The organism is Vreelandella arctica (genome assembly GCF_037070215.1).
In the GTDB taxonomy this organism is placed as follows: Bacteria; Pseudomonadota; Gammaproteobacteria; order Pseudomonadales; family Halomonadaceae; genus Vreelandella; species Vreelandella arctica.
In genome coordinates, this window is record NZ_JBANSN010000005.1 from 115,344 (window position 1) to 230,686 (window position 115,343).

Sequence of the window (115,343 nt, forward strand, 5' to 3'; positions counted from 1 at the left end):
AGCGGCACGTTCTCGGCTAACTCGGCCACGCCGCCGATATGATCAATATGGTCGTGGCTAATCAGCACTGCGTCGATATCCAGGTTGTTCGCCCAGGAGATGGTGTCATCCGGGTGGAGCGCGCCGCCTGCATCTAGCAGCAGGCGTTTTCCCTGAGCCTCCACGACTATCGCCGCTGGCCCTTTGGCGCCTAAACCACTGAGAATCTCAATATGGACACTCATTGATCGGGCTCCAGACACCAGCCCTGATGAAGGTCGACGGCAACCTGACTACCCAGGTCAGGCGGGCTGTGATGGTAGGCCAGCAGGGTTCCGCCACTGGGCAAGCGCAGTGTGAGCTCATAGCGCTCGCCGCGAAAAATTACGCTTTCTACCTGAGCGGTAAGCTGGCTATGAGTAGGAGTCGCTGAGGAAGAGGGCGTCGTACTGATCTGAATATGCTCAGGGCGCACCAGTACCGTTTGGGTGCGCTCGGACTCGATAGCGTTCAGACCACGCATCAAGGAGGAGCCCTCAAGCAATTTCCCAGGATTGCCAGCGGCAACTTTTAATTGGCTGCCCTGACCGATAAATCCCGCTATCCAGGCGGTGCGCGGTTGCCTGTAAAGGGTTTCAGGGGCACCCCACTGAACCAGTTTGCCCGCTTTCATTACGGCGATTTTGTCTGCCAGCGCCATGGCTTCGGTCTGGTCGTGAGTGACATAGACCAGCGTGGCACCAGTGCGCTGGTGAAAATCGCGGAAGCTGTGCTCCATGGTGGCGCGTAGGTGGCGATCAAGGTTGGCCAGTGGCTCATCCAGCAGTACCACCGACGGGTCGCTAACCAGGCAGCGCGCCAGGGCCACCCGCTGGCGTTGGCCACCGCTAAGGGCCTGGGGCATACGGTTGGCGTAGGCATCAAGCTCTACCAGGGCAAGGGCCTGCTGCACCTTTTGGTGATACGCCGCCCCGCGCAGGCCTCGCAGTTTGACCGGGTAGCCCACGTTGTCCGCCACGCTCATATGCGGCCATAGCGCATAGGACTGGAACACCATGGCCATATTGCGCTGCTCTGGAGGCATATGGGTATCGGCGCTGGCCAGGGTGCGATTGCCTAATTGAATGCTGCCGTCGTTGATCGTCTCAAAACCTGCCAGCATGCGTAGCATGGTAGTTTTGCCACAGCCGCTGGGGCCGAGCAGGGCGACAAACTCGCCTGGGTTGATCGTCAGCGACAGTGCATCGACTGCCGTCTGCTCGCCAAAGCGTTTGGTGACACGATCGATCGTTAGCCCTGCCATGGGATGACTCCTTTGGGTAAACGCGGTGCCAGCAAGCTGAGTGTCAGCATCAGTGAAGCGACCATGATCACCACCAGCACTGATACCGCTGAGGCCAGCACGCTTTCGCCGCCTTCATCGAGATTGAAAATCAGCACGCCGAGAGTTTCATTTCCGGCGCTCCAGAGCAGCGCTGACACGGTCAGTTCGTTGACCGCCAGCAAGAACACCAGCAAGCCGCCTGCGAACAGCGCGGGCGCGACCAGCGGCAAGATGATGCCGCCAAGACGGCGCCAGGGGCCTGCACCCGCGAGTTGAGCCGCCTCTTCAAGGGAAGGATCCAGCTGCGCCAGGCTGGCGGCGACGGGTTTGACGCAAACCACCAAAAACCGCGCCAGATAGGCGATAAAAATCAGTCCCAGGGTGCCGTATAGCGCTACGTTGATAATCGGCAGCGGGCGGACAAATAGCAGGATGCAAGCAATGGCCAATACCACGCCAGGAAGCGCATAGGGTATTTCGATAGCGCTGAGGACCACGCCCCGCCAGCGTTCCGGTAGGCGCTGTAGCCGGTAAGCTAATGGCAGGCTAAGCAACATCAGCACCCCTGCCGCGCTACCTGCAAGCATTAGACTGTTGTTTACCGCTCGCCATGTGGCGCCTTGGCGGCCGACCACTTCGGCGTAAGCGTTCAGGGTGGCGGTCTCGGCGTTTAACGGAACGCCCATGGCGGGCACTAGCGAACTGATGACCAGAGCGAGCAGCGGCGCGACCAGGATGATCAATAAGATCCCGACTAATGTAGCGGTGACCAGAGGACGCCAGCGGCCCAGGGTGAAATCGTGGGAGCGTCCACTATGGCCGCCCAGCCCGAAGCGGCTACGGTTCATAAGCTGTTGCTGCAGCGCCACCCCGGCTAGCGCCAATAACCCAATCAGCAGCGACAGGGCGGCCATTTCTGCCAGCACCCCGGTGCCGAAGTTGGCCATACGCTGGTAGATCAGCGTGGGCAGCACGTAATAGCCTGCAGGAATACCCAGCATGGCGGGAATGCCAAAGTTGCCGAGACTCGAGATAAACGCCATCGCGCCCCCGGCAATCATGCCACTACGGGTCACGGGTAGAATAATGTGACCCCATACCTGGGTCTGTTTGGCGCCGCTAATGCGGGCGGCTTCAATAAGCTCACGGGGCAGCGAAAGCAGGCTGGTGCGCAGGGCCAGAAACACCAGTGGTGCGCTCTGGATACCCAGTAATAAGGCGATGCCTTCAGCGGAGTAGAGTGGTTGCGGGCTACCTAGCGGCGGTGCCATGCCAATACTTTTCAGTAGGGGGCTGGCCGGGCCGAATAGCTGCAACCAGCTCAAAGCGGTGACCTGCGGCGGAATCATCATCGGCAGCATAAAGCAGAACACCAGCCACGCTTTTCCGCGCACATTGGTGAGCGTGATGGCAAAGGCGAATAGACTGCCCAGCACCAGAGCGATCAGCATGCCGAGCCCCGAGGTATACAGGCTATGCCAGAGTGCCCGCCAAGTGCTGGCGCTATTGAGCACCTGCCACAGGGGTGACTGGCGGCCTTGGGTAAGGTCGCTCAATGCTTCAATCAGCAGGCGCAGGCTGGGCGCCAGGCTGAGCAGCACAATGGCGATCAGCAGACTTGAAAGCAGCCAGCGATGCTGGCTGCCGTACTTGTTGTCATAGTTGAGAGCGGGCGTCATGGTTACCCGCCGAAGAGGTCGCTAAAACGCTGTTTGAGTTCTTCTTCCTGCGCCAATGCCTGCTCGGTATCAACCGGCATCAGGGTAATGCTATCGCGCTCGGGGAAGCCTTCCGGTGGAGCAACGTCGTTGTGGGCAGGCAGATAGCCCTGCTGGCTGACCAGCTCCTGGCCTTGCTGGGAAAGCACAAAATCAACAAACTTCTGCGCAGCATCGACATTCTCAGCACCTTCCAAAATGGCGACTGGTTCGGTCACCGCGCTCACGCCTTCTTCCGGGAACACGAATTCGACCGGCGAGCCTTTGGCGGCTTCACGGATTGGTAGGAAGTCCACCACGATGCCGTAGGGCTTGGTACCTGCAGCCACGGCGTTAAAGACGCCACCATTGCCGCCCTGTGCTTCGGTGCGATTGGCTTTCAGAGAGTCGTAGTATTCGGCGCCTAGTTCTGAATTAGCGCTAATCGCCGCCATATGGATAAGCGCAGCGCCGGAGTAGAGCGGGCTGGGCATGGTGACCAACCCTTCGTAGTCAGGCCCCAGCAGATCTTGCCAACTTTGCGGCTGATGCTTGGCGCCGGTGTTATAGACAATCCCTGTGGTGATCAGCTTGGTGCCGTAGTAGTAGCCTTCTGGGTCATACAGGTCAGCGTCATAGGCTTGGCGCTCATCGCTGAGGTAAGGCTGTAAATGACCCTCTTGCTTGAGTGATTCCATGGTCATGCTGTCGGCGATTAGCAGCACGTCGGGGTTGCTCACTCCGGCCGAAAGCTCCGAGCGCAGCCGGGTCATCAAGCGCGTGGTACCGTCGCGTACCCACTCCACTTCAATATCAGGGTGGGCGGCTTCAAAGGCGTCAACGGTCTGTTGAGCATCGCTATTGGGCTGGCTGGTGTAGAGCGTTAGCGTTTCGTTCGCCGCTACCTGGGCCGACAGGGAAAAGCTGGCTACCGCGACGGCAGCCGTCAGGGCAGATGTTGGAATAGATAACAGGGGGCGCTTCAACATGGGTAAACCTCCAGTGAGTGAACCCCACCTAAGCTACTGTCATCTGCTTACAACAAAGTGACACTATGCTTTCGTTCAACATTTTATGGCTTTCGTTTGCCGCACTTTTTGCTTTCGTTGTGCCGAGAGGGGCTATGCGCCAGTTCGAACGTCGACAACAGCTATTACAGCGGATCCACTCACAAGGGCGCCAGTCGGTAGACAGCCTGGCAGATGAGTTTGGGGTTTCTGTGCAAACCCTGCGTGGGGATATTCGTCACCTGGCTGATAAGGGCTTGGTGCTGCGCCGCCAAGGTGAGGTGCTGCCGTTTCCCGAGCAGGAAAACATCGGCTACGACCAGCGTCAGATTGTCAATGTGGCGGGTAAACGGCAGATTGCGGCGCGGGCAGCGAGCTTGGTACAGAATCATCAAGCACTTTTTTTAGGCACGGGCACCACGGTTGAACAGTTGGCCGATGCGCTGAGTGATAAGCAAGGTCTGCATATCATGACCAATAACCTGCATGCCCTGATTAAGCTGTGCCAGTTGAAGTGTGAGCTAGTGGTGGCGGGTGGGCGAGTGCGTCGTCGCGATCAGGATGTGATTGGCGGCGATGCCTGGCGCTTTTTTCAACGCTACCGTGCCGATGTGGGGATTGTTTCGGTGGGGGGAATGGATAGCCATGGCCAGCTTTATGACTACAACGACGACGAAGTGATGGCGCGCGAGGCGCTATTAGCCCATGCCGGTTATCGTGTGCTGGTGCTGGATAAAACCAAGTTTGACCTGCCACTACGCTGCGCCGCGGGGCAACTGAGTGACTATGACGCCGTAGTCACCGATGTGCCGCTACCCGATAAATTAAGAAGCCCACTGGCGGCACAAGGCGTTAAGTTTTTAGGCTAACGGCGATTCTCGTTACTGCTATGCTGATAGATTGCTAGTGCCGAAGCGAGGAGCGCGATGATGGCAGGTGGATGGGCGAAAGATGGCGCCGAACAAGAGCAGATGGAGAGCACGCTGGAAGATGCGGTGCAGCGTGCGCGTAGCCAATTGCCTCGCGGTGAAAGTCTTGAGACTTGTGAGGAGTGTGGCGAACCCATTCCCGAAGCGCGCCGCAAGGCAATTCCAGGCGTTCGGCTCTGCGTGGAATGCCAGAGTGAGCTAGATAAAAAGCAGTCGAGCTTTAGTGGCTATAATCGCCGCGGCAGCAAAGATAGCCAGCTACGTTAAAGTGGTGAGCCTGAATAACTAACTTGGCTGGCTTGCCAGTCGACGATGACGCTGCTGGTGACTTAGATAGATTAAGCCGATAGCACCTATGAGCAGCGCCATCGCAATGTAGCGTGACGCATCTAACGGTCGCACGGCATTGCTTAACCAGCCGAAATGATCAATCAGCAGGCTCATCAACAGTTGGCCAGAAATGACCGCTACCGTGGCCGCTGCGGTGCCTACTCGGGGTACGGCAAACACAATTGCCAACATATAGACCACGCCAAACAGGGCGCCGGTTAGCTGCCATTTGGGTACGCTGAAGAGCGTCGCTTGCTGTGCTGGCTCAAAAAAGAACATCAATAAAAAGGTCAGGACGGCGCCGATCACAAAGGTCAGCCAAGAACTCTCGATGACGCCTGCTTTTGCACCCAAACGGCCATTGATGGAGGACTGAGCTGCCAGTACCGCACCGCCGACGAGCAGTAAGATAAAGATAAGAGGGAGTAGCATGGTTTAGCTCCTGAATACGTTAGCCGTTACATTAACCACAGGGCGGCAAGAATCATCGCCAAGGCGCCAATACGGTAGCCATCGACTTTACGCTGTTCGCTTCCCAGCCAGCCAAAGTGGTCGATAGCGACGCTGGCCGCTACCTGGCCGCACAAAATCCCCACCATCGTCATTCCAACACCTACCAGCGGCGTCGCAAGCGTTAACACAATGACGTAGACCGGGCCTAAGATGCCGCCCGTCAGTAGCCAGCGCGGCTGCTTAAAAAGGGCTCCCAGCTGTCGTTTAGGCGCAAACACCAGTGCTAGTGAGAGCAGTAGCGCGCCCACCATAAAAATCGACAAGGTGGCCGATAAGTGTCCAACCTGCTCGCCAAGCGGGCCTAGCAAGCCGGCTTCGACCGATAGCCCCATCCCGGCAATTAGCACGCCGAGCAGAATAAGTGCGTGACGCATAGGTGGCTCCGCTAAGTAAAAGAAGCGCGTACTGTAGAGAGTTAGCGTTATTGCTACAATGCGTCAAAACAGCAAAGGACTATTGCATTTTGGACAACTCGCTTCGCCTGTTAGCGTTACGCCTTTTTGTGCGAGTGGCCTCAAGTGGCAGCTTTGCTGAAGCCGCGCGCTACTTCGATTTGCCGGCCTCTTCGGTCTCGCGGCACATTGCAGGGTTGGAGCGTTCGCTAGGCCAGCGATTGCTCTACCGTCATACGCGAGCGGTAAGGCTCACCGATGCCGGGGAGCGCTACTATCGGGAAGTAAGAAGCATATTAGAAAGCTTGGATGCTGCTACCGAGCAGGTGATCAGCGGCGCTAAGCAACCGCAGGGATTGTTGCGTCTTAATGCACCTGTGGCGTTTGGGCGTCGGCATATTGCGCCTTTATTGGCTAGTTTTCAGCAGGCAAACCCGGCAGTGGAGGTAGAGCTAACCTTAAGCGATGCCTTTATCGACCCGGTACAAGAGGGCGCCGATGTCGTAATACGGGTGGGATCGCTGGGGGATTCAAGCCTAGTGGCCCGGCAACTCGCGACCCAGCGCTTTGTCGCCTGCGCTTCCCCCGCGTATTTAACGCGGTGCGGCGAGCCCCACCATCCTGAACAATTGAGTGACCATAACTGCTTAGTCTATAAAGGAACACGCGGTATTCAGCCTTGGTATTTCCAGGGGGCTGGCGATTTTCAAGCGCAGCGTTATTCGGTAAAAGGCAATTTGCATAGCAACAATGCCGAGAGTCTTGTGGAAGCCGCTCTGCAAGGTCAAGGTATTGTGCTATTCCCCACATGGTTGCTATTCGATGCGCTGCGCGATGGCGGCCTAACGCCCATTTTGGAAACCTATGAAGCCCTAGGCGAAGCGACGCGAGAAGGAATCCATGCTATCTACCCCGAAAACCGCCTGCGCTCGCAGAAAGTGGCCGCCTTTTTAGAGCATTTGTTTGCGCAGATTGGCGAACGACCCTATTGGGATCATCATTAATAACGATGACGATAGTCCCCTTATTAACTTTTAAACGTTACTCTCTGATAATAAACGTCTTAAAGCCCCCTATTCGGGCCTGAATATATGCAACGTTTTGGTGAGGATTGGCCTGTGGAGATTGATCAACATTACCGCGCGCTCGGCGTCGACACGCTATCCCAACGGCTGGGAGGGGTTGAGGCGGTGGCGAGTCGAGTGGGCGGAGAACCCACTAGCTGGGACATTCGTGAGGTGGGTGACGGCAACCTCAACCTAGTGTTTATCGTCTCCGGTGACGTAGGTAGTGTCGTGGTTAAGCAGGCGCTTCCCTATGTCCGCATGGTGGGCGAAAGCTGGCCGCTACCGATTTATCGCGCCCACTTTGAATATTATGCGCTGGTTCGCCAAGCCAAGCGTGCGCCCGGCATTGCCCCCGAGGTGTACTACTTCGACAAACCCCAGGCGCTGTTTGTGATGGAGTACCTTCACCCGCACAAGATTTTGCGCCGCAAGTTAATCAACGGTGAGCGAGTTGCCCAGCTTGGCGAAACCATCGGCCAATTCTGCGCACGCACCGCGTTTCGTGGCTCGGAGCTTTCGCTGAACAGCCCGGAGAAAAAAGCGGACGTAGGATTGTTCTCAGGAAATGTGGCGATTCCCGCCATCACCGAGTCGCTGGTGTTTACCGACCCCTATTACGGCGCCGAAATGAACTACCACACCCCGGAACTTTCACCGGTGGTGGACGAGCTGCGCCGCAATGCGCGTCTGAAAGCCAAAGTTCAGCGGTTGTTGATGAAGTTCACCTCGAACACCGAAACCATGCTGCACGGTGATCTGCACTCCGGCTCGATTATGGCCACGGATACTGACGTGCGGGTCATTGACCCTGAGTTCTCCCAATACGGTCCAATGGCCTTTGACTTGGGCATGGCGGTGGCCAACTTCCTAATGGCTTATTTCAGCCAGCCCGCTCATCGCCTAGAAGACGAGCTTGAGGCTTATCAGGCGTGGATATTGGAGGTGATCGAAGCCTGCTTTACCCGTTTTGATGCGGAATTTCGCCACCTTTGGCAAACCGAGCGGACTGGTATTCTATTTCCCAAGTCGCTGTTTGAAGAGCAAGGCAATAGCGCAGACGACGCCTGCGATGCGTTGCTTGAAGAGATCCGCATGGATGCGCTGGCCTACTGTGGCATCGAAATGCACCGCCGGGTGTTATCGCTGGCCCACAACGCCGACTTCGAAGAGATTAAAGACACCGCGCTGCGCGCCAAGCTTGAAGCGCGCAACGTGCTGATGGGACAAACGCTGATCATGGAGCCGGAAGCCTACTGTGACCTGAACGCGCTGGTGGATTTAGCTAAGGCGTATAACCAGCAAGAGGTTCTTTAATAAGCGATCACGTAATAGCGGCTTTAACGTGAGAAGCGTGCTCAGGCGCCGCTGTCATTGCGAGGAGCGCAGCGACGCCGCAATATCTGCCGGTGGTGGCAAGTCAACCCGAGATCGCCGCGCTTCGCTCGCGATGACATAAACAGCACCAGGATTGCTTAGCTATGTTCTCAGTGGCAGATACAGCGTACCCATTTTACAGCTGGTCCAAACGATCGAACATCCCGGCGATATCGCTTTCAGTCCAGTGGGGTACCCAGCCTTCCACGTTGTCGAAGAAACGTAGCGCGGTGAATTCCGGTGCCGGGCCCATATCGAACCAGTGGGGCGTGTTGGCAGGCACGCTGATCAGGTCATTGCGAGAACACAGCACCTGATACACCTTGTCATCGATGTGCAGGCAGAACAGCCCCTGGCCTTTAACGAAGAAACGCACTTCATCTTCGTGGTGGCGATGCTCGTTTAAGAACTTCTGCCGCATGGCGTCCTTCTCAGGGTGCGTGGGCACCATATGCAGCACATCCACGGTTTGATAGCCGCCCTTAGCTTTGACCCGGTCAGTATCTTCCTGGTAAAGCGCCAAAATATCTTCCTGGGTGGCATCGTCAGCAATCTCGCCCGGCGCTGCCCAGCGCTCAAACAGCACACCCACCTTGTTGAGCTCAGTGGTCATCTGTTCGCCGTCAGTGGTGTCGATCAGAGCATCGTTCGGGTTTTGATCAGCAAATACTTTTAGTTGCGACATCAACAACTCTCCTTAAAAGTGACGGGCGATGAACGTTACAGAACGATCTCATCGAAGCGGGTGACGCATGCATGATGGGTACCGGCCTGAGTACCTTCGCGTACCAGTTGCAGCGTTTGCATGCCCGCCTGCTTGGCGGCATCCAGCTCTTCAACAACGTCCGACAAGAACAGCACCGCATCCGCAGGCAGGTCAAGCTCGGCAACAATACGCTGATAAGCAGTCGCCTCGCGCTTATGACCAATATGGGTATCGAAGTAGCCGCTAAACAGCGGGGTTAAATCGCCCTCATTGCTGTAGCCAAAGAGCAGTTTTTGGGCCTGTACGGAGCCTGACGAATAAACGTAAAGGGCTTTGCCTGCCTCCTTCCACTGGCGCAGTGCAGGTGCTACATCGCTATATAGGTGACCTTTAAAATCGCCACGCTGGTAGCCGTCGGCCCATACCATGCCCTGTAGTGCTTTCAGCGGGGTGACTTTTTGGTCGGTTTCGATCCAGTGCAGCAACTCAGCAATGACAGCTTCCAGCGTGGCAGCAGGGTCACCCATTTCGCTGCGCACGGCGTCGATCTGCTCGGCGACGGCTGGGATTTCTGCGTTAACGCTTAGAAACTCAGGTAACTTATTGTGGGCGTAGGGAAACAGCACCTTATGCACGAAGTTAATGTCCGTGGTGGTGCCTTCAATATCGGTCACAATGGCGCGAACAGTTGGATTACTCATTTAAGGCTACTCATTAAAGACTGCTCATTTAAGACCAGCGACTCTCTTCAAGAACACAGGCTAGTAAAAACTCAATCGCTTCCAAGTGGCGTCGGCAGCTGGCAATGCTATCACCCACGGCATAAATGCCGTGCCCTGCGACCAAAAAGCCCCAAGGCATTGGCCAGCCGAGGCGCACATGCTCGGCTAGCTCTTCCATATCCTGGGAGTTGGGCACGACGGGCAAATGGATGGAGGCATCGTGAGTAACGTTACCCTGTAGCGCTTTTTGCATCTCGAAACCGCTTAGCTCGACACCCTCTGGAAAGCGCCGCGATAGAACCGTGCTGGCCACGGTGTGAGTGTGGAGCACGCAGTTAATCGAAGCGTCTAAGCGGTAGAGCGCGGCATGCAGATCACTCTCCGCGCTCGGCTTACCATCGCCTGATAGCACCTTGCCATCCAGGTCACACAGCAATAGATCATCGGCCTGAATGCAGGTTTTATCCCGGCCAGAGGCGGTCACAAGATAGCCCGCCTCGGTGCGGGCGGAAAAGTTGCCGCCGGTAGCGGGCGTCCAGCCCTGCTGGGCCGCCCAGGAAATAGCCTCCAGCAGTTCAGTTTGTAGCGTCATCATAGGATCTGCGTCGCCTCTTCTAGTGGCAGCCATTCTATATGATAAGCTTCGCGCCTGATAAGCCGCGCCGTTGTTCTGCTACTCAAGTGCTCAAGGAGTCCATCAAATGCCTCATCTTCAATCACGCAGTTTGCGGATCTATGCCGACCACCTTGAGTATTTGGATCAAACCCAACTGCCCCAGGCGGAGCAGTGGGTGCGCTGTGACTCGCCAGAAGAGTGGCAGGTAGCGGTAAAAAGCTTAGCGATTCGCGGTGCGCCGCTGATTGGTTTGAGCGCCGCCTTTGTGCTGGCCCAATACGCCGCTCGCCATCCACAAAGTGATTGGCAGTTGGTAAGTGATCGCTTACGCGCCACACGCCCCACCGCAGTTAACTTAATGTACTGCCTGGATGCCATGGAAGCCTGCTTTGAGCAAGGCGCAAGCGCCTTGGCCGAGCGCGCTGCTGCGCTGTTTTCAGAAGACCGTGCGCTGTGCCAACAAATGGCCGAACGGGGCGCTGACTTGCTGGAAATGGGTGATCGTGTGCTCACCCACTGCAACACCGGGGCGCTGGCCACCGCAGGAGTGGGCACCGCGATTGGCGCGCTGGCAGTGGCCAAACAGCGCGGCGTAGAACTTCATGTGTATGTGGATGAAACCCGCCCGCTGCTGCAAGGTGGCCGCTTAACCGCCTGGGAAATGGCTGATCTAGGCATTCCCTACCAGTTAATTACCGACAGTATGGCCGCGAGCCTGATGGCGTTAGGCAAGGTGGATAAAGTAATGGTGGGCGCTGACCGTATCTGCGCCAACGGCGATTTCGCCAATAAAGTGGGTACTTATATGCTGGCGGTGATAGCTCACTACCATCAGGTGCCGTTCTATGTGGTGGCCCCTTACACCACAGTAGATCCTGCCTGCGCCACCGGCGCGGACATTCCTATTGAACAGCGTGATCCCGCTGAGGTGCGCGGCGCCGCAGGCGCGTTTGGTGAGGTCGTGTGGGCGCCCAACGATGCCCCGGTATGGAACCCGGCGTTTGATGTCACCCCCGCCAAGCTCGTCACTGCCTGGGTGTTGGATACCGGCGTATTTGATGCCGCTGCGATCGCACGCGGTGAGCACTGTCAGAGACGGAGCGAAAAATAGGGGCGAAAGTTAATTGTTAGCCCAATAGCGTGAGCTCGTAGACATGGCGGATACGCTGACCATCCCAGTCATACCCGAGATGACGCCCTTGCCTTGTCGCAGAGAGCACGGGAGGTCGTAGCACAGCAGCACACTCTCCCTCCGGGTCCCTAACGCTTGGGTAAACGATGCCAGTCGTTTGCTCCTCCCAGGCTTGTCTACCTAAGGTTTGCCCGGCTGCCCAGCTATCCGTCGTGAGAAGCGTTTGGGCAGCATCCTGCCCACGTAAATCAAGTAGTTGGCCTGTTAAATCCGACAGATAAACACGTTGCTGAAGCATCATGGGCGGTTCGTTTGATTCCCCCATAAAGCGTTCTGCGTGGTAAACGGTTTCGGCAATGGCGGTGGCTTCGGTGAGTGCGCAGTAGTAGGCACCAAAAGTGCCATCGCTAAAACGCGAACCGGTAGCGGGGAAGTGGCAGAAGGCAGCCATGATTGGCGTCCAGCCGGGGCCGTAGCGGCGGTCGTCATCGCGGACTAGATGGATGGCTCCCGCTTCCTCACGAAGCCTTGCGGAGGTTTCACCCTCCAACTCATTAAGTAAGCCCCAGTCATCAGCGTTGCTATTGACGCCTTCGAATAAATCAATCGGTGGGAAACGCGAGGGGATAACGCGGTAACTGGGCCGCCACGTGACATTGCTCAGCGGGAATGTCATGCATGGCCTCCACCACGCGCTGCATCTAAATGCTGGCGAACAACGTAGAGGTCTGAGACTTGCCCATTTAACAGACGCTCCATTGGCGAGTGACCGGCGAAAAGAGGGTTGCTGTTGGATCTCTGCAACCAACTGTTGGCCGCTTCTTTGTTGGGCAACAGTATATGCAGTGCTTTGTAGATGCCGAGAATCAACGACATCCGTTCTAGATGATTAGCATCCAGGCGGGCATTCTCTGGTGCCTGCTTCCAACGCCGATAGGTGGAATCAGGTACTCCCAATAGAAGAGCGGCTTCACTCTCTTTTAACCCCCAGCTGTGTGAAATGCTGGGGTAGGTGCGCATCGCTGCGGCCCCCATTTCGCGCCGCTTGTCGGCTGTTTTGTGCTGAATAGCCATCTATTTCCCTCCTCACTTATGGTTATATTACGCCAAGTGAGCGATTTTTGAAAATAGCGACCATTTGAGCTTTTTGAGGGCGCGCCGGTTCAGCTGTTTTGCTCGGTTTCCTGATGCGCCAGAATAACGTCCAGAAAGCCCACGCCGTAATCTGCCAACTTGCGCGCGCCGATGCCTGAAATCGCGCCCAGGGCTTCCATGCTCTGGGGTTTCTGTTCGACCAGTTCGGCCAGGGTGGCGTCGTGGAAGATCACGTAGGCAGGCACGCCCTGCGCCTCGGCAAGTTCCTTGCGGTGCTGGCGAAGGGCTTCCCATAGCGCGCCATGGCCCAGAGTGGCTGAGGCGCCTTTGCTTCCCCGTCGGGCAGGGTTTGCTTTGCTTGGCTTGCGCAGGGTGAGGTTCTGCTCGCCTCGCAGCACCGGCTTGGCATTGGCAGTGAGCTTGATGGCGCCGTGGCCTTCCATATCCACGCTCAAAAAGCCGCTGGCAATCAGTTGGCGAAAGAGCGCTTTCCATTCGCTGGCCGTGAGGTTTTGACCAATGCCGAAGGTGCTGAGCTGGTCATGACCAAAGCGGGTGATACGTTCGTTGCGCTTGCCCAGCAGAACATCCACGAGATAGGTCACGCCGAAACGCTGCTCGGTGCGGTAGACGCACGACAGCGCTTTTTGTGCGGCTACGGTGGCATCCCAGGTCTCGGGTGGGGTAAGGCAGTTGTCGCAGTTGCCGCAAGGGTCGTCCAAGTGATCGCCAAAGTAGTGCAAAAGCGCCTGGCGGCGACAGCTGATGATTTCACACAGCCCCAGCATAGCATCTAGCTTTTGCTGCTCGATGCGCTTTTGCTGGTCGGCGGCGCTGGAGCCCTGCTGCATCTGGCGCAGGGTGATCACATCCTGAAGCCCGTAGGCCATCCAAGCATCGGCGGGCAGGCCGTCACGCCCGGCGCGACCGGTTTCTTGGTAGTAGGCTTCAATGCTTTTGGGCAGGTTAAGGTGAGCGACAAAGCGCACGTCCGGCTTGTCGATGCCCATGCCGAAGGCGATGGTGGCGACGACCACCACCCCATCTTCACGTAGAAAGCGGGTCTGATGCTGCTGGCGTTGCTCGGCTGGGAGCCCGGCGTGGTAGGGCAGTGCGGTCAGCCCCTGACGCTCCAGCCAGGCGGCGGTCTCTTCCACCTTGCGCCGGGAAAGGCAGTAGACGATACCCGCCTCGCCGTCGTGGTGCTCGCGGATAAAGCGCAGCAGCTGCTCCTTGGCGTTACCCTGATTCTCGGCAATATGGTAGCGAATGTTCGGCCGGTCAAAGCCGCTGTTATAAAGCGCCGCTTTCTGGAGCTGCAGATGCTCCATGATATCGTGCCGAGTGGGCACATCGGCGGTGGCGGTGAGGGCGATGCGTGGCACCTGGGGGAAGCGCTGATGCAGATGGGAAAGCTGGCGATACTCCGGGCGGAAATCGTGGCCCCACTGGGAGACGCAGTGGGCTTCATCAATAGCGAACAGCGCGATCTGGTTCTGCTCCAAAAGCATCTGCATACGCGGCGTGGCCAGCCGCTCGGGCGCGACATATAAAAGATCCAGCTCGCCCGCCCGCAGGCGGTTCTCTACCTCGACCGCCTCGTGATAATCGAGGCTGGAGTTGAGGTAAGCCGCCCTGACCCCGTTCTGTTCCAGTGCCGCTACCTGGTCCTGCATCAGCGCAATCAGCGGCGAGACCACAATCGCGGTGCCTTCGCGCAACAGTGCCGGGATTTGATAGCACAGCGACTTGCCCCCGCCGGTTGGCATCAGCACCAGCGCATCGCCTCCGGCGATCACATGCTCAATGATAGCCTGCTGCGGGCCGCGAAAGCTGTCGTAGCCGAATACTTCCTGCAGTACCTTGAGGGCTGCCGGGTGAGGGTCGCCGTGCATCAATGCTCTCCTTATCGCGTGCTTGAGGGAGAATTGTCGCACGAAAACTCACGGGGTTTTGCTTAGCGAATCCCGGCGCGCAGGAACGACTGCACAAACTGGCGTTGGAAGAGTAGGAAAGCCACCAGCAAAGGGGCGATACTCAGCAACGTTGCGGCACTCACCGTTGCCCAGTTGACGCCGGTTTCCGGGGCGGAGAAAACGCCTAGTCCTACCGTTAGCGGGCGGCTTTCCACCGAGTTAGTGACCACCAATGGCCATAGAAAGTTATTCCAGTGGTGGCTGATCGAAACCAGCCCATAAGCAAGATAAGTCGGCTTGGCCAGCGGTACGTAGACCTTCCATAAGATCTCCATCCAGTTGCAGCCTTCGATCCGAGCAGCGTCTTCCAGCTCCCGGGGAATGGTTTTAAACGTCTGGCGCAGCAGAAAAATACCAAAAGCGCTGGCGACGTAGGGCAGGCCTATGCCGCTAATGGTGTTGATCAACCCCAGCTCACTGGCAATACGATAATTCTCGACGATCAGAACTTCGGGAAATACGAACAGCTGAATCAGCACCAGCATAAACAGCACGTTTTTACCGGGAATCGGAAAGCGCGCAAAGGCAAACGCCGCCAGAGTGCAAACCACAAACTGGGCAAATACAACGCCAGTGACGAGGGCAAAGGTATTCAGGTAGTAGCGCCCAAAAGGCGCCTGAGCCCAGGCGTTGGTGAAGTTATCCAGCGTGAGCGGGGCGAAAAGCTCGAAATTCACCATAAATTCGCTGGGGTGGAAGGCGGCCCAAAAGGCGTACAGCAGTGGAAAAACCCAAATAACCGCCAGCAGCCACGCGGCCACGGTTTCCAGTGCAGGAATTGAGAAGAAACGGGAGCGGGGCGCATAGGGTGTGGTCGTATTCATTGGTAGTGCGTCCTGCGATCTAAAATCGTGAACTTAAGCGTGGCAACGACCGCGAGGACCAGCAGAATAACCACCGTGATGGTGGCGGCGGTGGTGCGGTCAAAAAACGAAAACGCGTTCTCATAGACGTAATAGAGCAGCAGGTTCGTCGCGTTGTTGGGCCCGCCCTTGGTCAAAATAAACAGGTGATCGACGACTCTTACTGCATTGATTAAGGCGTTAATCAGCACAAACAGCGTGGTGGGCATCAGCAATGGGAAGGTAACCCGCCAGAAGAAGCTCCAGCGGCTGGTGCCCTCAAGGTCAGAAGCCTCTTTGAGTTCAGGCGCAATGCCCTGCAGTGCGGCGAGGTAGAAAATCATAAAAAAACCGGCTTCTTTCCACACCGACATTACGATCACTGATCCCAGAGCGACGCTTGGGTCGCCGAGCCAGTTCACGCCCGAAAAACCTAACGCGCCAAGCAGCTTATTAAATAGGCCAATCTGCGGCGCGTAGAAAAACATCCAAATATTGGCAGCGGCGATCATGGGCAGGATGGTCGGCGTAAAGTAGGCCATGCGGACAACGCCGCGCCCGCGCAGTTTTCCGTTAACAAATAGCGCCATGCACAATGCCAGCGCGATAGAAGTCGGAATCGTACCGACGGCGTAGATTAAGTTGTTGCGAGCTACTTTCCAAAACGTCGGGTCATCGAAAAGCACCTGATAATTTTCAAGCCCCACGAACTCGGTGGGTGCACCGCGAAAGCCAGGTAAAAACAGACTGTTGATCACCGTCGCGATGGTGGGCAGGTAAGCGAAGGTGGCCAGCAGTATGGCGGCGGGCAGCAGCAGAAGCGCACCGTAGAGCTGCATTTTGCGGTGGTTGGTGAAGGACATGGTTAAGTACCGCAAGTGGGAAAAGCCGGGGCATGCCCCGGCAAATAGAGATAAATATGACGATTAGCGAGCGTAGCGGCGCAGCACGCCATCGGCTTCTTGCTGCGCTTGACTAAGCGCTTCTTCCGGTGACATCTGGCCAGTTAACGCGGCTTGTACGGCGTTATCCAAAGCACGACGCACGCGGCCACCCTGATACGTGGAAAGCTCAGCTGTGCCATGTTCAAGCTGGTCGCGGGCTACGGCTGCGGGAGCGAACTCTTCCACATAGCTTTTCAGTGCATCGGTTTCATAAGCGGCGGGGCTAACGCCCATATAGCCGGTTTCAATTGACCAGGCCGCGGCGCGCTCGGGATCGGTCATCCAGCGGATAAAGGTCATCGCTGCGCGTTGCTCTTCTTCGCTGGCATCTTCAAAAATGTAGAAGTTGCCGCCGCCGGTGGGGCTGCCGCGCTGGGTTTTCATTGGCAGCATAGCAACGCCAAAGTCAAAATCAGCTTCGCTACGTACGGCCGTTAGGTTGCCTGTGGTGTGCCACATCATCGCCGTAGATTGCTCGATAAAGTTTTGGCGCAGCGTGCCCCATTCGATGGTGCCATCGGGCATGGCATCGTGCTCGGTGGCTAGCGACACCCAGTATTCCAGCGCTTCAACGGCGGCGGGGTCGTCAAAGTAGACCTCAGTACCATCTTCGCTCATCAAACGATGGCCATTCTGAAACGCGAAGGCCTGGAACATCCAGTAGGGGTAGCCCGTGGAAGGCACCATCACGCCCCACTGCTCGCCATTGGAGGCTTCCCGAACGGTGGCGGCCATTTCGGCCATCTCTTCCCAGTTCTCAGGGGGCGTTTCGGGGTCTAGGCCTGCCGCTTCAAAGGCGTCTTTGTTCCAGAACAGCACGATGGTGGAGCGCTGGAAGGGAATGCCGTAGGTTTTGCCATCCAGCTGGCCGTTTTCCATCAAGCCAGGGTAAAAGCTATCCAGCCAGTCACGCTCTTCATCGGTTTCGACCAGATCATCGAAGGCCACAATGGCGTTCTGCTCAATCAGCTCATAAAGGTCGATTGAAAAAAGAACTGACAGTTGCGGCGTATCGCCAGCCTCGATGGCGGACATAGCCCGTACGCGAGTGTCGTCGTAGTTGCCGGCGTAAATCGCTTCCAGGTTGATATCCGGGTGTTCGCTTTCGAACTCCTCTACCAGATTATCCACCACGTTGGTGAGCGCACCGCCCACCGACACTGGGTAGTACATGGTGAGATCGACGCTATCAGCGTTGACCTGGGCGGCATTCAACAAGCCCGCTGCCAGGGCCGTCATCGCAAAAGGGATCCGCGAACGCATAAGAGACTCCACAAGTGTCAGGACTGAATCAAGGTTGAAAAGCGATCAGTGTTGGAAAGAGCCCACCGCCGGTGGACGAGGAATGCTGCGGATTGGCGGAGCGAAATCGCTTGGTGGCATATCATCGCGCCGTAGGCCGTTAGCATCGAAAAGGTGTATGTTCTTGGACGCCCAATAGAGGCTGCATGGCTGGCCGCTCAATAGCGGTTTGCCGCTTAATCGAACGCGCAGGGTATGCGAGCCCACCTCAACATAGGCGATGGTATCTGCCCCCAAGTACTCTTCACTGACTACCTTGGCGGGTACGCCTGGCGACGCCGCTGGCCGTAGCTCAATATCTTCTGGGCGCACGCCCAAGTGTCCACCGGCGGCCTCCATTGGCGCCACCGGCGTGCTTGGCTCACCTTCAATGACGGCGCCAGTCTCACCAGCCACCAACGGCAGCAGATTCATCGCTGGACTACCAATAAAGCTGGCGGCAAAGGCGCTGGCGGGGCGGTTATAAAGTTCGTCGGGCGTACCGTCCTGCACGATTTTGCCGTGCTGCATCAGAATGACGCGATCACCCATACTCATGGCCTCAACTTGATCGTGGGTGACGTAAATCACCGTCATATTTAGGCGACTTTGCAACGCTTTGATTTCTCTGCGCATATCGCTTCGCAGCCGCGCATCCAGATTGGAGAGCGGCTCATCCATTAAGCAAATGGGGTGTTCGGAGATAATTGAGCGTGCCAGCGCCACTCGTTGTCGCTGGCCACCAGAGAGCTGGGCAGGTTTGCGGGCCAGGTAATCGGTGAGATCGACCAGCTCGGCAACCTTGGCGAGCCGTTCGCGCTGTTCGGCTTTGGGTACTTTACGACTGCGCAGGCCAAACACGATGTTGTCGGCAACACTTAAATGCGGGAACAGTGCATAGGACTGAAACACCATGCTCAGCCCACGGTCACCGGGTGGCAGGCGTGTCACATCACGCTCTCCAATATAGATATGCCCGCCGCTGGCCTCTTCCAAGCCTGCGATCATACGCAGCGTGGTAGATTTGCCGCAGCCCGAAGGGCCTAGCAGAATGACAAATTGCCCAGGCGTGACGTCGAAGGAGATATCATCGACGGCAGCAGTCGCGTCCCAACGTTTGGTGACGCGTTCCAGGCGGATACGCGATTGGTTTGACATAGCACACACATCACCGGCTGTTGGTTGTTATTGGTTCAGCTTGTGTTGAAGGTGTTGCCGTTGTATGACACTTACATGGATCGTTTATGACAGCCGCTGTGTCAAGCAGAAAATCATTTGGCAACTTTAATGCCATAGCGCTGAAGCCTACGCACCACGCTGGACTGACTGATGCCCAGCCGCTCGGCGATGGCATAGGTACTGAGGTGAGTGGTGCACAGCGCCTCAAGCGTTTCCCGCTCTAAACGGGCCATATACTGCTTAAGTGTTTCATGAGGTTCCAGCGCAGGTATCGACGTTGCTGGTGACGAGCTCGGCAGGCTTGCATGGTGTTGTTCGGTATATGGTTGAGCGGCAGGCACCTCAATCTGATCCGTGGGGCTGGAAAGCCACGCCCGTTCCAGCCAGTTCTCCAGCTCACGCACGTTGCCCAGCCATTCGCTGCCCATCAGGGTCGACCAAACGCGGGTGTCGAGAATTTTCTGCCGCCCATAGCGCTGGTTGAGCCGGTTTAAACACGCTTCGACAAGGTCTGGGATATCTTCCCGGCGGTCGCGAAGGGGCGGCAGGGTGACCGGGATCACATTGAGACGGTAGTAAAGGTCTAACCGAAACTGCCCAGCCTCAACCTGTTTAGCCAAGTCTTGGTTAGTGGCCACGACCAAACGAAAATTGACTTTGCGAGAGCGGGTGTCACCCAGCCGAGTCAGGCTGCCATCCTGAATGACCTTTAACAGTTTGGTTTGCATTAGCAGCGGCAGTTCGCCTATTTCATCCAAAAACAGCGTGCCGCCCTCGGCCTGCTCCAACAGTCCCGCCTTACCTTGCCGCGCCGCACCGCTAAAAGCGCCGGGCTGATAGCCAAACATCTCGGACTCAAACAAATTCTCAGGAATGGCCGCGCAGTTAACGTCAATAAACGGCCCGTCACAGCGCTGGCTCCAGCGGTGTAGCTGTTTAGCAAAGGCGGTTTTACCCACGCCCGATTCACCCAGCATTAGCACATTGGCATCTGATGGTGCGACCCGCTTAAGCAGTAGCGCAATTTCACGCATCACGCTGCTGCGCACCTGCAGGTTATCCAGGGCATCATCCAGCGCCTGCTCTTCCGCATCCGGGGCGGCCTGGCTGCGTTTTAAGTGTTCGCTAAAGCGTTTTTGCAGCAGCGCGTATTCGTCCTGCAATAGCTGCAAGTCGGTTAAATCCCGGGAGCGGCTGATAATGCGCTCTAGCTTGCCATTGACGAACACAGGGTAAGCTTCGGCGATGACCCGGCGGCCTGTTCCAGTGACCTGCATGAGCTGCGCTGGTTGGCGGGTGCGCATCACTTCCATGGTGATAGAGGGCTTGAGCACCCCGGCCGCTTGCAACTGCTGCACACTGCTGGTGAGCAGTTCTTCTCGTGATACCCCGTAAACCGCTTCGGCCCCTGGGCTAATATCGACTATTTGTCCATCGCCACTGACGATAAAGAAGTGATCGTTAGCAGTCTCTACAATGGTTTGCAGCACACGTCTGTCTATTTCACTCACTGCCATCGACTCCCTTCAAATAATTCATTATTGAATCTTTGATTCAATAATGAATTGACTAAGCGTTAAATTGATTCATTTTTGCATCATTTGACCGGTAATCCCACCGCTTTATAGGGATCTACGACTTGGCATGATCTGTGCAACGCCTATAGGAGATAGCTAAGGCTGAAAGTCAGGAAAGTTGCATAGGCTAAATCGTCACAACAAATCCAAGGAGATGTGTATGTCGGAGTTCAACCAGCCGCTGGGCGGCAACACCATGCCGCGCTTTGCAGGCCCCGCCACCATGATGCGCCTGCCTACCCAAGACACCGCTGAAGGTTTAGATGCGGCGTTTATCGGCATTCCCATGGATATCGGTACCTCGAACCGCCCCGGCACGCGCCTCGGGCCGCGCCAGATCCGCGATGAGTCGCGCATGCTGCGCCCCTACAATATGGCAACCCGCGCCGCGCCGTTTGAAAGCCTCCAGGTAGCCGATATTGGCGACGTACCCATCAACACCTTCCACCTGCCGAAAAGCGTCGACATCATCACCGCTTTCTACGACGACGTGTTGAAGCATGACTGCATTCCGATGACCCTGGGCGGCGAACACACGTTGACCCTGCCAATTCTACGCGCCATGGCCAAAAAGCATGGCCCGGTGGGGTTGATTCATATCGACGCCCATGCCGATGTAAACGAGCATATGTTCGGCGAGCCGATTGCTCACGGCACGCCATTTCGTCGTGCTCAGGAAGAGGGCTTGTTGGCCCACGGTAAGGTCGTACAAATCGGCCTGCGTGGTACGGGTTACGCCGCTGAGGATTTCGACTGGTGCCGCGATCAAGGTTTCCGCGTTGTTCCCGCTGAGGAGTGCTGGTACCGCTCGCTAGCGCCGTTGATGCAGGAAGTGCGCGAACAGATGGGCGATATTCCGGTATACATCAGTTTCGATATTGATGGTTTGGATCCCTCTGTTGCCCCCGGTACCGGCACGGTAGAGATGGGTGGCCTAACGTCTACTCAGGGATTGGAAATTGTTCGTGGCGCCTTGGGCCTGAATATTGTCGGCTGTGATCTGGTGGAAGTATCCCCGCCCTACGACCCCAGCGGCAACACCGCACTGATGGGCGCCACGCTGCTGTATGAAATGCTCTGCGTCCTGCCGGGCGTGAAGCGTGGCGACTAAGCCGCTCTTAAGACGGTTTTGATTTAAAAGGCGCCGACCTGATAAGGCGCTAATAAAAAGACATATGGCAGGAAGGTCTACTTCCTGCCAGGACGCCGCCAGCCCACCTCCAATAATCACTTCCAATAGGTGAACCCTATGTCGAATAGCAACGTTAAGACCGAAGAGCCGACCTCGTCGGGGCCGATCCCCCAGGCGCATTTACTGAAGTTTATAGTGCCTTCTTTAATTGGGGTTTTGCTGTTTCTCGTCCCTTTTCAATTTGGCGATACCATCAATATTGGTATGGGCCTCATGGCGGAAGGCTTGCAAACGCTATTAGGCTCAGCGCTGCCTGCTATCGCGGTAGTCGTGCTTTGTCTGTCAGTGATAATCACTGTTTATGCCAAACTGGCTGATCCAGCCTGGGCCAAAAAAGGCATGTTGCATGAGATGTTTCATGTTGGGCCGCTGTGGTTGGCTATGCGCGTATTAGGCGCACTGTTTGCGGTGATGACCTATTTCCAGTTTGGGCCTGAATTCGTCACTGCCTCCTTTACCGGTGGCGTCATGCTCAATGATCTTGCGCCGGTGCTCTTAACCTTCTTCTTCTTTGCCGCGCTGTTGCTACCGTTTCTGGTCGAGTTTGGCTTTATGGAGTTTATCGGCAGCATGGTACGCAAGCCGTTCCGGATAATTTTTAACCTGCCGGGACGCAGTGCCATTGATGCCACTGCCTCATGGATGGGGTCGGGTACCGTGGGTGTCCTCATTACCACGCAGCAGTATGAGCAGGGCTATTACAATGGCCGCGAAGCCTCTGTCATTGCTACCAACTTCTCTGTGGTATCCATTGCCTTTGCGCTGTTAGTGACGAGCTTCGTCGATATTAACCACCTGTTTGTGCAGTTTTACACGACGGTCGTGGTGGCAGGGCTAATCGCTGCGGTCATTGTGCCGCGAATCCCACCGCTATCGCGCAAGTCCAATGATTACTATGAGCCGGTCGGCTGTCAGTTAAACGAAGAACGTACCGAAAAAGTCGGCCTGTTCCGCTATAGCTTGATTCAAGCCACCAATCGCGCCGCTGGTGCTCCCGGTCCTCGCGAACTAGCACGTTTGGCGCTGCTCAACGTGATGGATATTTTCCTAGGTTTACTACCCTTGGTGTTTGCCATTGGCACGGTGGCGCTCATTCTGGCGGAGTTTACTCCGCTGTTTACGTGGCTCTCTTACCCGATGGTACCGGTGCTGGAACTGCTGCGTATCCCAGAGGCAGAAGCGGCAGCACCTGCCACGCTGGTTGGCTTTGCCGATATGTTCCTACCGGCGGTATTAGCGACCAATATTGAAAGCGAGCTCACTCGCTTTGTGATTGCCTGCCTCTCCCTGACCCAGCTAATTTACATGTCTGAAATAGGCGCGCTGCTGCTCAAGTCGAAAATCCCCATCAAACTCTGGGAACTGGTGGCCATCTTTCTGCTGCGTACCGCGATTACGCTGCCCATCATCGCCTTTATGGCCCATACATTTTTCTTCTAAGGGGGCTGTAATGAGCGTTGAAGAAGCACGTAAACAACCCGCCATGACCTGTGCAGAGCTACTCATTCGGCTGCTGCGGGAGACTTACGGGGTGAGCGCCCTGTTCGGCATCCCCGGCGTGCATACAATAGAGCTTTATCGTGGTCTGGAAGGCAGCGATGTGCAGCATATAACCCCGCGCCATGAGCAGGGCGCGGGGTTTATGGCCGACGGCTATGCCCGCGCCAGCGGCCAACCGGGGGTATGCCTGATTATCACCGGGCCGGGCATGACTAACATTGCCACCGCCATGGGCCAGGCCCTGGCGGACTCCATCCCCATGCTGGTGATCTCCAGCGTCAACCGCCGCGATACCTTGGGCTTAGGCCAAGGGCGGCTGCACGAGCTGCCCAGCCAACAGCAGATGATCAGCGGCGTGGCGCGGTTTAGCCACACCCTGTTGGATGCCAATACACTGCTCGAGGTGTTGGCCCGCGCCTTCGCCGTTTTCAACGGCGCGCGCCCAGGCCCGGTGCATATTGAAATCCCTATCGATCTGTTTAATGCCCCGGTGGATGTGCCGGCCAGTTGGCAAGCGCCCACGCTTTATCGCGCGGCGCCTGATCCAGAAGGCTTGGTCGAGGCTGCACGCTTGCTTCAAGCGGCGAAACAGCCCCTGGTGCTATTGGGCGGAGGCTGCGTTTCAGCGCCGGAAGCAGCGCGAGCATTGGTAGAAAAACTCGATGCCCCGACGGTAACGACGATTAATGCCAAAGGGCTGCTAGGCCGCGACCACCCGCTGGATTTGGGCGCCAATGCCGCACTGCCCGCGGTTCGTGAACTAGCCGCCAACGCCGATGTGATTCTGGCGATAGGTACCGAGTTGGGTGAGACCGATTATGACGTCGTTTTTGATGGCGGCTTTCACCTCAACGGCACGCTGATTCGTATCGACCTCGACCCTGAGCAGCTAGTGCGCAATCAGCGCACCACGCTTGGCCTAGTGGGTGATGCAGGACGCAGTTTGGAGCTTTTGCTTGGTCACTTCCCCGAACCACTGAAGCGTCAAGGCACTGAGCGAACCGCCGCAGCGTTGGGCGCGCTTAATTTGGTAAACGATCCTGCTTTTGCCGACTTTGTGCCGCTTTATAAAACCCTGGCTGATTATCTCCCCGAGGCGATTTTGGTAGGTGATTCCACCGCACCGGTATATGCCGGTAACCACTTGGTCAGTCAGCCAGCACCCCGGCGCTATTTCAATGCTTCAACGGGTTACGGCACCTTGGGCTATGGGCTACCGGCGGCGTTGGGTGCCCAACTGGCACGGCCTGATCTGCCCGTGGTGGCTCTCGTTGGTGATGGTGGGGTGATGTTTACCCTCTCGGAAATGGCAACGGCGGTAGAAGAGCGCCTGCCCATAGTGATTGTGCTTTGGCACAACGCTGGCTACGAAGAGATTCGTCGCTATATGGATGCTAATGGCGTGGCCCGCTTGGGCGTGGATATTCAGGCACCCAACTTTCTCACCCTGGCTGAAGGTTTCGGCTGCCCCGGCATGCTAGTGGAAAGTCCTGCCGAACTCGCCAAAGCGCTCGCCAACCGCGTAGCCACCGGGCCTTTACTGATCGAAATTGACGCCGCTGCCTGGCAGCGTGCGTGTGCATTTTCTGACTAGGATATTTCCATGCAGTCACTCAGCCAGCAGTTAATTAACAAACAGTTCATCAACAACCAGTGGGTCGCATCTTCGGGAGCTCGCCTACTCGATGTGATGAACCCCTACCGCGAGGAACGTATTGCTCAAGTCACGGCGGGGGATGCTGCAGATGTAGACGCCGCCGTTAAAGCCGCCCAGCAGGCGCAGCCCGCTTGGCAGGCGTTGGGCGGTACCGCACGTGCAAACTACCTTGATGGATTTGCCGATGCACTGGAAGCCCGTCGGGAGTCGCTGATGACGCTTTCGGCGACCAATAACGGCAAGCCACTGGTGGAAGCGGGTATTGATCTGGACGATGCGATTGCCTGCTACCGCTACTATGCCAAGCAGGCCAAGGCGCTGGATGCCCGTCAGGGGGAGTTGGTCAATGTGGAAATGGAGGGCGTTGAGGCGCGCACTTACCACGACCCCGCTGGCGTTGTGGGATTAATAACGCCGTGGAATTTCCCGCTGGTCACCAGCGCCTGGAAGCTGGCGCCCGCTTTGGCCGCTGGCTGTACGGTGGTGCTAAAACCTTCGGAAGTGACGCCGCTACCCGAGCAAGTGCTTGCAGAAATTGCGTTAGAGGTTGAGCTACCCGCGGGTGTGCTGAACCTGCTCAATGGCGACGGCGAGGGCATCGGTGCACCGCTAACTAATCATCCTGGGGTGGATAAAATCTCCTTTACGGGCAGTAACCGTGTAGGCGAAACGGTGATGCAAGCGGCCAGCGCTCGCACCGCTGGCGTATCGCTGGAACTGGGTGGAAAGTCTCCGATTTTGGTGATGGAAGACGCTGATCCTGCCCAAGCCGCTGACTGGGTAATGGCCGGCATCTACTTCAACGCCGGGCAGATCTGCTCTGCGACCTCGCGTTTATTGGTGCACGAAGACGTAGCAGAAGCACTCTACGCTGCGCTTTCAGAGCGTATGGATGCGATTACGCTGGGCGACCCGCTTGTCGAAGGCACCGACTTAGGGCCGTTGACTAGCGCCAAACAGCGCGACGCGGTGCAGCGCTATCTGGATATTGCTGCACAGGAAGGTCTTACGGTGGTGCGCGACGGCCAACACCGCACGCTACCTGCCCAGGGCTACTTCCTGGCACCCACGCTTTATCGCGATGTACCGCTCGAGAGCCGCCTATGGAAAGAAGAGGTTTTTGGCCCGGTGCTCTGCGCACGCAGCGTCGCAAGTGAAGCCGAAGCCATTCAGCTTGCCAACGACAGCAGCTTTGGCTTGGCGGCAACGGTGATCAGCGGTGACCCTGAGCGGGCAAAACGCATCGGCCGCCAGCTCAAGGCTGGCAGCATCTGGTACAACAGCGAGCAGCTAGTGCTACCCGAAACCGCCTGGGGCGGCTTCAAGCGTAGCGGCATTGGGCGTGAACTTGGCCCTTGGGGGCTAAGTGCTTACCTTGAAGTGAAGCATGTGATTGGGCCTGCCTAACACTCAGGTTTGAGCATTAGGCGGCATCGCATAACGCCGGGTCGACTTTCCTGCTTTGACTACCTGCCCCGGCACGCCATGGCCGATAAGGTCGGGAAGGGTGGCGGCGATCTCCAGCAGTGCATCCAGATCGACGCCAGTATCGACGCCCATGGACTCAAACATATGCACCAGATCCTCGGTGCATACATTGCCCGTCGCACCCGGGGCAAAGGGGCAGCCGCCCAGCCCGCCTAAGGAGGAGTCGAAGCGGCTGATACCCGCCTGCCAAGCCGCCAATGCATTGGCTAAGCCCATCCCGCGCGTGTTGTGGAAGTGCAGCGTGAACGGCGTTTCCGGCCAGCGTTCAAGCACGGCTTCGCACAGGCGTTTGACCTGGACAGGGTTGGCCATGCCGGTGGTATCGCAGAGTGTGACGCCCTGAATGCCAAGGCCAATCAGCTTTTCAACAAGTTCCAGTACCCGCGCCTCGGGCACCTCGCCTTCAAAGGGGCAGCCAAAGGTCGTCGAGAGTGAGGCGTTGATAAACACGCTGCTATTTTTATTGTTATCGAAATGCTTGCTGACCTCCAAAATCGCCGCGAACTGCTCTAGCGACTGTTCCGGCGTCATGCGCAGATTGGCCAGACCGTGGCTATTGCTGGCGGACATCACCAGATTGATCTCATCTACTTGGCAGGCGAGCGCTCGCTCAGTGCCTTTTACGTTGGGCACCAGCACCGTGATATCGACCCCTTCCCGGCGCTGAATGCCGGTCACCACTTCAGCGGCATCGCGCAGGTTGGGGATCGCTTTAGGCGATGTGAACGACGTTGCTTCAATACGCCGTAGGCCAGTGGTAGAGAGCGCATCGATCCAGCGGATTTTCTCTTCCGTCGGCACAAACCGTGCTTCAATCTGCAGGCCGTCCCGGGGGGCAACTTCGTTGATCTCGATTTTGGTGGGGCAAGGTGTTACCAACTTCATAAAAATACTCCCTAGATGATGCCCGCTTGGCGCAGCTTAGCGCGGGTTTCGTGATCAATACCCAGCTCACCCAACACGTCATCGGTATGCTGGCCAAGAGTGGGGCCGCCGTCGCCGATTCGCCCTGGCGTAGCGCTAAGCTTTGGCAATACGCCGGGTACTTTTAGCGGTTCGCCATTAGGCCGTGTAAAGGTTTGAATCATCTCCCGAGCCAAGTAGTGGGGATCAAAGGCGATATCTGCGGCAGTGTAGGGGTAGCCTGCGGGCACGCGGGCGTCATCCAGTGCTTGTAAAATGGCATCCCGTGGGCGCTCTTCGGTCCACGTTTGAATCGCGGCATCAATCATTTCGGCTTGCTGGCTACGCCCATCGTTATGGGCCAGGGCCGGGTCGTTGGCTAAATCTTCACGGCCAATCACGCCCATCAGGCGCTTGAAGATACTGTCGCCATTGCCGGCAATCAGCACGTAATCGCCGCCTTGGCAGCGGTAGGCATTTGAAGGGGTTATGCCGGGCAGGGCGCTGCCGCTCGGTTCGCGAACCTGGCCGCTGGCATCGAACTCAGGCAGCAGGCTCTCCATCATCGCAAACACCGACTCATACAGCGCGACGTCGATCTCTTGACCCAGGCCACTGCGGTTGCGCTCCTGAAGTGCCAGCAGGGTACCAATCACGGCGTAGAGCGCGGAAAGTGAGTCGCCGATGCTCACGCCAACGCGCACCGAAGGCTCGCCCGGCTGGCCGGTGAGGTAACGCAGCCCGCCCATGGCTTCGCCAATTACGCCAAAACCGGGCTTATCGCGGTAGGGCCCCGTTTGCCCATAGCCGGAAATATGCACCATGATCAGCCGAGGGTTGAGTTTGGAGAGTGCTTCCCAGCCCAGCCCCCAGTTGTCTAGCGTGCCGGGGCGGAAGTTCTCCACTACCACGTCCGCCTCGGCGGCGAGTTGGCGCACCAGCTTTTGGCCCTCTTCACTGCGCAAGTCCAGCGCCACCGAGCGCTTGTTACGGGTCTGGACGTGCCACCAAAGCGAGGTGCCATCCTCTATCATTCGCCATTTGCGAAGTGGGTCGCCGGTGCCTGGCGGTTCGATTTTGATCACATCGGCACCAAATTCCCCCAGCAGTTTGGTGGCGAAAGGCCCCGCAATCAGTTGACCAAGCTCAAGCACTTTCAAGCCTTGGAGCGGAAGCTGGCGGGCTTCGGTAGCGTTCATCTAGGCTTTCCTCTATTTGTCGTTATCGTCATTGATGTTCAGCATGCGTGAGCCATTACAGGCCGACAATTAGGCAATCGGTAACAAAGGGTTCGTGGTTAGCGAAGGGGTGCGTTAGCATAATGCGCTTGTCTTACGGGAGTCATATGTCATGCGCCGCTTCGATTTCGTCACTCTTAAGCTGTTTATCTCCGTGGCAGATGAGGGGCGCCTGACCGCCGCCGCTGAGCGTGAGCATTTAGCGCTCGCCGCGGTGAGCAAGCGGATCAGTGATCTGGAGGCGCTGGTAGGTACCACGCTGCTGTATCGTCGCCCGCGCGGTGTTGAGCTGACGCCCGCCGGGCAGGCATTTTTGCACCATGCTAGACGTATTCTGGATAACATCGAGCGCCTGCATGCGGAACTCAGCGAGTACGGCGAAGGCGTGCGCGGCCATGTGCGTATCCACTCCAATACCTCGGCGATCATTGCTTTTCTTCCCCAAGATCTCAGCGCTTTCTCCCGGCTTTATCCCGAAATTAAGATCGATCTTCAGGAGCGAGTCAGTAGCGAAATCATTGCCGCCGTTCGCGACGGGCTGACCGATATCGGTATTTTCGCTGGGCATGTGGCGGCGCCTGATCTCCAGCAGCTCTCCTATCGGCATGACCGACTCGTGTTAATGACGCCCATTGATCACCCCTTGGCTGAGCGTGAAAGCATCGCTTTTAATGAAGCGCTGGCTTTCGATTTTATTGGCTTACAGCAGGACGCCTCGCTGCAATCGCTGTTGAATGAACAAGCTAACCTGGCAGGCAAAGCGCTGCGTATGCGCATTCAGGTACGTAGCTTTGACGCTATTTGCCGGATGATTCACCACGGCATGGGCGTTGGCGTACTCCCTGAGCAGACCATCTATCGTGATCTGGGGGATTTGCAGCTCAAAAGCATCCCGCTTAGCGACCCTTGGGCCCAGCGTGAGCTGGTGATTGGCATGCGCCGCTACGCCTCTTTGCATGTCACTGCGCGACACTTGGTAGACCACCTTACCCAGAAGGCGGGCGAGGACTAATTGCAAAAGTCTGCAAATGGCTTCGTGCTTCGTGAAAGCTGGCAAATATCTTGTGGTGGCAAAATGCCTTGAGCAGCGGCGCTGAAGTATGCCTTCACAGCCTATTGAGAGGGCTTTTGAAAGAGCAGCGAAGGCGGTCAGGTATTCATCTTTGGTCGTATGGCTGCAAGCACCTCGGTCAAAAAGCGCGTCATACCGACGTTTCTAGCCATCGTATTTAACGAAGTCATCCTTCTTGAACGTCGATTTGAGCCCGTCGGCTGCTTGTTTCAAGATCAGGCAAGCGACATAAAGCTCTTGCCTACAGGAGCTATAAAGAACCACACCCAATAACGACAACCGTAGAGAGTCATCCCATGCGGAAACAACTGTTTGCCACGCTGGCTACCCTAGGCATGCTAACGACGGCCCCGTTCGTTTTAGCTAACCCAATCGAAATTCAAGTTAACAACACCATGAGTGAAGGCGGCTCGGAAAGCGCCGCGGTGGAACGCTTTGCGGAATATTTAGAGGAACAGGCCCCCGGGCGCTTTGAAGTTCGCCCCTTTTTAGCGGGTTCTCTGGGCGGTGAGAATGCCGTGTTGGAACTGCTTAACCTGGGCCAAACCCAGCTATCCCTAACCGGTGGTAACTGGCGTCAACAGTATGCGCCTGAATACGACGCTATTACGGTTCCCTTTGTGTTCACTACCTGGGATGAAGTCGACGCCTATATGGAGAGCCCTTCCGGCCAAGCGCTGGTCGAGAAAGCAGAAAGCCAGGGCGGCCTGAAATATTTTGGCCTGCAGCATCGCGGGCCCCGCCACATGACCGCCAATAAAGAGATACATACCCCAGATGATCTGGATGGCTTCCGCCTGCGCCTGCCTTCGCTGCCGGTATGGCTGGAAGTGTGGGAAGAGATTGGAGCTCAGGTAGTCAACGTACCGGCACCAGAGATTTACCTCGCCATGCAGACCGGCCAGGTCGATGGCCACGAGAACTCGCTCTCCTCGCCTTATACCCGTCGTCTATGGGAAGTGCAGGACTACCTGATCATGACCAGCCATGTGCAGTTTCCGTGGAGCTGGGTAGCTAGTTCTCGCTGGTGGGATGGCCTAGAAGAGGAAGATCAAGCGCTGATCGAAGAAGCCATTGAGGTGGCACGCCAGTATGGTTCAGAGCAAGAACGCGAACTCGACGAGTTCTATCTGGAAGCCCTGCAGGATGAAGGCATGACCGTCATTGAGCCGGATGTTGCGCCTTTCCGCGAGGCAGCGTTACCGGCTATCGATCGTGTCATGGCTGACATGGCCGAGGGCGTTCGTGAAGATGCGCTGGGTAACGACAGCGAGTAAAACGCGCTGGACAGAAATTGCGGCGGCCCATCGGGCCGTCGCTTTTCTTCATTACAAATAAGTTTTCATGTAAGACTAAAAAGCAGTCAGGGTAAGGAGTTCTCCTGTGGAAGACGCGGTAGCGCCCAATAAGGGGCCGGATCGAATTGCTTTCTATACGCTGCGCGGTGTTACACGCCTGTGCGATGGGGTGGGCGTGGCGCTGATGGCCGCCATTCTGCTGCTGATCGTGGCGGCCGTGATTGCCCGTGACCTGCTGGGGCTGGGGATGCCTTGGACCGAAGAAGTGGCGTCTATGCTGGCGATTTACGCGATTGGCTTCGGGTCGCTATCCGCCTGGGTACGCAGCGAGCATCTGGTGGTCGATTTGTTCAGCCATAAGCTTTCCGGGTTGGGTAAGAATATTCAGTACCGGCTCACCGCGCTGATCTCCTGCGGCTTTTTTGCACTGGCCGCCTGGGGGGCTTGGATCATGTCAGATATGAGCGCCAACAATAAAACCGTTTCGCTAAGTATCAGTTTCAGCTACCTCTATTACGGCCTCTTTTTCAGCTTTGTGGGAATGGCGCTGATTGCCCTGTGGCAAACGCTGCGCGGCCCGGTGGCGTGGTTGGAAACGTCCCATGAAGAGGAGGCCTCTCAACCATGACCGAACTACTGATTTTCGTCGGTGGCCTGTTAGTTCTGATGGCCATTGGCTTGCCCGTGGTGGTCGCCATTGGCGTGACCTCGTTTATCGCGTTATTCGCCACCGGTGCCGGCGGGCTACCCGTCGAGTTACTCCCGCTGCGCATGGTGCAAACCCTCAATAACTTTACCCTGCTGGCGATTCCGCTGTTCATCCTGGCCGCCAATATTATGAATATTGGCTCCACCACCACGCGCATTTTCGATTTCGCTACCGCGCTGGTGGGCTTTACCAAGGGTGGTTTGGGACACGCCAACGTGGTGGCCAGCTCTATCTTTGCCACGATGTCGGGCACCGCGGTGGCCGATGCCGCCGGGCTGGGTAGTATCGAAATCAAGGCGATGAAAGAGCGTGGCTACGAGTTGGGTTACTCAACCGGCATCACTGCCGCCTCCAGCGTAATCGGGCCAATTCTGCCGCCCAGTATCGCGCTCGTCGTTTATGGCTGGCTGGCCAATGTGAGTATTGGTGGGCTGTTTATGGCGGGGCTACTGCCAGGTATCTTGATGGCACTGCTGCTGATGGGAATGACCGTGCTGCTGTCTGCCAGCGGTAGGGTGGTGATGCCTAAACCCACGCCTTTTGACGCCTGCGAAGTTGTCCGCACCGGTAAACGCGCTATTTTGCCGTTGATGATGCCAGCGATTATCGTCGGCGGTATCTGGGGTGGTTTTTTCACCCCGACGGAAGCTGGCGCCATTGCATCGCTTTACGCAGTGATTCTGGGCGGCCTGGTGTACCGTGACTTGAATTGGCGGGACCTTTTCAGCGCCTTTCGCCGCACCCTCATGTTCAGTGCGGTCATTCTGCTGATTATCGCGGTCTCCAGCTTCTACGGCTGGATATTGGTACGCATGGGGATTCCTCAGGCGTTAGCGGGTCAGGTCGCCAGCATCGATATGCCGATGTTTGCGTTGCTACTCTGTTTTGCGCTGTTCTTTTTGCTGATCGGCTGCTTTATGTCAGTGATCGAAAGCATCCTGATTTTTACCCCCATTGTGGTGCCCGCAGCGCTAAGCGCCGGATTAGACCCTGTTCACTTCGGTATCGTGATGGTGATCACGCTGTCGGTGGGGGTCATTACGCCGCCATTTGGCACGGTGCTGTTTTTAATGGTGGGCATTACACGGCTGCGTTATGGCCAAGTGGTGACCGCGATACTGCCGTTCCTGCTGCCGATCATAGCAACTATTTTGCTGTTGATTGCCGTGCCAGGGTTGGCCACTTGGCTGCCAGATATCATGGGGTACTAATTCAGAAGGAGCCCGTATGAAAATGCCGCACAACGCGTTTAAGCAACAGCTACTGGCGGGCCAACCCCAAACAGGAATTTGGCTCGGCTTGACCAGTGCTTACACCGCTGAGATTGCCGCCACGGCGGGCTTCGACTGGCTACTGATCGATGCGGAACATTCCCCTAATGATCTAGCCAGCCTACTTGCTCAGCTGCAGGCGCTGGCCCCCTATCAAAGCCACCCGGTGGTACGTCCACCCACTGGCGATGCGGTGCTGATCAAGCGTTATCTGGATATTGGCGTGCAGAACCTGCTCATCCCCATGGTCGAGACTGCCGAACAAGCGGCTGAACTGGTGGCGGCCACACGCTATCCGCCCCACGGTATTCGTGGGGTTGGTCATGTGCTGGCACGCGCCTCGCGCTGGGGGCAGGCAGAAGATTACCTCTCCCGCGCTGATGAGGAAATCTGCCTCATGCTGCAGGTGGAGAGCCCCCAGGCGCTTGCTAACCTGGAGGCTATCGCTGCAGTAGACGGTGTCGATGGGGTGTTTATTGGTCCGGCGGATTTGTCGGCGTCTATGGGGCATCTCGGCAATGCCAACCACCCTGAAGTGACAGACGCGATTAGTGACGCCATTAACAAGATACGCGCTGCGGGCAAGGCAGCGGGTATCGTCACGGTGGACGAGCAGGCCGCCCGCGGCTATCTCGCCGCGGGCTGTACCTTCGTTGGTGTCGGGATTGATACGCTGCTTTACGCCAATGCGCTGCGCGGTCTAGCGGGGCGGTTCAAGCACGAATGAACCAAATAGTGGTGAACCATGCTGGGGATTACTCCCCAGCAGGCAAAATCCTGCCTGGGTTCATCAATCCTTTGGGGTCGAACAGCGCTTTAACGCCGCTGACCATCTCCCGCTCAATCGGCGATAGCCGCGCCAAATAAGGCGCTTGCTTGGTGCGGCCAATGCCATGCTCGGCGCTGATGCTGCCGTGAACACCGTCGAGCACCTCAAAAAGCCGCTCCTCTAGATCATGCAGGTGGGCTTTCTTATCGCTATCCGCTATGGCCGTGGGCGGTAGGATATTGAAGTGCAGATTGCCGTCGCCCACATGGCCGTAGGCAATAATGTCGCACTCGGGTGACGCCGCCATCACCACCTCGCTGGCCCGGCTAACGAAGTCGGGAATCGATGAGATGGGTACCGAAATATCGGTGCGCAGATGCTCGCCGCGCCGCCTCTGGCCTTCCAGCATGCTTTCGCGGAACTGCCACAGCTGGGCGGACTGGGTGTCACTGCCAGCCAGCGCGCCGTCCAGCACCAGCTCGCGTTCCATGCCGGTTTCCAGCAGCGCTTCCAGTAAGGCGGTCAGGTCCACGGGGCCCGTGGCGGCGACTTCCATCAGCACGTACCAGGGGTAGGCGCTATCCAGCGGGTCGCGCAGTTCCGGGGTCGCTTCGATCGCCAGCTCAATACAGCGGCGGGGAATCAGCTCGAAAGCCGTTAGCAGATCGCAGCACTCTCGGCGTGCCAAACCATAAAGGTCAATCACCGCCTGAACGGAGGGCAGTCCCAGCAGCGCCGTCCGGTTTTGGGTGGGGCGCGGTGATAGTTTTAACACCGCCCCGGTGACGATGCCCAAGGTGCCTTCGCTGCCGAGGAACAGCTGCTGAAGGTCGTAACCGCGATTGTCTTTGTGCAACGCATTCAGGCTTTCCCAAACGCGTCCATCAGGCAGCACTACTTCAAGGCCCAGCACCAGCTCGCGCATCATGCCGTAGCGCAACACGTTAAGTCCGCCTGCGTTCGTCGCGATATTGCCGCCAATCTGACAACTGCCTTGAGCCCCTAGCGAGAGGGGAAAGTCGCAATCATGATCAAAGGCGGCCAGCTTAACGTTCTCAAGGATGCAGCCCGCGTCTACTGTGATGGTGAAGTTGACGGGATCAATGGCGCGCACATTGTTTAGGCGTTCCAAGCTGATCACCAGCTCCTGGCCATTGGCGGCGGGCAAGGCGCCTGCCACCAGGCCGCTATGGCCGCCCTGGGGTGTCATCGCGACACCTTGTGCATAGCAGCGCTTTACTACCTCGGCGACTTCAGCGGTATTGGCCGGGCGAGCCACGGCCAGCGGCATGCCCAGCGTATCGCCTGCCCAGTCGCTCACGTAGCGCGCCATGGTGTCCGGTTCGCGCAGTAACCCCCGCTCGCCGAGCAGGCTGGTTAACTCATTTAGAAAGGTGGTGGTGTCGGTCATTAACGTTCTTCCTGCCAGGCTGCACCCTCAGGGAAGCGGTGCTGTGCTTGGGATTCTACGTGCATGGCAATGCTGTACCCCGGCGCTTCGGGCACCTGGTAGCGGCCACGGTTGATGACTACCGGGTCGATAAAGTGCTCGTGAAGGTGGTCTACGTACTCCAGTACGCGGCCTTCAAGGCTGCCGGATACCGCAATGTAGTCGAATAGTGAGATATGTTGGGTGTATTCGCATAACCCAACGCCGCCGCCATGGGGGCAAATCGGTACGCCGAATTTAGCGGCCATCAGCACCACCAGGATGACTTCGTTTAGCCCGCCCAGGCGCGCTGCATCCAACTGGCAGTAGTCGATGGCATCCGCCTGGAAGAACTGCTTGAACATCACCTTGTTGTGGCAGTGCTCGCCCGTGGCGACGCCGATGGGTGCCACACGGTGGCGGATCTCGGCGTGGCCGAGAATGTCGTCAGGGCTGGTGGGTTCTTCGATCCACAGCGGATCAAACTCGGCCAGGCGGCGCATTTTGGTGATCGTCTCGTCGACTTCCCACACCTGGTTGGCGTCCATCATCAGCACGTTGTCCCAGCCGATCTCATCGCGCAGCAGCGCTGCACGGCGGGCGTCCTCTTCGATGTCGCCGCCAATTTTCTGTTTGAAGTGCGTCCAGCCTTCGGCCAGTGCTTCACGCGCCAGGCTGCGCACTTTCTCGTCGCTGTAACCCAGCCAGCCTGCTGAGGTCGTGTAGCCGGGGTAGCCTTCACTGCGCATTTCAGCTTCCCGTGCTGCTTTTCCAGAAGCTTGGCGGCGTAGCAGGCAGATCGCTTCTTCTGGCGTTAATGCATCCGTCACAAAACGGAAGTCGAGACAGCGCACCAGCTGTTCGGGCGTCATATCCACCAGCAGTTTCCACACCGGCTTGCCTTCTTTTTTCGCCCACATATCCCACACGGCGTTGACGATGGCGGCGGTCGCCAGGTGAATCGCGCCTTTATCGGGGCCAATCCAGCGTAGCTGGCTGTCACCAGTGATTTCCCGCCAGAAGGTGCCCATGTTATCGGTAATCGAGGCCAGCGTGCGTCCTTCAACCAGAGGTGCCAGCGATTGCAGCGCGGTAACGACAATCTCGTTACCGCGACCAATCGTAAAGGTCAGGCCGTGCCCCTCTGGGCTGCCGTCATCGGTGTGCAGGATGACGTAGGCGGCGGAGTAGTCCGGTGCGGCATTCATGGCATCCGAGCCATCCAGCGAACGCGAGGTGGGGAAGCGAATATCTTGAATGTCGACGCGAGTAATCGTTGTCATTGTGCTCTCCTTGGCGGTGCGATGAGGGGCGTATTTAGGTCAGTATCAGCGGCGCGCTAAGTGGCGCATCAGTTCGCGAATACCGTAAGTCCAGGGCGGCAATTGATCGCTGCGGCCTACCCGGTTGACCAGTGCGCCCAGGGCTGGGGTGGCGATGGTGACGCGATCACCCAGGTGATGGGTAAAGCCCTGGCCCTGGCCGTCGCGGTCCTGAATCGGCGAAAACATGGTGCCCAGGAACAGCATAAAACCATCTGGGTATTGGTGGTGGGCGCCGATGGTTTGGCTAACCAGATCCAATGGATCGCGGCTGATCTCACGCATATCGCTTTCGCCCTGGAGCAGGAAATCGTCGTCTTCGCCCTCGATACGTAGCGATACCTGGCAGTTGCGCACGCTGTCGATATCGAAGTGATCGTCAAACAGCCGAATGAACGGGCCGAGTGAGCAGGAGGCGTTATTGTCTTTCGCCTTGCCGAGTAGCAGGGCGCTGCGCCCCTCGACATCACGCAGGTTGACGTCGTTGCCCAGCGTGGCGCCGCGAACTTTCCCATGGCTATCGACGGCCAGCACGATTTCGGGTTCAGGATTGTTCCATTGAGAGGAGGGGTGCAAACCTACAGGCGTGCCAAAACCCACTGATGAGAGCGGCTGGGATTTGGTGAACACTTCCGCATCAGGGCCGATGCCGACTTCCATGTATTGTGACCACCCCCCGCGTGCCTGTAGCGCCTTTTTCAGCGACATCGCCTCTTCAGAGCCCGGGGCGATCTTGGAAAGGTCGGTGCCGATCAACGACTGTAGATCGTTACGCAGATCAACAGCGCGCGCCGGATCACCGCCTGCTTGCTCTTCGATCACACGCTCCAAAAGGCTGACGGCAAAGGTGACGCCGCACGCTTTAACGGCCTGTACATCGCAAGGCGCAAGCAGGTAGGGCGCCTGGGGTTGGGATAACTGAGAGTTTTCCAGCAGTGCTTCGACACTGCACAGATGGGGCCCTTCCGCCCGTTGCACGACGTCCTGTAGATCGTCGCGTTCCAGCAGGTCAGCCATGGTGGGGCCAAAGGCGGTAATGTCGATGACCTGGCCGTTGTTAACAGTCACCAGCGCGGGGCCGGGGTGGCTGCCCTCGAGCCAAACGCGTCCAACCAGCAGTGCGTTACCCAGGTCTTCAGGCAGTGTGTCCGTCGATGAAAGGGGCTTCATGTGCGTCTCCATTCGTTCTTAAAATTAGCTTTTTATAAGTCGTTATTAAACGTTAGCAGTGAGGTCGGCTGGCGGTTAGTACGCCATGGCCTATCATGTTATAGATGTCGTGTTGTATGACAGGTATGCCAGTTAATGGCTTACTTTAGCGCACCGCTCCATTTCGGGTCGATAGTTAAATCTATCGCGATGACGCCGGTGCGCTAAGTGCAACGCTCACCATAAAACAAAAAGTGGTCAGGAGAATGGCATGTTAGACGAGTGGAAAGGAAAGCGCGTATTGATCACCGGCGCCAGCCGTGGCATTGGCGCGGCGGTGGCGAAACAGTTGGGGGCGTTGGGAGCGCACGTCGCGGTGCACTATCACAGCAGTGAAGCGCCCGCGGAGGCAGTAGCCAAGGCAATTCGCGATGCGGGTGGCGACGCTTTTACCCTGAAAGCAGACGTCAGCCACACTAGCGAGACTCAACAACTGGTCGATGAGGCCGCTGAGCGCCTGGGCGGTTTAGACCTGTTGATCAATAACGCTGGCGACATGCTGGGCCGTGTTGGTTTAGAGGAGATGGGCGATGATCAATATGACCGGGTCATGGATCTCAATGTTCGCTCGGTTGTCATGGCCAGCCGCGCAGTGCTGCCGCATTTTCGCCGCGCAGGCGGCGGAAATATCATTCACACTACCTCGATTGCCGCGCGTAATGGCGGTGGGGGTGGCGCTGGGTTATACGCCTCTGCGAAAGGCTTTGTGAGTACCATCACCCGCAATATGGCTAAGGAGCTGGCGGGAGATAATATCCGCGTTAACGCCGTTGCCCCTGGCACGATTGCCACCGATTTTCATGATCGCCACTCAAGCGAGGCGCATCTCAACGCAGCGCGGGCATCGATCCCGATGGGCCGCTTGGGCACGTCGGAAGAGTGTGTCGGGGCTTATGTTTTCCTCGGAACAGAGACGCTAAGTGGCTATGTCACCGGCCAGATCATCGAGGTCAACGGCGGGCAGCTAATGCCATGAATAGCTCGCCACCTGTTAAACGTCAAAGCTGTTACGACATTGCGATCACCATGGGCGATCCTGCCGGTATTGGCCCGGAGATCATTTGCCGCGCCTTGAGTGCTATGTCCGCTGCTGAACGCGCCACAGCGATGGTCATTGGTGACCCGGCGATTTATCGCCGGGCGGCGGCAAGTATAGGCGCCGCGCTTGAGTTCGTGCCACTAGAGCAGGCAGAGAGCGGTAAGGATCATGTGGCGGTCGGTGTGGTCGAGATGCCGGAAGGCGTTGAGATTCCCGATGGTCAAATCAGTGCCGGGGCGGGTGATATGGCGTTTCGCTGCGTTCAAAAGGCCGTAGAACTCGTGCAAGCGGGGCGGGCGCAGGTGATTGTCACCGCGCCGCTGAACAAGGCCGCGCTGCATGAAGCCGGGCACCATTACGATGGCCATACCGGGATGCTGGCATCGCTGACCGGTGCGCCCTCGTCGTTTATGCTGCTGGCATCGGAAACGCTCTCAACGCTGCATGTGTCTACTCACGTGTCGCTGCGCGAAGCGATCGACCGAGTTACCCCCGAGCGCATTATCGCCACCGTTGAGGCGGGGCATGCGCATTTGCTCGCGTTGGGCATGAAGGTGCCGCGCATTGCCGTGGCAGGCCTCAACCCCCACTGCGGCGAAGGGGGAATCTTTGGCGACGAAGATAGCCGCTGTATCGCCCCAGCGGTGGAGCGCTTGCGCGAGCGCGGTTTTGATGTGAACGGGCCTATCTCTGCGGATACGGTGTTTTACCGCGCCTCCAAAGGTGAATTCGACTTGGTCATCGCCCAGTATCACGACCAGGGCCATATCCCCGTCAAGCTAATCGCCTTTGATACCACGGTGAATGTCAGTCTCGGCTTACCGCTTCAGCGCACCTCGGTGGATCACGGCACCGCCTTTGATATTGCTTGGCAGGGCAAAGCCGATGCCACCAATATGGGATCAGCGATTGCCTACGCCCGGCGGTTAGCCAGTGGCGCCAAGGCATGAACGGCTGCCGATTGGCAATTATTGCCGATGATCTTTCCGGCGCGCTAGACACTGCCGCCCCGTTCGCCGCGCGGGGGGCAGATGCCCGCGTGGTGATCAGCCTGGAGGCTTTAGCAACAACACTGAAGGCATGGCAAGGCCAGTGGCCAGAGGTCATTGCCGTGAATACCGAATCCCGCCATCTGCCATCCGAGGAGGCAGCGCTTCGGGTGAGCGAAGCAGTGCGTTTGCTCACGCGAGTAGCGCCGCATCAGTGGTTCAAAAAGGTCGATTCGACCCTGCGTGGTCAGGTAATTGCAGAGTGCATGGCACTGCGAGAAGCGCTTGGTTTTCCCCTGTTGATGGCACCCGCCGTACCGGCCCAGGGGCGAACAGTGCGTCATGCCGAAGTGTGGGTGGATGGCACTCCACTGGCTGATACCACCTATCAAAAGGATGCCCGATCTACGCCCCTGGTCGGCCCGATTGATCTGGCATTTGCCGCCAGCGGTTTGCCGCTACAGCGCTATCAACCAGGGCGTTACGTTCCGCTCCCTAGCGGGGACTGCATCGCCGATGCCGAAAGCGATGAGGCGCTTTCAGCGCTCTATCAGTGCGTGCTGAGTGCTGGCAATCACTGGGCCATGGCGGGTGCAGCGGGGCTGGCAACGGCACTGGCCAAGAACCTTTGCGGATCGACCGATGCTCCTTTTCGCTCGCTAAATAACGTCGAAAATGTGCTTTATGCCATAGGCTCTAGAAGCCCGCGCGCTGCCGAACAGCTCCAGCAACTGCGCCTGCACTTACCCGCTTTGGCTGTTATTGAGGCCAGTGGTGACACGTATCTCCACTCTGCAATGGGTGTCTGTGCCGTGGTGCCTGGAGAAGATGGAAAAGATGAAGAGCGAACGGCAAGCCAAGTAGCCGAGGCGATGGCTGCCCACGTGGCTGAGATGACGTCTGCTTGGCGAGGCGAGGAATCGAGTTTGCTGTTTTTAACCGGAGGCGATATTGCCATGGCCGTGCTCTCGCAGCAGGGTGTGAGCTACATCAACGTAGAGGCTGAGTGGTCGCCAGGGGTCGCGCTGGGATGTATGGATGGCGACTCGCGGCGGCGGGTGATGACGAAAGCGGGCGGCTTTGGCGATCCACAGCTGCTAGTGCGTTTACATGAACAGCTCACTCCGCCGTCTTAGTAGTCATCAACATCATGAAAACCCTTATCGGGAGGGTTGCGCAATGGTGGGCGACCAACTAGGTTTGAAATAGGGTGGTATGACACGTATATAGCACTATGATCGGTTACGTTGCTACTGCCACTCGCACTATAACCAACAACAAATCCAATGGTTGTGAGGAGTACACGATGAGCCACAAAAGCCAACGCCATATCAAAATGGCCCGCTTGCTGACCGCCTCTCTAATCGCTGCAGGCATCGGTTTTACCGCTGCGGCTCAAGCCGCCGAAAATCTGCGCTTCGCCCACGTTTATGAAACCTCTGAGCCCTTCCACAAATGGGCGCTATGGGCCGCTGATGAGATCGAGGAGCGAACCGATGGCCGCTACACCATGCAGGTGCATCCTGCCTCATCGTTAGGTAAAGAAGAGGATATTAACGAAGGGCTTGAACTGGGCACTGTGGACGTTATTTATACCGGCACACAGTTTGCTGGACGCGCTTACGGCCCTATCGGCATTGCCGGTGCTGCTTATATGTTCCGCGACTTTGATCACTGGCAGGCTTTTGCCGACAGTGACCTATTCAAGGAGATTTCCCAGGGCTATCAGGATCAAACAGGCAACGTTCCCCTGGCGCTCAACTACTATGGCGAGCGTCATGTCACTTCCAATGAGGCAATCAACGAGCCGGCGGACATGGAAGGCCTGAAGATCCGCGTTCCCAACGCGCCGATGTATATGATGATGCCCGAAGCCGTTGGCGCAAACCCCACCCCCATCGCCTTTGACGAGGTCTATCTAGCACTGCAACAAGGCGTGGTAGACGCACAGGAAAACCCGCTACCTACCATTCGTGCCAAGGCTTTCCACGAAGTGCAGGATTACATCAATCTTACCGGCCATATCACCGACTCGTTAATCACTATTGTCGGTGGCCCACGTTGGAACCAGCTCTCCGAAGAGGATCGTGAAATATTCCGCGAGGTTTTCCAGGAAGCTGCCGAGAACAACACTCAGGATATCCTCAAATCAGAGGAAGAGCTGGTGGCATGGTTCGAAGAGCAGGGCAACACGGTGAACGAAGTGGATCGCGACATCTTTCGTGAAGCCGTAGTGCCTGCACACAATGGCGACGCTGCCACGTGGGATCAGGAAACCTACGATCGTCTTCAGGCTATCGGCCAGTAATCCAACCCTTGTTTAGTAGCACTCCGCTTTTAATCGGGCGGAGTGCCTGGAGCTTGGTGCCATGAATGATACGCGAGAAGACGCCGCGCCAATCGGCGATCCCATGATCGATTTTGAATCCGCCTTTGATGATGCTCCGTTTAGGCTAAGTGATTACCGGATTGAAGATTTGGTGACCCTTATCCTCTTTTGGGCGCTGATTTTAGTGGTGTTTGCCCAATTTTTTAGCCGCTACGTAATGGGTGACTCTATTGGATGGACTGAGGAGATAGCCCGCTATTTGCTGATCGGAGTGGGCTTTATGGGTAGCGTGATGGCTGCCCGCAATGGCAGCCATATCATGGTGGAGTTTTTCTACCATTATATGCCTGCGTGGCAAGCCCTTTTGCTGGAGCGGCTCGTTAACCTCGTAAGTCTTAGTTTCTATATAGCGATGGCATGGGTGACTTACCAACTGGCATCCCGCACCAGTAGTTTGATGGTCTCCATCGACCTACCCAAGAGCATTATCTATTTCACCGTGTGCGGGGCGTTTGTACTGATGGCGTTTCGCACCGTGCAGCGGCTTTATTTGAAGTATCGGGATCGTACCAATGATGCGTGAAGGGTGGTTTCCGGTCGTGCCATTTTCATTGAGAGGTTTCCCATGTCCCGAATTTCCTTGATGCGCTGGCAGACGCCACTGGTGTCCCCGCTGCTGGCGGCGTTGGCAGTGTTGGGCTGCGTGATCTTACCGCTGATGGGCTACCATCTTGCTTTTTTGTTTTTCGCGCTATTCACCATGCTGGTGCTGGGCGTGCCGATTGCCATCAGCCTAGCGGGCGCCTGCTTGATGTTTGTGCTGATTACCGGACAAGTCCCCAATATCGTGGTGGCCCATCGCATGATCAACGGCATCGACAGCTTCCCGCTGTTGGCGATTCCGTTCTTTATCTTTGCCGGTAGTTTGATGAACAACGGCGGCATTACCGAGCGGATCTTCAATTTCGCCAAGGCCCTAATGGGCTGGATGCGCGGTGGCCTGGGTCACGTCAACGTTGGTGCCAGCATTGTGTTTTCCGGAATGTCGGGGGCTGCTGTGGCGGATGCCGGCGGCCTAGGCATGATTGAAGTCAAGGCGATGAAAGACGCTGGCTACGATGAGGAGTTCGCGGTAGGTATTACCGCTGCTTCCTCTACCATCGGCCCGATTATTCCACCTAGCCTACCCATGGTGATTTACGGCGTGATGGCCTCGGCCTCGGTGGGCCAGCTGTTCGCAGCGGGGCTGATTCCAGGACTGCTGATGGGCGCCATGCTGATGCTGATGATCTTTATTATCTCGCGTCGGCGTGGCTATCAACGCGACGCGGTGTTCTCGATGCGCGTGCTTGGCCATACCTTCAAACGGGCTTTCTTATCGCTGATGACGCCGATCATTATTGTTGGCGGGATCATCACCGGGGCTTTTACACCCACTGAGGCCGCGGTAGCGGCGGTGTTCTATGCGCTGCTTCTGGGCGTGGTGGTTTACCGCACGTTGACTTGGCGCAAGCTGCTGAAAGTTAGTATGGAAACCATCGAGACCACGGCGGTCATCCTGTTTATTGTCTCCTCAGCATCGATTTTTGCCTGGATCCTCACCAGCAATCAGGTCACCCAGAACGTGATTGCCCTAATGGGCCCCTTTGCTGACAGCAAGTTCGCCGTGCTGATGATGGCCAATATCGTGTTGATTATCGTTGGCTGTTTTATGGAAACCATCGCCGCAATCACTATTCTGGTGCCGGTGCTGCTGCCCATGGCCGTTGCCGTGGGCGTCGACCCGGTTCACTTTGGGGTGATCATGGTGCTCAATTTAATGATAGGGCTGCTAACCCCGCCGGTCGGCATGGTGCTTTATGTGCTTTCCAGGGTCTCTAACGTCAGCTTCGAGCGCTGCATGCGCGGCACCATGCCGTTCCTGATTCCCTTGGTCATCTGCCTGCTATTGGTGACCTTTATTCCGGCGATCTCCATGTGGCTACCCACACTTATTTATCGCTAGGTTGTGCCGGTAACGGATTAATATTAAGACCAGGAGTATCTAACCCATGAGTGATACGTTGCCAGGTACATTGCAAGAGTTTCGCGTGAACCGTGAAGACCTTAGCCGTTTTATGCAAGCCGCGTTGGCGGCTACGGGAGCTGATCAGGCATCAGCGGATGCAGTAACCCGAGCCCTTGTCACTGCTTCGCGGATGGGGACCGATAGCCACGGTTTACGGCTGTTGCCCCACTATTTGCTGGCCCTCAAAGGCGGGCGTATTAACGGCGCCCCCAACATGGTGTTTAACCAGCGCCTAGCAGCCACGGGCTTTTTAGATGGGGATGACGGGTTGGGCCACTTGGCGGGATACACCGCTATGGAGCACGCCACTGCCATGGCCGAAGTGACGGGCATCGGCGCTGTGGCGGTGGGTAACTCATCGCATTTTGGAGCAGCCGGGTGCTACGCGCTGGCGGCGGCGGAGTGTGGCTATGTGGGGATGGCGTTCTGCAATTCGGACCCTTTTGTGCTGCTGCATGAGGGCGCCAAGCCCTTTCACGGCACCAACCCCATCGCCTTTGCGGCGCCGGTAGCGGGCGAGTCGCCTTACCTGCTGGATATGGCCACCAGCTCGGTTCCCTGGAATCGCGTGCAGCAGTTCGGTGCGATTGGCCGCGAACTGCCGGATCAAGTCGCGGCGGATGCTGCCGGGCAGGTAAGCCGCGTTCCTAGTGAAGTGGCCGCACTGTTGCCGCTGGGCGGCAGCGGCTTCGGCTTCAAGGGCGCGGGATTGGGTGGCATGGTGGAGGTTCTGAGCTCGATGCTGTCGGGCATGCAGCATGGCTTCAAGCTGCTGCCCATGGGCGGGCCAGACATGTCGACGCCACGCGGGGTAGGGCATTTCTTCCTGGTCATGAAGCCAGATGCGTTTGTGGAGGCGGGCACCTTTGCGCACGGAATGGCCGAGTACCTAGCCGACCTGCGTGCCCAGCCTGCTGCACCCAATGCCCAGGTAATGGCGCCGGGTGATCGTGAATGGCGCTGCCGGGCCCAGCGCGACGCCGAAGGCATTCCGCTCGATTCTGCCAATCAAATAGCCTATGCCGAGATCGCCGAGCAGTACCAAATAACGCCGCTCTCTCAGCTGGTTTGAAGGATAATAACGAGAAATGCAGTAAAATGGCGGCGAATTCCAGGTTAACCAGGGGTGACTGCCTATGAGCAGATACCGGATCGAGCGTAAAACGCTGTCCGAACAGGTCGCTGAACAGCTCGAGGCGGAGATTCTCGAAGGGCGGCTAAGTGAAAATGATCAATTGCCGTCAGAACGGGAATTGATGGAGCAGTTTGGCGTTGGCAGGCCGGCGGTACGTGAAGCGCTTTTCCACCTGCAGCAGCTTGGACTCATCGCCATCAACAGCGGTACACGGGCCCGGGTGATTCGTCCTACCGCCGAGGCGGTAATGGCGAGACTCTCCGGCGTTACCCGGCAACTGCTTTCCAAGCCCGATGGTCAGCAGTATTTTCAGGAAGCGCGGGCCATGTTCGAGATATCCCTGGCACGCTACGCGGCTCGCCACGCCAGCGAGGAGGACCTTGCTAGGCTACATGCTGCATTAGCGGATAACCGCGATGCCATTGGTGACGAAGCGCGCTTCAAGCGCTCCGATAACGACTTCCATGGCGTGTTGGCGAGTATTGGCCGTAACCCCATCTTCGATGCCATTCACGTGGCGCTTTCCGAATGGCTGGATGATCGCCGTGCGCTCGTGTTGCAGCAAAAAGATGAGGATAAAGCCGCGACCGCTGCCCACACCGAAATCATTGCTGCCATTGAGTCCCGCGACCCGGATGCGGCCGAGGCGGCCATGCGACGCCACCTTGACCGTCACTACGGCACTTATATGCAACTAAAAAAGCGCCTCTCGGACGCTTCTTAATGCTTTATAAGCCATATAAATAGTCCTGCCGCCTTTTTTATTCGGCGGCAGGGATGGCATTACTCGGTCATTGTCGATTCAGCAATCTCTTGGAATTCAGCTACGAGATCTTCGCCAATGCGCGGTGCCCACTCTTCGTAAACAGGCTGCACGGCTTCCTGGAAAGCGGCAATCTGCTCGTCATTAAGACGGGTGATTTGCATGCCACGTTCTTCAAGCTGCTCGCGCGCCCAGTCGTCGTACTCGCTGGAAAGTTGGATTTCGTAATCGGCAGCCTGCAGCGCGGCTTCCTGAACAAGTTCCTGATATTCAGGGTCGAGTTCGTCCCAAGTACGCTGAGAGATCATTTTGATGAAGGGCGTATAGACGTGGCGGGTTTCGGAGCCATAATCCTGCACTTCATGGAAATTGGACGTCAGAATGGTGCTCCAGGGGTTTTCCTGACCATCCACTACGCCCTGCTCCATGGCAGAGAACAGTTCACCAAATGCCATGGGGGTGGGGTTGGCGCCCAGCGCTTCCCAAATAGCTAAGTGCACCGGGTTTTCCATGGTGCGAATCGACAAGCCGCGAACATCTAGACCCGCCACATCTTCTGGGGAAGTGACTTCCCGGGCGCTATTGGAGAGCTGGCGGAAGCCATTTTCAGAGAACGCTAGTGCTTTCAAGCCGGTGCCATCGAAAGCGTCAAGCATCTCCTGGGCAGCATCGCTGCGCATGGCCTTAACGGCCGCTTCACGGGTGGGCAGCAAGAACGGTAAGTCGAAAACCGCCAGTTCTTCAACATAGCCCGTGGCGGGAGAAGAAGAAGGATAGGTCATATCCAGCGTGCCGGTCTGCAGCATTTCCATCATCTGCACGTCATCGCCAAGCTGGCTATTAGGGAAAATATTAACGGTAATGCGCCCTTCACTGCGCTCGTCAAGAATATCCGCAAAATATTGGCTAGAGAGGTATTGTGGCGAGCTTTCGGCCAACCCAAGCCCCATGCGTAACGTGACGCTACCGTGGTCACCTACGGTGTCGCCCTCAATCTCCGGCGGGTCGGATAGATCGGGTGTTTGCGCGTAAACCATGCCTGAGCTGAGCAGCGTAGCGCCGGTCACTAACAGAGTGCGCTTCCAAAGATGATGCATAATCGTCATTCTCCTGGCGTGCTGTAGGTCGCTTTACTAAGGGAGTCTTCTAAGCAAGCTACAGCGTGGTGGCTGTTGTTGTTGTCTGGTAGCGGCGCTGGCTTTAACGCGTCAGCACCGCGACCCTTAGGTGAATGTGTAACGTTTTTCGCATATGTTCAACATATACTTTTGTATGTATCGACGCCGCAATAAAGAAAGCGTACCTTCGTGGCAATCTTTCTTTCGTTCTTATAGCAGTTTTTAAAACTGTTCTTATAAACGTTCTTACAACCTTTACTTTAGGCGTGGAGTGTCCCCATGGCCAATTTTCAACGCATAACGCCTGAGCAGCTGCGTTCACGCTACTGGTTTGATAACCCTGATCACCCCGGTACCACGGCGCTGTGCATTGAGCGCTATCTCAATTACGGCATCACGCTGGATGAGTTGACCAGCGGTAAACCGATTATCGGTATTTGCCAGTCAGGCTCGGATTTAACCCCGTGTAACCGCCACCATATTGATTTGGTCAAGCGGGTGAAAGACGGTATCCGCGCCGCAGGCGGCGTGCCGTTTGAATTTCCCATGCACCCGATTCATGAGAACGTGCGCCGACCCACTGCGGCGTTAGATCGTAATCTTGCCTATTTGGGCATTGTGGAAGTGCTCCACGGCTACCCGCTAGACGGCGTGGTATTAACCACCGGCTGCGATAAAACCACGCCAGCGGCCCTGATGGCCGCAGCAACGGTGAATATTCCCGCGATAGTGCTTTCCGGTGGGCCGATGCTAAACGGCTGGCGCGGCGCCGAGCGGGTGGGTTCGGGCACGATTATCTGGGAGCTACGTAAGCGCCTGGCAGCGGGCGATATCGACTACGCGGAGTTCCTTTCCCGCGCCAGCGATTCGGCACCCTCGATTGGCCACTGCAATACCATGGGCACCGCTTCCACCATGAACTCCATGGCGGAAGTGCTGGGAATGAGCTTGCCCGGTTCTGCAGTGATTCCCGCGCCTTATAAAGAGCGCGCCATGGTCGCCTACGACACCGGCACGCGGATTGTCGATATGGTCTGGGAAGATCTGCGCCCGCTGGATATCCTGACCCGCGAAGCGTTTGAGAACGCGATTGTGGCGTGTTCCGCGCTGGGCGGCTCTTCAAACGCACCGGTGCACATCAATGCAATTGCCCGCCATACGGGTATCGAGCTGGATAATGACGACTGGCAGCGTCTGGGCCATGAAATCCCGCTGCTGGCCAACGTTATGCCTGCTGGCGCTTTCCTATGCGAAGAGTTCTATCGCGCTGGCGGCGTTCCTGCGATTCTCCACGAGTTACAAACGGCGGGTAAGCTGCACAGTGATGCGCTGACGGTGAATGGCCGCTCGATAGGCGATAACCTACAGGGTCGCGAAACCCAGGATATCGACGTGATTTGCCGTTATAACGATCCACTGGTGAATCATGCAGGCTTCCTCAATCTCAAGGGCAATCTGTTCGACTCCGCATTGATGAAAACCAGCGTGATCTCCCGGGATTTCCGCGAGCGCTTCCTGAATGATCCCAACGACCCGGAAGCCTTTGAAGGCAAGGTCGTGGTATTTGACGGCTCGGAGGATTACCACGCCCGCATTGATGACCCGGCGCTGAACATTGATGCTCGTACCATTCTGGTGATGCGCGGCGCAGGCCCGGTTGGCCACCCCGGCGGTGCCGAGGTCGTCAACATGCAGCCGCCAGAGGCGCTGATCAAACAGGGCATCGAATCGCTGCCGTGCCTGGGCGATGGCCGCCAGTCAGGCACCTCTGGCTCGCCGTCGATCCTTAATGCCTCCCCGGAAGCCGCTACCGGCGGCGGCCTGGCGCTGCTGGAAAGCGGTGATCGGCTGCGGGTCGATCTCAAACGTGGTGAGGTACAGCTTTTGATTGAAGCCAGTGAGCTGGAGGCACGTCGCGAGCGCTTAGCTCAGCAGGGTGGCTATCGCTACCCCGGTCATCAGACGCCTTGGCAGGAAATTCAGCGCAGCATGGTCGAACCGCTGGACCGCGGCATGACGCTAGCGCCTGCCACCAAGTATCGCGATGTCGCTCGCCAGCATCCGCCGCGGGATAACCATTAAAGGGGCAAATCAGTTAAGGGATTAATATTCAGATGAGCCGTTTTAGTACCTTGTCGCATCGCCAGCAGGGGCTGCTGTTGACCGGCGGCGGCGCGATAATCATGGCGCCGGATGCCTTGCTGATCAAGGTAGCTGACCTGCCCGACGCGGAAATACTGATGTGGCGCGGTTTCCTCTCCGGGCTGGGTTTTCTGCTGATTGCCTTGGCGCGCTATGGCCGAGGCACGCTGGCCGCCTACCGTCGCTGTGGCTGGACCGGCATCGCCGTGGCGCTGCTATTCAGCCTGACCACCTGTGGCTTCGTGCTGGGCAACCAGTACACCAAGGCAGGCAACGTGCTGATGATACTGGCTAGTTCGCCGATTATCGCCGCTGTTCTCTCCTGGATTATCCTCAAAGAGCGGTTGCCCAGGCGTACTTGGCTGGCAATTTGTCTCTGCATGGTGGGTATAGCGATGATCGCGCTGGATGATGCGGGTGCCGGCTCGTGGGTGGGGAACGCTTTCGCCTTGATGGCAGCAACCACCCTGGCGATTAATTTCACTCTCTGCCGCACGCGGCCGGGGGTGGATATGAGCCCGATGCTAGTGTTTAACGGCCTGATTGTCGGCAGCACGGCGGGACTGTTTTGGCTGGCGGGGAGTGAACCGAGCCTGCCAGCCACCAACCAACTCGCCGTGGTGATCCTGCTGTGTCTGATTATCGTGCCCTGCGGGGTGACGCTACTACAGCGCGGGCCGCTCTATCTACCCTCTGCGGAAGTTGGCCTACTGCTCTTGCTTGAAGTGGTGATGGGGACGCTATTAGCTTGGTGGATTATAGGTGAACAACCCGCGCCGATCGCCATAGTCGGCGGCCTTCTGGTACTGGGCACACTGAGTGCGAAGGGCCTCTATGAAAGGCGCCTTGAGCTACGCATGCGCGCCGGATTTGAACCTGCCTCACCGATAACAGTAGACCGGTCAAGTACGTTATGATGGGCAGGAATCGAAATAGGGTCTTAACGTAGTGACGTCATCTCTCAGCAAGCCAGCCGCTCGCCCCAGTATCGCCGAATACCTCGCCGAGGAGATCTTTGGCGGGCGCTATCATCCCGGCGACCTTGTGCCGCGTGAAATGGATCTATGTGAACGCTTTGCGATCAATCGCTCGGCGGTGCGCAGCGACCTTCGTCAGTTGGTGGAGGCGGGCATTATCGAGCGTATCTCTGGGCACGGCTCCAAAGTACGCGAGTACTCAGAGTGGCATATTCTTGACGCTCAGGTGACCGACTGGCTGACCCGCTACGCCGCCCCCAATCCGGAAATACAGCGCGAAATCCTCGCCTTTCGTTTGGATGTAGAACCCTATGTGGCGATGACCGCCGCCAAGCGCGCTAAAGCGCGTGATCTGGTGGCCATCGAAGAAGCCTTTGAAGGGCTGGGGCAGAACCTGCGCAATGCCACCTGCGAAGAGGAGCGGCGGCTGCATAGCGAGTGTGATGTTGCCTTCCATGAGGCGATCTTCAAAGCGACCCACAATATTGTCTGGGCGCAGTTATCGCATATCCTGCGGCCCTCTATCTTTATGCTGGTGTCCATGTCCAACGAGAATGCCGTTGACCCCGATGAAAGCCTGGAGCGTCATCGTCAGCTGATGGAGAGCATTCGCCTGCGCCGCCCCCGCGAAGCATTTTTAGCGGCTCAAGCGGTATTGGCGGGCACCGCCGCTGCGTTGGGCTTAGAGCATAGCGCCAGCTCACTGGGCCGCAGTGTCGAGTTGCCTCATAACACGCATTGACCCTGACCCCTCTCAGCCACTTTCAGTTAAGCGATTCTTCCATTAAAACGATTTTTCCCTTAAAACAAAGGCAAGCGTATGTCTGACTTCACCCTTGGCCTGGTGGGCGTGGGCAAGATTGTTCGCGACCAACACCTACCGGCAATCGCCGCTACTCCAAACTGCCACCTTGTTGCCACGGCAGACCCCCACGCCTCACTGCCGGATTTACCCGCTTATCAAGGCCTGGAGGCGATGCTTGACGCACATCCTGACATCACCGCCGTCGCCATTTGTACGCCAACGCATTTGCGCTATTCACAGGCGCGAGCAGCGTTGATGCGTGGTAAACACGTGCTGCTGGAAAAACCGCCAGGGGCGACGTTAAGCGAAGTAGAGGACTTAATTGCCTGCGCTAAGCAACAAGGCGTCAGCCTGTTCGCGGCTTGGCACTCGCGCTTTGCGCCCGGCGTAGCGCACGCACAGCAGTGGTTAGCCGACCGTCAGGTGCAGCGGGTTGAGATCGAGTGGAAGGAGGATGTGCGGGTGTGGCATCCGGGTCAGGCATGGATCTGGCAGCCTGGTGGCATGGGCGTGTTTGATCCCGGTATTAACGCGCTGTCGATTGCGACCGAAATCCTACCTCAACCGTTTTTTCTGCAACAAGCGCGGCTGCTAGTGCCGAGCAATGCGCAAACGCCGATTGCGGCGGAGCTCTCCTTTACAGACCCTGAAGGCGCAGCCATTGCGGCAGCCTTTGACTTTCGTCAGAGCGGTCCGCCCACCTGGGATATGCATGTCGAGAGTAGTGATGGCAGTCGCTTGAGTCTTACCCAAGGCGGCTGCTGCTTGATGATTGACGGCGAACTCGTGGTGGAAGCCGAAGAGCGCGAGTATCAAGGCCTCTACGCACGTTTTGCTGAGCTAGTCGCAAACAGGCGCAGCGAGGTGGATGTTGCCCCGCTGCGCCAAGTCGCCGATGCGTTTCTATACGGTCATCGAGAAACCACCGACGCCTTCATTGAGTAACGTCTTGAGTGACGCTGGTTTATTCACGCTTACCATCGACCAAGCGTGATACGCCAGCCGGGTTACCATCACGAATCGCCTCAGGCAGTAGGCCTTCCGGCAGCGCCTGGTAGCACACCGGGCGCAGGAAGCGGAAGATCGCCGCGCTGCCCACCGAGGTGGTGCGTGAATCCGACGTCGCCGGATAAGGGCCGCCGTGTACCATGGCGTGGCATACTTCTACGCCCGTCGGCCAGCCATTGGCCAGAATGCGTCCCGCTTTGCGCTCTAGCGTCGGCAGCAGTTGCTTGGCAGTCGCCAAGTCACCGTCATCCATCTGCAGCGTAATGGTGAGCTGGCCTTCCAACTGAGCCGCCACACGGGCTACTTCCTGAGCATCGGCACAGGCGATGACCAGCGATGTGGAACCGAACACTTCTTCTTGTAACTCGGGGTCACTCAGGAACGCCTCCGCCTGGGTAACGAATAGGCCCGCTTGGCAGGGGTGAGCTGTCTCACCTGCCTGGCCACGCGCCACTTCGGTTACTTTAGCATGGCTTGCGAGGCGACCTACGCCCTGCTGATAGGCGTCATGAATGCCCGGCGTCAGCATGGTTTGGCCTGCACTACCCTTAACAGCTTCACCTGCCGCCGCAACAAAGGCATCCAGCTCAGGGCCTTCCACCGCAATGACCAGCCCAGGGTTGGTGCAGAACTGCCCAGCGCCCATGTTGAGCGAGCCGACAAACCCTTCGGCAATCGCTTTACCGCGCGCCTTGAGCGCTTCCGGCAGCAGAAACACCGGGTTGATCGAGCTCATTTCAGCGTAGACCGGGATCGGCTGCGGCCGCGCTTGGGCCGTGGCCATCAATGCCGTGCCACCGCTGCGTGAACCGGTAAAGCCAACGGCTTGAATGCGCGGGTCAGCAACCAGTGCCTGACCGATCTCTTTGCCAGAACCAAACAGCAGTGAGAAGACGCCCTCAGGCAGTTTGCACGCGGCCACGGCGCGCTGAATGGCGCGGCCTACCAGCTCGGAAGTGCCGGGGTGGGCAGAGTGACCTTTGACCACGACCGGGCAGCCAGCCGCCAGCGCAGAGGCGGTATCGCCACCGGCCACACTGAAGGCGAGCGGGAAGTTGCTGGCGCCAAACACCGCCACCGGGCCTAGCCCAATATGGCGCTGACGCAGGTCGGCGCGCGGTAGAGGCTCACGATCGGGCATGGCCGGATCGATACGCACATCCAACCACTCTCCGGCGCGGACTACCGAGGCGAACAGGCGAAGCTGGCCACAGGTGCGGCCACGTTCGCCTTCTATGCGCGGGCGGGGCAGGCCGGTTTCGGCCATGGCGCGCTCAACCAGCTCATCACCGATTCCTTCAATTTCAGCGGCAATCGTCTCAAGAAACGTTGCCCGCGCCTCTAGGCCGGTTTCGCGATAGCTATCAAATGCTGCTTCGGCTAACGCACAGGCCTGTTCGACTTCGGCTTTGCTGCCGCCAGGGTAGGGGGGGCTAAGCTTTTCACCGGTGGCGGGATTAACGGCTTGAATGTCAGCCTGTTGGCCGCTAATGGCCTGCTGACCAATTAGTAGTTTGCCTTCCAAATTCATATAACCTCCTGCTGGTGCTAAAAAATAGTGTCAAAGCGATTGAACGGTAACCGCCGGTGCGTCTGCCTCCACCTGAAGCGGATTGCGCAGAGCCCGGCCAAATTCGTTGATACAGATCTCAAAGCGGTCGCCTTCGCGCACTTTGATGTTGTCAGCAAAGCTTAGCGTAGCAGTGCCGAAAAAATGTACGTGGATATCGCCAGGGCGCCGGAAACCTGGGTACTTAAAGTGATGGTATTCAAGGTTGGCCAGACTGTGGGCCATATTGGCTTCGCCGGTCAAAAAAGGCTTTTCCCATACGGTCTCGCCGTTACGTTGAATCGAGCTGGAGCCTTCTAAATGGGCTGGCAGCTCGCCAATCAATAGCTCGGGCCCAAAGCTGCAGGCGCGTAGCTTGGAGTGAGCCAGCCATAAATAATTAAAGCGCTCGGTGACATGGTCAGAAAACTCGTTGCCCAGCGCGTACCCGACTCTCCAGGGTAGACCGTCCTTGCCAATAACGTAAAGGCCTGCCAGTTCGGGTTCCTCGCCTGCATCCTGAGCGAACGCTGGCGACGGGATCGCTGCTTCCGGCGCTACCACACACTGGCCATCACCCTTGTAGAACCACTCAGGTTGCGCGCCGATCTCGCCCGCGTTGGGTTTGCCGCCTTCCACCCCCAGCTTAAACATGCGCATGGAGTCGGTTAGATCTTCTTCCGCAGCTTGGGCTTTAGCATGCATCGCCGAGCGGGTGTCGGCACTGCCTAGGTGGGTGAGGCCGGTGCCGGTCACCAGGCAGTGGGCCGGATCGGAATGGGTCAATGGTGGCAGCAGATGCTTATCGTCTACTAACGCTTGGTAATCCAAACGCGTGTCGGTCAGCGCGGCGGTCACAGAGTCACTAAGTGACTGACCAGCGTTAATGGCGCGGTTGGCGAGCGTATAGGTGTCGCAGTCGAGCAGCCTAACTTGCTGTTCACTCTCTACCAGCGCGGCGCGAACTTGGCCTTGGTAGTCACACTGAATCAGTCGCATAGTGATCTCCTTATGAAACCTATTGTAGTCGTTATCAAAGCGGCCAGATGGCGAGTTGCGGCCACATCAATAGCGCCGCGAGTACACACAGCTGAATAGCCATAAAGGGCAGTACGGATAGGTAAATATCCTTCAGGCTGATATCCGGGGGTGCCACGCTTTTAAGGTAGAAAGCGGCGGGCCCGAAGGGCGGTGACAAGAACGACACCTGCATATTGACGGCGAACAGAATGCCGAACCAGATCGGGTCGAAACCGAGCTGAATAACAATGGGCAGAAAGATTGGCAGTGCCAGCATGGCAATCCCAATCCAATCGAGGAATAGCCCCAGCACCAACATAATCGCCATCATTACCAGGATAATCACAATCGGCGCTACATCAAGCCCCAGAATCAAGCTTGAGACAAAGCGGTTGCCCCCCATCAGGTTGTAGACGCCCACCAGAGCGGCGGCGCCGATGCCGATCCAGATGATCATGCCGCAGGTATTCATGGTTTGGCCCAAGCTGTGGTGCAGCATGCCTGGGGTGAATTCGCCGCGAATGATGGTGGCAAGCAGTACGCCAAAGACGCCCATGGCCGCTGCTTCAGTGACCGAGGCGACCCCACCATAGATAGTGCCTAACACCAAAAAGGCAATCAGCCCAGGCAGCAAAATGGCTTTCGCCGCGTCCAGCTTGGTGGCGAAGGGGTTATCTTGAGCATTTTTATCTAACGGCGGCCCTAGGGCTGGATTTTTTAGGCAGCGCACCAGGACATAGGCAATATAAGACCCCATCAGAATCACCGCTGGCGTCACGGCCGCGGCGAACAGGTCGGCAATCGATACGCTGGCGATCAGGCCGTAGATAATTAGTACGATTGAGGGCGGCATCATGGTGCCCAGGGCGCCACCGGCACACACTACCCCGATGGAGAGATGCTTGTCATAGCCGAGACGCAGCATTTGCGGCAACGCCAAAATACCTAGCAGTACGATTTCACCGCCGATAATGCCCGAGAGGGCAGCCAGGAAAAACGCCACGACGATGGTTTGCACAGCAACGCCGCCCGGCAAGCGGCCAGCGAAAACGCGCATGGCATTGAACAGATCTTTGGCGATGCCAGAGCGATCCAGTAGCGATGCCATCAACACGAACATAGGCACCGCCACCAGCGAGTACTCGGTGATAAACCCATAGACGCGGCTGGTAACCAGCGGCAGCGCCGCTTCACCGAACCAGCCGAAGGTGAACGCCATCGCCACCAAACCGGTGATAAACGCCAGCGGCAGGCCAGTGACCAGCAGCGCGAAAATGGCTCCGACCATGAGGATCGTTGCAGTTGAAATATCCATTAGCGAGGCTCCTCACTTGCAGCGCTAGGCTTAGCTCGGATCGATTGCCACAAATGCAGTGAGGCTTGAAGGGTCATTAATGCCAGAGCAAATAGAATCATGCCCTTCACCATGGCTGGAAAGGGCGGATTCCAAGAGGTGCCGGAGCGCTCCAGCGACCATTCGCCAAGCGGGTTATGGGAAGCGCCCCAAAACATATGAAAAGCGGCGTAGCTCATTGACAGGCAGAAAATCAGGGTGAGTAGGTCGTTGAAGCGGTCCATCCAGCATTTTAAGCGTGGCCCGGCGCTGTCGTAGAGCACTTTGACGCGGATATGGCTGTTGCGCGCCATGGCCGCTGGTCCGCCCAGCACAAAGATGACGGCGATGAGAAACACGACGGTTTCGTGCACCCACGAGGTCGGGTTGTTAAAGCCGTAACGCATAAAGACTTCGACGACGCTGATACCCATTGCCACCAGCACCAACCAGGAAACAGCTTGGCCACCACGGGCGATCAATCGGTCAAGCGCATTACGCTCGGGAGAGATCTCCTCTACCGTTTCGAGAATCTCGGGAAGATCATGTGTGGGAGGAGAGCGATATTGATTGTCAGGCGTTTTTTGAGACATGGCGCGACTCTACGCGCATCGCTCGGGATGTTTCCCGAGCGATGCGTTGGTTAGGTTAGTGAGGCAGAAAATTGAGAACAGGGCGTTAGAGCAGATTGCGCGAGCGCAAAAAGGCGGTCGCCGAGTCATAGACTTTCTGGGTCATCTCATTTTCACCCGCCCACTCTTTCCACTCCTGCTCAGCCGCGGTGCGGAATTTCTTACGCTCTTCTTCGGGCAAGTTGAAGGGATGAACGTCTGGGTCATCCTGAAGCCGCTGTAAGGTCTCAATATCCTGCTCTTTGAGGCGCGCAATCAGGTCATACGCCATGCCATCAAAGGCGGTATTTAACGTCGTTTGTAGCTCCTCGGGCAGGCCATCCCAGATATCCTTGTTGATCGAGACAGCGATCATTGGCATGGAGTGAAAGCCAGGGTAAAGCGGGTAAGGGGCGAAGGCGTGCAGGCCCATGGCGTCGTTGTTGGAGAGCACCGTGGAGTCAGCAGCGTCGATCACACCTTTTTCCAGACCGGTATATACCTCAGAGCCCGGCAGATTGACGGGCGTGGCGCCAATGCGCTCGAAGATGTTGTACACCATGCCTTGGGGGGCGCGGATCTTAAGCCCTTCAAAATCGGCGATGGATTCGATAGGTACCGTGGAGGGTACTGACTCCAGCGGAAAGGTCGCTGCGCTGATCAAATGCGCGCCATAAGGTTCGACTAGTTCGTTGTACAGCTCTTCGCCGCCGCCGTACTTCATGTACTCCAAGAAGTCGTAGGGATTCTGCCAGGCGCCAACAAGGTTACCGAGCATGCCGAACGCGGGATCCTGGCCAGAGAAGTAACTGGGGTCGGTCATATGACCCTGCAGGATACCGGCACTGACCGCCGAGAGCGTTTCGGTGGGGCCAACCACGGCGTTAATCGGCATTACCTCAATCTCAACACGGCCATCGGTCATTGCTGTGATCTTATTAGCCCATTCCTGTTTGATCTTAAAGCTGGGCTCGCCCGAGGTTTCTGACGCCTGAAACTTCCACTCGTACTCGGCCGCCTGAGCCGTTGAAAGGCCTAGCAGCAGCGCTGAGCCAGTGAGTAGCAAACTGTATTTCGATGTGAGCATGGCACTATTCCTCAAGATTCTTGTTGTGGAGAAAGTGGTGGTGAACAGGGTCAGCGACCCATATGGAGAGGGTAATGTTGAACATTAAGAGCAATTGTTCAACATATACTTTTGTATGGTCGACTATCTCTTGAAGGTGGTTTAGTGTCGTGCAAATTCAAAACAGCCATCGACATATACCACTAGGCCGTCAGCTGTCACCGAACTAAAACAAGGAGTTAACTTCATGGGCCAACGTCAACGTCCGCTGCGCAGTGCTGAATGGTTTGGCACGGCTGATAAGAACGGATTTATGTACCGCAGTTGGATGAAAAACCAGGGCATTCCCGACCATGAGTTTCAGGGCAAACCGATCATCGGTATCTGCAACACCTGGTCGGAGCTCACTCCTTGCAATGCGCACTTTCGTAAGTTGGCGGAGCACGTGAAGCAGGGCGTGCTGGAGGCGGGGGGCTACCCGGTGGAGTTCCCGGTGTTCTCCAACGGCGAATCCAACCTGCGCCCCACCGCGATGTTTACCCGCAACCTGGCCAGCATGGACGTGGAGGAAGCGATTCGCGGCAACCCCATCGATGCGGTGGTGCTGCTGGTGGGCTGCGACAAAACTACCCCGGCGCTGCTGATGGGCGCGGCGAGCTGCGATATCCCCACCATCGTGGTCACCGGCGGGCCGATGCTTAACGGCAAGCACAAGGGCAAGGACATTGGCTCCGGCACCGTGGTCTGGAAGCTCTCCGAACAGGTCAAGGCAGGCGAAATATCGCTGCACGACTTTATGGCCGCGGAAGCCGGCATGTCCCGTTCGGCGGGCACCTGTAACACCATGGGCACTGCCTCCACCATGGCCTGCATGGCTGAATCGCTGGGCACCTCGCTGCCCCATAATGCGGCGATTCCGGCCGTCGACTCCCGCCGCTATGTGCTGGCGCACCTCTCGGGTAACCGGATTGTCGAGATGGTCAACGAAGACCTGCGGCTCTCCAAAATCCTCACCAAGGAAGCCTTCGACAACGCCATTCGCACCAATGCGGCGATTGGCGGCTCCACCAACGCGGTGATTCACCTCAAGGCGATTGCCGGGCGGATCGGTGTGGATCTAACCCTGGACGACTGGAGTCGAGTGGGTCGCGGCACCCCCACTGTGGTCGATTTGCAACCCTCAGGGCGGTTCTTGATGGAGGAGTTCTACTACGCCGGTGGGTTGCCTGCGGTGCTCAAGCGCCTGGGCGAGGCCGACCGGCTGCCCTTCAAGGACGCGCTCACCGTCAACGGTAAAACCCTGTGGGAAAACGTTCAGGACGCCCCGCTGTATAACGACGAAGTGATCCGCAAGCTGGATAATCCGCTCACCGCGGACGGCGGCATCTGCGTGGTGCGCGGTAATCTCGCCCCCAATGGCGCGGTGCTCAAGCCCTCGGCGGCAACAGCCGAGCTGATGCAGCACCGCGGTCGTGCGGTGGTGTTTGAGGACTTCGACGACTACAAGGCGCGCATCAACGACCCAGACCTGGACGTGGAAGCCAATGACATTCTGGTCATGAAACACTGCGGCCCACGGGGTTATCACGGCATGGCCGAGGTGGGCAACATGGGCCTGCCGCCCAAGATCCTCGCCCAGGGCATTACCGATATGGTGCGTATTTCGGATGCCCGCATGAGCGGCACCGCCTACGGCACCGTGGTCCTGCACGTGGCACCCGAAGCCGCCGCCGGTGGCCCGCTAGCCGCGGTACGTAACGGTGATTGGATCGAGCTCGACTGCGAAAGCGGGCGACTGCATCTAGAGGTCAGTGACGAAGAACTGGCCTCGCGCCTGGCCGAGAGCGACCCCACCGCCGCCTCAACGCTGATCGCCAGCCAGGGTGGCTACCGCCAGCTCTATATCGAGCGGGTGCTCCAGGCCGACGAAGGCTGCGACTTTGACTTCCTGGTGGGCTGCCGAGGGTCTGACGTGCCGCGTCATTCGCACTAACTGACGAAGCTGGCCTGACTCTCCGACAGCGTTTCGCCATCGGTAGCGTGTAGCGCCATGGCGATGCCGCCCATGCAGGTCATGTCGCGATCCCAGGCGCAGCTTTCGATGCGGGTGGTGCCTCTCAGTTCGGCCACCAGGGCTTCATCAATGGCGTGATGCATGGTGGCCTGCATGGCGTCAAAACCGCGCACGCCGGAGCCGGTAATCAGCACCAGATCGGGGTTAAACAGCGCCAGGACATTGGCGATGCCATAGCCCAACGCGCGACCCGCCTCAGCATAGATGCGCTGAGCCAAGAGGTCGCCTTGCAGCGCTAGTTGGGTTAGCGCCTGCATCTGCTGCTCGGAGGGGTGAGCGCTATCGCCAGCGGGGAGGTTTAAATGGTCGGCGGCGCGGTAGAGCGCATAGTCGCTGGCATAAGCTTCAATGCATCCCCGTTTTCCGCAGGCGCACAGGGCGCCATCCGGGTGATATTTGCTATGGCCAAACTCCGCCGCTGAACCATTGGCGCCAAGGTAAGGCACGCCGTTAATCAATACTGACATACCAATGCCGTAGCCCAGCATAATGACCACCAAGTTGGGGCAATTCGTATAGTCAGGCTTTGCCGCCAGCACACTGGCAATGCAGTTGGCATCGTTTTCCAGCAGTACGCTGCAGTGAAAACGATCGGCTAATTGTGCCGATATCGGTGCGTTGCGAAAGCTTAACGCGGGTGACCAGATAATCGACCCGCTTTGCGAAGATACAACCCCCTGCACGGCCAAGCAGATCCCCGCCAAGCGTTGAAACCCGTTTAGCTGTTGCGCGCAAACAGCGCTGATCTTCTCTTTCAGCAGCGTTTCCAGGTCGTCGGCGCTCAGTGTCAGGGTGGGCACCGCGTGGTGCTCGCTATGGCGTACCTGGCCTGAGAAATCGCCCACCACCAACTGAATCTCATTGATCGATAGCTTGATGCACACCACGCAGGCCGCTTGCGGGTTGAGCTCAACCAGCGTCTTGGGACGCCCACGCCCGGAGGGGCGGGGTGCTGCTGGCGGCCGTTCCTTGATCAGGCCCTGCTGAAGCAGCTCGGCGCTGATGGAGGTCACCGTGGCTGAGCTGATGCCATTCAGCGCACCCAGGTCAACACGTGCCACCGGTCCTTGGTCTCGCAGGGTACGGATAACCGCTAGCGTGTTGTCATAGCGGCTGGTATCAGTCGACGTAAGCGCCATAAAAATGCCGTTATTGTTTGAGGTGAAAAATCGCAAAATGCGACCTAAGTTGCATATGCGTTTATTTATTTTAGCACCTAAAGTAAATAAAGCATCGCACGGCATATAAATAATAGTGGTAAGCCTTAAACGCATAATAACAACAGTAACGACAGGTGGCTCCATGCTCTTATCAGCGCGCAAACTCTGCCGCTCGTTTGGCGAAAACCAGGTCTTATTCGACGTTGATCTCGACCTTCAGGCGGGTGAAGTGCATGCCCTGTTGGGTGAGAACGGCGCGGGAAAATCGACGCTGGTCAAAATTCTGGCCGGCTACCTTAGCGCGACATCTGGCGACGTGTTGGTGGACGGCCACCAACGGCATTACCGCTCCAGCGGTGAGGCGGAAGCCGACGGTGTGGTGATGATTCACCAGGAACTGGCACTAGCGGAACAGCTCAGCGTGGAGGAGAACATCTTCCTGGGCCGCGAACTGCGTCGGGGGCTGTTTCTAGACCGACGCGCTATGCGGGAACGTAGCCGGGCGGCGCTGGCGGAGCTTGAAACGCATGTCGATCCACGCGCCCGCGTGAAAGACCTCAGCACCTCAGACCAGCAGATGGTGGAAATCGCCAAGGCGATCACCCGCGATGTGCGCGTGCTGATAATGGACGAACCTACCGCCACCTTGACTGAAAACGAAGTAAAGGTGCTGTTTGCACTGATCGACCGCCTGCGCCAGCGGGGAGTGGCCATTTTGTATATCTCCCACAAGTTGCGTGAAATCGAGCAAATTGCTGACCGTGTAACAGTCCTGCGCGACGGCCACTTGGTGGACAGCGGCCCCATGGCCGGGCGCAGCAAAGAGGAGTTGGCGCGGTTGATGGTGGGGCGTGAGATCACTGAAATGTATCCGCCGCGTACCCACCTTCCTGACGATGCGCCGTTGGTATTGGAAGTGCGCGATATGGTAGTGCCCGGCGCCGTTAAGCACGCCAGCTTTACCCTGCGTCGGGGTGAGGTGTTGGGGTTCGGCGGCATTGTAGGGGCGGGGCGCACCGCGTTGATTGAAGCGGTGCTGGGTTTGCGCCGCAAAAGCGCTGGGCAGGTGCTGCGCAACGGCCAGCCGGTAGTCATGCGCCACCTGCGTGATGCGGTGCATCAGCGCATCGCCTATCTCACCGAGGATCGTAAAGGCAAAGGTCTAGTGCTCAATATGGATCTGCGCTCCAACGTTACTCTGCTCAACCTGCGCGCTCACTGCCACCCGCTGATCGATCGCCGCCGTGAAGAGCAAGCCTTTCAACAGGCGATTGAGCGCTTCGATATCCGGCTGCGCACGGCTGCACGCACCGCCGCTGAACTCTCCGGCGGCAACCAGCAAAAGCTGCTGCTCGCCAAGGTAATGTCCATCGACCCTGAAATCGTGATTATCAATGAACCGACCCGGGGCATCGATGTGGGCACCAAGCACCAGATTTATCACTTTATCCGTGAGCTAACGGATTCAGGCTGCTCGGTGATTTTGATCTCGTCCGAGATGGGCGAGCTTATCGGCCTTTCCCATCGTGTGGCGGTGATGTGTGCCGGCGTGCTCACTGGCGTACTTGAAGGCGAACAAATTAATGAACAAGAAATTATGCAGTACGCATCCGGTATTAAAGGAGTAGGGGTCGATGAGCAGCGTCATGGCTAATAACAAAACGACTAATAAAGCAGCGAATAAAATGATTACTCAAAAAGGCTTCGCGATTGACCTGAAAACCTGGGGGCCGTTTGTGGCGCTGGTGGCTTTAGGACTGCTGGGGGTGCTGATTAATCCGGCGTTTCTGGGGCTGGATAACCTTTCGAACATGCTTACCCGCAGTGCTTTTATCGGCATTATCGCCATCGGCGCCACCTTCGTGATTACCGCCGGTGGGTTGGATCTTTCGGTGGGGGCCATGGCGGCCTTTATTGCCGGGGTGATGATTATTTTAATGAATAGCCTCATTGAGCAGTTCGGTGCTGGGTGGACCACCATACTGCTGGGTATTGGCGCTTCGTTGTTGTTGGGGATTTGCGCCGGCTTTATCAACGGCATTGTGACGACGAAAGGCAAGATCGAAGCGTTTATTGTCACCCTTGGCACCATGGGGATTTACCGTTCGCTGGTGACCTACCTTTCTGATGGCGGAACGCTGACGCTGGACTGGGCAGTACGGGATATCTACCGCCCGGTGTACTACGGCAGCTTTTTGGGCATCACCATACCTGTGTGGGTATTTTTGGCAGTGGCCGTCATCGGCTACATCTTGCTCAACTATACGCGCTTTGGTCGCTACTGCTTTGCCATCGGCTCTAATGAAAAGGTCGCCGAATACAGTGCCATTCATGTGGATCGCGTGAAAACCCTGACCTACATGCTGCAAGGCGTGTGTGTGGCGCTAGCAACGATTATTTATGTGCCGCGTTTGGGTTCTGCCTCGGGTGCCACCGGGGTGCTCTGGGAGTTAGAGGCGATTGCCGCGGTGATTATTGGCGGCACCATGTTGAAGGGTGGGCATGGGCGCATCTGGGGCACGGTGGTGGGCGCCATCATGCTCACCATGATTGGCAATATTCTCAATTTGACCGACGCCATTTCCAACTATCTCAACGGCACGGTGCAGGGGATCATCATCATTGTGGCGGTTTATCTGCAGCGTGCATCGTGGAGGAAAACAGGACCATAAACTCACTCGCTAACAGCGCAACATCAACGACAAGCAGCGAAACATAACAAGTACAAACACGAAAGGAGCATCACCATGCGAACCATCAAGACAACAGTGAAGGCCTGCGTCACTACCGCTGCACTCGCGTCAGCGATAGGGCTCTCCGGCACCGCGGTTGCCCAGGAGTACACTATCGGTGTCTCCATTCCCGCTGCCACCCATGGTTGGACGGGGGGCGTCAATTACCACGCCGAAGAGGCTAAAAAGCGCCTTGAGGCGCTCTATCCCGACATTGAGATCACTATCTCCACGGCGGGCACTGCTGGCGAACAGGCCAATGACCTAGGGAAACGCTGCATAAATACAGCCGTGGCTGCCTAAGTGCCACCGGCAGGGTAAAATATCGTCTTCCACTGTCCGACTGAGTTTCCAATGAAGCAGATCTCGTTTGCTCAGGCTGAGCACCAGAACAAGAAGAAGGTCACCCGCCGGGAACGGTTTCTGGCGCAGATGGAGGCCTTGATGCCATGGCAACGCTTGATTGGGGCGTTGTCGCCGTCCTACTTTCCGACGTCGGCGGGCAAGCGCGGTCGGCCACCCATCGGTCTGGAACGGATGTTGCGGATCTATTTCCTCCAGCAATGGTATGCACTGGCCGATGAGGCGCTTGAAGATGCCATCTATGACAGCCAGGCCATGCGCGACTTCATCGGTATCGACCTGGCCATCGAGAGTGTTCCCGACGCGACCACGTTGCTTCGCTTTCGCCATCTGCTTGAGAAGCATGCCCTGACTCAACGGATCTTCGAAGAGATCAATGCCAGTCTGGCTGACCAGGGCCTGTTCATGCGCGAGGGCACTATCGTTGACGCCACCATTGTGGCGGCGGCGCCTTCCACCAAGAACAAGGCCAAACAACGTGATCCAGAGATGAAGCAGACCCGGAAAGGGAATCAATGGTTCTTCGGGATGAATGCCCATATCGGCGTCGATGCCGTGACGGGGCTGACCCACAGTGTGGCCGCCACCTCGGCTAATGTCGCCGATGTCACCATGACGGGGCATTTGGTTCGTGAGGATGACAAGCGAATATACGGCGATGCGGGTTATCTCGGCATGGAAAACTATCTGGGTGAAAATAAGCATGACCCGGACACTCGGTGCTGCGCCGCTGCCAGACGCGGCGCCATCAAGCGAATGGAAGACAGTCGAAAGAAAGCGCTGCTGCTGGCCTTCGAAAAGACTAAGGCCAGTATCCGCGCCAAGGTCGAGCACCCGTTTCATGTCGTCAAAAATCTCTTCGGCTACCGCAAGGTTCGCTACCAGGGACTGGCCAAGAACCAGGCGCAGCTGCTTAGCTTATTTGCACTGGCTAATCTGGTGCTGGCGGGACGATGTCAGAGACATCTTGGTGGGGGTAGTGTGTCTTGAATTCGGCTGGGCAGCCGGAAAACAAGGCTGCCAGGTAAAAAACGCCACTGACAGTGGCTAAAGATTGATCGCGGAGATAGTACTCGGGCCACATTGGGAACGTCAGTTGCCCACATACAAATTGATCAGCGTTTCCCTAGAGGACTTGGTGTCGCTGCGAAATATTGATGCGCTGGTGGTGCTGCCGTTCGAGTCTGGCCCGCTGACCGATCCGGTGCGCCGGGTTAAAGAATCCGGCGTGTTCGTGACCGTGGTAGATCGAGGCCTGACGGAAGAGGGGATCCAGGATCTCTATGTCGCGGGCAACAACCATGAGTTAGGCCGCGTTTCCGGCGAATACATCCGCGAACGCCTTGATGATGAAGGCGACATTGTGGTGCTGCGCGGTATTCCCACGGTGATTGACGACGAACGTGTGCAAGGTTTCCAAGAGGCGATTGAAGGCTCTGAGATCAATATTCTCGATATGCAGCACGCCAACTGGAATCGCGATGATGGTTTCGAGGTCATGCAGGACTATTTAGCACGTTTCGAGAATATCGATGCCGTTTGGGCGCAGGATGACGACATTGCGCTGGGTGTCATTGAGGCGGTACGCCAAGCGGATCGCGAAGAAGAGCTGTTTATCGTCGGCGGGGCGGGCATGAAGGACATCATCAAGCGGGTCATGGACGGTGATGAGCTGGTGCCGGTGGATGTGCTCTATCCGCCCGCGATGATTGCCACCGCCATGGATCTGACCGTTCAGCACTTTGTCTCCAATGGCCCCGTGCTGGGCGAATACATTCTGGGTTCGCCGCTGATTACCCAGGAGAACGCCGAGCAGTACTACTTCCCTGACTCGCCGTTCTGATCACGGTATGACCAAAAGGCGCGGGTGAAAAACACCAACCCCACCCGCGCCTATCTGCTCACTGAATCCAAACGATATTGAGAGAGTCCTATGAAAACAATCAAAGGGCCTGCGCTCTTTCTCGCCCAGTTCGCTGGTGACGAAGCTCCTTTTAATAGCCTGGATAGCATTGCTGGCTGGGCGGCGGGGCTGGGTTATCAGGGCGTACAGATTCCCAGTTGGGATGCCCGCCTGTTCGATTTAAAACGCGCTGCCGAGAGCCGCACTTACTGTGATGAGGTGATAGGCACTCTGGCCCAGCACGGCTTAGCACTCACCGAACTCTCCACCCACCTTCAGGGCCAGCTAGTGGCGGTGCATCCCGCTTATGATGAGATGTTCGATGGCTTTGCGGTACCCGAAGTGCGCGGTAATCCCAAAGTGCGTCAGGCGTGGGCCGTCGAACAGCTAAAGCTAGCAGCCAAGGCGTCGCAAAACCTTGGTTTAACCGACCACGGCACCTTTTCGGGCTCGCTTGCGTGGCCCTACGTCTACCCCTGGCCCCAGCGACCGGTAGGATTGATCGAAACCGCGTTCGATGAGTTGGCGAAACGTTGGCGGCCGATTCTGGACGCCTTTGACGAGGCGGGCGTGAACCTCTGCTACGAGATCCACCCCGGCGAAGACCTGCACGATGGCATCACCTTTGAGATGTTCCTCGATCGGGTCGGCAACCATCCACGCTGCCACATCCTTTATGATCCTAGCCACCTGATCTTGCAGCAGCTCGACTACCGCGGCTTTCTGGATGTGTATCGCGACCATATTCAGATGTTCCACGTTAAGGACGCCGAGTTTAATCCCAGCCCCAAGCAAGGCGTTTATTCCGGCTACCAGTCGTGGACGGAGCGCGCAGGGCGTTTTCGCTCCCTGGGCGATGGCCAAATCGACTTCAAGTCGATCTTTTCCTGGATGGCGGCTAACGACTATCACGGCTGGGCGGTGCTGGAGTGGGAGTGCTGCTTGAAGCATCCAGAAGTCGGCGCCCGTGAAGGCGCAACCTTTATCCGCGACCACATTATTCATGTCACCGAGAGGGCGTTTGATGACTTCGCTGACGGCGGCTCCGACCAGGCCGCCAATCGCCGTATCCTCGGTCTTTAATAACGCGCCTCAATTAATTCAACCAATTAATTCAATGACAGCGGAGAGCAACACGACATGAGTACTCAACACGACACGCCGCGTCGGCTGCGCCTGGGCATGGTCGGCGGTGGCCAGGGAGCATTTATCGGCGGGGTACACCGCATCGCTGCTCGGTTGGATGACCATTACGAACTGGTGGCCGGGGCCTTTGCCTCTGACCCCGAGCGCAGCCGGGCCGCGGCCGCAGAACTGCACGTGGCCGCAGATCGCGCTTATCCCGACTACCAAACCATGGCCGAAGCAGAGCGGCAGCGATCGGATGGCATTGATGTGGTCGCCATTGTCACGCCCAACCATGTGCACTTCGACGTAGCGCGCATCTTTTTAGAAGCAGGCTTTCACGTTATCTGCGACAAGCCGATGACGATCACCCTGGAAGAGGCGCAAACCCTCGCCGAGCTGGTGGAACGGACGGGATTGTTCTTTGGCTTGACCCATAACTACTCCGGCTACTCATTGGTTCGCCAAGCGCGCGAGATGGTGGCCAACGGTGAGCTGGGTGATCTCCGCGTCGTCCAGGTGGAGTACCCGCAAGATTGGCTCTCCACCCGCTTGGAAGAGAGCGGCGTAAAGCAGGCCGAATGGCGCACCGATCCCAAACGTAGCGGGCCAGCTGGCTGCTTAGGCGATATCGGCACTCACGCGTATCACCTGGCGCGCTATGTCACTGGGTTGCAACTGGAATCACTCGCCGCCGATATGCACACCTTTGTCGAAGGGCGCGCGCTGGATGACAACGTCCATATGCTGCTGCGCTTCAAGGGCGGAGCCCGGGGAATGCTTTGGTCGAGCCAAGTCGCGCCGGGCAACGAAAACGGCCTGCAGCTGCGCGTTTATGGAAGCCTTGGTGGCCTTGCCTGGCGCCAGGAAACGCCCAATCAGTTAGTCCATTCGCCGCTGGGTGAGCCCACACGGCTATTGACTCGCAACGGCCCAGGCCTAGGCGACGCCGCCATGGCGGCTGCGCGAATTCCACCGGGGCATCCGGAAGGCTATCTCGAAGCCTTCGCCCAGCTCTATCGCGATTTCGCCGTGCAAATTCACGCCCACCAACGGGGTGACCACGCTGATGAGCTGGCGATGCAAACACCGGGCGTGGCCGACGGTGTCGATGGTTTAACGTTTATTACCCGCGCACTGGCCTCGTCCGCCGCCGGTGGGCAGTGGGTGGATATGTGAAGACGGCCACCTGAGATAACAACAACATCAAGAGAGAGCCGCTATGAACCAGCCCTTAGCGCGTTATAGGTGCCTTGAGCAGCGTGTGGTCTTTATTACCGGCGGCGGCAGCGGCATTGGTGCTTCGCTGACCCGTGCCTTTCATCATCAGGGCGCACGGGTGGTATTTGTCGATATCAACGACGAAGCCAGCGAGGCGTTGGTCGCCGAGCTTAGTGCCGCAGCCGGGGAGCCACCGCTTTACCACCACTGCGATATTCGCGATGTGGAAAGTCTGCAAAAGGTCATCGCCGATACCGGCCAAAACGTCGGGCCGATCCATACGCTCGTGAACAATGCCGCAAGCGATGATCGTCACCGTTGGCAGGATGTCGATGCTGCCTACTGGGATGAACGCATGTCGCTCAACCTACGACCCATGTTCTTTGCCGCCCAGGCGGCGGCTGAACAGATGATGCAAACGGGCGGAGGGTCGATCATTAATTTTGGCTCAGTCAGTGTACAAATGGCGCTCGGCGGTTTGCCCGCCTACGTCACCGCCAAAGCCGCAGTGCATGGCTTAACCCGCAGCCTGGCCCGCGACCTGGGCGAACACAATATTCGCGTTAATACGCTGGTGCCCGGCGCAGTGATGACCGAACGGCAGATCGAAAAGTGGATTAGTCCCGAGGACGAAATCACCATTCAAGAGCGCCAGTGCCTAAAAATTCGCCTTGAGCCCCAACATATCGCTCCCGCCGTGCTGTTTTTAGCCAGCGCGGAAAGCAAAGCCATTACTGGCCAAGAGCTGGCGGTGGACGCTGGCTGGGCCTAGAGGAAGTCTGTTGGTTATGGTGTAACGCCTCGTTTTGCGTAATGATTTGATCCTTGCCCCTACAAGGACGTTTCGATGCCGCTGAATTGGATGCCTCTGAACTGGACAGAAAAGCCCCAACTGCCCAAAGCAGAAGGTCGTATAGAAGCGATTGATTTGGCGCGAGGTCTAGCCATTGGCTTAATGATCATAAGCCACGCCATTAGCGGTCTCGTCGGCATTCGAAATGTGCCCGATTGGGGAATGGTGCCGATCCATTTTCTGACCAAATTCTCCTCATCGCTGTTTATTATGGTGTTTGGCATCGCGCTGGCCGTGGCGTTTCTTTCGCATACCCAAAGTGACGATTGGCCAAGGCGCCGCTTAAAGCTCTGGCTACGTGCCGTAGAAGTATGGTTTTGGTACAAGGCGCTGACTATCTTTGAAATGCTTCCCTACTACCCACCTAACGAGATCGTCGATGCCTTGCTCTATGGGCGCTTTGCGATTTGGGTCGAAATCTTAGGTTTCTATGCCATTGCGCTGCTTTGGGTGCCGCTGATGTTACCGCTATGGGCGCGGGCACCGCTGTGGAGTCGACTCGCTACGATTGGTGCATTAACCGCGCTGACCGTCTGGCTGCAGAGTCTTACGTTTGGTGGCAACGATATTCTGAAAGCGCTGCTAGTGGATCACGAAGACCATTACACCTGGGGGCAGATCAGCCGCGCACCGATGATTCTAGTCGGGCTGCTTATCGGTGAAGCGTTACTCCGTTGCTATTTTGAACCGGCCTCTCGCCGACGCTTAGTGTTTACGCTACTGGGTCTGGGTGCGCTGATGGTGGCGGGGTTTTATGCACTGGCGTTTGCCAGTGGCGATGTACAAGCGGCGATGCTCGCCGTTGCCAATAATGTTGGTAAACACCCGCCAGGGCTTGAGTTCATGCTGTTTAGCTTGGGCGGGGCACTGGTGCTGTTAGCGCTGGCGTTAGCCGGGGGCGCCAAAGCCGCCAAGGCACTTTTACCGCTGACGATGGTCGGTTCAGATGCCCTGAAAGCGTTTATTTTCCATATTGTGATGATCTTTTTAGTGCTCCGCTTTTTGTGGGAAGGCGAGGGAATGTACACCTACCCACAGGCACTGGGCGTGGGTGGCCTGTTGATACTTGGCGCCGCGGCGTGGATTGGGCTGACCCGCTGGATGGCTAACCACCGCTAAAAGCGATTAATAACGGCTGGAGTAACGATTTGCGATACTGGATTCAATGCGGGTTTTTTATTGCGATTGCACTGCTCATAGTGCTCCCTGCACACGCACATGGGTACGAAACAAATTGGTACTATGAAGTCGATAAGCAGAGCGCTTGGCAGGGCGATTTAGCCTCTCGTTTGAAGGCTATCGAAGGGGTATTTGAGGGCGAACTGGGCGTTTATGTACAAAACCTCGTCAGTGGTGAAGCTTTTTCCTGGCGCGCCGATGCCCCTTGGTATTTAGCCTCGCTGATTAAAATACCGGTGGCGGCGCAAGTGCTGGCCGAACGTCAGGCAGGCACCCTGACGCTGGATGAGCGGCTAACGCTTGCCCAAAGTGACTTTGTCGATGGCGCGGGACCTACCAACTGGCACGACCCCGGTACGCCCATCTCCATCCGCTACTTGATGGAGCAGATGATTACCGTCAGCGATAACACCGCTACCGATATGTTGATTGATCGAGTGGGGCTGGATGCCGTCAACGAGCGCGCTCGTACCATGATCGCGGCAAGCGGCGGCAACCCTGACGAGATCGGCCCCATCTCTAAACTGGTCGGCGTGCGCCAGGGCGTTTATGGCGAGCTTCACCCTGATGCGCGCGCGCTTGGTGGAATGGATTTTATCGCTCTGCGCCAGCATGCGGTAAGCCAGCGTGCCCAGGCGTTGGCCCGCGCGTTAGGCGTTCGCACAGAATCCTTTACCCAGCCCGATTACGACCAGGCGTTTGATGCCTATGAAGCCACCGGCGAAAACGTGGGCACCTTACGCGCCTTTGGCGACTTACTAGCTAGCCTGCACGGCGGCATAGATGACTTAAGCGCCGAGCAGCGACAAACCCTATTAGCGGTGATGCAGCGAACCAGTTCCGGCAAACGGCGTCTTAAAGCGGGCCTGGGGGAAGGCATAAACTTTGCCCATAAAACCGGCACTCAGCAGCGGCGCAGTTGCGATGCCGGTATTGCCGAGCGTGCCAACGTTGAGACCACCACCGAAGGGCCGTGGGTGATCGTTAGCTGTACTCGCGGGCCAGCGGCGGTAAGCGCTCACGAGCGCGCCTTGGCCAGTGTCGGTGAAGCGTTGCGTTATAGCGGAGCCCTGGGTAAGCCGTGGTAAACTACTGCCCCGAATGATTCTCAGAACCTACTTAGTCAGGAGCAACTTATGACACAAGCCAGCGCCCGCCACATTCTAGTCAGCAGCGAAGAGCAGTGCCTAGCACTCAAGAAAGAAATCGAAAACGGCCGTGATTTTGCTGAAGTCGCCAAAGAGCACTCCAGCTGTCCCTCCAGCCGCCAAGGCGGCGACCTCGGCAGTTTTGGCCCCGGCCAAATGGTGCCTGAGTTCGATAAGGTCGTCTTCAATGACGAGGTCGGCCAAGTGCACGGCCCGGTGAAAACCCAGTTTGGTTATCACCTGCTCGAAGTCACCAGCCGCACTTAACTTTTCCTAACCAAACGCTCTTAATTTCGCCTAAAAGGCCGTCAAGCACCGCGGTTGTTAAACCGCGGTGTGAGGAGTACGCCTTGAACGACCCAATTATTACTATTAGCGGCCTGAATAAAACCTATGAAAGTGGCTTTCAGGCGTTAACCCATATTGATTTAACCATTCACCGTGGCGAAATATTTGCGCTGCTTGGCCCCAATGGAGCAGGGAAAACAACGCTGATTAGCGTGGTGTGTGGCTTGGTCAATCCCACCGCTGGCCATGTCATGGTCGATGGGTTTGATAATATTACCCACTACCGCCAAGCCCGCGAGCGCATTGGGCTAGTGCCCCAAGAACTGACCAACGAAGCATTTGAAACCGTCTGGAACACGGTTAGTTTCAGCCGCGGCCTGTTTGGCAAAGCGCCTAATCCGGCCCATATCGAGAAAGTGCTCAAGTCGCTGGCGCTCTGGGATAAGCGCAACAACCGGCTCATGACGCTCTCGGGCGGCATGAAACGCCGTGTGTTGATCGCCAAAGCGCTATCGCATGAGCCGCGCATTCTATTTCTGGATGAGCCCACCGCCGGGGTCGACGTTGAACTGCGCCGTGAGATGTGGGATGTCGTGCGCCAACTGCGCGATAACGGCGTGACGATCATATTGACCACCCACTACATCGAAGAAGCCGAAGAGATGGCCGACCGCATCGGCGTCATTAATCGCGGTGAACTGGTGCTGGTAGAAGAGAAAGCCGCCTTGATGAGCAAGTTGGGCAGCAAGCAGCTAACACTGAACTTACACAGCCCGCTGACAGAGATACCTGCGAACCTACAACGCTTTGAACTAAGCTTAGCCGCTGAAGGGTTTGAATTGATCTATACCTACGATGGCAGCCAGGAAGAGGACGGTCACGCGATTTCAGAGTTTTTAACTGCGCTGGAGCGGGAAGGGGTTACCTTTAAAGATCTCAATACTCGGCAAAGCTCGCTTGAAGATATTTTTGTCGATTTGGTTAAGGAGCGCGCATGAATCTTCACCCCGTTCGCGCCATCTATATGGCCGAAATGGCCCGTACGCGCCGCACGTTACTGCAGAGCATTGTCTCGCCTGTCATCTCCACATCGCTCTATTTTGTGGTGTTCGGTGCCGCGATCGGCTCGCGGATCAGTGAGGTCAATGGGGTTAGCTACGGCGCCTTTATCGTGCCGGGTCTGATTATGCTGATGCTGCTGACGCAAAGCGTTTCCAACGCCTCCTTCGGTATCTTTTTCCCGAAGTTTTCCGGCAGTATTTATGAGCTGCTTTCAGCGCCTATTTCACATTTAGAGATAGTGATTGGCTACGTGGGCGCGGCAGCTTCAAAATCGATCTTGCTGGGGCTGATTATCCTGGCGACCTCAAACTTCTTTGTGCCGCTGGAGATTGCTCATCCCTTTTGGATGCTCTTCTTCCTCGTGCTAACGGCGGTCACCTTTAGCCTGCTCGGCTTTATCATTGGTATATGGGCGGATGGCTTTGACCGGCTACAGCTGGTGCCGCTGCTGGTGATCACGCCGCTGACCTTTTTGGGCGGCAGCTTCTACTCTATTGATATGCTGCCGCCGTTTTGGCAAACCATCACCTTGGCCAATCCTGTGGTGTACCTAGTGAGCGGCTTTCGCTGGAGCTTTTACGGTATTAGCGATGTTAGCCTAGCGGCAAGCGTGGGCATGATCACCCTGTTCCTGGTGGCTTGCTTGGCCACGATTGGCTGGATTTTTCGCACCGGTTACCGCCTTAAACCCTGATCCTTTTTAAACCCTGGAAGCTAGTAGACCTTTATGCCACTACTGCAAAGTATTGTGCACCGCCTTGACCCGACACTAGACGGTGAGCGCCTAACCCTAACCGCTGCGCCCCAAGAACAGGCGGCTCCCAGCGACGACCCGGTAATGACAAGCCTAGTGGGTGCGCTGAACGACACCTACAACACTAAGCCCAAAGGTTGGGGGCGCTTTGCCGACGAGGGCGAATCAGCAGGGCCGCTTGCGGTGTGGCTGCGTGCTTATCTTGCCGATGAACAGAGTTTTGCTGAGCTTTCTGTGGCACTGGCCGAACGGCTGGCCAAGCAGCTTCAAGAGCAGTTGTCAGTCAGTGGTTACCTAGTGATCAGCCACCAGCGCCAGGGCGATACGGAAACTCTGCTGATCGCACTGGTTCACCAGCGTGAAGGGATTGGCATTAATGCTGAGCACCACGCGGTGCCCGCGGCCCAGCTCAATACCAGCCAGCTTACGCTGGCAGCGCGCATCAATCTTACCCAGTGGCAGAGCGATGCCCCGAGTGCGCAGTATGTCTCGTTCCTAAAAGATCGCGGCGGCAAAAAACTCGCCGAGGGCTTGGTTGCCTTACTGGGCATGGAAGAGGGCGTTGATGGCCCGGCGGAAACCCGCACGCTACTAAAAGCGTTTAGCGACTATGTCGAGAAAGAGGATTACGACGACGAAGTGAGCCGTGAAAAAACCGACACGCTGGTCGATTACGCCAATGAGCAATTGCGCCGTGGCGAGCCGATGACCCTGGAAGAACTTTCCGGCTTGGTCAACGAACAGCAGCCCAAAGCGTTTTATGAGCATATCCGCAACGCCGATTACGGGCTCTCGCCGGAAATCCCCCCCGATAAGCGCACCTTGAGCCAATTTCGCCGCTTCACCGGGCGTGCGGGCGGCGTCTCGATTAGTTTTGACTCCCACCTGCTTGGTTCAAGCATTGAGTACGATGCTGCCCAGGATCGCTTGATCATTAAGCAAGTGCCCAAGCAATTAAGAGAGCAGCTCACCAAGCAGGATTGAGGTAAGGATATCTAGCCAGAAGAGCTCTATGCTAGATTCGAGTAGTTGAAATAGGAGCTTGCATGAGCGAAGCGGATACCTCCCGACCCGCCGACCACGACAGCCCTTGGAAGATGGCGCTGGAAGGGTACTTCCAAGAGTTTTTGGCGCTATTGTTCCCAGCCATTCATGAACAAGTGGATTGGTCGAAAGGCTTTAGCTTTCTCGATAAGGAGCTACAGCAGATCACGGCGGATGCCAACAGTGGTAGGCGTTACGCTGATAAGCTGATCAAGGTCTATGCACAAGATGGCAGCGAGACTTGGGTGCTGATCCACGTTGAAGTGCAGGGAGAGCCGGAGGAGGCTTTTGCTGAGCGAATGTACACCTATCAGTACCGGCTCCGTGACCGCTATGGGGTGGACGTGGTGAGCCTGGCGGTGCTGGCTGATACCCGCGATAGCTTCCGACCCACTACTTTCCGCTATCAGCGTTGGGGGTGCGAGCTGACCTTTACCTTCCCCACGGCTAAACTGATTGATTGGGAAGCTCGCTGGACGGAGCTGGAAACCAGCGACAATGTCTTTGCGCTGGTGGTGATGGCCCAGGTCTACGCTAAGCGATTGAAGGACGGCGCCACACGCAAGGATGTCAAGATTGCTCTCATTCGGCTGCTGTATGAACGGGGCTACAGCCGTGAACAGATTGTACGGTTGTTCAATATTATCGACTGGATGCTCCAGCTACCGAGAGCACTGGAGTCCGAATTTGTCCAGGCGGTCTACGCCATACAGGAGGAAAAACACATGCCTTATGTCAACACTGTTGAGCGCTTTGAGCGAGAGAAAGAGCGTCAAGAAGGGCGTCATGAAGGAGTGGAAGGTACGTTGCGTAAGCAAATCGCCTTAAAGTTTGGCGAGATGCCCGATTGGGCAGATCAGCGCCTAACATTGGCTTCAGACGCACAGCTAGATGAATGGGTAGTGCAGATTCTGACGGCAGATAGCTTGGAAGTTCTGCTTGATCAGCACTAACCATGCTAAATGGAGACCCCAATGCTGAATGCCATTAGTGATTTTTTCCAACGCACGCTGGCGCAACCTGAACAGCGTGAAAACCAAACGCTGACGCTGGAGCTTGCCACCGCCGCGCTGCTGTGTGAAATCGTCCGCGCTGATTACGACACCACCGACGAAGAGCTGGCCACACTGCGCAGCATGCTAATTGAGCGCTACCGACTAAGCGAAAGCGATGTAGAAGAGCTAATGTCGCTTGCTCAGGCGGAAGTAGATGAGGCCGTTGATCACTACCAGTTCGTTAGCCTGATTAAAGAGCACTATAACTACGGCCAGCGCTGTGAGTTGGTGGCACAAATGTGGCAACTGGCTTGGGCCGACGGCAATGTTGACCCGCTAGAAGAGCACCGCATTCGCCGCCTCGCGGATTTGCTACATGTCAGCCACAGTGATTTTATCCGCACCAAACTGCACGTAGAGGAGCGCAATAACCACGATGCATAACCGCAATGAAGACTCGAATTTAATGGACCTAATTGACTCAATAGAGAACATGGAGCAGGACGCTCCTCGAATCAGCGTTGATGATGTGGTTTATGCCGTAGGTCGGCGCTCGTTTGGGCCGCTCCTGCTGGTGGCTGGCTTAATTACCCTGACGCCGATTATTGGCGATATACCCGGTATGCCCACGCTGATGGCCGCGCTGGTGTTGCTGGTGTCAGTGCAATTATTAGCGGGTAGTGAAACGTTTTGGCTGCCTAAATGGCTATTAAAGCGCTCAATTTCGCGCCAAAAGTTTGATAAAGGCATTCATTACATGAAAAAGCCCGCCCGCTGGGTGGACGGGCTGCTGAAGGTTCGTCTGCCGTGGCTGACTGGGTATATCGGTATCCGCGTAACGGCGGTTGTGTGCCTGCTTATCGCACTCGCCATGCCGCCCATGGAGTTTATCCCCTTTTCAGCCAACGGCGCGGGGCTGGCGCTGTCGCTGTTGGGGCTAGGCCTGGTTGCCCGCGATGGCGTGGCGTTACTGCTGGGATTCGCGCTGTTTGGCGCTACCTGCGCCTTTATCGCGATGAATCTGTTATAAATTGAAGCGTTTTATTGTGTCCGGCGTTTAACCGGTAGCTACTGCGGGTCTTGCGCCAATAGCTCCTCCACCAGCCCATTCAGCCGCTGCTGGAACTGCCCGCCCGGCGAGGGTGGGTTGGGGTCTGAGGTGATCACGACTGTCATCTCACGCTCGGGAATAACAAACAGCGCTTGGCCACCATAGCCGCGCCCGTAGTAAACATTTTCCCCCGCTAACTGAGTAATAAACCAACCGAAACCGTATCCGTCGCCTGTCCAGCGAGAGGTGCCACGCGGCTGCCACGATGTTTCTACCCAGCCTTCCGGCAGAACCCGCTGCTCATTTCCAGATTCATCAATGACTAGCCCGTCGTTGCGATACAGCTCGCCCACCTCAATCAATGCCCGTGGTGAGAGCTGCATATCATTGCCACCAAAATAGATGCCTTGCGGGTCGCGTAGCCACGGGCGGATAGTGATATTGAGCGGATCGCCTAGCAGGCGTTGTGCAAGCGCATGGGTCGTCTCACCGCTGGTATGGGTGAGTGCGGCGGAAAGCAGATGGCTGGTGCCGGTTGAATAGAGCATTTCCCCGCCGGGTTCATCCACAAAAGGGCGAGTAATGGCATCGTTAACCCAGTTGTCACTGGCTACCCAAGCGCCATAGTTACTGCCGGAGGTACGCTCAAGCCCCGCCTGCAGTGCGAGTAGATGGGCCACCGTGATCTCGCTGACTTTTGGATCAACACCGCTAGGAAGATGCTCGCCAAACAAATCCACCATGGGCTGCTCGACGGAGTCGATAATATCCGCCTCAATCGCCGCACCAGTGACCGCTGCCAGCACGGTTTTGGAGAGCGATTTAATATTGGCAGGCGATGCCACCCCCGGCCCACCTTGATGATGTTCATGGATAATCTCGCCATTGTAGGCCACTACCATGCTGTGAATACGTTCAAGCTGGCGGGTTTGCTGGCCTAGTGCCTGGAGTGCTGTTGCAGAGGGTTTATTTGCTGCTGCGGCAGAAGTAGCGAACAACGACATAACAGCAAACGAAACAAGCAAAGGAGTAACGCGCATCGCAATACCTTCGGTATAAGTGGCAAAGGTTCGAGGCTAAGAAGCCGAAGAGGTTCCGCTACAGGTAGCCGCGAGCATTAAGGTTAGGTGACACTTTCTGCGCCTGAGACTGAACTGAATATTTATATGAATGGCTCATTTTTGAGCTTTTATAGCCAGTTTTAGTATATAGTGTTTTATAAATGACCCTTTATTGAGAGAGTTACTATGGCCCTGACCCACTCTCTGCTTGCGCCTGGCGAACTGGCCCAGCAGGTCGGTGCTAACGCACGGGAAACCCGATTGGCGCAGAACCTTTCCCGTAGAACCTTGGCGCAGATGGCGGGTGTTTCCGAGTCCACCATTAAACGATTCGAGTCTCATGGGCAAATAACCCTCGAAGGGCTTGTACTCATTGCCACGGCACTGGGCGCAACAGGTCAAATTGCCGAAATATTCAAGCATGAGCACCCAGTATCCCTTGAAGAAATCAAACGGACAGGTCGCACCCGGGGGCGAAAATGAAGCGGATCAACACTGTAGAGGTGCTGCTAGCAGGTAACCCAGTAGGGGAACTGGTCGCTAGTCGACAGGGGATCTACTTTGCCTATTACCCCCAGTGGGTGGCGGAAGGCTTCAATTTGTCGCCCTTGAATATGGATTTTACTACTCAACCACAAAAGGCGGCCGATCCACTTCTTTTTGCTGGTCTGCCGGGGGCATTTGCTGACTCGCTGCCAGATGGTTGGGGAATGCTGCTCATGGATCGTTATTTTCTTGCCGAATATGAAAAAGACCGGAGAGACATTTCTCCTCTTGACCGGTTGGCTTACATGGCCGACAGGGGGATGGGAGCGCTAGAGTATCGCCCCGTTCTCGAGCGTACCGTCGATGAAGACAATATCGACTTGGAACAACTTTATCAGGCCTCTCATGCTGTCTATGAAGGTGAGACTTCGTCCACTCTGAACGCCCTAAGATTGGCTGGTGGTTCTCCGGCTGGTGCCCGGCCCAAGGTTGTCGTCGCTTTGTCTCCTAATGGACGTCATTGCAGTACCTCGTTCAAAGACCTTTCGGCTGGCTACCAGCACTGGCTAGTGAAATTCCGCGCACCCAACGAGCATCGGGACACTGGTGCCATTGAGTACGCCTATTCATTGCTGGCAGAGCTTGCTGGGGTGAAAATGGCTGCGAGTAGGCTGATTGAGATCAACTCTGCAACGGGCATCGAACGTTTCTTTTCCGCTCAGCGTTTTGATCGCAATGGTAATAGCAAAATTCACATGATGACGGCTAGCGGTATTCTCTATGCTGATTACAGCGCCCCCTCGCTGGACTATTCAGACCTGTTGAAGGCAACTAACGCGTTCACCCGCCATTCAGAAGACGTTGAGCGAATGGCGAGGCTGATGGTGTTCAATGCCCTGACCCACAACCATGATGACCACGCAAAGAACTTCGCTTTTTTGCATGATCATGGGCGGTGGACGTTGGCGCCAGCTTATGACCTTACTTATGCCCCTGTTAGGGGTTATGCAGATGAGCACACCACCTCTATCAGCGGCGCAGGCGTGGCTACCCGGAAGAAGCTAAAACAGGTGTGCGCACCCTTTCGGTACTTAGATCCGGATCTCTACATTGAGCAAACCCTTGATGCCCTTGCTGGGTGGCCGACCCTTTGTCATGAATTAGAGATCGATAACCAGCAGCAGAAGCTTATTCAGCGCGCCTTTGACGAAAAATACCAACGCCTTGGATAGCACAAGAGTAGTCACTTTCGACTAGAGGGAGGCAGTGGAATTACGCAAAACAAGAAAAAGCCTGCTAGGATGGGGGTGTTGGCTCATGGGTAAGCAACCCTTTGATTTTACCTAAAACGCAATAAGCAAGGAGCGCCCTATGCGTAATATTATCTACATTATTGGCCTGATCGTCGTTGTGCTGTTCATTCTGTCGATGCTTGGCCTACGCTAAGCCCCATACAATAAGCCAAGCAAAAAACCGCCCACAAGCGAAAGCTGTGGGCGGTTTTTTTATGCGCAATCAGCAGCACCCTGACCAAACATATCAAACATCATCTCGCGGCCAAGGCCGGTCAATACAAAGCGGCCATACTCATTAAAGGTGGCAGCTTCACTAGTTTCCATCACTTGCTGGCAGGTTGCCCAGGTGGGCGCAGCTGCGCTAAGCGCGACAAGCTCGCGTTGGGCTAAGCCGCGCTGGGGCAGGGTGATGGTTTCTAGCACATGACCGTGGTCGTAAAGCAGTTCAGCGGCAATCGACAAACATTGGCGAAGGCTGCGTTGAACGTTTGCAGCCCACGAGACGCTTGGAGAGGGCGTTCTGTTGCCAGCTCGGGAGGACTAAGCTCTAAAGACATTAGTACTGGAGGCATCGAATGATCTCCTGCGGTCAGCCCAATAGGGGCTTGTTGCAGCGCATTATAGACTAAGGGCGATGTTAGACCAAGGTCTATAATCCGCGCGAGCATTCGTGCGCTAGCGCTCATCAACCGCAAGCCAATGTGCTACGCTCGCTGCCACGTACCTTAGTGAGTCAATGTGTCATGCATATCAGTGTATTCGGAACCGGCTATGTCGGCCTTGTCGCGGGCGCTTGTTTAGCCGATGTGGGCCATCAAGTCACCTGTATGGATGTTAACGCCGAGCGGATTGCGCAGCTTAATGCGGGCGACGTACCGATTTTTGAGCCAGGGCTTAGCACTATCGTTACCCACAACGTAGCCGCAGGGCGCTTACGCTTTACGACCGATGCGGCTCAAGCCGTAGCGGAGGGCGAGTTGTTATTTATCGCCGTGGGCACACCGCCCGATGAAGACGGCAGTGCCGACCTACGTTATGTGCTGGAAGTGGCGCGCACCATTGGCCAGCATATGGATAGCTACAAGTTGGTGATTGATAAGTCGACCGTACCGGTGGGAACTGCCGAAAAAGTTCACGCCGCTATTAGCGAGGTGCTTGAACAGCGCGGCGTCTCTCACGCCTTTGACGTTTGCTCCAACCCGGAGTTTATGAAAGAAGGGGCGGCGATTGAAGATTTTACCCGTGGCGCACGCATTATTGTCGGCACGGAAAGCGAGCGGGTGAAAGCGCGGATGCAAGAGTGCTACGCCCCCTACAATCGCAACCACGAAAAACTGATGTTTATGAGCGTGCGGGCCGCCGAGCTGACCAAATACGCCGCCAACGCCATGCTCGCGACCAAAATCAGCTTTATGAACGAGATCGCCAACCTTGCAGAACGGCTGGAAGTGGATGTCGAAGACGTGCGCCGAGGCATTGGCAGCGACCCACGCATTGGCTACCACTTTATCTACCCAGGCTGTGGCTACGGCGGCTCCTGCTTCCCCAAAGATGTTCAGGCGTTAGAGCGTGCCGCGCGCCAGTTAGGCTATACGCCGGAACTGCTTAGCGCCGTCGAAGCGGTTAATTTGCGCCAAAAGCAGACCCTATTCACAAAACTGCAAGATAACTTAGGCAATCTAAGTGGCAAGACCATCGCGGTGTGGGGGTTGGCGTTTAAACCCAACACCGATGATATGCGCGAAGCCCCAAGCCGCACCTTGATGGAAGCACTCTGGCAAGCGGGCGCGAAGGTGCAAGCGTTTGACCCAGAAGCAATGGCGGAATGCCGCCGCATTTATGGCGAGCGGGATGACCTGATGCTGGCGGGCGACCGGATTCAAGCCGTGAAAGGCGCCGATGCCCTGGTGATTTGCACCGAATGGAAAGAGTTTCGCAGTGTCGACTTCACCTGGCTAGCTGAGCAGCTAGCCGACAACGTCGTTATCGATGGGCGAAATTTGTACACGCCCGAAGCCGTGGAAGAGGCAGGGCTGCGTTACATTGGGGTAGGGCGCAGAAGCCGTGGCTAGGCGGATAAATTTAAATTAAGAAGATGTGCTTTACCTTCGGTTACTTTTTGACACGCAGTAAAGGCGACAAATCCTTAAGTTAGTTGTTAAATAGCCGAAGGTTTAATTAGTAAATTGATAGATTTTCAGACACGACAGGCGTTGCGCGATAAGTTTTGCACGAGAGATTCTGCACGATAAGTTTTGCAAGACAGGTTTCTGCAGTGGCAGCGCAAGCATAAACGTCACGACGTTATAAAAAAGGACGGTACAGCATGGCTTCCATTTCATCACTCGGTATTGGCTCAGGCCTCGACCTCAACGGTTTATTAGATCAATTGAAAGAGGCCGAGGAAGAGAAGCTGGTGCCGATTATTGAGCAGCAGGAAACTCAGAAGGCTAAAATTTCCGCCTACGGCCAGCTGCAAAGCGCGCTTTCAGCGTTTCAAGATTCCGCTGATGCGCTCAATGACAGCGCACTTTACGAGAGCCTTTCGACCAACGTGGGTGGAGAAGCGATCACCGCTACCGCCGATGCAGAAGCGCAGCCGGGCAGCTACAACGTAAGCGTTGATAAATTAGCGACCGCTGGAACACTGGCCACGGGCCGTGTTGATGCACCGGATGTTCAGCTTGTCGATACTGATACGACTTTAACATTAAATTTCACAGGCCAAGATCAAGGCAGCGTTGATATCAGCGTTACGCAGGGCGATAGCCTGGAAGACATCCGTGATGCCATTAACGCTAGGGAAGATAGCGGTGTTTCTGCGTCAGTGATCAACGATGGCGAAGGTTACCGTTTGGCTCTGAGTTCGTCAGAAACCGGTACTGAAGCGTCGATTGCAAGCAGCAATTTCAATGATGTTATCAATGTTACCCCCACGGATGTTGAAATCACCCAGGGCGGGCAAGATGCCGCGCTAAACGTTAATGGCATCGCGATCACCAGCCCTACTAACCAGGTTGAAGGCGCTATTCAGGGCGTAACGCTGAACCTTCAAGAAGAAGGCGAGAGCACGGTTAAAATAGAGCAGGACACACTCGCCGTACGCGAAGCCGTGACTAGCTTTGTGGATGCCTATAATGACCTAAAAGGCACCATGGGTGAGTTAACCAGTTTTGACGCTGAAACCGGTGCGGCAGGCGAATTGCTAGGCGATAGCGCCGTACGTACCGTTGAATCACGCATGCGCAGTGTGCTCAGTGGTGCTGTGGAAGGTGAGTTTTCAATGCTCAGTGATATCGGCATTTCACTGCAGACAGATGGCACGTTAGAAATCGATTCTGACGAACTTGATAACGCTATTTCCAGTAACCAAGATGCGCTATCAGCCTTTTTTGTAGGTAGTTCAGATGAAACCGGTATGGCGGGGCAGGTTAATACGATGGTTGAGCAATTGCTCAGCACCAATGGGACTGTTACTGGGGCGATAACGGGGGCGGAAAATCGCTCAGAATCGCTCGTTGAACGTTACACCCGCACGGAGCAATCCATTGATCAAACCATCTCGCGTTATCGCTCGCAATTTGGCCAATTAGATGGAATTATTGCGCAAATGAACCAAACGAGCAGCTACCTCACTCAGCAGTTCGATGCCTTAGACGCCCAGCTAGGTCGTGATTGATATTGACCGCTAGAAATTGACGTTTCCGACGCCTGCGTAAGCAGGCGTTTTTGTTGATAAAAACAAAATAGCCCAGCTAGCGGAAGAAAAAGCGCTAAAGTTGCCCTCTGTTCAGTCGATAAGCTAATTATCAAACTTTCTAGCGCAAACGATGCGCGTAATGTATTTGGTTTAGCCTTTTCACTGAGGAACATCCAGTATGGCGACAATAACCTCCCTTGGCGTTGGTTCGGGTCTTGACCTGACCGGCCTGTTGGATCAACTACAGGATGCGGAGCGTGGCAAGCTCGCCCCCATCACGCTGCAAAAAGAGCAACAGCAAGCCAAAATTTCAGCCTACGGCCAACTGCAAACTTCGCTCGATGCGTTTCAAGATGCAGTAGCCAAAATCAATGACCCAAAGCTCTATCAAAGCCTTTCCGCTAATGTTCGTGGTGATAGTATTACCGCCACGACCACAGCGAGTGCGCTACCGGGTAGTTACCGGGTAGAGGTTAGTCAGTTAGCGACCTCGGGCACGCTCGCCTCCGCGCGTGTCGATACAAAGGATCAACCGCTCGACCTGCAAGGTGCCACCGCGCTCAAACTCACGTTTGGCAATGGCGATTCGGTAGATATTGCTGTCGCAGCAGACAGTACGCTAAGTGAGATTCGTGATTCGATTAACGCCAACAAAGAATCAGGCGTTAACGCGACTATTATCAACGATGGCGAAGGCTACCGGCTGGCGCTAAGTTCCAAAGCTACCGGTGTCGACGCCTCTATTGACAGTTTTAGCTTTGTAGATGCTGCAGTAACCGGCCCATTCGGTGAAGCGACAGAAGCTGGGGCCAAGCAACAAGGGCAGGATGCGGCGTTAACCGTTAATGGCATTACGATTAGCAGCGCCAAGAACCAGATTGAAGGCGCTATTCAAGGCGTGACGCTCAACCTTGCTGAACTCAGTATTGCAGAAGGCGAAACTGCTTCTAGCACGGTTAATATTGAGCGTGACACGCTAAAACAACGCGAAGCGATTAACGGTTTTGTAAAAGCGTTTAACGAGTTAAAAGGCACCATTGGCACGCTGACAGCGTTTGACAGCGAGAGTGGCAGTGCAGCGGAGCTATTAGGCGACAGCACAGTGCGTACCATTGAGTCCCGCCTACGTAGCGTATTAACAGGGGGTGTGGAAGGAGGCGAGTTATCCACTTTGAGCCAATTAGGGATTACGCTGCAGCGCGACGGCACGTTAGAAGCAGATGACGACAAGCTAAGCGATTTGGTAGCCAATAATCCACAGGCGCTCAGTGACTTTTTTGCCGGTGACGAAGATGCGGGCGGCCTAGCGGGCAAGCTCGAAGCATCCATTGGGCAAATGCTGGGTGATAGCGGTGTGCTGAAGGGCGCGATCACAGGTGCGGAAAATCAAGTAAAAAGCCTGGATACTCGCTATGAGCGCATGGAAAAAAGTATCGAAAGTACGATCTCTCGTTACCGTAGCCAGTTCAGCCAGCTCGATGTAATGATCGCGCAAATGAACAGTACAAGCTCGTACCTCACACAGCAGTTCGATGCGCTGGATGCACAGCTGGGGCGCGATTAATAGCAGTCATTAGAGCGGCCTAACGGCCGTTTCTAACACAGCAAAGTAGTTTTATCATTGCGTGCGCCTTGCTACACACCTTGCAAAGATGCCCAGTAAAATACTGTCATGCTAAGATAAGTGAGACCCGAAAGGAGGGCGCATGGCGAATCACTACGATACTGGCTATAAAGAGCTCTTCAGCTACCCCGAGTTTGTCCAGCAACTGATAGAAGGTTTTGCACCGCTAGAAATCGCCGAATTAATGGATTTCAGTACATTGCAGCTACACAGCGGGAATTACATTACCCCGCTGTTTGAAGAAAAATTTGAAGACCTGGTATGGTCCGTGCAGGTAAATTGGCAAGGGGTTACCCAAGAAGTCTACCTTTACCTACTGCTAGAGTTTCAATCCACCGTAGACCGCACTATGCCCATTCGGCTTATGCACTATGTGGCCTGCTTTTATGATCATCTGTTAAAAACGAAAGCCACCACACCAAGTAAAGGCTTGCCGCCTATTTTTCCTATTGTGTTGTATAACGGTACTGAGCGCTGGACGGCTAAGCACGATGTATATGAGATGGTGCAGCCGGAACCGCCCGCTTTCTTGCAACCCTACCAACCGCATCTACGCTATTATTTAATTGATGAAGGCGCTTATAGTGGTGAGGAACTGGCGCAGCGTCATAGTGCTCTAAGTGGTGTGTTTGAAATAGAAAAGGCCTCGGTAGACCACACTTCGCTACAGCAAGCCGTGGATAGGATCGTCGGCATCATCCAAAATGATGCTAATAAAGAGCGGATCGATAAGATTCTAACCCGCTGGCTAAAGCGCCACCTGCAACAGCTGAATGCCGGTATCAACCTGGATCAGTTACATAGCTTAGTGGAGGACAAAGACATGCTGGCAGAAAATTTAGAAAACTGGCGTCAAAAAGAGCGGCAGGAAGGTCGGCAGGAAGGCCGCAATGAAGGCCGTCAAGAGGGTCGCCAAGAAGCTGAACTGCGTGCGCTAGAAAGCAAACGTCATGCGGTGCGTAAACTTATCGCCTTGACCGAAATGAATGACCAGCTGATCGCAGAAATTGAAGAACTACCCGTTGAGGAAGTAGAAAAGCTACGTGCTGAAACCCAACACTGAGTGGGAACAGCGCTGTCTATGTTATCGCGAACGCAGCGATCTCAGCCTTACCCAGCCGCCGCTTGAGATTGCCGTGTCGCTGCGTTTTTTGCACAGGCATTCAGCGCAGTAGGGATTCGGGGGAGTTTAGTACTTCTTGTGTCATGGTCAGAAAGGCAGTAGCAAAGCAAGCTGCGTTAATACTGCCGGTAAGGTAGTTCGCCCGACTATAGTTTACTTACCCTCTTGTTACATGGCTGCCAGCGCATCTTCCGTAATGGGGTTGCGTTTAGCATCAAGGATTTGGCCACCCAACGCCGCAACTTCACGAGTAAAGGTGATTAAGTCATCTGGGTTACGTGAAACTTTGCGTGCATTCAAAAAGCGGATCAAGATCGAAACTCCCTGCACCGGCGTGTGTTCGCCTTCTTGATGCAGCGGCGGTAGTTTACCCGGCGAGGTGGCGCTGGCCACCATCAATGGGTAACCCTGAGGCCCTGGCGGAAGGTGGAAGGCACCCAGCTCTATCTCGTAAAATGCGTTTTTCGCGTTTAACATCTCTCCCAACGCTTGATTAATCGCTTGGCTAGGGGCATCAAACACCACGAACAAGCACTGCTGAGTAGGTTTTTTGTTCTGTTGATGGGATTTTTTGCGCAGGCTTTGATGCGAGGGAGCGTCTGCTTGTACCACCGGCGAGGCTGTCGCCTTGGAAGGCGAAGTCGAGCCGTTACGTGGGGCGATCACTACCTTATAAAACAGCACAACGCTCACTAGCCCTAACACAATAGCGACGCCAGCCAGTAGTAGCGGGAGGAGTAAAGAAGTCATGGGTTGTCCTTTCGTGCTTTTGGATGATATTACGATACGCTCCTACGCATAAGAAAGCAGTGGCTTGACTAAATTACTCAGCCCAGCCTTTCGTACGATCACCAAAAATTACATAAATTTTTACTACTTTCCCTAAAGATTCTCCTCGCGGTGCCGTTAATTAATATAACGGCACACACAGTGGCCGAAAGCAGGCCTCAGGGCCAGTGTCCAAAGCAAGGAGTATCACACCATGTCAGTGATCAATACCAACATCACATCGATGATCGGCCAGCAAAACCTGAGCAAGTCTCAGAATGATCTGCAGACTTCTATGGAACGCTTGAGCTCTGGCCTGCGCATTAACAGCGCCAAGGATGATGCCGCCGGTCAGGCTATCGCCAACCGCATGAGCAGCCAGATCACCGGTCTAGCTACTGCCCAGACAACGGAAGGTGGCTTAAACCAGGTTAACGAAAACTTACAACGTATTCGTGAACTGACTGTGCAGGCTTCCAACGGCACAAATAGCGAAGACGATTTACAGTCTATCCAAGATGAAGTTAACCGTATTTCAGAAGAAACTGACTTTAACGGTACGCGCGTATTATCTGAAAGTTCAGAACCGCTTCAAATCCAAGTGGGTGCGGAAGATGGCCAAACCATCTCAGTGAACCTAGAGACCACTAACAGCAGTACGCTAGGTGTAGCTTCCTTTGATGTCCGCAATATGCTGTCAAGCACTAGTTTCTCTGCGGTTAGCGAAATTGAGCTAGACGGGGCTGTTGTCGATAATCGTACTTTATCCGCTGTTAATACGTTTACTCCAGGTACAGGTGCGGTTGGATCTAACATTACGGCTGATGGTGTCTTCCAGGTCGATGCAAGTGCAACCACTGCAGTGGGCTCAGATTTCGCTGTGCGTTGCAGCAAAATGACACCTCTGGTGAAGGCGCTATTACTAACCCAGCCACTTCTATTGTTAACGCTGATGGTGCACCTGTAACATCCATTACTGAGTCAATTGGTGTAACGAATGCAAGCACAGATATTACTGGATTAACGGGTGTTGATGTTACTCCTGCAGGGACTAGCGTAGCTACTACTGGCTTTTTCGGAGCAACTGCAGGCGACGTTGAACTATTTGCTCGTGAAGATGTGGCGAATGGATATGCTGTTGATGTAACTGTAGCTCCGCGGCTGACCTGCAAGCTACCCAGGTTGCTTTATCCAACATTGAAAATCCGGGTGCTGGCAACGGTGTTACGGATATAAATTATTCTGTTGCAGCACCAGCAGCCGGCGATAATCTCTACAACATCGAAGCTGATGGTGGAAATGGCGCCAACGCCGAAGGAATATACAGGAGCTGCCGATTTTGCTGTAAAGGCAGATGAAGAAACCGGTGAAGTATCTTGGGATTCTAGTTCTACAGCGCTGGCATCTACTGATGTGAATGTAGCGGGTGGCGCGCAAACGCAAGCAGTAATTTCTTCAGTTGAAACCGTAGCAGTAACAGCTGCAGATGTGCCAGAAGGTAGCTATGTCCAAGTCAATCAGACGTCAGGCACTATTACTAGCATTTCTATTGCCCAAGACGCCGATGGTAAAGATGTTCAGCTTACCGTTGATGCCCTGAGCACCCTGGACAACGCACTTAGCCAGATCGACTCTTTCCGTTCAGACCTGGGTGCCGTACAGAATCGCTTTGAGGATGCTATCACCAACCTAAGTACTAACGAGACTAACCTTTCCGCTGCGCGCTCACGCATCGAAGATGCTGACTATGCAATGGAAGTAGCCGATATGACGCGTGCTCAGATCCTGCAGCAGGCTAACCAGCTGCCGCAGAACGTCCTGTCTTTGTTGGGTTAATCTAAGGCGGTATCTCCTATCACCGCTTAACGAACCGGCCCTGTTGTGGGGTCGGTTTTTTATTTAAGCCGTTAGAATTTAGGACGTATCAAAACTGCCTGCTACTCAGGTAGTCTATAAATGAAGACAACCTAAACGATAATTATCCGTAGAGTTAACAATGGCTAAACCTTCTCGATCCAAAGCGCGCTATCCTCAACCGGGCATTAAACTTGCTAATAATGCTGTGCGGGAGCTCACAGTTGCGCAGGCAAAGCGGTTAACGAATAAAACACCCAGCGATGCAAATGCCTGGGTGCAGCTAGGAGTAGCCTATATTCGCGTAAATCAACACGCAGAAGCCATTGAGCCGTTCCAGCGAGCGGTAAACTTAAAAGAGGGAGCCGCGGATATTCACGCTTGGCTAGCAGCCGCCTACCAAGGATCAGGTGAGTTCTTATTGGCCAAGGAAAGCGCTCAGCACACGCTCACGTTAGATGAGTGTAATGTTCGGGCATTGATGATTCTTGCGATGATTGATCAGGATAATCATTTGTCTGCCAGTGCTTTGAAATGGTTAGAAAAAGCCGAAAATTACGAGCCTGAAAATGCGGATGTATTACATGCTAAGGCACGTGCGCTTTTTGGCCTGAATCGTTATGAAGAAGCGGAAATAATACTTGAAGATTTGACATGCCGTTACCCGAAAAACCTGGGGTACTGGAATGAACTGGGTGTTGTTCAACGCGAGCTGGGTGAGTTAGAAGCATCAGCGAATAGCTTCTATCAATCCATTAAGTATGGAGATAGTCCAACACCGTTTTCTAATTTGATTACTGGGTTTCATTACGACCCAGCCAAAAAGCAAAGCGATATAGCAGCCGTTTGTCGAGAGTGGCAACAGCGTTATGGCGTCCAGAACCCCCTCCCACGCCCTGTTCCCGATGACTTGTCGCCTACCCGAAAATTACGTATTGGGTTGTTTTCGGATGGGTTTCGTCAGCACCCTGTGGGCAACATGATTATTGCTGCTCTGGAAAGTACTCATCCAGAAGAAATGGAGTTTTACTTTTACTCCACAAATGTGAGCAGTGACGCTATCACTAAGCGCTTTCGCAAACTGGCAAGTCATTGGCAGGTAATTAAGTATCTAGATGATGCAGCGTTCAATCAGCAGGTGCGCGATGATAAAATTGATATCCTATTCGACTTAGCGGGCCACAATGCGGGAACGCGCTCAAAAGCTATTTCTATGCAGCCTGCACCGTTGATTGTTAAATGGGTCGGCGGGCTGATCAACACTACCGGTGTTGAAGCGATTGATTACTTAATAAGTGACCATATCGAAACACCTGAAGGTGAAGACAAGCACTACACTGAAAAACTAATTCGGTTACCAGACGACTATATCGTTTATTCTCAACCAGTTTATATGCCTAACATTGGGCCCCTCCCAGCAATATCTAATGAGTTCATCACCTTAGGTTGCTTCAATAACCCCACAAAGCTTAACGCTCAATTATTGAGCGAGTGGGCAACATTGATGCATCAGTTACCGAATTCACGTTTATTTCTGAAGGGAAAGCCCTATACCAGCGAAAGCTTCTGTGAGCGTATTTATACGTTAATGGAAAGCTTAGAGATTGAGCGGGAACGAGTGTTGCTAGAAGGGCCAGCAAATCATTGTGAGCTTCTCAACAGTTATAATCGTGTTGATATCGCGCTCGACCCATGGCCTTACTCCGGTGGGTTAAGTACCTGTGAGGCGTTGCTGATGGGCGTGCCAGCAGTGACTTTGCCTGGCCCTACGTTTGCTGGTCGGCATAGCGCTTCACACTTGATTAATGCTGATATGGCTGAATTGGTGGTAAGTAGCTGGGACGAGTACCGCGAAAGAGTGATTGAGCTAGCTAGTGATACTGATAGTTTAAGCACTATTCGTAACAGCTTGCGGCAGGTGTTATTACAGTCTCCAATGTGCGATGGTCGCCTTTTTGCCAAACACTTTATGTTGGCTATGCGCGCTATTTGGCAGCGTTACTGCGAAGATAAAGCGCCAGCGGCGCTTACTTTCAATAAAAATAGCGAGCTTTGGTTTGAAGACGATCAAAAGCTGCTGGACATACAGGTGGAAGAGAAACCACCTGAGCCTGAGAAGGGTTTCAATTGGACATTCAATGGCCAAATCGTGGTGCTGGATAATGCCAGTAAGACGCTGAGGAATCGTGCCCTATCACTGATGGTTAAGACAAACGCTTTCGCTATTGTGGCATTTGATCCGCAAAGTCTAATTAAAAAGCCTGAAATTTTTGCCGCTAATGAAAATATCCAGTTATTTCAGCATGCTTTGTTGGGTGATGGACAGCCGCTGACGCTGCATGCGTGTCTTGAGTCAGACCTAAGTAGCACCTTACTACCGCTGCCAGATGAACAATTACCCCCTCATAAACGCATGGGGGCAAAAGTATTAACGACACTTCCTATTAATACTATTGCTTTAGACAGCATTGAGGGTCTAGCCAATTTGGATTGGCTAGTACTAGACGGGCTGAGTGATGCCACTACAATTTTAGAAAACGGAAAACGCGCTTTACAGGATACGCTTTTAATTGAAGTTCAAGTGGCTTTTCAAGCTACTCACGAACGCCAGCCCAACCTTGCCGAGCTACAGCACTGGGGCAGCCGCAACGGATTCCGCTTTTATCGTTTAAATGCTCCACGTCATATCAGTCATTTACCAGAAAGAGTAGCTGCAAAAAAACGCCAAGCCACTGAGCTGGAAAGTGCTGATGCGGTTTTCTTACCCAGTCATCAACGTATGGCAAAGCTGACATACAATCAGCGTATGAAACTTGCTTTCTTACTTCATACTATCTATGGCATACGTGACATGAGCTATGAGTTGCTGGCGGAAGTAGATGTACAAAAAGCAGAAGAGTATTTGATTGCAGAGGGTGTGGTTGAGACTAAGCTACAGCCAACCCCAGATTTTCCTGTGAGTGAAACGCCAGAAAGTCGGGAACAGCAAGTATTTTCATTGCCTGACGCACCGTTTATGTCACTTGCGGAGCGTAAACTGTTCAAGAAAAGCTTAAAAAAAGCACAACACTATTTTGAGTTTGGCTCGGGCGGCTCCACCGTATGGGCAGTAAAGGAAGGCCTTACAGTAAAAGGTGTGGAAAGCGATGCTAAGTGGGTCAATGCGCTGAAAGAAAAGCTGGGTGAAAAATGCCAAGTAGAGGCTGTGGATATTGGCCCGACGAAGGAGTGGGGATTTCCCTTAACTATGCAGAACTTTTCAAATTTTCCGGCATACAGTCAAGCCATTCATCAGCATCTCCAGTCGTTTGATCTTATTCTTGTTGACGGTCGCTTTCGCGTGGCTTGCACAATGTCAGCCATTCAGCACATTCTGAAGCACTCAAAAGAGCCTCAGCAGGCCCGTATTTTTATTCATGATTTCTGGAACCGAGCTCACTATCACGTTGTATTACCTTTTTTGGAAACAGTAGAAAAAGTCGAGTCTGCGGGTCTTTTCAAAATTGCAGATAATGTTAGTCAGGATGCGGTCGCCGCAGTGTGGGAACAATATGCACAACAGCCACAGTAATATGTGGCTGGGGGTTTGAGTCATAAGTCACCAGAAGCTGCACCTCTAATATAGCTTCTGGTGATTGTATACATAGCCATAGTAAAGCATCGGGACGACACTGGGAGTTGGCTCACTAAGATCAATGCGTTTGCACCACTTTTTTGTTAAGAGAAGGTTGAATATGCACCCTGATGAACACGAGCAAGTGGCACTGGAGCTGGAGGCGCTAATCCGTGATACCCAAGCCACCATCGACCGAATCGAAACCTACGGGCTTAACAATACAATGCCCAAAGATTACCAAGCGTTGCTGGATATTTTGGATAACGCCATCAAGCAGCAACGCGCGCATACGCAGGGAATGCTATCGGGCTAATGCGCGAGTGTTGTTTGAAAATCTCGCCAATAGCTAATTTTGACAGCACTTGGTTTTACACGTTACTGCCTCGCTCTCGCATTGAGCCGTCACGGCAAAAATACGCCACACAATTGCTCCCCGTTGTGATTACACCTGTATCAGCTATATTCAAAATAAGAATAAAAATTAACTTTAATATTCTTTTATTCGTTTTTGTCGTAGGGGTAAGATGGTCACTATCAATGCCGCATGACTTTCTATGCGGCTATTCGTATCGTCGGACTATCGACCAACGAGGAAACAGACTCATGCCACTACCACGCAAGTTGACTACCACTCTCGCAGCGCTTTCGCTGAGCGTTACTAGCGGGTTGTTCGCCGCGACTGTCCACGCCGATACACTGCGCGTGGGCATGTCGGGCGGTTATTTCCCCTTTACGTTTGTGGAGCAGGACGAGCTTAAAGGCTTTGAAGTTGATGTGATGAATGCCGTGGGTGAGATCACCGGTGATGAGATCGAATTCGTGACCGCTAGTTTCTCTGGCCTGGCGGGCATGCTGGAGTCTGGGCGTATCGATACCATTGCCAACCAGATTACGATCACCCCTGAGCGCGAAGCCAAATATGTTTTTACTGAGTCCTACGTGTATGACGGCGCGCAGGTTGTGGTGCGGGCGGGTAATGATTCCATTCAAGGCGTTGAGGATCTGTCCGGCAAAAGCGTGGCGGTGAATTTGGGTTCCAACTACGAACAGTTACTGCGTGAGCAGCCGAACGCCGACGAAATCGATATTCGTACCTATGAATCCAACATTGAGCAGGATGTGGCGTTGGGTCGGGTAGAAGCGTTTGTGATGGATCGCGTGAGTGCGACGCAAGTCATTAAAGAAAAAGGCTTGCCTTTGGAGCTGGCGGGGCAGCCGTTCTCGACCATTGAGAACGCGCTACCGTTTCGTGATGACGAAGCGGGCCGCGAGCAGCGCGACCGCGTGGGTGCAGCGCTTGCCGAACTGCGTGAGAATGGCGAGCTACGTGAGATATCGGAAAAGTGGTTTAATACCGACATCACCCAGCCGTAACGTTTAGGCTACTCTGTTTTAACGCGGCCGTGGCATTGCCACGGCCGTTTGCTTATAAGCGGTCTAATCTATGTTTAATTATTATGTTTAATTATTATGCTTAATATCGAATATATGTGGGGGTTGTTGCCGGTTCTGCTGCGCTATCTGCCGCTCACGCTTCAAATGGCGACGATCGCCATGTTCTTTGCGCTGATTCTGGCGTGCCTGCTGGCGGTGGTTCGCGTATCAAAAGTGCCGGTGTTAAACGGGTTTTCGCTGCTGTTTATCTCGTTTTTCCGCGGTACGCCGTTGCTGGTTCAGCTGTTTCTTTTCTACTACGGCCTGCCGCAGCTGATTAGTTCGTTGATCGCGATTACCGGCGTCACCGCTGCGGTGCTAGGGCTAACGCTGCACTTCTCTGCCTATATGGCCGAGTCCATCCGGGCAGCGATTGTCGGGATTGACCGCAGCCAGACCGAAGCCGCGCTCTCCATCGGTATGACCCAGTCGCAGTTAATGCGGCGTATCATTTTGCCCCAGGCAACCCGCGTGGCAACGCCAACGTTGATGAACTACTTCATCGATATGATCAAGGCAACTTCGCTGGCTTTCACGCTAGGCGTCACCGAATTGATGGGCGCGACGCAAAAAGAGGCGGCGGGCAGCTTTCTCTATTTGGAAGCGTTCTTGCTGGTGGCGCTGATTTATTGGGCAGTCGTGGAAGTGCTCTCCTGGGGGCAGCGTCGGTTAGAAATTTACCTGAATAAGGCCTACCAACGATGATTTCGCTGCAAGGCATAACCAAGCGCTTCGGCGGCCACACGGTGTTTAACGATATCGACTTGAGCCTTGCCCAGGGCGAGATCATCGTCATCATTGGCCCTTCCGGTACGGGAAAGTCGACGCTGCTGCGCTGTATTAATTTCCTTGAAAAGCCGGACGCCGGACGCTTGCAGGTAGGCGACCTGAGTGTGGATACCCAGCGCGCCAGCCGGGCAGATATTCTGGCACTGCGCCGCCGCACGGCGTTTGTGTTTCAGAACTACGGCCTGTTCGCCAACAAAACCGCGCTGGAGAATATCAGCGAGGGGATGATCGTGGTGGACAAGCTGCCCAAGGACAAAGCACACGCGCGGGCCAGGGAAATTCTGGAACGCATCGGCCTGGCGGATAAAGCCGATGCTTACCCGGCGTCACTTTCTGGCGGCCAGCAGCAGCGGGTAGGCATCGGCCGCGCCATGGCGGCCAATGCCGATGTAATTCTGTTTGATGAGCCCACTTCGTCCCTTGACCCACAGTGGGTGGAAGAGGTCTTGAGCCTGATGAAGCAATTGGCGGTAGAACGCCAAACGATGATCGTGGTCACTCATGAAATGCAGTTCGCGCGGGAAGTGGCGGATCGCGTGGTCTTTATGGATGAAGGTGGGATCGTTGAACAAGCGCCGCCTGAAGAGTTGTTCACTGCGCCCAAAGATGAGCGAACGCGCCATTTCTTGCGCAAGATTTTGGCGCCTACCGGGCAGGCAGTGCCGTAAATGCGGTGCTGGTTTTTTAGGTGGCACAAGCTAAGTTAATGCCAAGCGTGGCTATGGATGGAAGCAATGCCGTGCATGTTATGCTGACTTTCAGTTCACCTGTTTTTTGAGGTTGCTATGCCAACTGAAAACCGGCTCAAATTGCCTATTGGCGTTCAGACCTTCTCGGATATTCGTGAAGGTGGCTACTACTACGTTGATAAAACACCCGATATTCACCGTCTAACGGAAGAGGGGAAATACTTTTTCCTCTCTCGTCCGCGTCGCTTCGGCAAAAGCCTGTTGCTTGATACCCTGCGCTGCCTGTTTGAAGGCCGCAAAGCGCTGTTTGAAGGGCTGTATATTCACGATAAATGGGATTGGCAAACTGAGCATCCGGTGATTCGTATTAGCTTTGCCGATGGGCATTTGGCTAGTCGTGAAGATCTGGATACCCATATCCGCTATCAGCTGGCTCAGCATCGCGAGCGTCTGGGCATTGTCAGCGAGCGGCCCAAACTAATTGCCAATGATTTTTCGGATCTGATTCGCCGCACTCACCAGAAGTTTGGTCAACGTACGGTAGTGCTGATTGATGAATACGATAAACCAATTCTCGATAATATCTTAGCCCCAGAGCGGGCGCGTGAGCTGCGTGAAGGGCTGAAAAACCTTTACAGCGTGCTCAAAGACGCCGACCCGTATTTACGCTTTGTGCTGTTAACGGGTGTTTCTAAGTTCAGCAAAGTGAGCCTGTTCTCTGGGCTGAATAACCTGAACGACATTACGCTGGATGCGCCTTATGCTTCCATTTGTGGGTACACCGATGAGGATATCGACAGCGTCTTCGCTCCTGAGTTACCGGGATTAGACCGTGCTCAAATCAAGCATTGGTATAACGGCTACCGCTGGGGTGGGCAGGAAGTGACCGCTGTATACAACCCTTTTGATGTACTACTACTGTTCCAAAAGCGCCAGTTTGGCCCCTATTGGTTTGAAAGCGCTACCCCCACATTGTTGGTAGAAATTCTAAAACAACGCGGGGTGTTTACGCCGTCACTAGATCAGCTGGAAACCGAGGCTGAGCTGCTGGGTCGTTTTGATGTTGACCATATCGGTACTGAGGCGCTGTTATTTCAAACGGGATATCTAACCGTTAAGCAGGTGGAAGAACCCATGGTGGGGTATCGGTTATATACCCTAGGCTTTCCTAATCAAGAAGTAGAAACCAGCTTAAACCAAGCGTTACTGCCGGTATTAGGTGTTGAAAACTCAGCGCGTGAGCGCAAAACGCTGTTTACACATTTACGCGCCCATGATTTAGCCGGTCTTGAAACTCATCTTAAAGCCCTTTACGCCGGGCTACCCCACGATTGGTATCGCAACAATCCTATTGCTCAATACGAAGGTCATTATGCCAGTGTCTTTTATAGCCACTTTGCCGCCCTTGGGTTAAGCGTTACGGTGGAAGACGCCAGCCATTTCGGTAAGGTGGATATGACAGTGGATTTCAGTGGTCACCTTTACCTGTTCGAATTTAAAGTGGTGGAGCAGTTGCCAGAAGGCAGCGCACTAGAGCAGATAAAAACCAAAGGCTACGCCGATAAATACCGCGCCCAAGGTAAACCTATCCACTTAATTGGCGTGGAATTTTCCCGCCAGCAGCGCCAAATTGTGGCATTTGATATGGAGACGCTCTCTTAATGCCCACTATCACCCAGTCATTACTAAAAAGCATTGAGCAGTTAGCCTGTGAGGCAGGCGAGGCGATTATGCAGGTCTATCGTCGTGAGTTCAGCGTAGAAATAAAAGCCGATAACAGCCCGCTGACTGAGGCGGATAAAGCGGCCCACGCGATTATTGCCCGTGGCTTGCAGGCGCTTACCCCTGAGGTGCCGGTACTCTCCGAAGAAGATACCCAAGGCTTTAACGGCGCTAACGCTGAGGGCTTTTATTGGTTGGTCGACCCGTTGGATGGCACCAAAGAGTTTATCAAGCGCAATGATGAGTTCACCGTCAATATTGCTTTGATTGCTCAAGGAAAACCGGTGTTGGGTGTGGTGGTTGCCCCTGCCTTGCAGCTTACTTATCTAGCCGCTGAAGGCGTGGGGGCCTTTAAGGTTGGCGCTGATGGGCAGTGGCAGGCCATTCAGGCGTCATTACCGCCGCAAGCGGGGCGGCCTTGGCGCGTGCTGGGCAGCCGTTCGCACCCGAACCCGCGTATGGCAGCATGGTTAGCAGCGCTGGGGGAGTATAAAACTCAACCCATGGGGAGTTCGCTGAAGTCGTGCTTTATCGCGGAAGGTAAAGCGGATGTCTACCCGCGTTTTGGCCCCACCAGTTTGTGGGATACCGGCGCTGCTCAAGCGATTGTCGAACAGGCCGGTGGGCGAGTGGTCACCCTGGACGATCAGCCTTTAAGCTATGCCAATCCCCAGCAGGTGCTTAACCCCGATTTTGTGGTGTGGGGTAAGCGCTAGACTGTGTGCAAGCGCTATTGCGTGTGAATGATGATCTGATTACGGCCGTTTTCTTTCGCTTGATAGAGCCCGATGTCCGCTCTTTTGAGCGCAGGCTTTAACGATTTTTCTTCGGCAAGCACAGGGGTTACCCCCAGTGATGCCGTGATGTTGAGCGCTTGTTGCGTACCTTCATATTCAACCGTGGTGGTCGCTTCTTCAATAGAGGCACGAATTCGCTCTGCCACCTGCTGAGCCTGCTCAATAGCGGTGTTGGGGAGTAACACCGCAAACTCTTCACCCCCAACCCGGCACAGCAAGTCTTCTTGGCGAAGCAGGTCGCTGACTATTTGCGTGAAGTTTTTCAGTACGTCATCGCCCACATCGTGGCCATACTCATCGTTGATGCGCTTAAAGTGGTCAATATCTATTGTGATAAGCGCTATGGGGTGATTTTGGCGCCGCGCCCGTGACATCTCAATTTTTGCTTGGGCTTGTAAGTAACGCCGGTTAAACACGCCCGTTAGTGGGTCGGTCATAGCTTGCGCGCGTAGTTTTTCTTCAAGCTGTTTACGCTCAGTAAGGTCAAACACCGTTGCTCGTGAATGCACAAAACCACCGTTGCGCGTGTAGGCAGAGGCTTGAATCATCACGTGACGCTGTTCGCCGTTACGCGTAAGTAAACTGCATTCAGCGCTGCCAGTTTGATTGTCCTTCACGTTTTGGAAGGCTTTTTCAAACTGATCACGTGTTTCTGGTGTAATGAGCTCTCGATAATCGATATGACCTATCACTTCCTTGGCAGAGTAGCCTAGCCAGGCAAGTTCGGTGCGGTTCATTTTGACCACGCGACCGGACTTATCGAGCGAGTGGTAGCCGCAGGGGGCATTTTCATATAAATCACTGACTTCATAGGCGTGGCGCTGAGCGGCTTGGCGTAATTCCCGTTGGCGTTGGCTGCTGAAGGCCCAAAATATCCCAAATGCCACAGCATCGCCGTAGGTCAGCAACAGAAACCACAGGACAGTGGTCTCTTCTTTAAACAGAGATTGCCAGGTAGGGCGGGGGAGCGTGACCCCCAGTTTCCACGGCTGGTAGGCGTTGTCGCTAAAAATAGTACCTGCCAGGCTGCGGTAGCGCTGGGTGCGTATATCTTCGGTTTGAAAGCGCAGTAGATGGTTGTCTACTGTGACGTTGCCTTCATTGCGCTGCTGCATGGCTTGCCAGTAGAGGGGAGAAAGCGCAGCAAAGTTGCCACCAAAACTCGCTGTATCTACTGATCCGATACCTTCATCCAGCAGCCACTTGCCTTGGGCATCAATTAAAATCATATTGGCGTTCTGGTCAAGTAACATGGCCTGGCGCAAGGCGTCAGTCAGGTAATCCCAATTAAGGCTTAAAAGTACCACGCCACGGCGCTCGCCGGTGGCATCAAACACAGGGGTGGAAACGTTGACCACTGGAATCACGTCGCGGCCAAATAACTCGAACTGCAGGTTACGGCCAGGCGGTGAGATATACAGGTCGCGTGGTAACAGCTTGGATGCTTCTATGAAGTAGTCAGTATTAACATGAAGGTTGCCCGATACCAATGCTCCCGTTTCACTGCTTCTGGGTGCGCGCAGCACTTCACGCCCTTGATTATCAATCAGAACTAGCTTGGTGTAACGAGCGTTGTGGCTGATCAAGGTCGTTAAAAAGTGAGAAAGCTGGGATAAATCGCTAAGTGAATATTGTTCGTTAGTTAGTGTCGTTAAATTTTGCGCAGCGAGGTAGCGCCTTAATTCAGGCATTTCAGCAATGGCTAGCGCGTAGTTAAGGCTTTCATTAATATCGCGGGTTAACGCTTCTTGCCCAACGGTTAATAGGGCATTGGCTTCGTCATTCAGGCTATTGAGCCGTGTTTCCATATGAACATGGAGAACAGGCAGCAACGTCGTTGAAACTAGGATCAGCGGTATGCTCACAGCTAGCAGTAGGCGAGTGTGTAGGCGGCGCAGTGGCACGGCAATGTTTCCTGTCTAAAATAGGCGGCCTGGTAAGGCAGCCTGTTTTTCTGTTTTAGAGGTGAGGCATGGCGTTTATAGGGGAAGTTTTATCAGCCATTTTCTAGGGTGGCGTAAGCGTCCGTGGCAAGTGTTTTAACATCCCAAGCGGCATGGGCTTGGAGAACAAGAAACCTTGCAACAGGTCGCATTGGCGTTGCTGCAGATCTATTTGCTCTTCACGTGTTTCAATGCCTTCGGCGACTACCGCTAAGTTTAAGTGATGGGCCATGGTGATAACACCTTGAACGATGGCGGCATTCTTTGCGTTTTTTGAAATGCCTCGAATAAATAGAATGTCGAGTTTTACCTTGCTGATAGGAAGGTCGCGTAAATAGCTGAGACTCGAATAACCAGTGCCGAAGTCATCCAGCGCAACGCTAATGCCCAGGTCTCTTACTTCAGTGAGTAGCGCAACGGCTTGCTGGGTATTCGTCATTAGCGTGCCTTCTGTTACTTCCAGTTCCAGTAAGGCAGGGGGGAGACCGCTAGCGTCAAGCGCTGCTTTAACTTCGTTCATAAAGCCTGTGCGCTGAAACTGCATTGGTGAGATATTGACCGCCACCGCAAGGGGGCGCTCACGGCCAGCATTAAGGGCCGCAATATCATGACAGGCGCGATCCAACACCCAGCGACCAATGGCAATAATTTGCCCCGTTTGCTCGGCAATTGGCATAAACACGCCCGGTGAAACAAGGCCTTTGGTGGGGTGGTGCCAGCGTATCAGCGTTTCCACACTTCGAATGTCGCCGCTAACGGCATCCACGATGGGTTGATAATACGCTTCAAATTGCTCAGCTTGTATGGCTTCTTGTAATTCTCGCCTGATAACAACATGTTCGGCGACATTGTCGATGGCATCACCGCAGTACCATTGCCATGTATTACGCCCTTGGCGCTTGGCATCTTCCATCGCGAGGCTAGCATGGTGAAGTAGGTCATGCGCCTGGGTGGTACTGCCTTTATTAGAAGCGATTCCAATACTGGCGCTGATGTGCAGGCAGTGTTGGTAGAGTGTAAATGGCTGAGCAAGGGCCGCTAATAAACGATTCGTGAGGGCAATCGCTTCTTGTTCGTTTTGGGAAGGGGCTAGCAGTACCACAAACTCATCGCTAGAGAGGCGTGCCACACTAACGCCCGCTGTCACGGTATCTAGTAAGCGTTGCGCCACGGTTTTAAGTAACTGGTCTCCTAATCCATGGCCAAACGCATCATTAACCGGCTTAAAGTCATCTAAGTCGATATAAAGCAGTGCCAGTTCCTGCCTCCGCGATTTACAGCTTTGTAGTGCATGCTCCAGGCGTGTTTGTAGTGCCCCTAGATTTGGGAGCCCGGTGAGCGGGTCGTGAGCTGCTTGATAAGCAATACGCGCTTCCTGCTCTCGCTGGCGTGTAATGTCTTGTTGTATGCCGATAAAATGCGTACATACGCCCGTTTCGCTAAACACGGGGCTAATCGATAACTGGTTCCAAAACAGAGTGCCGTCGCGGCGGTAGTTACGTAGCAGTACTTGCACGTCTTGATGTTGAGTGACACCGCGGCGAATTTCTTCAACGGCTTCCGGGTTAGAATCTTCGCCCTGTAAAAAACTGCAGTTGCGGCCCAGTGCTTCTTCAGCGCTGTAACCGGTAATGTCGGAAAACGCACTGTTTACATACACCAGAGGCAGGTGGGGCTGCGTGGCATCTGCCATCACCACGCCGTTGGGGCTGGCTTCGATTCCCCGTTTGAGTAGGCGTAGCTCGCTTTCATCCTGTTTGCGCTGAGTAATATCACGGCAAATCGCATAGACGCCTATCATTCGTTCATCGGCGATAATCGGCACGTGGGTGACTTCAAGCTGAATGGCATGCTGATGACTGTTGATGCTAAGAGCTTGATAGCTTTGATGTTGCCCTTTTAAGGTGGCGTTAAAGGCAGCTTTTGCCTCTACGAGAGCGTCGATATGGAGCAGCTGAAAAAAAGCGTTACCGGTTAAACGCTCATTGGCGATACCGGTGATATGCGCTGCGGCTGAATTACAGTGCTTGATAATGCCATCAAGGCTCAGCTCAAATATGGCATCGGGATGATGGGTAAACAGCGCGTGATGGCGCGCCTGCAAAGCGTGAGGTACATCCTGTACGTTATAATTGTTTGCAATACTCTCCTTAACGTTTGCCATGAAGACTCTTTTCACAAGTTAATCCGTGTCACAAATTTGTCATAAAATAGGCGTTGGCTTTGGCGGCGTTGACTAAGGAAACGCTGCATAAATACAGCCGTGGCTGCCTAAGTGCCACCGGCAGGGTAAAATATCGTCTTCCACTGTCCGACTGAGTTTCCAATGAAGCAGATCTCGTTTGCTCAGGCTGAGCACCAGAACAAGAAGAAGGTCACCCGCCGGGAACGGTTTCTGGCGCAGATGGAGGCCTTGATGCCATGGCAACGCTTGATTGGGGCGTTGTCGCCGTCCTACTTTCCGACGTCGGCGGGCAAGCGCGGTCGGCCACCCATCGGTCTGGAACGGATGTTGCGGATCTATTTCCTCCAGCAATGGTATGCACTGGCCGATGAGGCGCTTGAAGATGCCATCTATGACAGCCAGGCCATGCGCGACTTCATCGGTATCGACCTGGCCATCGAGAGTGTTCCCGACGCGACCACGTTGCTTCGCTTTCGCCATCTGCTTGAGAAGCATGCCCTGACTCAACGGATCTTCGAAGAGATCAATGCCAGTCTGGCTGACCAGGGCCTGTTCATGCGCGAGGGCACTATCGTTGACGCCACCATTGTGGCGGCGGCGCCTTCCACCAAGAACAAGGCCAAACAACGTGATCCAGAGATGAAGCAGACCCGGAAAGGGAATCAATGGTTCTTCGGGATGAAGGCCCATATCGGCGTCGATGCCGTGACGGGGCTGACCCACAGTGTGGCCGCCACCTCGGCTAATGTCGCCGATGTCACCATGACGGGGCATTTGGTTCGTGAGGATGACAAGCGAATATACGGCGATGCGGGTTATCTCGGCATGGAAAACTATCTGGGTGAAAATAAGCATGACCCGGACACTCGGTGCTGCGCCGCTGCCAGACGCGGCGCCATCAAGCGAATGGAAGACAGTCGAAAGAAAGCGCTGCTGCTGGCCTTCGAAAAGACTAAGGCCAGTATCCGCGCCAAGGTCGAGCACCCGTTTCATGTCGTCAAAAATCTCTTCGGCTACCGCAAGGTTCGCTACCAGGGACTGGCCAAGAACCAGGCGCAGCTGCTTAGCTTATTTGCACTGGCTAATCTGGTGCTGGCGGGACGATGTCAGAGACATCTTGGTGGGGGTAGTGTGTCTTGAATTCGGCTGGGCAGCCGGAAAACAAGGCTGCCAGGTAAAAAACGCCACTGACAGTGGCTAAAGATTGATCGCGGAGATAGTACTCGGGCCACATTGGGAACGTCAGTTGCCCACATACAAATTGATCAGCGTTTCCCTAACCATTGCCCAAATGAGTAGGCTCGAAAGCTTCGGTAGCGGCGGCCACGTAATGGCCGCCGCGCTATTTTAACTATTCCATGCGGTTAGCCGTGTTGACTTGGTCCGCGCTGAGCTCGGTAAGCTATGTTGAACGCGTATGTTTTTCATTTTCCCCACTTTAAAAAGTAATAAGATGCGACTGCTTTTTAAGGCGTGCCATGCAGCAGCTTTAGAATTAATTGTATTAGCTTGTTTTTATGGAGCTGGTTGAACGTTGCAAATCGATCAACGTGGTGCTCAAGGAGGCAGCTAGGCAAGTTTGGAAAGCGCTTAATACTAGATTTTCTAGTTTTAATTGACTAGCACGATGGTGCTCTTCAGAGTGTAACGCTAAGGTTGTTTTGTGTCTTCCTTTAATCTTTTTTAATGATGCTTTTTGTACGGAACATGTCTCTTTAAATATATAAAAAAACAGAAAAATTTAATTGGCGTGCAAAAATAAGCCGTGCTTGAATCCATAAATCACCCCATCGACCTTGGGATTCTCGATCAACGACCATTGACAACGGCTAGCAAGCGCGCATGGTGCGTGATAGACTATGCCATCCTCTCAGACAGACCCGTGAATGGGCAGCTCGATTTAACTGCCTATTATACGTTTTGGTAGGGTGGAAAAGCCTGCCAAATCAACTGGTTGTTATAGACCTGATCAGCTAGTTGTTAGAGAAGTGTCATGTTGCGGAACGTCGTGCTGTCATAGCGCAGCCGACAAACACATATTTAATTTCGTTGCCGTTTTTTCGGCAACCTTTATTCTCCAAGGAGATACCCTGTGGCGAACAGCAAGCAAGCTCGCAAGCGCGCCCGCCAGGCCGAGAACCGTCGCGTCCTGAAATCCAGCCAGCGCAGCATGGTCCGCACCTACATCAAGCGTGTAGTGAAAGCGATCAGCACCGGCGACCACGCTAAGGCAATGGAAGAGTTCAAGGCCATGCAGCCGGTCGTTGACCGTATTGCAGACAAAGACGTGCTGTCTAAGAAGAAAGCAGCTCGCCTGAAGAGCCGTTTGAACAAGCGTATTAAGGCACTGGCGGCGTAAGCCGGCAGGCGCCATAAAAAAACCGGCTGCGGCCGGTTTTTTTGTGTCTGAATGATTTTTCTAGACAGTCTTTCTAGACAGTTTTTCTGGATGGCTTTTGTGGATAGCTTATGACAGCGAAGAAAGCTCCCAATACTTCCTCAAACACCGCAATAGTCCGCCGCGGGCTAATGCGCTCGGGTCTCGTCGTCAGTGCGATGACGATGCTGTCGAGGGTGATGGGGCTGGCGCGCGACGTGGTTATCGCTACCTTATTAGGGGCAGGGGATGGCGCCGATGCGTTTTTTGTGGCGTTTAAGATCCCTAATTTTTTGCGCCGTCTATTTGCCGAAGGGGCCTTCAATCAAGCCTTCGTGCCGGTGCTTTCGGAGTACTCTACCCAGCGTAATCGGGAGGAGATACGTGCGCTACTGAATGCGACCGCGGGTAGCTTAACCGCAGTGCTGGCGCTGATTACTGCCGTGGCAATGCTCTGCGCGCCGTGGTTGATTTGGGTGTTTGCCCCCGGGTTTGGCAGTGAACCAGAAAAGCTAGCGCTGACCGCGGATATGCTGCGCTTAACGTTTCCCTATTTATTGCTGATTTCGCTTACCGCGTTTGCCGGTAGCGTGCTGAATACCTGGAACCGCTTTGCGGTGCCTGCGTTTACCCCGGTGCTGCTTAACCTTTCGCTGATTGGTGCGGCGCTGTTCTTGATGCCGCTAATGGAAGAGCCCGCCATGGCGCTGGCCTGGGGCGTGCTGATCGCCGGGGCTGCTCAGCTGGTTTTTCAGGTGCCATTTTTACTGCGCTTGGGGCTGATGCCCACGCCCTGGCCAAACTTTGCCCACGAGGGCGTACGGCGCATACTGAAATTGATGGGGCCTGCGCTGTTTGGGGTGTCGGTATCGCAAATTAATCTGCTGTTGGATACGGTCTTGGCTTCGTTGCTAGCGGCGGGTAGCGTGTCGTGGCTCTATTACTCTGACCGGTTGGTAGAACTGCCGCTAGGCGTGTTTGGCGTGGCGATTGGTACGGTGATTTTGCCAGCGCTTTCCAAGCGACATGCTGACCAGTCCAAAGAGCACTTTGCTGCGATGCTCGATTGGGCTATTCGCATTGTGTTGCTGTTAGGCTTGCCCGCGGCGCTAGCGCTGGCGGTGTTGGCTGAGCCGCTGTTAATCACGCTATTCCATTACGGCGCGATGACTGACAACGACATCCAAATGGCGGCGATGAGCCTGCGCGCTTACGCCTTCGGTTTGGTAGCCTTTATGCTGATCAAAGTATTGGCACCGGGCTTTTTTGCCCGTCAAGACACCAAAACCCCGGTAAAGGTAGGCATTATCGCCATGGTCGCTAATATGGTGCTTAACCTGCTGCTAATTTGGCCGCTGGCGCATGCCGGGTTGGCGTTGGCCACCGCGCTGTCAGCCTTCTTGAACGCTGGCCTGCTGGGTTACCTGCTGCATAAGCAGGGTGTGCTAGTGTTTCAGCCGGGCTGGAAGCGTTATTCGGTACAGCTAATCGGGGGCAGTGGGTTAATGTGTGCGGCACTCTATTTTGTGGCGCCGGACTGGCAAGCGTGGCTCTCCTTTGGCCTGTGGCAGCGGATAAGCTGGGTCACTGGGCTGGTGGTCATGGGCGGCTCACTCTACTTCGCGTGGCTGGCAGCATTAGGTTTACGCATCCGTCATTTTAAAATGCACTCATAACGCTGCACCCTGGCGTGTGGGTTCGTTATAATCAGAGGCTTTGTCCTCCCAACGGCTGAGGTGCCATGCGCGTCATTCGAGGTCTGCACAACTTGAAAGCGGCTCATCGTGGCTGCGTTGCGACTATCGGTAACTTCGATGGTGTGCATCGCGGCCATCAGGCCATTCTTCAGCAGTGCCGTGAACATGCCGCACGCTGGAGTGTGCCGCTGACAGTGGTGGTGTTCGAGCCCCAGCCGCGCGAATTTTTTGCCGGTGACCAAGCACCGCCGCGGTTAACCCGCCTGCGAGAAAAAGTGCGTTTACTGCGTGATTTTGGCGCAGAACAAGTGCTGGTGCTGCCGTTTAACGATACGCTGCGCAGCCTGACGGGGCGCGAGTTTATCGATCAGGTATTGATTGATGGGCTCGGCGTTAAGCATTTGGTGGTCGGCGATGATTTCCGTTTTGGCTGTGATCGTCGCGGTGACTTTGCGCTGCTGGCGGAAGTAGGGCGCGAGCAGGGGTTTGGTGTCGAGCACACGCGCACGTTTACCGTGGATGACGAGCGGGTGTCCAGCACGCGGGTGCGTACCTTGCTGGCCAGCGGCAATTTTTCCGCCGCGGCGCGTTTGCTGGGCCGCCCCTATTCGTTGCATGGCCGTGTGGTGCGTGACCAGCAGTTGGGGCGCACGCTTGGCGTACCCACCGCCAACTTGCCGCTGCTGCCCCAACCGTTAACGCTGCGGGGTGTCTTTGCGGTAGTCGCTGAGCTTGAAGGTGGTGAACGCCACCAGGGCGTTGCCAATGTTGGCTTTCGTCCGACGGTGGGTTCAGAGCGGCCAACCCTTGAGGTGCACCTGCTGGATTTTGCCGGTGATCTTTACGGCCAACGTATGACGGTATACCCCTGTACGCGACTGCGGGGCGAGGTCAAGTTTGACGGCCTTGACGCGCTGAAAGCGCAAATTGAACGTGACCAAGCCCGTGCTCGCCACTATTTTTCGGCGGCAGTGGCCAACCACGATTATTCTCTTCCGCTGGCCTCGGCCCCGCTTGGGCGTGAGACCGCTTCTTCTGATTCATCTTCGGCGGGAAATTCCGCTGATGCTAACGACGGCTGACCGGACTATGGATTACAAGCACACGCTGAATTTGCCTGAAACTGACTTCCCCATGCGCGGCATGCTGCCAAAGCAAGAGCCAGGGCGGGTTTCCCAGTGGCAGGATATGAATATTTACCAGCGCCTGCGTGAAGCGCGTGCAGGTGCGCCGCTGTTTGTTCTGCACGATGGCCCTCCTTACGCCAACGGCAGTATTCATATCGGTCATGCCGTTAATAAAATTCTTAAAGATATCATCGTTAAGTCTAAGAATTTAGCCGGTTTTGACGCCCCTTATGTGCCGGGTTGGGACTGCCACGGTTTGCCCATTGAGCACAAGGTAGAAACCACCCATGGCAAGCACTTGGCGCCGGAACACGCCCGTGAGCTGTGCCGTGAATACGCCGGTGCGCAAATCGAAACGCAGTTGGCCGACTTTGTGCGTTTGGGCATTATCGGTGACTGGGATCACCCGTACCGCACCATGGATTTCGCCAACGAAGCGGGCGAGATTCGTGCCTTGGCCGAGATGGTCGACGCGGGTTACGTATTTAAAGGCTTGAAGCCGGTGAACTGGTGCTTTGACTGTGGCTCAGCGCTGGCGGAAGCCGAAGTCGAGTACGCGGATAAAAAGTCCGACGCCATCGACGTCGCCTTCCCGGTGGAAGACGCCGACAAGCTGGCGGCCGCGTTCGGTTTAAGCGAACTGTCTAAACCGGCGGCGGTAGTGATCTGGACCACCACGCCTTGGACCATTCCGGCCAACCAAGCGTTGAACGTTCACCCCGAGTTCACCTACGCGCTGGTCGATACCGGTGAGCGGCTATTGCTGCTGGCGGAAGAGTTGGTGGAAAGCTGTTTAGAGCGTTTTGGGTTGCAAGGCGAAGTGATTGCCACGACGCAAGGCAAACAGCTTGATCTGATCAATTTCCGTCACCCGTTTTATGATCGTCTCTCGCCGGTTTATTTGGCGGAGTATGTCGAGTCAGAAGTGGGCAGCACGGGTATCGTTCACTCCGCTCCTTCTTACGGCATGGATGACTTTTTGACCTGCCGCGAGCATGGGATGGAGTTCGATGACATGCTTAACCCGGTGCAGGGCAACGGCGTTTACGCTGACGACCTGCCGTTCTTCGGCGGCCAGATGATTTGGAAAGCTAACCCCCAGATCGTCGAAAAACTGCGCGAAGTCGGTGCGCTGATGGCGCATATTCCGATCAAGCACAGCTACATGCACTGCTGGCGCCACAAAACGCCGGTGATCTACCGGGCCACGGCGCAATGGTTTGTGGGCATGGATATTCAAGGCAAAGACGGCAAAACGCTGCGCGAGCGTGCTCTCGAAGGCATCGAGGCCACGGCGTTTACGCCTGCTTGGGGTCAGGCGCGCCTGCACAGCATGATTGCAAACCGCCCGGACTGGTGTATCTCCCGCCAGCGCAACTGGGGCGTGCCGATTCCGTTCTTTTTGCATAAGCAAACCGGTGAGCTGCACCCGCGTACCGTTGGTTTGATGGAAGAGGCGGCCAAGCGCGTTGAGCTAGAAGGCATCGATGCTTGGTTCAAGCTCGACCCCGCTGAGCTATTGGGAGCGGAAGCGGCGGATTACGACAAAGTCACCGATACACTCGATGTATGGTTTGACTCCGGTACCACACACCGCCACGTATTGCGTGGCTCGCACCCGCACGGCCATGAAAGCGGCCCGCGAGCGGATCTCTATCTGGAAGGCTCTGACCAGCACCGTGGTTGGTTCCACTCGTCGCTGCTGACAGGCTCGGCCATTGACGGTCATCCGCCTTATCGTCAGCTGCTGACCCACGGCTTTACCGTCGATTCTCAGGGCCGCAAACAGTCCAAATCGCTGGGTAACGTGGTCGCGCCCCAGGAAGTGATGGATAAGCTGGGCGGTGATATTCTGCGCCTATGGGTCGCCTCCACCGATTACTCTGGCGAAATGGCCGTTTCCGACGAGATTTTGAAGCGCACGTCAGACGTATATCGGCGGATTCGGAACACTGCACGCTTTCTGCTTTCAAACCTTAGCGGGTTTGATCCAGAGAAAAACCAAGTCGCATTTGGCGATATGTTGGCGCTGGATCAATGGGTCGTGGATCGTGCTTACCAATTGCAAGCGCGGATCGAAAAAGCCTATGAAGAGTACCGCTTCCTGGATGTGTATCAGCAGGTGCATGGTTTCTGCGCGCGGGAACTGGGTGGCTTCTATTTAGATGTCATCAAAGACCGCCAATACACCACGCAAACCGACTCACTGGCACGTCGCAGTGCGCAAACCGCGCTCTATCACGTGGTGGAAGCGCTAAGCCGCTGGATTGCGCCGATTCTCTCCTTCACCGCAGAAGAGATCCACGAGAATATCCCCGGTAAGCGTGGCGACAGCGTGTTGCTTGAGACCTACTACACGGATCTGGGTAGCCTGGACGATAACGCTGATATGGGCCGCGCGTTCTGGGAGCAGGTGCTAGAGGTTAAGCACTCGGTTAACAAGTGCCTGGAAGACGCCCGTAATGCCAAAGTGATCAAGGGCAGCCTGGCGGCAGAGGTCACGCTATACGTGAGCGATGAACTGCAGGCGACGCTGACTAAACTGGGCGATGAGCTACGCTTTGTCATGCTCACCAGCGAAGTCACGCTGAAACCTCTGGCTGAAGTAGATGGTGTAGAGGCGGAAACAACGGAGCTTGAAGGCTTGAAAGTGGTGGTCAAAGCCAGCGACAACACCAAGTGTGAGCGCTGCTGGCACCATCGCCCGGATGTAGGCACGCATGCCGAGCACCCTGATCTATGTGGCCGCTGTATCAGCAACCTCCCTGAAGGCAGTGGTGAGACTCGTTACTATGCTTAAAGAAGGAAATACGCCTGATACGAATACGTCTAGCGATGCCAGCGCGCGGCCGCCGATGCAGCGGCCGCTGCGCTGGCTATGGCTAGCGGTGGTAGTGATTGTGTTGGATTTGGCCACGAAATACGTGGCCAGCAGCCAGCTCGGCTATGCTCAGCCAGTGGAAGTGTTGCCGTTCTTTAATCTGACACTGCTACACAACACTGGCGCGGCATTCAGCTTTTTAGCCACTCACCCCGGCTGGCAGCGCTGGTTCTTCGCCCTTATTGCGATTGGCGCGACGGTAGGCTTAACCATTTGGCTCACACGCATCAAACACGATGAAAAGCTGTTGGCGATCGCGCTGCCGTTGATTATCGGTGGTGCGCTGGGGAATCTTTATGACCGCTTGGTGCATGGCTATGTGGTCGATTTTCTCTCTTTCCACGCCGCTGGGTGGTACTACCCGGCGTTTAATGTGGCGGATATTGCGATTACCCTGGGGGCTGTCGCTTTAATCTGGGAATCCATTATGGGCGAGCGGCGGCGCAAAAAAGTGGCCGAAACTTCCCATTAATTGAACGTTGAGAACTGCAATGAGTGACTATCTAATCGATGACGGCATGGAAGTGACGCTACACTTCACCTTAAAGCTGGAAGACGGCACTTTGGTGGACTCCACCAAAGACAAAGCACCGGCTACCTTCGAAGTGGGCGATGGCAACCTGCCGCCCGGTTTTGAGCATCCGATTAAAGGCATGGTCGCGGGCCAAGAGGGGACGTTTCAGATCACTCCGGAACATGCTTTCGGTCAGCATAACCCACAAAATATTCAGACCCTTAAGCGGACAGATTTTGGTGACGAGCCCCCGGAAATTGGCATGGTGATGTCGTTTGCCGATAAAGCGGGAACGGAATTGCCAGGCGTGGTCAAAACCATTGAGGGTGATCGTATTGAGGTGGATTTCAACCACCCGTTAGCAGGCCGCACGCTTACGTTTGAAGTAGAAGTACTGGACGTTAAGCCGGTGAACACTCATTAAGCAGATGCTACGTCGCATCAAGGCGCTCTTATGACAAGCACGCAGCAAACACAGCCTATCGAAATTAAATTGGCCAACCCGCGCGGCTTTTGTGCCGGTGTGGATCGTGCGATTGATATCGTCAATCGCGCGCTGGATGTCTTTGGCCCGCCCATTTATGTGCGCCACGAGGTTGTCCATAACCGCTTTGTGGTCGAAACACTGCGGGATCGTGGTGCTGTGTTCGTTGAAGAGCTGGATGAAGTGCCGGATGACGTTATCGTCATTTTCTCTGCCCACGGTGTTTCACGTGCGGTGCAAGCCGATGCCGAACGGCGGGGGTTGAAGGTATTTGACGCCACCTGCCCGCTAGTGACCAAGGTGCACCTGGAAGTGCTGCGCTATGCCAAACGTGGGCAGGAGTGCATTCTGATTGGCCATGAAGGGCACCCGGAAGTCGAAGGCACCATGGGGCGCTACGATACCTCCCACGGCGGGCGTATCTACTTGGTTGAGGACGAAAAAGACGTTGCTAACCTGGAAGTACGTGATCCCTCCAAGCTTGCCTTCGTAACGCAAACCACGCTCTCAATGGATGACACCGCCAAAGTGATTGATGCGCTGCGTGACAAGTTTTCCGAGATTCAAGGGCCACGCAATGATGATATCTGTTACGCCACGCAAAATCGCCAGGATGCCGTGCGTGAGCTAGCCGCCCAGAGTGATTTGTTATTAGTGGTCGGTAGCCCCAATAGCTCAAACTCGAACCGCTTGCGGGAGCTTTCGGAGCGTATGGGTACACCTGCCTATTTGATCGACAACGCCGATCAGATCGACCCGCAGTGGCTTGAGAATGTAGCGCGTATCGGCGTCACCGCTGGCGCCAGTGCCCCTGAAGTGCTGGTCAAAGGGGTGATTGCCAAGCTTCAAACCATGGGCGCTGCTATGCCCGAAGAGTTACAAGGCCGCGAAGAAACCATTACTTTTTCCATGCCAAAAGAGTTACGTGAGCAGGTGATTGTCAGCAGCTGATCTTAGGCTTCGTGATGCAAAGCGTATGAGTTTGCGACATACTCAAAGTATGAGCTAACGACTACAGGAGCAGCGCCGCGTGCCTTACGCTTGTCATCCTTCCCCTGGCCGTTCGTATATGAACGGCCAGCGCGGCTTCACCCTTATTGAGCTAATGATCGTGGTTGTGATCGTTGGCATCATTGCCTCCATCGCCTACCCCAGCTATACCCGCTATGTGGAACGCAGCCAGCGCGCTGAAGCCACAGCGGTGCTAATGGAAGCCGCTAGCCGTTTGGAGCGCTGTTATACCAGCAGTTACAGCTATGACGGCTGCACTAATGCCATCGACTATCTTAATGATCAGTCAAATGAGTTATACGCGACATTTGAGCTTGTTGATCCAGAAGCAGGCAGCTATGTGGTGCGTGCCACAGATGCTACGGATCGTGTGAAATCGGGCTGTAAAACGTTAGAGCTACGCAGTAATGGCGAGCGTGCGCCCGAGGGTTGCTGGTAATTTATGAATCAACGCGGCTTCACGCTTATTGAACTGATGATTACCTTGGCCATTGCCGCGATTCTGGCCACGGTGGCGGTGCCTGCATTCTCAGGCTTTCTTGCCCGCCAGCAGTTAGCAAGTGATGTTAATGAAATTATTTCCGTGCTCAGTTTGGCTCGTAGTGAAGCCATTAAGCAGCGGCGTGACATGGAAGTAGTATTTTCGCCGCGAGAGGTGAGTAACCCGCGTGGTGTGTGCAATGAAGGGCAGAGTGTAAAGCCGGGTGGCGACGATGCGGCTCGTTATCTTTATCCCTCCTGGTGCTATTGGGTTAAACCTGTCAATGAAACTAGTAATGATCAAGTGCTTCGCATCAGTCAGGCAGATAATCTTAGCCATAATGTGAGCAGTGGTGAGTTGAAAATTATCTTTGAATCACTGGGAGAGGCAAAAACGTCTAGCTGCCCAAATTCTGTCTGCAAAATCACAATAGGCCCGCGTCAAGATAATGCATCAATTAATCCTGTGACACTGGAAGTTCGCGCAACGGGCAGCATCCGCAAGGAGAATCCATGATTCATCAGCGCGGCTTTAGCTTAATAGAAGCGCTCATCGCGCTGGTGGTGCTTTCCATTGGCTTGATCGGCGTAGCCGCCATGCAGCTTAAAGCATTACAAAGCGCCACTGCCGGTTACCAGCGCTCGGTGGCAACGCTGGCGGCGGTAGATGCCCAAGAGAGGCTGTGGGCGGAGTTGGCTCAGTTAACTGATTGCACCGTTATTCAAGGCAGCAATATCGAAGACGATTGGAGAAGCCACTGGTTTGAAGGAAGCCAAACGCCTATACGCCATTTCAGTGGTGATATCGCTGATAGTAGTGACCCTAACCTTGGCACCTGTGAGTTCAGAGTTGAAATTAATCTGGAGCAGAATCCAGGTGATATCGACCCTGAAACCTTCACCTACACTTTCCGTCTTCCTGACCTTTCCGAGTAGGTAATAATGATGCCCTACCAACGGCAAACAGGTTTTACACTCGTTGAATTGATGGTCGCCATGGCGATTGGCACCATCATTATTTTGGGCGCTGGCCAGCTTTTTCTCACCACATTTCAAACCTTTAGAACAGTAGATGAGTTAAGCCGCAAGCAGGAATCGTTAATTTTCACAGTAAACACGCTGATAGAAGCAGGCCGTAAAGGAGATATGGGTAACTACGCTATCGTGCTAGATGAACGAGACTCTGACAATGGTAAGCGCTATTACTGTGTGCTGCGTGATGTAGTAATAGAGGAGCCAGTAGTAGACCTTGCCCGCGTAGATGATGTTGCTAACTGTCCGATGCTTCCTGTACTTGGTGGCAGTAGTGCGTTTTCTTTAGTTACATTGTTTATTGGCGATTGCCGAAGCAATGAACATTCAGTCTGCGATACCTTTACTTTTAGGGTCAGTGATCGCGACACAGTCATCAATTCACAAGGGCCAGCCTCATGAAAAACCAACAAGGCGCAGCATTAGTAATTGTGATGGCTCTGCTCTCTGGCGCACTGATGATCGGTATTTCCGGCATGAACTCAGCGCTGATTGATGAGCGGCTGGCGGGGAATTACCGCGCGGTGGCGCTGGCTCAGATGAATGCAGAGAGAGCAGCATCAGAGGCTGACACCCACTTTAATGATGAGAATGATTGGAAGGATAAGCTCTATAGTGCACTTTCATCTGAGGATGACTGGAAAGCAGCGGTTAAATCACAACGCTACGAAGAGTTAAAAGAGAATTATCCAGAAGGTATGATTAAAGAAGGGATTTGTGATAGCGGTGAAGATAGCTATAGTAGGTGCTTATATTTTCCTGTTGTTGTAGATGGATCAGAACATTACGTCGTTGCCATGGGTGCGGTTGAAGATGAAGCAGGAAACACTATCGCTGAAAGCGAGCCTATTTTTTTGAAATATGATTATGATGGAGTTAGTCTGCCACCCATTATTAAAGATTTTCTTGATAATCTTAAGGAGCTGGGTGGGTTTATAACCATACTTAAAGAATTTAAGGAAGAATTTGTTGATGCTAATGGAAATCATGCTCAAGAATGGATTAACTATATTTCTAACGCCAATGAAAATGGCTCTTTGTTTGAATCTGATGAGGAATTTTTAGCTTTCATAAATAGTTTGAAGAGTTCTGAGCTTGTTAATTATTTCTCTGAAACTCCTGATGGTAAATTGAGTGATTATAATGGAAGTATAGTCGTAGTAGATGGCGATTTTGAATGGAAGGGTAATCAGGGTGATTTCTCTGGGGTTTTAATACTATTGGGAAAAGGAGAATCTGGTTTTAACTATAATGGCGGCGGTAATAACGAGATTAGAGGGAGCATAGTTCGTATTCCTTATGAGAATGTCGAGGGAAAAGTCAATTTCTTAGAACCAAATATACGTGTAAATGGCGGCACAGGTGATTTTGTATTTGATACAGAAGTCATTGATGGCTTAAAAGGTGATGTTGGCGGAGGCGCTGAAGGAGATTTTGATATACAACGTTGGGAATAGGAGTGAAATTTCTTGTGTAGTATCATGGTTTTTCAAGCCATCCATCAGCCAATATGAGCTAAGAATTCTAAATGAGTGAGCAGCCCAAAACCCGCGTTCTCACCGGTATCACCACCACCGGCACCCCGCACCTCGGTAACTATGTCGGGGCGATCAAGCCCGCTATTGAGGCCAGCCAAGACCCCAACGTTCAGTCGTTTTACTTTTTGGCTGATTACCATGCGCTGATCAAGTGCCCAGACCCCGCGCGCGTACAAGCATCGCGTTTGGAAATTGCCGCCACCTGGCTGGCGTTGGGGCTGGATACCGACAATGCCATTTTCTATCGCCAGTCGGATATTCTGGAAATCCCCGAGCTCACCTGGATGCTCTCTTGCGTGTGCGCCAAGGGCTTAATGAACCGCGCCCATGCATATAAGGCGGCGGTGGCTGAGAACGAAGAGGCGGAAAACCAAGACCCGGATAAAGGCATCACCATGGGGCTGTTTGGCTACCCTGTGCTAATGGCGGCGGATATTCTAATGTTTAACGCCAATAAGGTGCCGGTAGGGCGT

General features: G+C 55.2%; 106 protein-coding genes and 1 pseudogene (2 of these 107 cut by a window edge). 73 read left to right on the top strand and 34 right to left on the bottom strand.

The features are described from left to right. The 4 genes in view from V8L70_RS06220 to V8L70_RS06235 are tightly spaced (at most 2 nt apart) and all read right to left on the bottom strand, a layout consistent with a single transcriptional unit that may run on beyond the window. Positions 1-224, bottom strand: partial view of an MBL fold metallo-hydrolase gene (locus tag V8L70_RS06220; protein ID WP_101148090.1) — the beginning only. It extends 868 nt beyond the left edge of the window; only the first 224 of its 1,092 coding nucleotides appear in the window; the start codon lies at positions 222-224; the stop codon falls past the left edge of the window. Then, complete coding sequence (locus tag V8L70_RS06225; protein ID WP_101148089.1) at positions 221-1,282, bottom strand: ABC transporter ATP-binding protein; 1,062 nt, start codon at positions 1,280-1,282, stop codon at positions 221-223. Before V8L70_RS06225 ends, V8L70_RS06220 begins: the two co-directional genes overlap by 4 nt. Continuing rightward, positions 1,270-2,982 carry an ABC transporter permease gene (locus V8L70_RS06230; RefSeq protein ID WP_101148088.1) on the bottom strand — a complete coding sequence of 571 codons (1,713 nt, stop codon included), beginning with the start codon at positions 2,980-2,982 and terminating at the stop codon, positions 1,270-1,272. Before V8L70_RS06230 ends, V8L70_RS06225 begins: the two co-directional genes overlap by 13 nt. A gap of 2 nt (positions 2,983-2,984) precedes the next feature. Then, entirely contained in the window at positions 2,985-3,989 is a 1,005-nt protein-coding gene (locus V8L70_RS06235) for an ABC transporter substrate-binding protein (protein WP_101148087.1), read from the bottom strand. A gap of 134 nt (positions 3,990-4,123) precedes the next feature. Here V8L70_RS06235 and V8L70_RS06240 point away from each other — a divergent pair, with 134 nt between their 5' ends. Then, positions 4,124-4,876, top strand: coding sequence for a DeoR/GlpR family DNA-binding transcription regulator (locus V8L70_RS06240; protein WP_232774985.1), 753 nt, complete (start codon positions 4,124-4,126; stop codon positions 4,874-4,876). A 60-nt stretch (positions 4,877-4,936) separates the two neighbouring features. Then, positions 4,937-5,203 carry a DksA/TraR family C4-type zinc finger protein gene (locus V8L70_RS06245; RefSeq protein ID WP_008959381.1) on the top strand — a complete coding sequence of 89 codons (267 nt, stop codon included), beginning with the start codon at positions 4,937-4,939 and terminating at the stop codon, positions 5,201-5,203. An 18-nt stretch (positions 5,204-5,221) separates the two neighbouring features. Here the strand turns inward: V8L70_RS06245 and V8L70_RS06250 are convergent, their stop codons facing one another. Both V8L70_RS06250 and V8L70_RS06255 read right to left on the bottom strand, forming a co-directional pair. Beyond that, the gene (locus tag V8L70_RS06250; protein ID WP_008959382.1) at positions 5,222-5,698 is read right to left on the bottom strand and encodes a DMT family transporter; all 477 of its coding nucleotides are present in this window, start codon (positions 5,696-5,698) and stop codon (positions 5,222-5,224) included. Between the two features lie 26 nt (positions 5,699-5,724). After that, positions 5,725-6,153 (bottom strand): DMT family transporter, encoded by a 429-nt coding sequence (locus V8L70_RS06255; protein ID WP_008959383.1) that lies wholly within the window; start codon positions 6,151-6,153, stop codon positions 5,725-5,727. Between the two features lie 89 nt (positions 6,154-6,242). Between V8L70_RS06255 and V8L70_RS06260 the strand changes: the two genes are divergently transcribed. Both V8L70_RS06260 and mtnK read left to right on the top strand, forming a co-directional pair. Continuing rightward, the gene (locus V8L70_RS06260) at positions 6,243-7,175 is read left to right on the top strand and encodes a LysR family transcriptional regulator (protein ID WP_101148085.1); all 933 of its coding nucleotides are present in this window, start codon (positions 6,243-6,245) and stop codon (positions 7,173-7,175) included. Between the two features lie 114 nt (positions 7,176-7,289). Further along, positions 7,290-8,552, top strand: coding sequence for an S-methyl-5-thioribose kinase (mtnK, locus tag V8L70_RS06265; RefSeq protein ID WP_101148182.1), 1,263 nt, complete (start codon positions 7,290-7,292; stop codon positions 8,550-8,552). A gap of 196 nt (positions 8,553-8,748) precedes the next feature. Here the strand turns inward: mtnK and V8L70_RS06270 are convergent, their stop codons facing one another. From V8L70_RS06270 to mtnB, 3 genes are read right to left on the bottom strand one after another with little or no spacing between them, the layout of a single operon-like run. Continuing rightward, positions 8,749-9,297 (bottom strand): 1,2-dihydroxy-3-keto-5-methylthiopentene dioxygenase, encoded by a 549-nt coding sequence (locus tag V8L70_RS06270; RefSeq protein WP_101148084.1) that lies wholly within the window; start codon positions 9,295-9,297, stop codon positions 8,749-8,751. A 35-nt stretch (positions 9,298-9,332) separates the two neighbouring features. Then, positions 9,333-10,019, bottom strand: coding sequence for an acireductone synthase (mtnC, locus tag V8L70_RS06275; RefSeq protein ID WP_101148083.1), 687 nt, complete (start codon positions 10,017-10,019; stop codon positions 9,333-9,335). A 28-nt stretch (positions 10,020-10,047) separates the two neighbouring features. Further along, positions 10,048-10,635, bottom strand: coding sequence for a methylthioribulose 1-phosphate dehydratase (gene mtnB, locus V8L70_RS06280; RefSeq protein ID WP_101148082.1), 588 nt, complete (start codon positions 10,633-10,635; stop codon positions 10,048-10,050). Between the two features lie 106 nt (positions 10,636-10,741). Between mtnB and mtnA the strand changes: the two genes are divergently transcribed. Further along, positions 10,742-11,767, top strand: coding sequence for an S-methyl-5-thioribose-1-phosphate isomerase (gene mtnA / locus V8L70_RS06285; RefSeq protein ID WP_101148081.1), 1,026 nt, complete (start codon positions 10,742-10,744; stop codon positions 11,765-11,767). Positions 11,768-11,783: 16 nt separating this feature from the next. Here mtnA and V8L70_RS06290 read toward each other — a convergent pair whose 3' ends face one another. The 8 genes from V8L70_RS06290 to V8L70_RS06325 all read right to left on the bottom strand — a co-directional run bounded on the left by V8L70_RS06290 (position 11,784) and on the right by V8L70_RS06325 (position 20,622). After that, on the bottom strand, positions 11,784-12,464 hold the full coding sequence (locus tag V8L70_RS06290; protein ID WP_008959390.1) for an RES family NAD+ phosphorylase: 681 nt from the start codon (positions 12,462-12,464) through the stop codon (positions 11,784-11,786). Continuing rightward, positions 12,461-12,862, bottom strand: coding sequence for an MbcA/ParS/Xre antitoxin family protein (locus V8L70_RS06295; RefSeq protein WP_008959391.1), 402 nt, complete (start codon positions 12,860-12,862; stop codon positions 12,461-12,463). Before V8L70_RS06295 ends, V8L70_RS06290 begins: the two co-directional genes overlap by 4 nt. A gap of 89 nt (positions 12,863-12,951) precedes the next feature. Then, entirely contained in the window at positions 12,952-14,778 is a 1,827-nt protein-coding gene (gene recQ / locus V8L70_RS06300; protein WP_101148080.1) for a DNA helicase RecQ, read from the bottom strand. 62 nt (positions 14,779-14,840) lie between these two features. Then, positions 14,841-15,683 (bottom strand): carbohydrate ABC transporter permease, encoded by an 843-nt coding sequence (locus tag V8L70_RS06305; protein WP_101148079.1) that lies wholly within the window; start codon positions 15,681-15,683, stop codon positions 14,841-14,843. Continuing rightward, positions 15,680-16,564 carry a carbohydrate ABC transporter permease gene (locus tag V8L70_RS06310; protein WP_008959394.1) on the bottom strand — a complete coding sequence of 295 codons (885 nt, stop codon included), beginning with the start codon at positions 16,562-16,564 and terminating at the stop codon, positions 15,680-15,682. Before V8L70_RS06310 ends, V8L70_RS06305 begins: the two co-directional genes overlap by 4 nt. A 63-nt stretch (positions 16,565-16,627) precedes the next feature. After that, positions 16,628-17,908, bottom strand: coding sequence for an ABC transporter substrate-binding protein (locus V8L70_RS06315; protein ID WP_101148078.1), 1,281 nt, complete (start codon positions 17,906-17,908; stop codon positions 16,628-16,630). A 45-nt stretch (positions 17,909-17,953) separates the two neighbouring features. Continuing rightward, positions 17,954-19,084, bottom strand: a complete 1,131-nt coding sequence (locus V8L70_RS06320) for an ABC transporter ATP-binding protein (protein ID WP_008959396.1) — start codon at positions 19,082-19,084, stop codon at positions 17,954-17,956. A 113-nt stretch (positions 19,085-19,197) separates the two neighbouring features. Further along, a complete protein-coding gene (locus V8L70_RS06325; protein ID WP_101148077.1) occupies positions 19,198-20,622 on the bottom strand; it encodes a sigma-54 interaction domain-containing protein in 1,425 nt (474 codons plus the stop codon). 220 nt (positions 20,623-20,842) lie between these two features. On the opposite strand from V8L70_RS06325, the gene speB reads away from it, so the two are divergent. The 4 genes from speB (at position 20,843) to V8L70_RS06345 (ending at position 26,438) form a co-directional block, all read left to right on the top strand. Further along, a complete protein-coding gene (gene speB / locus V8L70_RS06330; RefSeq protein ID WP_008959398.1) occupies positions 20,843-21,793 on the top strand; it encodes an agmatinase in 951 nt (316 codons plus the stop codon). Positions 21,794-21,931: 138 nt separating this feature from the next. Then, positions 21,932-23,314 (top strand): YjiH family protein, encoded by a 1,383-nt coding sequence (locus V8L70_RS06335; RefSeq protein ID WP_101148076.1) that lies wholly within the window; start codon positions 21,932-21,934, stop codon positions 23,312-23,314. A gap of 10 nt (positions 23,315-23,324) precedes the next feature. Next, on the top strand, positions 23,325-24,968 hold the full coding sequence (locus tag V8L70_RS06340; protein ID WP_232774984.1) for a 5-guanidino-2-oxopentanoate decarboxylase: 1,644 nt from the start codon (positions 23,325-23,327) through the stop codon (positions 24,966-24,968). A 9-nt stretch (positions 24,969-24,977) separates the two neighbouring features. Then, entirely contained in the window at positions 24,978-26,438 is a 1,461-nt protein-coding gene (locus V8L70_RS06345; protein ID WP_101148075.1) for an aldehyde dehydrogenase family protein, read from the top strand. Between the two features lie 3 nt (positions 26,439-26,441). Here V8L70_RS06345 and V8L70_RS06350 read toward each other — a convergent pair whose 3' ends face one another. After that, positions 26,442-27,404: a hydroxymethylglutaryl-CoA lyase gene (locus V8L70_RS06350; RefSeq protein ID WP_101148074.1), complete on the bottom strand. Its 963-nt coding sequence runs from the start codon at positions 27,402-27,404 to the stop codon at positions 26,442-26,444. Between the two features lie 11 nt (positions 27,405-27,415). Further along, a complete protein-coding gene (locus V8L70_RS06355; RefSeq protein ID WP_101148073.1) occupies positions 27,416-28,621 on the bottom strand; it encodes a CaiB/BaiF CoA transferase family protein in 1,206 nt (401 codons plus the stop codon). A gap of 151 nt (positions 28,622-28,772) precedes the next feature. Here V8L70_RS06355 and V8L70_RS06360 point away from each other — a divergent pair, with 151 nt between their 5' ends. The 5 genes from V8L70_RS06360 to hpaI all read left to right on the top strand — a co-directional run bounded on the left by V8L70_RS06360 (position 28,773) and on the right by hpaI (position 33,737). Continuing rightward, positions 28,773-29,672, top strand: a complete 900-nt coding sequence (locus V8L70_RS06360; protein WP_101148072.1) for a LysR family transcriptional regulator — start codon at positions 28,773-28,775, stop codon at positions 29,670-29,672. Between the two features lie 356 nt (positions 29,673-30,028). After that, complete coding sequence (locus V8L70_RS06365) at positions 30,029-31,009, top strand: TRAP transporter substrate-binding protein (protein ID WP_101148071.1); 981 nt, start codon at positions 30,029-30,031, stop codon at positions 31,007-31,009. A 106-nt stretch (positions 31,010-31,115) separates the two neighbouring features. Beyond that, positions 31,116-31,658, top strand: coding sequence for a TRAP transporter small permease (locus V8L70_RS06370; protein ID WP_290699035.1), 543 nt, complete (start codon positions 31,116-31,118; stop codon positions 31,656-31,658). After that, a complete protein-coding gene (locus tag V8L70_RS06375; protein WP_336269070.1) occupies positions 31,655-32,950 on the top strand; it encodes a TRAP transporter large permease in 1,296 nt (431 codons plus the stop codon). Before V8L70_RS06370 ends, V8L70_RS06375 begins: the two co-directional genes overlap by 4 nt. Before the next feature lie 16 nt (positions 32,951-32,966). Continuing rightward, positions 32,967-33,737, top strand: a complete 771-nt coding sequence (gene hpaI, locus V8L70_RS06380; RefSeq protein WP_336269071.1) for a 4-hydroxy-2-oxoheptanedioate aldolase — start codon at positions 32,967-32,969, stop codon at positions 33,735-33,737. 28 nt (positions 33,738-33,765) lie between these two features. Here hpaI and V8L70_RS06385 read toward each other — a convergent pair whose 3' ends face one another. From V8L70_RS06385 to V8L70_RS06395, 3 genes are read right to left on the bottom strand one after another with little or no spacing between them, the layout of a single operon-like run. Then, on the bottom strand, positions 33,766-35,190 hold the full coding sequence (locus V8L70_RS06385; RefSeq protein ID WP_336269072.1) for an FAD-binding oxidoreductase: 1,425 nt from the start codon (positions 35,188-35,190) through the stop codon (positions 33,766-33,768). Beyond that, a complete protein-coding gene (locus V8L70_RS06390) occupies positions 35,190-36,491 on the bottom strand; it encodes an L-fuconate dehydratase (RefSeq protein ID WP_172514957.1) in 1,302 nt (433 codons plus the stop codon). The genes V8L70_RS06385 and V8L70_RS06390 overlap by 1 nt, the downstream gene beginning before the upstream one ends. A 45-nt stretch (positions 36,492-36,536) precedes the next feature. After that, entirely contained in the window at positions 36,537-37,700 is a 1,164-nt protein-coding gene (locus V8L70_RS06395; protein ID WP_172514956.1) for a fumarylacetoacetate hydrolase family protein, read from the bottom strand. A 250-nt stretch (positions 37,701-37,950) separates the two neighbouring features. Here V8L70_RS06395 and V8L70_RS06400 point away from each other — a divergent pair, with 250 nt between their 5' ends. The 8 genes from V8L70_RS06400 to nanR all read left to right on the top strand — a co-directional run bounded on the left by V8L70_RS06400 (position 37,951) and on the right by nanR (position 46,023). After that, the gene (locus tag V8L70_RS06400) at positions 37,951-38,715 is read left to right on the top strand and encodes an SDR family NAD(P)-dependent oxidoreductase (protein ID WP_172514955.1); all 765 of its coding nucleotides are present in this window, start codon (positions 37,951-37,953) and stop codon (positions 38,713-38,715) included. Then, positions 38,712-39,728, top strand: coding sequence for a 4-hydroxythreonine-4-phosphate dehydrogenase PdxA (gene pdxA / locus V8L70_RS06405; protein ID WP_336269073.1), 1,017 nt, complete (start codon positions 38,712-38,714; stop codon positions 39,726-39,728). Before V8L70_RS06400 ends, pdxA begins: the two co-directional genes overlap by 4 nt. After that, positions 39,725-40,903 carry a four-carbon acid sugar kinase family protein gene (locus V8L70_RS06410; protein WP_101148062.1) on the top strand — a complete coding sequence of 393 codons (1,179 nt, stop codon included), beginning with the start codon at positions 39,725-39,727 and terminating at the stop codon, positions 40,901-40,903. The genes pdxA and V8L70_RS06410 overlap by 4 nt, the downstream gene beginning before the upstream one ends. Positions 40,904-41,073: 170 nt before the next feature. Next, positions 41,074-42,075: a sialic acid TRAP transporter substrate-binding protein SiaP gene (locus V8L70_RS06415; RefSeq protein ID WP_101148061.1), complete on the top strand. Its 1,002-nt coding sequence runs from the start codon at positions 41,074-41,076 to the stop codon at positions 42,073-42,075. Between the two features lie 61 nt (positions 42,076-42,136). After that, on the top strand, positions 42,137-42,679 hold the full coding sequence (locus tag V8L70_RS06420) for a TRAP transporter small permease (RefSeq protein WP_101148060.1): 543 nt from the start codon (positions 42,137-42,139) through the stop codon (positions 42,677-42,679). Positions 42,680-42,721: 42 nt separating this feature from the next. Next, on the top strand, positions 42,722-44,101 hold the full coding sequence (locus V8L70_RS06425; RefSeq protein ID WP_008959418.1) for a TRAP transporter large permease: 1,380 nt from the start codon (positions 42,722-42,724) through the stop codon (positions 44,099-44,101). A gap of 46 nt (positions 44,102-44,147) precedes the next feature. After that, positions 44,148-45,236 (top strand): Ldh family oxidoreductase, encoded by a 1,089-nt coding sequence (locus V8L70_RS06430; protein ID WP_101148059.1) that lies wholly within the window; start codon positions 44,148-44,150, stop codon positions 45,234-45,236. 64 nt (positions 45,237-45,300) lie between these two features. Further along, the gene (gene nanR, locus V8L70_RS06435; RefSeq protein WP_101148058.1) at positions 45,301-46,023 is read left to right on the top strand and encodes a transcriptional regulator NanR; all 723 of its coding nucleotides are present in this window, start codon (positions 45,301-45,303) and stop codon (positions 46,021-46,023) included. Between the two features lie 59 nt (positions 46,024-46,082). Here the strand turns inward: nanR and V8L70_RS06440 are convergent, their stop codons facing one another. Then, positions 46,083-47,159, bottom strand: coding sequence for a TRAP transporter substrate-binding protein (locus tag V8L70_RS06440; protein WP_101148057.1), 1,077 nt, complete (start codon positions 47,157-47,159; stop codon positions 46,083-46,085). Between the two features lie 300 nt (positions 47,160-47,459). On the opposite strand from V8L70_RS06440, the gene V8L70_RS06445 reads away from it, so the two are divergent. From V8L70_RS06445 to V8L70_RS06460, 4 genes are all read left to right on the top strand, one after another. Continuing rightward, entirely contained in the window at positions 47,460-49,262 is a 1,803-nt protein-coding gene (locus V8L70_RS06445; protein ID WP_101148056.1) for an IlvD/Edd family dehydratase, read from the top strand. Positions 49,263-49,294: 32 nt separating this feature from the next. Next, entirely contained in the window at positions 49,295-50,239 is a 945-nt protein-coding gene (locus V8L70_RS06450; protein WP_101148055.1) for a DMT family transporter, read from the top strand. Positions 50,240-50,270: 31 nt separating this feature from the next. Further along, on the top strand, positions 50,271-51,041 hold the full coding sequence (locus V8L70_RS06455) for a FadR/GntR family transcriptional regulator (protein ID WP_008959424.1): 771 nt from the start codon (positions 50,271-50,273) through the stop codon (positions 51,039-51,041). A 78-nt stretch (positions 51,042-51,119) separates the two neighbouring features. Further along, entirely contained in the window at positions 51,120-52,049 is a 930-nt protein-coding gene (locus V8L70_RS06460) for a Gfo/Idh/MocA family protein (RefSeq protein WP_101148054.1), read from the top strand. 19 nt (positions 52,050-52,068) lie between these two features. Here the strand turns inward: V8L70_RS06460 and V8L70_RS06465 are convergent, their stop codons facing one another. The 5 genes from V8L70_RS06465 to V8L70_RS06485 all read right to left on the bottom strand — a co-directional run bounded on the left by V8L70_RS06465 (position 52,069) and on the right by V8L70_RS06485 (position 57,712). Then, on the bottom strand, positions 52,069-53,643 hold the full coding sequence (locus V8L70_RS06465) for an aldehyde dehydrogenase (NADP(+)) (RefSeq protein WP_101148053.1): 1,575 nt from the start codon (positions 53,641-53,643) through the stop codon (positions 52,069-52,071). 30 nt (positions 53,644-53,673) lie between these two features. Then, complete coding sequence (araD1, locus tag V8L70_RS06470) at positions 53,674-54,660, bottom strand: AraD1 family protein (RefSeq protein WP_101148052.1); 987 nt, start codon at positions 54,658-54,660, stop codon at positions 53,674-53,676. Between the two features lie 34 nt (positions 54,661-54,694). Then, a complete protein-coding gene (locus V8L70_RS06475) occupies positions 54,695-55,996 on the bottom strand; it encodes a TRAP transporter large permease (protein WP_008959428.1) in 1,302 nt (433 codons plus the stop codon). Beyond that, positions 55,996-56,607 (bottom strand): TRAP transporter small permease subunit, encoded by a 612-nt coding sequence (locus tag V8L70_RS06480; protein WP_101148051.1) that lies wholly within the window; start codon positions 56,605-56,607, stop codon positions 55,996-55,998. Before V8L70_RS06480 ends, V8L70_RS06475 begins: the two co-directional genes overlap by 1 nt. An 85-nt stretch (positions 56,608-56,692) precedes the next feature. Then, the gene (locus V8L70_RS06485) at positions 56,693-57,712 is read right to left on the bottom strand and encodes a TRAP transporter substrate-binding protein (protein WP_101148050.1); all 1,020 of its coding nucleotides are present in this window, start codon (positions 57,710-57,712) and stop codon (positions 56,693-56,695) included. A 226-nt stretch (positions 57,713-57,938) separates the two neighbouring features. On the opposite strand from V8L70_RS06485, the gene V8L70_RS06490 reads away from it, so the two are divergent. After that, positions 57,939-59,684 carry an IlvD/Edd family dehydratase gene (locus V8L70_RS06490; RefSeq protein WP_101148049.1) on the top strand — a complete coding sequence of 582 codons (1,746 nt, stop codon included), beginning with the start codon at positions 57,939-57,941 and terminating at the stop codon, positions 59,682-59,684. Here the strand turns inward: V8L70_RS06490 and V8L70_RS06495 are convergent. Continuing rightward, positions 59,681-60,904 carry an ROK family transcriptional regulator gene (locus tag V8L70_RS06495; protein WP_101148180.1) on the bottom strand — a complete coding sequence of 408 codons (1,224 nt, stop codon included), beginning with the start codon at positions 60,902-60,904 and terminating at the stop codon, positions 59,681-59,683. The two genes, V8L70_RS06490 and V8L70_RS06495, sit on opposite strands and share 4 nt — an antisense overlap. 163 nt (positions 60,905-61,067) lie before the next feature. On the opposite strand from V8L70_RS06495, the gene V8L70_RS06500 reads away from it, so the two are divergent. The 17 genes and pseudogenes from V8L70_RS06500 to V8L70_RS06580 all read left to right on the top strand — a co-directional run bounded on the left by V8L70_RS06500 (position 61,068) and on the right by V8L70_RS06580 (position 76,622). Continuing rightward, the gene (locus V8L70_RS06500) at positions 61,068-62,579 is read left to right on the top strand and encodes a sugar ABC transporter ATP-binding protein (protein WP_101148048.1); all 1,512 of its coding nucleotides are present in this window, start codon (positions 61,068-61,070) and stop codon (positions 62,577-62,579) included. Continuing rightward, entirely contained in the window at positions 62,572-63,597 is a 1,026-nt protein-coding gene (locus V8L70_RS06505) for an ABC transporter permease (RefSeq protein WP_232774983.1), read from the top strand. The genes V8L70_RS06500 and V8L70_RS06505 overlap by 8 nt, the downstream gene beginning before the upstream one ends. Before the next feature lie 75 nt (positions 63,598-63,672). Continuing rightward, positions 63,673-63,960, top strand: coding sequence for a hypothetical protein (locus V8L70_RS06510; protein ID WP_336269075.1), 288 nt, complete (start codon positions 63,673-63,675; stop codon positions 63,958-63,960). Positions 63,961-64,011: 51 nt separating this feature from the next. Beyond that, entirely contained in the window at positions 64,012-65,010 is a 999-nt protein-coding gene (locus tag V8L70_RS06515; protein WP_336269077.1) for an IS5 family transposase, read from the top strand. Positions 65,011-65,116: 106 nt separating this feature from the next. Then, positions 65,117-65,863, top strand: a complete 747-nt coding sequence (locus V8L70_RS06520) for a substrate-binding domain-containing protein (RefSeq protein ID WP_336269078.1) — start codon at positions 65,117-65,119, stop codon at positions 65,861-65,863. Positions 65,864-65,953: 90 nt separating this feature from the next. Beyond that, entirely contained in the window at positions 65,954-67,006 is a 1,053-nt protein-coding gene (locus V8L70_RS06525; protein WP_101146430.1) for a sugar phosphate isomerase/epimerase family protein, read from the top strand. Positions 67,007-67,063: 57 nt separating this feature from the next. After that, positions 67,064-68,227: a Gfo/Idh/MocA family protein gene (locus tag V8L70_RS06530; RefSeq protein ID WP_101146429.1), complete on the top strand. Its 1,164-nt coding sequence runs from the start codon at positions 67,064-67,066 to the stop codon at positions 68,225-68,227. A 43-nt stretch (positions 68,228-68,270) separates the two neighbouring features. Further along, positions 68,271-69,041, top strand: a complete 771-nt coding sequence (locus tag V8L70_RS06535; RefSeq protein ID WP_101146428.1) for an SDR family NAD(P)-dependent oxidoreductase — start codon at positions 68,271-68,273, stop codon at positions 69,039-69,041. 75 nt (positions 69,042-69,116) lie between these two features. Beyond that, positions 69,117-70,241: a heparan-alpha-glucosaminide N-acetyltransferase domain-containing protein gene (locus V8L70_RS06540; RefSeq protein ID WP_101146427.1), complete on the top strand. Its 1,125-nt coding sequence runs from the start codon at positions 69,117-69,119 to the stop codon at positions 70,239-70,241. A 29-nt stretch (positions 70,242-70,270) separates the two neighbouring features. Continuing rightward, a complete protein-coding gene (locus V8L70_RS06545; RefSeq protein WP_232774855.1) occupies positions 70,271-71,389 on the top strand; it encodes a serine hydrolase in 1,119 nt (372 codons plus the stop codon). 45 nt (positions 71,390-71,434) lie between these two features. After that, positions 71,435-71,716: pseudogene (locus tag V8L70_RS06550) on the top strand (peptidylprolyl isomerase); the annotation flags it as partial. Between the two features lie 83 nt (positions 71,717-71,799). Beyond that, positions 71,800-72,735: an ABC transporter ATP-binding protein gene (locus V8L70_RS06555; protein WP_101146426.1), complete on the top strand. Its 936-nt coding sequence runs from the start codon at positions 71,800-71,802 to the stop codon at positions 72,733-72,735. Beyond that, positions 72,732-73,493 carry an ABC transporter permease gene (locus V8L70_RS06560; RefSeq protein ID WP_008959452.1) on the top strand — a complete coding sequence of 254 codons (762 nt, stop codon included), beginning with the start codon at positions 72,732-72,734 and terminating at the stop codon, positions 73,491-73,493. The genes V8L70_RS06555 and V8L70_RS06560 overlap by 4 nt, the downstream gene beginning before the upstream one ends. A gap of 33 nt (positions 73,494-73,526) precedes the next feature. After that, positions 73,527-74,537 (top strand): nucleoid-associated protein, encoded by a 1,011-nt coding sequence (locus V8L70_RS06565; protein WP_101146425.1) that lies wholly within the window; start codon positions 73,527-73,529, stop codon positions 74,535-74,537. 62 nt (positions 74,538-74,599) lie between these two features. Then, on the top strand, positions 74,600-75,550 hold the full coding sequence (locus V8L70_RS06570; protein ID WP_101146424.1) for an RpnC/YadD family protein: 951 nt from the start codon (positions 74,600-74,602) through the stop codon (positions 75,548-75,550). Between the two features lie 21 nt (positions 75,551-75,571). Then, positions 75,572-76,036, top strand: coding sequence for a tellurite resistance TerB family protein (locus tag V8L70_RS06575; protein WP_035561485.1), 465 nt, complete (start codon positions 75,572-75,574; stop codon positions 76,034-76,036). Continuing rightward, on the top strand, positions 76,029-76,622 hold the full coding sequence (locus tag V8L70_RS06580; RefSeq protein ID WP_035561488.1) for an exopolysaccharide biosynthesis protein: 594 nt from the start codon (positions 76,029-76,031) through the stop codon (positions 76,620-76,622). The genes V8L70_RS06575 and V8L70_RS06580 overlap by 8 nt, the downstream gene beginning before the upstream one ends. 38 nt (positions 76,623-76,660) lie before the next feature. On the opposite strand, the gene V8L70_RS06585 is transcribed toward V8L70_RS06580, so the two are convergent. Continuing rightward, a complete protein-coding gene (locus V8L70_RS06585; RefSeq protein ID WP_101146423.1) occupies positions 76,661-77,683 on the bottom strand; it encodes a serine hydrolase domain-containing protein in 1,023 nt (340 codons plus the stop codon). 207 nt (positions 77,684-77,890) lie between these two features. Between V8L70_RS06585 and V8L70_RS06590 the strand changes: the two genes are divergently transcribed. Further along, positions 77,891-78,187, top strand: a complete 297-nt coding sequence (locus V8L70_RS06590; RefSeq protein WP_101146422.1) for a helix-turn-helix domain-containing protein — start codon at positions 77,891-77,893, stop codon at positions 78,185-78,187. Next, positions 78,184-79,422, top strand: a complete 1,239-nt coding sequence (locus V8L70_RS06595) for a type II toxin-antitoxin system HipA family toxin (RefSeq protein ID WP_101146421.1) — start codon at positions 78,184-78,186, stop codon at positions 79,420-79,422. The genes V8L70_RS06590 and V8L70_RS06595 overlap by 4 nt, the downstream gene beginning before the upstream one ends. A gap of 273 nt (positions 79,423-79,695) precedes the next feature. On the opposite strand, the gene V8L70_RS06600 is transcribed toward V8L70_RS06595, so the two are convergent. Then, positions 79,696-79,947 (bottom strand): hypothetical protein, encoded by a 252-nt coding sequence (locus V8L70_RS06600; RefSeq protein WP_101146420.1) that lies wholly within the window; start codon positions 79,945-79,947, stop codon positions 79,696-79,698. 281 nt (positions 79,948-80,228) lie between these two features. Between V8L70_RS06600 and V8L70_RS06605 the strand changes: the two genes are divergently transcribed. The 4 genes from V8L70_RS06605 (at position 80,229) to V8L70_RS06620 (ending at position 85,872) form a co-directional block, all read left to right on the top strand. Continuing rightward, positions 80,229-81,557 carry a UDP-glucose dehydrogenase family protein gene (locus V8L70_RS06605; protein ID WP_101146419.1) on the top strand — a complete coding sequence of 443 codons (1,329 nt, stop codon included), beginning with the start codon at positions 80,229-80,231 and terminating at the stop codon, positions 81,555-81,557. Positions 81,558-81,811: 254 nt separating this feature from the next. Further along, the gene (gene fliD, locus V8L70_RS06610; RefSeq protein WP_101146418.1) at positions 81,812-83,164 is read left to right on the top strand and encodes a flagellar filament capping protein FliD; all 1,353 of its coding nucleotides are present in this window, start codon (positions 81,812-81,814) and stop codon (positions 83,162-83,164) included. 199 nt (positions 83,165-83,363) lie between these two features. Continuing rightward, positions 83,364-84,749, top strand: coding sequence for a flagellar filament capping protein FliD (gene fliD, locus V8L70_RS06615; RefSeq protein ID WP_101146417.1), 1,386 nt, complete (start codon positions 83,364-83,366; stop codon positions 84,747-84,749). 142 nt (positions 84,750-84,891) lie between these two features. Next, a complete protein-coding gene (locus tag V8L70_RS06620) occupies positions 84,892-85,872 on the top strand; it encodes an Rpn family recombination-promoting nuclease/putative transposase (RefSeq protein WP_101146416.1) in 981 nt (326 codons plus the stop codon). A 228-nt stretch (positions 85,873-86,100) separates the two neighbouring features. On the opposite strand, the gene V8L70_RS06625 is transcribed toward V8L70_RS06620, so the two are convergent. Continuing rightward, positions 86,101-86,682 carry a cell division protein ZipA C-terminal FtsZ-binding domain-containing protein gene (locus V8L70_RS06625; protein WP_101146415.1) on the bottom strand — a complete coding sequence of 194 codons (582 nt, stop codon included), beginning with the start codon at positions 86,680-86,682 and terminating at the stop codon, positions 86,101-86,103. 232 nt (positions 86,683-86,914) lie between these two features. Between V8L70_RS06625 and V8L70_RS06630 the strand changes: the two genes are divergently transcribed. From V8L70_RS06630 to cysQ, 9 genes are all read left to right on the top strand, one after another. Then, positions 86,915-87,667, top strand: a complete 753-nt coding sequence (locus tag V8L70_RS06630) for a flagellin N-terminal helical domain-containing protein (RefSeq protein ID WP_336269080.1) — start codon at positions 86,915-86,917, stop codon at positions 87,665-87,667. A 278-nt stretch (positions 87,668-87,945) separates the two neighbouring features. After that, entirely contained in the window at positions 87,946-88,536 is a 591-nt protein-coding gene (locus V8L70_RS22890) for a flagellin (RefSeq protein WP_431313214.1), read from the top strand. 160 nt (positions 88,537-88,696) lie between these two features. Further along, on the top strand, positions 88,697-92,125 hold the full coding sequence (locus tag V8L70_RS06640; protein WP_336269081.1) for an O-linked N-acetylglucosamine transferase, SPINDLY family protein: 3,429 nt from the start codon (positions 88,697-88,699) through the stop codon (positions 92,123-92,125). Between the two features lie 163 nt (positions 92,126-92,288). After that, on the top strand, positions 92,289-92,483 hold the full coding sequence (locus V8L70_RS06645) for a hypothetical protein (RefSeq protein WP_101146681.1): 195 nt from the start codon (positions 92,289-92,291) through the stop codon (positions 92,481-92,483). A 290-nt stretch (positions 92,484-92,773) separates the two neighbouring features. Further along, positions 92,774-93,544 (top strand): amino acid ABC transporter substrate-binding protein, encoded by a 771-nt coding sequence (locus V8L70_RS06650; RefSeq protein ID WP_101146682.1) that lies wholly within the window; start codon positions 92,774-92,776, stop codon positions 93,542-93,544. A 96-nt stretch (positions 93,545-93,640) separates the two neighbouring features. Further along, positions 93,641-94,309: an amino acid ABC transporter permease gene (locus tag V8L70_RS06655; RefSeq protein WP_101146683.1), complete on the top strand. Its 669-nt coding sequence runs from the start codon at positions 93,641-93,643 to the stop codon at positions 94,307-94,309. Beyond that, positions 94,306-95,061 (top strand): amino acid ABC transporter ATP-binding protein, encoded by a 756-nt coding sequence (locus tag V8L70_RS06660; RefSeq protein WP_101146684.1) that lies wholly within the window; start codon positions 94,306-94,308, stop codon positions 95,059-95,061. The genes V8L70_RS06655 and V8L70_RS06660 overlap by 4 nt, the downstream gene beginning before the upstream one ends. A 117-nt stretch (positions 95,062-95,178) precedes the next feature. Then, a complete protein-coding gene (locus tag V8L70_RS06665; protein WP_101146685.1) occupies positions 95,179-96,744 on the top strand; it encodes an ATP-binding protein in 1,566 nt (521 codons plus the stop codon). Beyond that, positions 96,744-97,520 (top strand): 3'(2'),5'-bisphosphate nucleotidase CysQ, encoded by a 777-nt coding sequence (gene cysQ / locus V8L70_RS06670; RefSeq protein WP_101146686.1) that lies wholly within the window; start codon positions 96,744-96,746, stop codon positions 97,518-97,520. Before V8L70_RS06665 ends, cysQ begins: the two co-directional genes overlap by 1 nt. A gap of 14 nt (positions 97,521-97,534) precedes the next feature. On the opposite strand, the gene V8L70_RS06675 is transcribed toward cysQ, so the two are convergent. Together V8L70_RS06675 and V8L70_RS06680 are read right to left on the bottom strand one after the other, a co-directional pair. Beyond that, positions 97,535-99,505, bottom strand: a complete 1,971-nt coding sequence (locus V8L70_RS06675) for a sensor domain-containing diguanylate cyclase (protein WP_336269082.1) — start codon at positions 99,503-99,505, stop codon at positions 97,535-97,537. A gap of 103 nt (positions 99,506-99,608) precedes the next feature. Next, the gene (locus V8L70_RS06680) at positions 99,609-101,708 is read right to left on the bottom strand and encodes a putative bifunctional diguanylate cyclase/phosphodiesterase (RefSeq protein ID WP_101146743.1); all 2,100 of its coding nucleotides are present in this window, start codon (positions 101,706-101,708) and stop codon (positions 99,609-99,611) included. Between the two features lie 162 nt (positions 101,709-101,870). On the opposite strand from V8L70_RS06680, the gene V8L70_RS06685 reads away from it, so the two are divergent. The 14 genes from V8L70_RS06685 to V8L70_RS06750 form a co-directional block, all read left to right on the top strand. Further along, entirely contained in the window at positions 101,871-102,869 is a 999-nt protein-coding gene (locus V8L70_RS06685) for an IS5 family transposase (RefSeq protein ID WP_101146784.1), read from the top strand. Between the two features lie 952 nt (positions 102,870-103,821). After that, positions 103,822-104,088, top strand: a complete 267-nt coding sequence (gene rpsT / locus V8L70_RS06690; protein WP_008959243.1) for a 30S ribosomal protein S20 — start codon at positions 103,822-103,824, stop codon at positions 104,086-104,088. Between the two features lie 110 nt (positions 104,089-104,198). After that, positions 104,199-105,782 (top strand): murein biosynthesis integral membrane protein MurJ, encoded by a 1,584-nt coding sequence (gene murJ / locus V8L70_RS06695; protein ID WP_198556053.1) that lies wholly within the window; start codon positions 104,199-104,201, stop codon positions 105,780-105,782. 65 nt (positions 105,783-105,847) lie between these two features. Further along, positions 105,848-106,885 (top strand): bifunctional riboflavin kinase/FAD synthetase, encoded by a 1,038-nt coding sequence (ribF, locus tag V8L70_RS06700; protein ID WP_101146638.1) that lies wholly within the window; start codon positions 105,848-105,850, stop codon positions 106,883-106,885. Further along, complete coding sequence (gene ileS / locus V8L70_RS06705) at positions 106,869-109,730, top strand: isoleucine--tRNA ligase (RefSeq protein ID WP_336269084.1); 2,862 nt, start codon at positions 106,869-106,871, stop codon at positions 109,728-109,730. The genes ribF and ileS overlap by 17 nt, the downstream gene beginning before the upstream one ends. A 55-nt stretch (positions 109,731-109,785) precedes the next feature. Next, complete coding sequence (gene lspA, locus V8L70_RS06710) at positions 109,786-110,283, top strand: signal peptidase II (RefSeq protein WP_139041587.1); 498 nt, start codon at positions 109,786-109,788, stop codon at positions 110,281-110,283. Positions 110,284-110,302: 19 nt separating this feature from the next. Beyond that, positions 110,303-110,749: an FKBP-type peptidyl-prolyl cis-trans isomerase gene (gene fkpB, locus V8L70_RS06715; protein WP_336269085.1), complete on the top strand. Its 447-nt coding sequence runs from the start codon at positions 110,303-110,305 to the stop codon at positions 110,747-110,749. A 30-nt stretch (positions 110,750-110,779) separates the two neighbouring features. After that, entirely contained in the window at positions 110,780-111,760 is a 981-nt protein-coding gene (gene ispH, locus V8L70_RS06720; RefSeq protein WP_336269086.1) for a 4-hydroxy-3-methylbut-2-enyl diphosphate reductase, read from the top strand. A gap of 79 nt (positions 111,761-111,839) precedes the next feature. Then, positions 111,840-112,259 (top strand): type IV pilin protein, encoded by a 420-nt coding sequence (locus V8L70_RS06725; protein ID WP_336269087.1) that lies wholly within the window; start codon positions 111,840-111,842, stop codon positions 112,257-112,259. A 3-nt stretch (positions 112,260-112,262) separates the two neighbouring features. Beyond that, positions 112,263-112,817, top strand: a complete 555-nt coding sequence (locus V8L70_RS06730; protein WP_336269088.1) for a pilus assembly FimT family protein — start codon at positions 112,263-112,265, stop codon at positions 112,815-112,817. After that, positions 112,814-113,236 (top strand): type IV pilus modification protein PilV, encoded by a 423-nt coding sequence (gene pilV, locus V8L70_RS06735; RefSeq protein ID WP_290674477.1) that lies wholly within the window; start codon positions 112,814-112,816, stop codon positions 113,234-113,236. Before V8L70_RS06730 ends, pilV begins: the two co-directional genes overlap by 4 nt. Before the next feature lie 6 nt (positions 113,237-113,242). Next, positions 113,243-113,734: a PilW family protein gene (locus V8L70_RS06740; RefSeq protein ID WP_336269089.1), complete on the top strand. Its 492-nt coding sequence runs from the start codon at positions 113,243-113,245 to the stop codon at positions 113,732-113,734. Continuing rightward, a complete protein-coding gene (locus V8L70_RS06745; RefSeq protein WP_336269090.1) occupies positions 113,731-114,789 on the top strand; it encodes a pilus assembly PilX family protein in 1,059 nt (352 codons plus the stop codon). Before V8L70_RS06740 ends, V8L70_RS06745 begins: the two co-directional genes overlap by 4 nt. Positions 114,790-114,860: 71 nt before the next feature. Then, on the top strand, positions 114,861-115,343 hold the 5' end (the start) of the coding sequence (locus V8L70_RS06750) for a tryptophan--tRNA ligase (RefSeq protein ID WP_336269091.1). 540 nt of this gene lie beyond the right edge of the window; only the first 483 of its 1,023 coding nucleotides appear in the window; its start codon is at positions 114,861-114,863; the stop codon falls past the right edge of the window.

Excerpts from the sequence above, each read along its gene's own strand:
- V8L70_RS06225 (WP_101148089.1), bottom strand. The coding sequence starts at position 1,282 with ATGGCAGGGCTAACGATCGATCGTGTCACCAAACGCTTTGGCGAGCAG.
- V8L70_RS06230 (WP_101148088.1), bottom strand. The coding sequence starts at position 2,982 with ATGACGCCCGCTCTCAACTATGACAACAAGTACGGCAGCCAGCATCGC.
- V8L70_RS06235 (WP_101148087.1), bottom strand. The coding sequence starts at position 3,989 with ATGTTGAAGCGCCCCCTGTTATCTATTCCAACATCTGCCCTGACGGCT.
- V8L70_RS06240 (WP_232774985.1), top strand. The coding sequence starts at position 4,124 with ATGCGCCAGTTCGAACGTCGACAACAGCTATTACAGCGGATCCACTCA.
- V8L70_RS06245 (WP_008959381.1), top strand. The coding sequence starts at position 4,937 with ATGGCAGGTGGATGGGCGAAAGATGGCGCCGAACAAGAGCAGATGGAG.
- V8L70_RS06250 (WP_008959382.1), bottom strand. The coding sequence starts at position 5,698 with ATGCTACTCCCTCTTATCTTTATCTTACTGCTCGTCGGCGGTGCGGTA.
- V8L70_RS06255 (WP_008959383.1), bottom strand. The coding sequence starts at position 6,153 with ATGCGTCACGCACTTATTCTGCTCGGCGTGCTAATTGCCGGGATGGGG.
- V8L70_RS06270 (WP_101148084.1), bottom strand. The coding sequence starts at position 9,297 with ATGTCGCAACTAAAAGTATTTGCTGATCAAAACCCGAACGATGCTCTG.
- mtnC (WP_101148083.1), bottom strand. The coding sequence starts at position 10,019 with ATGAGTAATCCAACTGTTCGCGCCATTGTGACCGATATTGAAGGCACC.
- mtnB (WP_101148082.1), bottom strand. The coding sequence starts at position 10,635 with ATGATGACGCTACAAACTGAACTGCTGGAGGCTATTTCCTGGGCGGCC.
- mtnA (WP_101148081.1), top strand. The coding sequence starts at position 10,742 with ATGCCTCATCTTCAATCACGCAGTTTGCGGATCTATGCCGACCACCTT.
- V8L70_RS06290 (WP_008959390.1), bottom strand. The coding sequence starts at position 12,464 with ATGACATTCCCGCTGAGCAATGTCACGTGGCGGCCCAGTTACCGCGTT.
- V8L70_RS06295 (WP_008959391.1), bottom strand. The coding sequence starts at position 12,862 with ATGGCTATTCAGCACAAAACAGCCGACAAGCGGCGCGAAATGGGGGCC.
- recQ (WP_101148080.1), bottom strand. The coding sequence starts at position 14,778 with ATGCACGGCGACCCTCACCCGGCAGCCCTCAAGGTACTGCAGGAAGTA.
- V8L70_RS06305 (WP_101148079.1), bottom strand. The coding sequence starts at position 15,683 with ATGAATACGACCACACCCTATGCGCCCCGCTCCCGTTTCTTCTCAATT.
- V8L70_RS06310 (WP_008959394.1), bottom strand. The coding sequence starts at position 16,564 with ATGTCCTTCACCAACCACCGCAAAATGCAGCTCTACGGTGCGCTTCTG.
- V8L70_RS06315 (WP_101148078.1), bottom strand. The coding sequence starts at position 17,908 with ATGCGTTCGCGGATCCCTTTTGCGATGACGGCCCTGGCAGCGGGCTTG.
- V8L70_RS06320 (WP_008959396.1), bottom strand. The coding sequence starts at position 19,084 with ATGTCAAACCAATCGCGTATCCGCCTGGAACGCGTCACCAAACGTTGG.
- V8L70_RS06325 (WP_101148077.1), bottom strand. The coding sequence starts at position 20,622 with ATGGCAGTGAGTGAAATAGACAGACGTGTGCTGCAAACCATTGTAGAG.
- speB (WP_008959398.1), top strand. The coding sequence starts at position 20,843 with ATGTCGGAGTTCAACCAGCCGCTGGGCGGCAACACCATGCCGCGCTTT.
- V8L70_RS06335 (WP_101148076.1), top strand. The coding sequence starts at position 21,932 with ATGTCGAATAGCAACGTTAAGACCGAAGAGCCGACCTCGTCGGGGCCG.
- V8L70_RS06340 (WP_232774984.1), top strand. The coding sequence starts at position 23,325 with ATGAGCGTTGAAGAAGCACGTAAACAACCCGCCATGACCTGTGCAGAG.
- V8L70_RS06345 (WP_101148075.1), top strand. The coding sequence starts at position 24,978 with ATGCAGTCACTCAGCCAGCAGTTAATTAACAAACAGTTCATCAACAAC.
- V8L70_RS06350 (WP_101148074.1), bottom strand. The coding sequence starts at position 27,404 with ATGAAGTTGGTAACACCTTGCCCCACCAAAATCGAGATCAACGAAGTT.
- V8L70_RS06355 (WP_101148073.1), bottom strand. The coding sequence starts at position 28,621 with ATGAACGCTACCGAAGCCCGCCAGCTTCCGCTCCAAGGCTTGAAAGTG.
- V8L70_RS06360 (WP_101148072.1), top strand. The coding sequence starts at position 28,773 with ATGCGCCGCTTCGATTTCGTCACTCTTAAGCTGTTTATCTCCGTGGCA.
- V8L70_RS06365 (WP_101148071.1), top strand. The coding sequence starts at position 30,029 with ATGCGGAAACAACTGTTTGCCACGCTGGCTACCCTAGGCATGCTAACG.
- V8L70_RS06375 (WP_336269070.1), top strand. The coding sequence starts at position 31,655 with ATGACCGAACTACTGATTTTCGTCGGTGGCCTGTTAGTTCTGATGGCC.
- hpaI (WP_336269071.1), top strand. The coding sequence starts at position 32,967 with ATGAAAATGCCGCACAACGCGTTTAAGCAACAGCTACTGGCGGGCCAA.
- V8L70_RS06385 (WP_336269072.1), bottom strand. The coding sequence starts at position 35,190 with ATGACCGACACCACCACCTTTCTAAATGAGTTAACCAGCCTGCTCGGC.
- V8L70_RS06390 (WP_172514957.1), bottom strand. The coding sequence starts at position 36,491 with ATGACAACGATTACTCGCGTCGACATTCAAGATATTCGCTTCCCCACC.
- V8L70_RS06395 (WP_172514956.1), bottom strand. The coding sequence starts at position 37,700 with ATGAAGCCCCTTTCATCGACGGACACACTGCCTGAAGACCTGGGTAAC.
- V8L70_RS06400 (WP_172514955.1), top strand. The coding sequence starts at position 37,951 with ATGTTAGACGAGTGGAAAGGAAAGCGCGTATTGATCACCGGCGCCAGC.
- pdxA (WP_336269073.1), top strand. The coding sequence starts at position 38,712 with ATGAATAGCTCGCCACCTGTTAAACGTCAAAGCTGTTACGACATTGCG.
- V8L70_RS06410 (WP_101148062.1), top strand. The coding sequence starts at position 39,725 with ATGAACGGCTGCCGATTGGCAATTATTGCCGATGATCTTTCCGGCGCG.
- V8L70_RS06415 (WP_101148061.1), top strand. The coding sequence starts at position 41,074 with ATGAGCCACAAAAGCCAACGCCATATCAAAATGGCCCGCTTGCTGACC.
- V8L70_RS06420 (WP_101148060.1), top strand. The coding sequence starts at position 42,137 with ATGAATGATACGCGAGAAGACGCCGCGCCAATCGGCGATCCCATGATC.
- V8L70_RS06425 (WP_008959418.1), top strand. The coding sequence starts at position 42,722 with ATGTCCCGAATTTCCTTGATGCGCTGGCAGACGCCACTGGTGTCCCCG.
- V8L70_RS06430 (WP_101148059.1), top strand. The coding sequence starts at position 44,148 with ATGAGTGATACGTTGCCAGGTACATTGCAAGAGTTTCGCGTGAACCGT.
- nanR (WP_101148058.1), top strand. The coding sequence starts at position 45,301 with ATGAGCAGATACCGGATCGAGCGTAAAACGCTGTCCGAACAGGTCGCT.
- V8L70_RS06440 (WP_101148057.1), bottom strand. The coding sequence starts at position 47,159 with ATGCATCATCTTTGGAAGCGCACTCTGTTAGTGACCGGCGCTACGCTG.
- V8L70_RS06445 (WP_101148056.1), top strand. The coding sequence starts at position 47,460 with ATGGCCAATTTTCAACGCATAACGCCTGAGCAGCTGCGTTCACGCTAC.
- V8L70_RS06450 (WP_101148055.1), top strand. The coding sequence starts at position 49,295 with ATGAGCCGTTTTAGTACCTTGTCGCATCGCCAGCAGGGGCTGCTGTTG.
- V8L70_RS06460 (WP_101148054.1), top strand. The coding sequence starts at position 51,120 with ATGTCTGACTTCACCCTTGGCCTGGTGGGCGTGGGCAAGATTGTTCGC.
- V8L70_RS06465 (WP_101148053.1), bottom strand. The coding sequence starts at position 53,643 with ATGAATTTGGAAGGCAAACTACTAATTGGTCAGCAGGCCATTAGCGGC.
- araD1 (WP_101148052.1), bottom strand. The coding sequence starts at position 54,660 with ATGCGACTGATTCAGTGTGACTACCAAGGCCAAGTTCGCGCCGCGCTG.
- V8L70_RS06475 (WP_008959428.1), bottom strand. The coding sequence starts at position 55,996 with ATGGATATTTCAACTGCAACGATCCTCATGGTCGGAGCCATTTTCGCG.
- V8L70_RS06480 (WP_101148051.1), bottom strand. The coding sequence starts at position 56,607 with ATGTCTCAAAAAACGCCTGACAATCAATATCGCTCTCCTCCCACACAT.
- V8L70_RS06485 (WP_101148050.1), bottom strand. The coding sequence starts at position 57,712 with ATGCTCACATCGAAATACAGTTTGCTACTCACTGGCTCAGCGCTGCTG.
- V8L70_RS06490 (WP_101148049.1), top strand. The coding sequence starts at position 57,939 with ATGGGCCAACGTCAACGTCCGCTGCGCAGTGCTGAATGGTTTGGCACG.
- V8L70_RS06495 (WP_101148180.1), bottom strand. The coding sequence starts at position 60,904 with ATGGCGCTTACGTCGACTGATACCAGCCGCTATGACAACACGCTAGCG.
- V8L70_RS06500 (WP_101148048.1), top strand. The coding sequence starts at position 61,068 with ATGCTCTTATCAGCGCGCAAACTCTGCCGCTCGTTTGGCGAAAACCAG.
- V8L70_RS06505 (WP_232774983.1), top strand. The coding sequence starts at position 62,572 with ATGGCTAATAACAAAACGACTAATAAAGCAGCGAATAAAATGATTACT.
- V8L70_RS06510 (WP_336269075.1), top strand. The coding sequence starts at position 63,673 with ATGCGAACCATCAAGACAACAGTGAAGGCCTGCGTCACTACCGCTGCA.
- V8L70_RS06515 (WP_336269077.1), top strand. The coding sequence starts at position 64,012 with ATGAAGCAGATCTCGTTTGCTCAGGCTGAGCACCAGAACAAGAAGAAG.
- V8L70_RS06525 (WP_101146430.1), top strand. The coding sequence starts at position 65,954 with ATGAAAACAATCAAAGGGCCTGCGCTCTTTCTCGCCCAGTTCGCTGGT.
- V8L70_RS06530 (WP_101146429.1), top strand. The coding sequence starts at position 67,064 with ATGAGTACTCAACACGACACGCCGCGTCGGCTGCGCCTGGGCATGGTC.
- V8L70_RS06535 (WP_101146428.1), top strand. The coding sequence starts at position 68,271 with ATGAACCAGCCCTTAGCGCGTTATAGGTGCCTTGAGCAGCGTGTGGTC.
- V8L70_RS06540 (WP_101146427.1), top strand. The coding sequence starts at position 69,117 with ATGCCGCTGAATTGGATGCCTCTGAACTGGACAGAAAAGCCCCAACTG.
- V8L70_RS06560 (WP_008959452.1), top strand. The coding sequence starts at position 72,732 with ATGAATCTTCACCCCGTTCGCGCCATCTATATGGCCGAAATGGCCCGT.
- V8L70_RS06565 (WP_101146425.1), top strand. The coding sequence starts at position 73,527 with ATGCCACTACTGCAAAGTATTGTGCACCGCCTTGACCCGACACTAGAC.
- V8L70_RS06570 (WP_101146424.1), top strand. The coding sequence starts at position 74,600 with ATGAGCGAAGCGGATACCTCCCGACCCGCCGACCACGACAGCCCTTGG.
- V8L70_RS06575 (WP_035561485.1), top strand. The coding sequence starts at position 75,572 with ATGCTGAATGCCATTAGTGATTTTTTCCAACGCACGCTGGCGCAACCT.
- V8L70_RS06580 (WP_035561488.1), top strand. The coding sequence starts at position 76,029 with ATGCATAACCGCAATGAAGACTCGAATTTAATGGACCTAATTGACTCA.
- V8L70_RS06585 (WP_101146423.1), bottom strand. The coding sequence starts at position 77,683 with ATGCGCGTTACTCCTTTGCTTGTTTCGTTTGCTGTTATGTCGTTGTTC.
- V8L70_RS06590 (WP_101146422.1), top strand. The coding sequence starts at position 77,891 with ATGGCCCTGACCCACTCTCTGCTTGCGCCTGGCGAACTGGCCCAGCAG.
- V8L70_RS06595 (WP_101146421.1), top strand. The coding sequence starts at position 78,184 with ATGAAGCGGATCAACACTGTAGAGGTGCTGCTAGCAGGTAACCCAGTA.
- V8L70_RS06605 (WP_101146419.1), top strand. The coding sequence starts at position 80,229 with ATGCATATCAGTGTATTCGGAACCGGCTATGTCGGCCTTGTCGCGGGC.
- fliD (WP_101146418.1), top strand. The coding sequence starts at position 81,812 with ATGGCTTCCATTTCATCACTCGGTATTGGCTCAGGCCTCGACCTCAAC.
- fliD (WP_101146417.1), top strand. The coding sequence starts at position 83,364 with ATGGCGACAATAACCTCCCTTGGCGTTGGTTCGGGTCTTGACCTGACC.
- V8L70_RS06620 (WP_101146416.1), top strand. The coding sequence starts at position 84,892 with ATGGCGAATCACTACGATACTGGCTATAAAGAGCTCTTCAGCTACCCC.
- V8L70_RS06625 (WP_101146415.1), bottom strand. The coding sequence starts at position 86,682 with ATGACTTCTTTACTCCTCCCGCTACTACTGGCTGGCGTCGCTATTGTG.
- V8L70_RS06630 (WP_336269080.1), top strand. The coding sequence starts at position 86,915 with ATGTCAGTGATCAATACCAACATCACATCGATGATCGGCCAGCAAAAC.
- V8L70_RS06640 (WP_336269081.1), top strand. The coding sequence starts at position 88,697 with ATGGCTAAACCTTCTCGATCCAAAGCGCGCTATCCTCAACCGGGCATT.
- V8L70_RS06645 (WP_101146681.1), top strand. The coding sequence starts at position 92,289 with ATGCACCCTGATGAACACGAGCAAGTGGCACTGGAGCTGGAGGCGCTA.
- V8L70_RS06650 (WP_101146682.1), top strand. The coding sequence starts at position 92,774 with ATGCCACTACCACGCAAGTTGACTACCACTCTCGCAGCGCTTTCGCTG.
- V8L70_RS06655 (WP_101146683.1), top strand. The coding sequence starts at position 93,641 with ATGCTTAATATCGAATATATGTGGGGGTTGTTGCCGGTTCTGCTGCGC.
- V8L70_RS06660 (WP_101146684.1), top strand. The coding sequence starts at position 94,306 with ATGATTTCGCTGCAAGGCATAACCAAGCGCTTCGGCGGCCACACGGTG.
- V8L70_RS06665 (WP_101146685.1), top strand. The coding sequence starts at position 95,179 with ATGCCAACTGAAAACCGGCTCAAATTGCCTATTGGCGTTCAGACCTTC.
- cysQ (WP_101146686.1), top strand. The coding sequence starts at position 96,744 with ATGCCCACTATCACCCAGTCATTACTAAAAAGCATTGAGCAGTTAGCC.
- V8L70_RS06680 (WP_101146743.1), bottom strand. The coding sequence starts at position 101,708 with ATGGCAAACGTTAAGGAGAGTATTGCAAACAATTATAACGTACAGGAT.
- V8L70_RS06685 (WP_101146784.1), top strand. The coding sequence starts at position 101,871 with ATGAAGCAGATCTCGTTTGCTCAGGCTGAGCACCAGAACAAGAAGAAG.
- murJ (WP_198556053.1), top strand. The coding sequence starts at position 104,199 with ATGACAGCGAAGAAAGCTCCCAATACTTCCTCAAACACCGCAATAGTC.
- ribF (WP_101146638.1), top strand. The coding sequence starts at position 105,848 with ATGCGCGTCATTCGAGGTCTGCACAACTTGAAAGCGGCTCATCGTGGC.
- ileS (WP_336269084.1), top strand. The coding sequence starts at position 106,869 with ATGCTAACGACGGCTGACCGGACTATGGATTACAAGCACACGCTGAAT.
- lspA (WP_139041587.1), top strand. The coding sequence starts at position 109,786 with ATGCAGCGGCCGCTGCGCTGGCTATGGCTAGCGGTGGTAGTGATTGTG.
- fkpB (WP_336269085.1), top strand. The coding sequence starts at position 110,303 with ATGAGTGACTATCTAATCGATGACGGCATGGAAGTGACGCTACACTTC.
- ispH (WP_336269086.1), top strand. The coding sequence starts at position 110,780 with ATGACAAGCACGCAGCAAACACAGCCTATCGAAATTAAATTGGCCAAC.
- V8L70_RS06730 (WP_336269088.1), top strand. The coding sequence starts at position 112,263 with ATGAATCAACGCGGCTTCACGCTTATTGAACTGATGATTACCTTGGCC.
- pilV (WP_290674477.1), top strand. The coding sequence starts at position 112,814 with ATGATTCATCAGCGCGGCTTTAGCTTAATAGAAGCGCTCATCGCGCTG.
- V8L70_RS06740 (WP_336269089.1), top strand. The coding sequence starts at position 113,243 with ATGATGCCCTACCAACGGCAAACAGGTTTTACACTCGTTGAATTGATG.
- V8L70_RS06745 (WP_336269090.1), top strand. The coding sequence starts at position 113,731 with ATGAAAAACCAACAAGGCGCAGCATTAGTAATTGTGATGGCTCTGCTC.